The organism is Nonomuraea indica (assembly GCF_002850745.1).
Lineage (GTDB): Bacteria > Actinomycetota > Actinomycetes > Streptosporangiales > Streptosporangiaceae > Nonomuraea > Nonomuraea indica.
This window is the reverse complement of the sequence record NZ_KZ559469.1, coordinates 1-108,513: the sequence shown is the minus strand read 5'-3', so window position 1 is coordinate 108,513 and position 108,513 is coordinate 1. Positions and strand designations below refer to the sequence as shown.

General features: G+C 71.4%; 115 protein-coding genes and 2 tRNA genes. 78 read left to right on the top strand and 39 right to left on the bottom strand.

Annotated features, from left to right (window positions below):
• The first annotated feature begins 238 nt into the window (after positions 1-238).
• Together CXR44_RS12065 and ygfZ are read left to right on the top strand one after the other, a co-directional pair.
• Positions 239-652, top strand: coding sequence for a Fur family transcriptional regulator (locus CXR44_RS12065; RefSeq protein WP_101785719.1), 414 nt, complete (start codon positions 239-241; stop codon positions 650-652).
• 64 nt (positions 653-716) lie between these two features.
• Positions 717-1,655 carry a CAF17-like 4Fe-4S cluster assembly/insertion protein YgfZ gene (gene ygfZ / locus CXR44_RS12060; protein ID WP_101785717.1) on the top strand — a complete coding sequence of 313 codons (939 nt, stop codon included), beginning with the start codon at positions 717-719 and terminating at the stop codon, positions 1,653-1,655.
• Positions 1,656-1,866: 211 nt separating this feature from the next.
• Here ygfZ and CXR44_RS12055 read toward each other — a convergent pair whose 3' ends face one another.
• The gene (locus CXR44_RS12055; RefSeq protein ID WP_342748547.1) at positions 1,867-2,379 is read right to left on the bottom strand and encodes a GNAT family N-acetyltransferase; all 513 of its coding nucleotides are present in this window, start codon (positions 2,377-2,379) and stop codon (positions 1,867-1,869) included.
• A 365-nt stretch (positions 2,380-2,744) separates the two neighbouring features.
• Positions 2,745-3,170 carry a D-aminoacyl-tRNA deacylase gene (gene dtd / locus CXR44_RS12050; RefSeq protein WP_101785713.1) on the bottom strand — a complete coding sequence of 142 codons (426 nt, stop codon included), beginning with the start codon at positions 3,168-3,170 and terminating at the stop codon, positions 2,745-2,747.
• A 60-nt stretch (positions 3,171-3,230) separates the two neighbouring features.
• Here dtd and CXR44_RS12045 point away from each other — a divergent pair, with 60 nt between their 5' ends.
• The gene (locus CXR44_RS12045; RefSeq protein WP_101785711.1) at positions 3,231-4,136 is read left to right on the top strand and encodes an asparaginase; all 906 of its coding nucleotides are present in this window, start codon (positions 3,231-3,233) and stop codon (positions 4,134-4,136) included.
• A gap of 27 nt (positions 4,137-4,163) precedes the next feature.
• Here the strand turns inward: CXR44_RS12045 and CXR44_RS12040 are convergent, their stop codons facing one another.
• The 3 genes from CXR44_RS12040 to CXR44_RS12030 all read right to left on the bottom strand — a co-directional run bounded on the left by CXR44_RS12040 (position 4,164) and on the right by CXR44_RS12030 (position 7,191).
• Entirely contained in the window at positions 4,164-4,769 is a 606-nt protein-coding gene (locus CXR44_RS12040) for an ankyrin repeat domain-containing protein (protein ID WP_245899102.1), read from the bottom strand.
• 241 nt (positions 4,770-5,010) lie between these two features.
• Positions 5,011-6,633, bottom strand: a complete 1,623-nt coding sequence (locus CXR44_RS12035; RefSeq protein ID WP_101785707.1) for a DUF2207 domain-containing protein — start codon at positions 6,631-6,633, stop codon at positions 5,011-5,013.
• Positions 6,634-6,717: 84 nt separating this feature from the next.
• Positions 6,718-7,191, bottom strand: a complete 474-nt coding sequence (locus tag CXR44_RS12030) for a nitroreductase/quinone reductase family protein (RefSeq protein WP_101785705.1) — start codon at positions 7,189-7,191, stop codon at positions 6,718-6,720.
• A gap of 82 nt (positions 7,192-7,273) precedes the next feature.
• Here CXR44_RS12030 and CXR44_RS12025 point away from each other — a divergent pair, with 82 nt between their 5' ends.
• A complete protein-coding gene (locus CXR44_RS12025) occupies positions 7,274-7,960 on the top strand; it encodes a TetR/AcrR family transcriptional regulator C-terminal domain-containing protein (protein WP_219601764.1) in 687 nt (228 codons plus the stop codon).
• 102 nt (positions 7,961-8,062) lie between these two features.
• Here the strand turns inward: CXR44_RS12025 and CXR44_RS12020 are convergent, their stop codons facing one another.
• The 7 genes from CXR44_RS12020 to CXR44_RS11990 form a co-directional block, all read right to left on the bottom strand.
• Positions 8,063-8,434, bottom strand: a complete 372-nt coding sequence (locus CXR44_RS12020) for a DUF2516 family protein (RefSeq protein WP_101785703.1) — start codon at positions 8,432-8,434, stop codon at positions 8,063-8,065.
• Positions 8,435-8,555: 121 nt separating this feature from the next.
• Positions 8,556-8,987 (bottom strand): hypothetical protein, encoded by a 432-nt coding sequence (locus CXR44_RS12015; RefSeq protein WP_101785701.1) that lies wholly within the window; start codon positions 8,985-8,987, stop codon positions 8,556-8,558.
• A 3-nt stretch (positions 8,988-8,990) separates the two neighbouring features.
• The gene (locus CXR44_RS12010) at positions 8,991-9,485 is read right to left on the bottom strand and encodes a helix-turn-helix domain-containing protein (protein ID WP_101785699.1); all 495 of its coding nucleotides are present in this window, start codon (positions 9,483-9,485) and stop codon (positions 8,991-8,993) included.
• A gap of 61 nt (positions 9,486-9,546) precedes the next feature.
• Positions 9,547-10,452, bottom strand: coding sequence for a M56 family metallopeptidase (locus CXR44_RS12005; protein ID WP_101785697.1), 906 nt, complete (start codon positions 10,450-10,452; stop codon positions 9,547-9,549).
• Positions 10,449-10,805 (bottom strand): BlaI/MecI/CopY family transcriptional regulator, encoded by a 357-nt coding sequence (locus tag CXR44_RS12000; RefSeq protein ID WP_101785695.1) that lies wholly within the window; start codon positions 10,803-10,805, stop codon positions 10,449-10,451. The genes CXR44_RS12005 and CXR44_RS12000 overlap by 4 nt, the downstream gene beginning before the upstream one ends.
• 89 nt (positions 10,806-10,894) lie before the next feature.
• On the bottom strand, positions 10,895-11,683 hold the full coding sequence (locus CXR44_RS11995; protein ID WP_101785693.1) for a class I SAM-dependent methyltransferase: 789 nt from the start codon (positions 11,681-11,683) through the stop codon (positions 10,895-10,897).
• Positions 11,676-12,419, bottom strand: a complete 744-nt coding sequence (locus tag CXR44_RS11990) for an SDR family NAD(P)-dependent oxidoreductase (protein WP_101785691.1) — start codon at positions 12,417-12,419, stop codon at positions 11,676-11,678. Before CXR44_RS11990 ends, CXR44_RS11995 begins: the two co-directional genes overlap by 8 nt.
• A gap of 143 nt (positions 12,420-12,562) precedes the next feature.
• Here CXR44_RS11990 and mshA point away from each other — a divergent pair, with 143 nt between their 5' ends.
• The 3 genes from mshA to CXR44_RS11975 are packed head-to-tail and all read left to right on the top strand — an operon-like array spanning position 12,563 to position 15,093.
• Positions 12,563-13,807: a D-inositol-3-phosphate glycosyltransferase gene (mshA, locus tag CXR44_RS11985; RefSeq protein ID WP_245899153.1), complete on the top strand. Its 1,245-nt coding sequence runs from the start codon at positions 12,563-12,565 to the stop codon at positions 13,805-13,807.
• Between the two features lie 10 nt (positions 13,808-13,817).
• A complete protein-coding gene (locus CXR44_RS11980) occupies positions 13,818-14,306 on the top strand; it encodes a type III secretion system chaperone family protein (protein ID WP_101785687.1) in 489 nt (162 codons plus the stop codon).
• Positions 14,307-14,349: 43 nt separating this feature from the next.
• Positions 14,350-15,093: a phosphoglyceromutase gene (locus CXR44_RS11975; RefSeq protein ID WP_101785685.1), complete on the top strand. Its 744-nt coding sequence runs from the start codon at positions 14,350-14,352 to the stop codon at positions 15,091-15,093.
• Between the two features lie 28 nt (positions 15,094-15,121).
• Here the strand turns inward: CXR44_RS11975 and phoU are convergent, their stop codons facing one another.
• The gene (gene phoU, locus CXR44_RS11970; protein ID WP_101785684.1) at positions 15,122-15,766 is read right to left on the bottom strand and encodes a phosphate signaling complex protein PhoU; all 645 of its coding nucleotides are present in this window, start codon (positions 15,764-15,766) and stop codon (positions 15,122-15,124) included.
• Positions 15,767-15,890: 124 nt separating this feature from the next.
• Between phoU and CXR44_RS11965 the strand changes: the two genes are divergently transcribed.
• Positions 15,891-17,069, top strand: coding sequence for a sensor histidine kinase (locus CXR44_RS11965; RefSeq protein ID WP_245899101.1), 1,179 nt, complete (start codon positions 15,891-15,893; stop codon positions 17,067-17,069).
• Complete coding sequence (locus tag CXR44_RS11960; protein WP_101785680.1) at positions 17,066-17,758, top strand: response regulator transcription factor; 693 nt, start codon at positions 17,066-17,068, stop codon at positions 17,756-17,758. The genes CXR44_RS11965 and CXR44_RS11960 overlap by 4 nt, the downstream gene beginning before the upstream one ends.
• Positions 17,759-18,356: 598 nt before the next feature.
• Here CXR44_RS11960 and CXR44_RS11955 read toward each other — a convergent pair.
• Positions 18,357-18,941, bottom strand: a complete 585-nt coding sequence (locus CXR44_RS11955; protein ID WP_180903347.1) for a copper chaperone PCu(A)C domain-containing protein — start codon at positions 18,939-18,941, stop codon at positions 18,357-18,359.
• A 240-nt stretch (positions 18,942-19,181) separates the two neighbouring features.
• On the opposite strand from CXR44_RS11955, the gene CXR44_RS11950 reads away from it, so the two are divergent.
• The 4 genes from CXR44_RS11950 to CXR44_RS11935 all read left to right on the top strand — a co-directional run bounded on the left by CXR44_RS11950 (position 19,182) and on the right by CXR44_RS11935 (position 20,985).
• Positions 19,182-19,664 (top strand): CarD family transcriptional regulator, encoded by a 483-nt coding sequence (locus tag CXR44_RS11950; protein ID WP_101785629.1) that lies wholly within the window; start codon positions 19,182-19,184, stop codon positions 19,662-19,664.
• Between the two features lie 17 nt (positions 19,665-19,681).
• A complete protein-coding gene (ispF, locus tag CXR44_RS11945) occupies positions 19,682-20,149 on the top strand; it encodes a 2-C-methyl-D-erythritol 2,4-cyclodiphosphate synthase (RefSeq protein ID WP_101785627.1) in 468 nt (155 codons plus the stop codon).
• Between the two features lie 173 nt (positions 20,150-20,322).
• Positions 20,323-20,610, top strand: coding sequence for a GlsB/YeaQ/YmgE family stress response membrane protein (locus CXR44_RS11940; RefSeq protein WP_101785625.1), 288 nt, complete (start codon positions 20,323-20,325; stop codon positions 20,608-20,610).
• 96 nt (positions 20,611-20,706) lie between these two features.
• Positions 20,707-20,985, top strand: a complete 279-nt coding sequence (locus tag CXR44_RS11935) for a GlsB/YeaQ/YmgE family stress response membrane protein (protein ID WP_101785624.1) — start codon at positions 20,707-20,709, stop codon at positions 20,983-20,985.
• Positions 20,986-21,084: 99 nt separating this feature from the next.
• On the opposite strand, the gene CXR44_RS11930 is transcribed toward CXR44_RS11935, so the two are convergent.
• Complete coding sequence (locus tag CXR44_RS11930) at positions 21,085-22,659, bottom strand: DUF2637 domain-containing protein (RefSeq protein ID WP_101785622.1); 1,575 nt, start codon at positions 22,657-22,659, stop codon at positions 21,085-21,087.
• 53 nt (positions 22,660-22,712) lie between these two features.
• Here CXR44_RS11930 and CXR44_RS11925 point away from each other — a divergent pair, with 53 nt between their 5' ends.
• The gene (locus CXR44_RS11925) at positions 22,713-23,099 is read left to right on the top strand and encodes a PPOX class F420-dependent oxidoreductase (RefSeq protein ID WP_101785620.1); all 387 of its coding nucleotides are present in this window, start codon (positions 22,713-22,715) and stop codon (positions 23,097-23,099) included.
• A gap of 43 nt (positions 23,100-23,142) precedes the next feature.
• The gene (gene cysS / locus CXR44_RS11920; protein ID WP_101785618.1) at positions 23,143-24,534 is read left to right on the top strand and encodes a cysteine--tRNA ligase; all 1,392 of its coding nucleotides are present in this window, start codon (positions 23,143-23,145) and stop codon (positions 24,532-24,534) included.
• Here cysS and CXR44_RS11915 read toward each other — a convergent pair.
• Both CXR44_RS11915 and CXR44_RS11910 read right to left on the bottom strand, forming a co-directional pair.
• Positions 24,524-25,468: a hemerythrin domain-containing protein gene (locus CXR44_RS11915; RefSeq protein ID WP_101785617.1), complete on the bottom strand. Its 945-nt coding sequence runs from the start codon at positions 25,466-25,468 to the stop codon at positions 24,524-24,526. The two genes, cysS and CXR44_RS11915, sit on opposite strands and share 11 nt — an antisense overlap.
• Positions 25,465-26,073: a TetR/AcrR family transcriptional regulator gene (locus CXR44_RS11910; RefSeq protein ID WP_101785616.1), complete on the bottom strand. Its 609-nt coding sequence runs from the start codon at positions 26,071-26,073 to the stop codon at positions 25,465-25,467. Before CXR44_RS11910 ends, CXR44_RS11915 begins: the two co-directional genes overlap by 4 nt.
• A gap of 167 nt (positions 26,074-26,240) precedes the next feature.
• Between CXR44_RS11910 and rlmB the strand changes: the two genes are divergently transcribed.
• From rlmB to CXR44_RS39370, 3 genes are all read left to right on the top strand, one after another.
• Positions 26,241-27,203 (top strand): 23S rRNA (guanosine(2251)-2'-O)-methyltransferase RlmB, encoded by a 963-nt coding sequence (gene rlmB / locus CXR44_RS11905; RefSeq protein ID WP_101785615.1) that lies wholly within the window; start codon positions 26,241-26,243, stop codon positions 27,201-27,203.
• A 20-nt stretch (positions 27,204-27,223) separates the two neighbouring features.
• Positions 27,224-27,296 (top strand) — tRNA-Thr (locus CXR44_RS11900).
• A 104-nt stretch (positions 27,297-27,400) separates the two neighbouring features.
• Positions 27,401-27,598 (top strand): DUF2283 domain-containing protein, encoded by a 198-nt coding sequence (locus CXR44_RS39370; RefSeq protein ID WP_180903345.1) that lies wholly within the window; start codon positions 27,401-27,403, stop codon positions 27,596-27,598.
• A gap of 215 nt (positions 27,599-27,813) precedes the next feature.
• On the opposite strand, the gene CXR44_RS11890 is transcribed toward CXR44_RS39370, so the two are convergent.
• Positions 27,814-28,866, bottom strand: coding sequence for a CU044_5270 family protein (locus CXR44_RS11890; protein WP_101785612.1), 1,053 nt, complete (start codon positions 28,864-28,866; stop codon positions 27,814-27,816).
• Entirely contained in the window at positions 28,863-29,384 is a 522-nt protein-coding gene (locus CXR44_RS11885) for an RNA polymerase sigma factor (protein WP_245899100.1), read from the bottom strand. The genes CXR44_RS11890 and CXR44_RS11885 overlap by 4 nt, the downstream gene beginning before the upstream one ends.
• A gap of 426 nt (positions 29,385-29,810) precedes the next feature.
• On the opposite strand from CXR44_RS11885, the gene CXR44_RS11880 reads away from it, so the two are divergent.
• On the top strand, positions 29,811-30,176 hold the full coding sequence (locus CXR44_RS11880) for a hypothetical protein (RefSeq protein ID WP_101785608.1): 366 nt from the start codon (positions 29,811-29,813) through the stop codon (positions 30,174-30,176).
• Between the two features lie 34 nt (positions 30,177-30,210).
• Here CXR44_RS11880 and CXR44_RS11875 read toward each other — a convergent pair whose 3' ends face one another.
• Together CXR44_RS11875 and CXR44_RS40820 are read right to left on the bottom strand one after the other, a co-directional pair.
• The gene (locus tag CXR44_RS11875) at positions 30,211-30,876 is read right to left on the bottom strand and encodes a site-specific integrase (RefSeq protein ID WP_425437416.1); all 666 of its coding nucleotides are present in this window, start codon (positions 30,874-30,876) and stop codon (positions 30,211-30,213) included.
• The gene (locus CXR44_RS40820; protein ID WP_245899099.1) at positions 30,789-31,313 is read right to left on the bottom strand and encodes an N-terminal phage integrase SAM-like domain-containing protein; all 525 of its coding nucleotides are present in this window, start codon (positions 31,311-31,313) and stop codon (positions 30,789-30,791) included. The genes CXR44_RS11875 and CXR44_RS40820 overlap by 88 nt, the downstream gene beginning before the upstream one ends.
• A gap of 381 nt (positions 31,314-31,694) precedes the next feature.
• Between CXR44_RS40820 and CXR44_RS11865 the strand changes: the two genes are divergently transcribed.
• The 4 genes from CXR44_RS11865 to CXR44_RS11850 all read left to right on the top strand — a co-directional run bounded on the left by CXR44_RS11865 (position 31,695) and on the right by CXR44_RS11850 (position 36,217).
• Positions 31,695-32,060, top strand: a complete 366-nt coding sequence (locus tag CXR44_RS11865) for a hypothetical protein (RefSeq protein ID WP_101785604.1) — start codon at positions 31,695-31,697, stop codon at positions 32,058-32,060.
• A gap of 350 nt (positions 32,061-32,410) precedes the next feature.
• On the top strand, positions 32,411-32,557 hold the full coding sequence (locus CXR44_RS39365; protein WP_180903343.1) for a hypothetical protein: 147 nt from the start codon (positions 32,411-32,413) through the stop codon (positions 32,555-32,557).
• A gap of 593 nt (positions 32,558-33,150) precedes the next feature.
• Positions 33,151-34,149: a hypothetical protein gene (locus tag CXR44_RS11855; protein WP_101785600.1), complete on the top strand. Its 999-nt coding sequence runs from the start codon at positions 33,151-33,153 to the stop codon at positions 34,147-34,149.
• A gap of 58 nt (positions 34,150-34,207) precedes the next feature.
• Positions 34,208-36,217: a sensor histidine kinase gene (locus CXR44_RS11850; RefSeq protein WP_101785599.1), complete on the top strand. Its 2,010-nt coding sequence runs from the start codon at positions 34,208-34,210 to the stop codon at positions 36,215-36,217.
• Here CXR44_RS11850 and CXR44_RS11845 read toward each other — a convergent pair.
• Complete coding sequence (locus tag CXR44_RS11845) at positions 36,214-36,822, bottom strand: response regulator transcription factor (RefSeq protein WP_219601763.1); 609 nt, start codon at positions 36,820-36,822, stop codon at positions 36,214-36,216. The two genes, CXR44_RS11850 and CXR44_RS11845, sit on opposite strands and share 4 nt — an antisense overlap.
• 91 nt (positions 36,823-36,913) lie before the next feature.
• On the opposite strand from CXR44_RS11845, the gene CXR44_RS11840 reads away from it, so the two are divergent.
• The 6 genes from CXR44_RS11840 to CXR44_RS11815 all read left to right on the top strand — a co-directional run bounded on the left by CXR44_RS11840 (position 36,914) and on the right by CXR44_RS11815 (position 43,179).
• The gene (locus CXR44_RS11840; RefSeq protein WP_219601762.1) at positions 36,914-37,645 is read left to right on the top strand and encodes an ABC transporter ATP-binding protein; all 732 of its coding nucleotides are present in this window, start codon (positions 36,914-36,916) and stop codon (positions 37,643-37,645) included.
• Entirely contained in the window at positions 37,645-39,960 is a 2,316-nt protein-coding gene (locus tag CXR44_RS11835; RefSeq protein WP_101785596.1) for an FtsX-like permease family protein, read from the top strand. Before CXR44_RS11840 ends, CXR44_RS11835 begins: the two co-directional genes overlap by 1 nt.
• A gap of 242 nt (positions 39,961-40,202) precedes the next feature.
• Positions 40,203-40,721, top strand: coding sequence for a SigE family RNA polymerase sigma factor (locus tag CXR44_RS11830; RefSeq protein ID WP_101785594.1), 519 nt, complete (start codon positions 40,203-40,205; stop codon positions 40,719-40,721).
• Positions 40,718-41,824, top strand: coding sequence for a hypothetical protein (locus CXR44_RS39360; RefSeq protein ID WP_101785592.1), 1,107 nt, complete (start codon positions 40,718-40,720; stop codon positions 41,822-41,824). Before CXR44_RS11830 ends, CXR44_RS39360 begins: the two co-directional genes overlap by 4 nt.
• A gap of 230 nt (positions 41,825-42,054) precedes the next feature.
• Complete coding sequence (locus tag CXR44_RS11820; RefSeq protein ID WP_101785590.1) at positions 42,055-42,285, top strand: hypothetical protein; 231 nt, start codon at positions 42,055-42,057, stop codon at positions 42,283-42,285.
• A gap of 120 nt (positions 42,286-42,405) precedes the next feature.
• Positions 42,406-43,179, top strand: a complete 774-nt coding sequence (locus CXR44_RS11815) for a hypothetical protein (RefSeq protein WP_101785588.1) — start codon at positions 42,406-42,408, stop codon at positions 43,177-43,179.
• 73 nt (positions 43,180-43,252) lie between these two features.
• Here CXR44_RS11815 and CXR44_RS11810 read toward each other — a convergent pair whose 3' ends face one another.
• The 3 genes from CXR44_RS11810 to CXR44_RS11800 all read right to left on the bottom strand — a co-directional run bounded on the left by CXR44_RS11810 (position 43,253) and on the right by CXR44_RS11800 (position 50,652).
• Positions 43,253-46,744, bottom strand: a complete 3,492-nt coding sequence (locus tag CXR44_RS11810) for a serine/threonine-protein kinase (protein ID WP_180903341.1) — start codon at positions 46,742-46,744, stop codon at positions 43,253-43,255.
• Between the two features lie 56 nt (positions 46,745-46,800).
• Positions 46,801-49,944 (bottom strand): AfsR/SARP family transcriptional regulator, encoded by a 3,144-nt coding sequence (locus CXR44_RS11805; RefSeq protein ID WP_180903339.1) that lies wholly within the window; start codon positions 49,942-49,944, stop codon positions 46,801-46,803.
• Positions 49,945-50,112: 168 nt separating this feature from the next.
• The gene (locus tag CXR44_RS11800; RefSeq protein WP_245899098.1) at positions 50,113-50,652 is read right to left on the bottom strand and encodes a DUF1062 domain-containing protein; all 540 of its coding nucleotides are present in this window, start codon (positions 50,650-50,652) and stop codon (positions 50,113-50,115) included.
• Between the two features lie 387 nt (positions 50,653-51,039).
• On the opposite strand from CXR44_RS11800, the gene CXR44_RS11795 reads away from it, so the two are divergent.
• Complete coding sequence (locus CXR44_RS11795) at positions 51,040-51,750, top strand: hypothetical protein (protein ID WP_144069931.1); 711 nt, start codon at positions 51,040-51,042, stop codon at positions 51,748-51,750.
• 64 nt (positions 51,751-51,814) lie between these two features.
• On the opposite strand, the gene CXR44_RS11790 is transcribed toward CXR44_RS11795, so the two are convergent.
• Positions 51,815-52,846, bottom strand: coding sequence for a nitronate monooxygenase (locus CXR44_RS11790; protein WP_101785578.1), 1,032 nt, complete (start codon positions 52,844-52,846; stop codon positions 51,815-51,817).
• A gap of 235 nt (positions 52,847-53,081) precedes the next feature.
• Between CXR44_RS11790 and CXR44_RS11785 the strand changes: the two genes are divergently transcribed.
• Positions 53,082-53,882 carry an inositol monophosphatase family protein gene (locus tag CXR44_RS11785; RefSeq protein ID WP_101785576.1) on the top strand — a complete coding sequence of 267 codons (801 nt, stop codon included), beginning with the start codon at positions 53,082-53,084 and terminating at the stop codon, positions 53,880-53,882.
• Between the two features lie 27 nt (positions 53,883-53,909).
• On the opposite strand, the gene CXR44_RS11780 is transcribed toward CXR44_RS11785, so the two are convergent.
• Positions 53,910-54,662, bottom strand: coding sequence for a class I SAM-dependent methyltransferase (locus CXR44_RS11780; protein ID WP_101785574.1), 753 nt, complete (start codon positions 54,660-54,662; stop codon positions 53,910-53,912).
• Positions 54,663-54,733: 71 nt separating this feature from the next.
• Between CXR44_RS11780 and CXR44_RS11775 the strand changes: the two genes are divergently transcribed.
• A complete protein-coding gene (locus tag CXR44_RS11775; protein WP_101785572.1) occupies positions 54,734-55,303 on the top strand; it encodes a CGNR zinc finger domain-containing protein in 570 nt (189 codons plus the stop codon).
• 263 nt (positions 55,304-55,566) lie between these two features.
• Here the strand turns inward: CXR44_RS11775 and CXR44_RS11770 are convergent, their stop codons facing one another.
• A complete protein-coding gene (locus CXR44_RS11770; protein ID WP_144069930.1) occupies positions 55,567-55,926 on the bottom strand; it encodes a hypothetical protein in 360 nt (119 codons plus the stop codon).
• Positions 55,927-56,253: 327 nt separating this feature from the next.
• On the opposite strand from CXR44_RS11770, the gene CXR44_RS11765 reads away from it, so the two are divergent.
• The 4 genes from CXR44_RS11765 (at position 56,254) to CXR44_RS11750 (ending at position 60,741) form a co-directional block, all read left to right on the top strand.
• Entirely contained in the window at positions 56,254-58,098 is a 1,845-nt protein-coding gene (locus tag CXR44_RS11765) for a glycosyltransferase family 2 protein (RefSeq protein ID WP_245899151.1), read from the top strand.
• A 69-nt stretch (positions 58,099-58,167) separates the two neighbouring features.
• Positions 58,168-59,196, top strand: a complete 1,029-nt coding sequence (locus CXR44_RS11760; protein WP_101785566.1) for an energy-coupling factor ABC transporter permease — start codon at positions 58,168-58,170, stop codon at positions 59,194-59,196.
• A gap of 16 nt (positions 59,197-59,212) precedes the next feature.
• Positions 59,213-59,977 (top strand): cobalt ECF transporter T component CbiQ, encoded by a 765-nt coding sequence (gene cbiQ / locus CXR44_RS11755; RefSeq protein ID WP_101785564.1) that lies wholly within the window; start codon positions 59,213-59,215, stop codon positions 59,975-59,977.
• Complete coding sequence (locus tag CXR44_RS11750) at positions 59,974-60,741, top strand: energy-coupling factor ABC transporter ATP-binding protein (RefSeq protein ID WP_101785562.1); 768 nt, start codon at positions 59,974-59,976, stop codon at positions 60,739-60,741. Before cbiQ ends, CXR44_RS11750 begins: the two co-directional genes overlap by 4 nt.
• On the opposite strand, the gene CXR44_RS11745 is transcribed toward CXR44_RS11750, so the two are convergent.
• On the bottom strand, positions 60,713-61,735 hold the full coding sequence (locus CXR44_RS11745) for a potassium channel family protein (RefSeq protein WP_101785560.1): 1,023 nt from the start codon (positions 61,733-61,735) through the stop codon (positions 60,713-60,715). The two genes, CXR44_RS11750 and CXR44_RS11745, sit on opposite strands and share 29 nt — an antisense overlap.
• 73 nt (positions 61,736-61,808) lie before the next feature.
• Here CXR44_RS11745 and CXR44_RS11740 point away from each other — a divergent pair, with 73 nt between their 5' ends.
• From CXR44_RS11740 to CXR44_RS11720, 5 genes are all read left to right on the top strand, one after another.
• Positions 61,809-62,147, top strand: coding sequence for an STAS domain-containing protein (locus CXR44_RS11740; RefSeq protein WP_101785558.1), 339 nt, complete (start codon positions 61,809-61,811; stop codon positions 62,145-62,147).
• 46 nt (positions 62,148-62,193) lie between these two features.
• Positions 62,194-62,967, top strand: coding sequence for an SDR family NAD(P)-dependent oxidoreductase (locus CXR44_RS11735; protein WP_101785556.1), 774 nt, complete (start codon positions 62,194-62,196; stop codon positions 62,965-62,967).
• Between the two features lie 6 nt (positions 62,968-62,973).
• Positions 62,974-63,738, top strand: a complete 765-nt coding sequence (locus CXR44_RS11730; RefSeq protein WP_101785554.1) for a crotonase/enoyl-CoA hydratase family protein — start codon at positions 62,974-62,976, stop codon at positions 63,736-63,738.
• Between the two features lie 112 nt (positions 63,739-63,850).
• Complete coding sequence (locus CXR44_RS11725) at positions 63,851-64,480, top strand: rhomboid family intramembrane serine protease (RefSeq protein ID WP_101785552.1); 630 nt, start codon at positions 63,851-63,853, stop codon at positions 64,478-64,480.
• A 163-nt stretch (positions 64,481-64,643) separates the two neighbouring features.
• The gene (locus tag CXR44_RS11720; protein WP_101785550.1) at positions 64,644-65,093 is read left to right on the top strand and encodes a hypothetical protein; all 450 of its coding nucleotides are present in this window, start codon (positions 64,644-64,646) and stop codon (positions 65,091-65,093) included.
• Positions 65,094-65,150: 57 nt separating this feature from the next.
• On the opposite strand, the gene serC is transcribed toward CXR44_RS11720, so the two are convergent.
• Complete coding sequence (gene serC / locus CXR44_RS11715) at positions 65,151-66,260, bottom strand: phosphoserine transaminase (protein WP_101785548.1); 1,110 nt, start codon at positions 66,258-66,260, stop codon at positions 65,151-65,153.
• 151 nt (positions 66,261-66,411) lie between these two features.
• Between serC and CXR44_RS11710 the strand changes: the two genes are divergently transcribed.
• Positions 66,412-68,925, top strand: coding sequence for a type 1 periplasmic-binding domain-containing protein (locus tag CXR44_RS11710; protein ID WP_101785546.1), 2,514 nt, complete (start codon positions 66,412-66,414; stop codon positions 68,923-68,925).
• Between the two features lie 49 nt (positions 68,926-68,974).
• Here the strand turns inward: CXR44_RS11710 and CXR44_RS11705 are convergent, their stop codons facing one another.
• Entirely contained in the window at positions 68,975-70,081 is a 1,107-nt protein-coding gene (locus CXR44_RS11705; protein ID WP_101785545.1) for a citrate synthase 2, read from the bottom strand.
• Between the two features lie 176 nt (positions 70,082-70,257).
• Between CXR44_RS11705 and pdxH the strand changes: the two genes are divergently transcribed.
• Positions 70,258-70,911, top strand: coding sequence for a pyridoxamine 5'-phosphate oxidase (gene pdxH / locus CXR44_RS11700; protein ID WP_101785543.1), 654 nt, complete (start codon positions 70,258-70,260; stop codon positions 70,909-70,911).
• Positions 70,912-70,921: 10 nt separating this feature from the next.
• Positions 70,922-72,157, top strand: coding sequence for an MFS transporter (locus tag CXR44_RS11695; RefSeq protein ID WP_101785541.1), 1,236 nt, complete (start codon positions 70,922-70,924; stop codon positions 72,155-72,157).
• 66 nt (positions 72,158-72,223) lie between these two features.
• On the opposite strand, the gene CXR44_RS11690 is transcribed toward CXR44_RS11695, so the two are convergent.
• Complete coding sequence (locus CXR44_RS11690) at positions 72,224-72,850, bottom strand: UdgX family uracil-DNA binding protein (RefSeq protein ID WP_101785539.1); 627 nt, start codon at positions 72,848-72,850, stop codon at positions 72,224-72,226.
• A gap of 104 nt (positions 72,851-72,954) precedes the next feature.
• On the opposite strand from CXR44_RS11690, the gene CXR44_RS11685 reads away from it, so the two are divergent.
• The 3 genes from CXR44_RS11685 (at position 72,955) to CXR44_RS11675 (ending at position 76,805) form a co-directional block, all read left to right on the top strand.
• Entirely contained in the window at positions 72,955-73,659 is a 705-nt protein-coding gene (locus CXR44_RS11685; RefSeq protein WP_101785537.1) for an iron-dependent transcriptional repressor DtxR, read from the top strand.
• Positions 73,660-73,785: 126 nt separating this feature from the next.
• Positions 73,786-76,011, top strand: a complete 2,226-nt coding sequence (locus CXR44_RS11680) for an ATP-binding SpoIIE family protein phosphatase (protein ID WP_101785535.1) — start codon at positions 73,786-73,788, stop codon at positions 76,009-76,011.
• 17 nt (positions 76,012-76,028) lie between these two features.
• Entirely contained in the window at positions 76,029-76,805 is a 777-nt protein-coding gene (locus CXR44_RS11675) for an alpha/beta fold hydrolase (RefSeq protein WP_101785533.1), read from the top strand.
• 4 nt (positions 76,806-76,809) lie between these two features.
• Here CXR44_RS11675 and CXR44_RS11670 read toward each other — a convergent pair whose 3' ends face one another.
• Positions 76,810-77,193, bottom strand: a complete 384-nt coding sequence (locus tag CXR44_RS11670) for a hypothetical protein (RefSeq protein WP_101785531.1) — start codon at positions 77,191-77,193, stop codon at positions 76,810-76,812.
• 59 nt (positions 77,194-77,252) lie between these two features.
• Here CXR44_RS11670 and CXR44_RS11665 point away from each other — a divergent pair, with 59 nt between their 5' ends.
• Positions 77,253-77,642 carry a MarR family winged helix-turn-helix transcriptional regulator gene (locus tag CXR44_RS11665; protein ID WP_245899097.1) on the top strand — a complete coding sequence of 130 codons (390 nt, stop codon included), beginning with the start codon at positions 77,253-77,255 and terminating at the stop codon, positions 77,640-77,642.
• On the opposite strand, the gene CXR44_RS39355 is transcribed toward CXR44_RS11665, so the two are convergent.
• Entirely contained in the window at positions 77,639-77,800 is a 162-nt protein-coding gene (locus CXR44_RS39355; RefSeq protein WP_180903333.1) for a hypothetical protein, read from the bottom strand. The genes CXR44_RS11665 and CXR44_RS39355 overlap by 4 nt on opposite strands.
• Positions 77,801-77,840: 40 nt before the next feature.
• Positions 77,841-78,986: an acyl-CoA dehydrogenase family protein gene (locus tag CXR44_RS11660; protein ID WP_101785527.1), complete on the bottom strand. Its 1,146-nt coding sequence runs from the start codon at positions 78,984-78,986 to the stop codon at positions 77,841-77,843.
• 209 nt (positions 78,987-79,195) lie between these two features.
• Here CXR44_RS11660 and CXR44_RS11655 point away from each other — a divergent pair, with 209 nt between their 5' ends.
• The 9 genes from CXR44_RS11655 to CXR44_RS11615 all read left to right on the top strand — a co-directional run bounded on the left by CXR44_RS11655 (position 79,196) and on the right by CXR44_RS11615 (position 87,770).
• Positions 79,196-80,518 (top strand): LPXTG cell wall anchor domain-containing protein, encoded by a 1,323-nt coding sequence (locus CXR44_RS11655; protein ID WP_101785526.1) that lies wholly within the window; start codon positions 79,196-79,198, stop codon positions 80,516-80,518.
• Complete coding sequence (locus CXR44_RS11650; RefSeq protein ID WP_101785524.1) at positions 80,515-81,345, top strand: class F sortase; 831 nt, start codon at positions 80,515-80,517, stop codon at positions 81,343-81,345. Before CXR44_RS11655 ends, CXR44_RS11650 begins: the two co-directional genes overlap by 4 nt.
• 134 nt (positions 81,346-81,479) lie before the next feature.
• Positions 81,480-82,784 (top strand): hypothetical protein, encoded by a 1,305-nt coding sequence (locus tag CXR44_RS39350; RefSeq protein WP_180903331.1) that lies wholly within the window; start codon positions 81,480-81,482, stop codon positions 82,782-82,784.
• A 6-nt stretch (positions 82,785-82,790) separates the two neighbouring features.
• On the top strand, positions 82,791-83,543 hold the full coding sequence (locus CXR44_RS11640; RefSeq protein ID WP_101785520.1) for a class F sortase: 753 nt from the start codon (positions 82,791-82,793) through the stop codon (positions 83,541-83,543).
• Between the two features lie 24 nt (positions 83,544-83,567).
• The gene (locus CXR44_RS11635) at positions 83,568-84,236 is read left to right on the top strand and encodes a hypothetical protein (RefSeq protein ID WP_144069928.1); all 669 of its coding nucleotides are present in this window, start codon (positions 83,568-83,570) and stop codon (positions 84,234-84,236) included.
• 53 nt (positions 84,237-84,289) lie between these two features.
• Positions 84,290-85,435 carry an acetyl-CoA C-acetyltransferase gene (locus tag CXR44_RS11630; RefSeq protein ID WP_101785516.1) on the top strand — a complete coding sequence of 382 codons (1,146 nt, stop codon included), beginning with the start codon at positions 84,290-84,292 and terminating at the stop codon, positions 85,433-85,435.
• Positions 85,436-86,041: 606 nt separating this feature from the next.
• Positions 86,042-86,509, top strand: a complete 468-nt coding sequence (locus CXR44_RS11625) for a DUF6463 family protein (RefSeq protein WP_101785514.1) — start codon at positions 86,042-86,044, stop codon at positions 86,507-86,509.
• 56 nt (positions 86,510-86,565) lie between these two features.
• Positions 86,566-87,189, top strand: a complete 624-nt coding sequence (locus CXR44_RS11620) for a TetR/AcrR family transcriptional regulator (RefSeq protein ID WP_245899096.1) — start codon at positions 86,566-86,568, stop codon at positions 87,187-87,189.
• Entirely contained in the window at positions 87,186-87,770 is a 585-nt protein-coding gene (locus tag CXR44_RS11615) for a DUF2867 domain-containing protein (RefSeq protein WP_101785509.1), read from the top strand. The genes CXR44_RS11620 and CXR44_RS11615 overlap by 4 nt, the downstream gene beginning before the upstream one ends.
• Positions 87,771-87,825: 55 nt before the next feature.
• On the opposite strand, the gene CXR44_RS11610 is transcribed toward CXR44_RS11615, so the two are convergent.
• Complete coding sequence (locus tag CXR44_RS11610) at positions 87,826-88,293, bottom strand: Lrp/AsnC family transcriptional regulator (protein WP_101785507.1); 468 nt, start codon at positions 88,291-88,293, stop codon at positions 87,826-87,828.
• 80 nt (positions 88,294-88,373) lie between these two features.
• Between CXR44_RS11610 and CXR44_RS11605 the strand changes: the two genes are divergently transcribed.
• The 5 genes from CXR44_RS11605 (at position 88,374) to CXR44_RS11585 (ending at position 94,945) form a co-directional block, all read left to right on the top strand.
• Entirely contained in the window at positions 88,374-89,642 is a 1,269-nt protein-coding gene (locus CXR44_RS11605; RefSeq protein ID WP_101785505.1) for an APC family permease, read from the top strand.
• Between the two features lie 125 nt (positions 89,643-89,767).
• A complete protein-coding gene (locus CXR44_RS11600; RefSeq protein ID WP_101785502.1) occupies positions 89,768-91,630 on the top strand; it encodes an acyl-CoA dehydrogenase family protein in 1,863 nt (620 codons plus the stop codon).
• A gap of 204 nt (positions 91,631-91,834) precedes the next feature.
• The gene (locus CXR44_RS11595; protein ID WP_245899095.1) at positions 91,835-93,103 is read left to right on the top strand and encodes an extracellular solute-binding protein; all 1,269 of its coding nucleotides are present in this window, start codon (positions 91,835-91,837) and stop codon (positions 93,101-93,103) included.
• 70 nt (positions 93,104-93,173) lie between these two features.
• Positions 93,174-94,058 (top strand): carbohydrate ABC transporter permease, encoded by an 885-nt coding sequence (locus CXR44_RS11590; protein WP_180903329.1) that lies wholly within the window; start codon positions 93,174-93,176, stop codon positions 94,056-94,058.
• Positions 94,058-94,945 (top strand): carbohydrate ABC transporter permease, encoded by an 888-nt coding sequence (locus tag CXR44_RS11585; RefSeq protein ID WP_245899094.1) that lies wholly within the window; start codon positions 94,058-94,060, stop codon positions 94,943-94,945. Before CXR44_RS11590 ends, CXR44_RS11585 begins: the two co-directional genes overlap by 1 nt.
• A gap of 99 nt (positions 94,946-95,044) precedes the next feature.
• Here the strand turns inward: CXR44_RS11585 and CXR44_RS11580 are convergent, their stop codons facing one another.
• Complete coding sequence (locus CXR44_RS11580; RefSeq protein WP_101785498.1) at positions 95,045-95,779, bottom strand: class I SAM-dependent methyltransferase; 735 nt, start codon at positions 95,777-95,779, stop codon at positions 95,045-95,047.
• A 129-nt stretch (positions 95,780-95,908) separates the two neighbouring features.
• Between CXR44_RS11580 and CXR44_RS11575 the strand changes: the two genes are divergently transcribed.
• Positions 95,909-96,448 carry an RNA polymerase sigma factor gene (locus tag CXR44_RS11575; protein WP_101785496.1) on the top strand — a complete coding sequence of 180 codons (540 nt, stop codon included), beginning with the start codon at positions 95,909-95,911 and terminating at the stop codon, positions 96,446-96,448.
• Entirely contained in the window at positions 96,435-97,187 is a 753-nt protein-coding gene (locus CXR44_RS11570) for a hypothetical protein (RefSeq protein ID WP_101785494.1), read from the top strand. The genes CXR44_RS11575 and CXR44_RS11570 overlap by 14 nt, the downstream gene beginning before the upstream one ends.
• Here CXR44_RS11570 and CXR44_RS11565 read toward each other — a convergent pair.
• Entirely contained in the window at positions 97,176-98,192 is a 1,017-nt protein-coding gene (locus CXR44_RS11565; protein WP_101785492.1) for an adenosine deaminase, read from the bottom strand. The two genes, CXR44_RS11570 and CXR44_RS11565, sit on opposite strands and share 12 nt — an antisense overlap.
• Positions 98,193-98,359: 167 nt before the next feature.
• On the opposite strand from CXR44_RS11565, the gene CXR44_RS11560 reads away from it, so the two are divergent.
• Positions 98,360-98,863, top strand: a complete 504-nt coding sequence (locus tag CXR44_RS11560) for a hypothetical protein (RefSeq protein WP_101785490.1) — start codon at positions 98,360-98,362, stop codon at positions 98,861-98,863.
• 19 nt (positions 98,864-98,882) lie between these two features.
• Here CXR44_RS11560 and CXR44_RS11555 read toward each other — a convergent pair whose 3' ends face one another.
• A complete protein-coding gene (locus CXR44_RS11555; RefSeq protein ID WP_101785488.1) occupies positions 98,883-100,091 on the bottom strand; it encodes a pyridoxal phosphate-dependent aminotransferase in 1,209 nt (402 codons plus the stop codon).
• 158 nt (positions 100,092-100,249) lie between these two features.
• On the opposite strand from CXR44_RS11555, the gene CXR44_RS11550 reads away from it, so the two are divergent.
• The 13 genes from CXR44_RS11550 (at position 100,250) to CXR44_RS11490 (ending at position 107,953) form a co-directional block, all read left to right on the top strand.
• Positions 100,250-100,322, top strand: a tRNA-Trp gene (locus tag CXR44_RS11550).
• Between the two features lie 76 nt (positions 100,323-100,398).
• Positions 100,399-100,644 (top strand): preprotein translocase subunit SecE, encoded by a 246-nt coding sequence (gene secE / locus CXR44_RS11545; RefSeq protein WP_101785486.1) that lies wholly within the window; start codon positions 100,399-100,401, stop codon positions 100,642-100,644.
• A gap of 76 nt (positions 100,645-100,720) precedes the next feature.
• The gene (nusG, locus tag CXR44_RS11540) at positions 100,721-101,479 is read left to right on the top strand and encodes a transcription termination/antitermination protein NusG (RefSeq protein ID WP_101785484.1); all 759 of its coding nucleotides are present in this window, start codon (positions 100,721-100,723) and stop codon (positions 101,477-101,479) included.
• 117 nt (positions 101,480-101,596) lie between these two features.
• A complete protein-coding gene (gene rplK / locus CXR44_RS11535) occupies positions 101,597-102,028 on the top strand; it encodes a 50S ribosomal protein L11 (RefSeq protein WP_101785482.1) in 432 nt (143 codons plus the stop codon).
• A 59-nt stretch (positions 102,029-102,087) separates the two neighbouring features.
• Positions 102,088-102,807 (top strand): 50S ribosomal protein L1, encoded by a 720-nt coding sequence (gene rplA, locus CXR44_RS11530; protein WP_101785480.1) that lies wholly within the window; start codon positions 102,088-102,090, stop codon positions 102,805-102,807.
• 155 nt (positions 102,808-102,962) lie between these two features.
• Entirely contained in the window at positions 102,963-103,304 is a 342-nt protein-coding gene (locus CXR44_RS11525; protein WP_245899093.1) for an ArsR/SmtB family transcription factor, read from the top strand.
• Positions 103,297-103,890, top strand: coding sequence for a TIGR03086 family metal-binding protein (locus CXR44_RS11520; RefSeq protein ID WP_101785476.1), 594 nt, complete (start codon positions 103,297-103,299; stop codon positions 103,888-103,890). The genes CXR44_RS11525 and CXR44_RS11520 overlap by 8 nt, the downstream gene beginning before the upstream one ends.
• The gene (locus CXR44_RS11515) at positions 103,887-104,396 is read left to right on the top strand and encodes an SRPBCC family protein (protein WP_245899092.1); all 510 of its coding nucleotides are present in this window, start codon (positions 103,887-103,889) and stop codon (positions 104,394-104,396) included. The genes CXR44_RS11520 and CXR44_RS11515 overlap by 4 nt, the downstream gene beginning before the upstream one ends.
• 83 nt (positions 104,397-104,479) lie before the next feature.
• Positions 104,480-105,307, top strand: a complete 828-nt coding sequence (locus tag CXR44_RS11510) for an SCO4651 family lipoprotein (protein WP_245899091.1) — start codon at positions 104,480-104,482, stop codon at positions 105,305-105,307.
• Between the two features lie 237 nt (positions 105,308-105,544).
• Positions 105,545-106,069, top strand: a complete 525-nt coding sequence (rplJ, locus tag CXR44_RS11505) for a 50S ribosomal protein L10 (RefSeq protein ID WP_101785474.1) — start codon at positions 105,545-105,547, stop codon at positions 106,067-106,069.
• 69 nt (positions 106,070-106,138) lie between these two features.
• Complete coding sequence (gene rplL, locus CXR44_RS11500) at positions 106,139-106,534, top strand: 50S ribosomal protein L7/L12 (protein WP_101785472.1); 396 nt, start codon at positions 106,139-106,141, stop codon at positions 106,532-106,534.
• 397 nt (positions 106,535-106,931) lie between these two features.
• Complete coding sequence (locus tag CXR44_RS11495) at positions 106,932-107,459, top strand: hypothetical protein (RefSeq protein WP_101785470.1); 528 nt, start codon at positions 106,932-106,934, stop codon at positions 107,457-107,459.
• Positions 107,456-107,953, top strand: a complete 498-nt coding sequence (locus tag CXR44_RS11490; protein WP_245899090.1) for a hypothetical protein — start codon at positions 107,456-107,458, stop codon at positions 107,951-107,953. Before CXR44_RS11495 ends, CXR44_RS11490 begins: the two co-directional genes overlap by 4 nt.
• The last annotated feature ends 560 nt before the right edge of the window (positions 107,954-108,513 follow it).

Below are 108,513 nucleotides of genomic sequence, written 5' to 3'. Positions count from 1 at the left end.
GCTGGATGGACCATGGTCGGGAACGATTCCCGCCCTCCAGCTGCCGGGGGCCCCGGTGGTTGCCTCGTATTCGCCGAACGGCGCGAGACGGGGCGTCCGCATCGTCAGCGGACAACCACCTCGCTAGCCCAACTATGAATCACCATTGTTTGGACCACCTCCTTTCCGCGTACCCATGACGTTATGCGGTCCCTTTCGACCCGGGCAAGCGAATTACCCGCGGCCGTAGACTCGGAGCATGACCGAGACGCAGTGGCACGAGGAACTCCGCGCGAAGGGCTACCGGGTGACTCCCCAGCGCCAGCTGGTGCTCGAAGCGGTCAAGGATCTCGGGCACGGCACCCCCGAGGAGATCTGCGCCAAGGTCCGCGAGACCGCCCGGGGGGTCAACATCTCGACGATCTACCGCACGCTGGAGCTCCTCGAAGAGCTGGGCATGGTGACGCACACCCATCTCAGCCACGGCGCCCCGACCTACCACCTGGCGGCCGAGGCCGACCACGTCCACCTGGTGTGCCGGGGCTGCGGCGAGGTCGGCGAGGTGCGGCCCGAGCTGGCCGAGGGGCTGATCAGGGGGCTCGACGAGGAGCTGGGCTTCGAGGCCGACGTGCACCATCTGACCGTGTTCGGCCGGTGCAGCTCCTGCCGCTGACCGCAGTCCTGTCACGCCGCCTCCGGCGGCGGTGGCGGGCACCCGGCCGGATAACCTGGATGACATGCGTAGCCCTCTGCTCGATCTCCCCGGCGCCGTCCCCGCCGAAGCTCCGGACGCCGACGTAGCCGCGCACTACGGCGACCTGTTCGCCGAGCAGCGCGCGCTGGCCAAGGGGGAGGCGGTCGTCGACCGCAGCAACCGCGAGGTGGTCCGCATCTCCGGCGCAGACCGGCTGAAATGGCTCAACGACCTGACCTCCCAGAAGCTCGACACCCTCACCCCCGGCGAGTGGACCCAGACGCTCGACCTCGACCTGCAGGGCCGCATCCTGCACCACCTGACGCTGGTCGACGACGGTGAGAGCGTGCTGGCCCACGTCGAGCCCGGCACCGCCGACAGCCTCGTCACCTACCTCGACCGGATGCGGTTCATGCTGCGCGTCGAGGTGTCGCGCGCCGACGACCTGGCGGTGCTCTCCTCGGCCACCGAGGACTTCCTGGTGCCGCGCGCCGAACTGGCCGAGCACCTGGGCCGCCCGCTGGCGGGGCTGTGGGCGTACGAGGCGCTGCGCATCGAGCAGCACCGGCCGCGCCTCGGCCTCGACACCGACCACAAGACGATCCCCCACGAGGTGGGGCTGATCGGCACCGCCGTGCACCTCACCAAGGGCTGCTACCGCGGCCAGGAGACGGTCGCCCGGGTGCACAACCTCGGCCACCCGCCGCGCCGGCTGACGTTCCTGCACCTCGACGGCAGCGTCGACACGCTGCCGCCGCACGGGGCGCCGGTGCTGTTCGAGGGGCAGGAGGTGGGCGTCGTCGGCTCGTCCGCCCGCCACCACGAGCTCGGCCCGATCGCGCTGGCGCTGCTCAAGCGCACGGTCCCGGTGGACGCCCCGCTGACGGCCGGCGGCGTCGCCGCCGGCCAGGAGGTCATCGTCCCGCCGGACGCCGGCCGCAACGTGCGGATCGACCCGTCGCTGCGGCGCCGGGTGCGCTGAGCCCCTCCGTTACGGCACCGCCGAGGAAGGCGCCACCCGCCGCACGGGGCTGAGGACCTCCAGGAGAACGCCCGCTGACCGGATCGTGGCGGGCCGCCGCCACGTGCGCCCCGTGGGCCCCGCCCGTGGCGTGGCGTGCACCCACGATGTCCACGACGCGCTGACCTGGGCCGCAGCGCCGCGCTGGGTCGCGGCGCTGCTGCCGGCCGTCCTAGCCGTCCTCGTGGAGCGCGCCGGGCTGTGCCTGGCGTCGCGGTGGAGGCTCCGGCGGTGTCGTCCAGCGGATCTCGCCGTCCTGCCGTACGTCCGTCGGGAAGAGGCCGGCGGACGCGGCCACGGCGGCCGACGCCGCGTGGTCCGGGTGGATGTGCGCGACCACCGTGCGCACCCCGGCCTCCCGCAGCCAGGCGACGAGCCCGCGAGCGGCTTCGGTGGCGACGCCGCGCCCCTGCCACGGGGTGCCGACCACCCACGCGACCTCCGCCACCGGCCCTTCGTGCGCGATGGTGGCCTGGACGGTGCCGGCCAGGCGGCCCTCGTCGCGTACCGAGATCACCCAGTTGAACCACGACACGGCCGGGTCGGGGGAGCCGGCGGCCAGGCGGGTGTAGCGGTCCCGCAGGGCGTCCTCGTCCAGCGGCTCGCCGCCGATGAACGCGTGCAGGGCGGGGTCGGCCAGCACCGTCGCCATCTCGGCGGCGTGCTGGACAGTCAGCGGGAGCAGATCGAACCGATCGGTCGCGATGGACGTGATCCCAAGGGGCGTTCTGCCTCCATCTGACGGGAGGCGGGGCTTGCTGATTATTGTGATCTCCTTCTTCCGGAGGGGGGAAGCGGTTGAGGGCGGACGGGCCTGAGGTTTCGCCGGGCAGCGGGTACGTACTCCTGGACGAGATCCACAACGTGCGCCAGCGGTGGAGACCGGCGGGTGCGACCACGTGGGGCGGCGGCGTGGAGAGTCCCCGCCGATGGGTGGTGGCCGCGCTTGGCGCCTCCTCGACCTGATCGCCGTGATCTGGCACGACCGCCGCGCCGACCGGTCCGATGTCCGATCACGACGACCAGTGGCCCGACCCAGGACCCACTCGGCTAGATCTCCAGGATGAGGGTGATCGGGCCGTCGTTGACCAGCGACACCTGCATGTCGGCGCCGAAGCTGCCCGTCGCCACCTGCGCCCCCAAGGCCCTCAGCTCGGCCACGACCGCGTCCACCAGCGGCTCGGCGACGGGGCCAGGGGCGGCCGCCTGCCAGGTGGGGCGGCGGCCCTTGCGGGCGTCGCCGTACAGGGTGAACTGGCTGACCACCAGCAGCGGCGCCCCCACGTCGGAGCAGGACTTCTCGCCGTGCAGGATGCGCAGGCCCCACAGCTTGGCGGCGAGCTTGCGCGCCTCGGCGGGCGTATCGGTATGGGTGACGCCGACCAGCACCAGGAGGCCGGACTCGTCGATCGCCCCGACCGTGCGGCCGTCCACCACCACGGAAGCCGACGTCACACGCTGGACCACTGCTCGCATGGGATCCCATTCTGGCGCAGCCGACGGCCTTCGTAGACTCATGCCGGAAAGGGGCGAGAAATGTCACTGGTGGTGGAGGTTGTCCGGTCCGGGTTCGTGGAGTCGCGGCACCATGCCCGGATGCTGACCGTCGACGCGGACGGCCGGGTGGTGGAGGCGCACGGGGAGGTGCACGTACCGGTGTCGCCTCGGTCGTCGATGAAGCCCCTGCAGGTGCTCGGCATGCTGCGCAGCGGGCTCGATCTGACGGGCGAACTGCTCGCGCTGGCCTGCGCGTCGCACTCCGGCGAGCCGTTCCACGTGGACGGCGCCCGCAAGATCCTGGCCGGAGCAGGGCTCGACGAGTCGGCGCTGCGGTGCCCCGAGGACTATCCGGAGGACCGCACGGTCACCGAGCAGGCCCGCGTTCACATGAACTGTTCCGGCAAGCACGCCGCCATGCTCGCCACCTGCGCCGCCAACGACTGGCCGCTCGAGACCTACCTGGAGCCGTCGCACCCGTTGCAGCGCGCGATCCGCGCCACGGTCGAGGAGCTGACCGGCGAGCGGGTGGCGGCCACGGGCGTGGACGGTTGCGGGGCGCCTCTGCACTTCGTGTCGATGGCGGGCACGGCCAGGGCGTTCCGGGCGTTCCCGCTGGGGGAGGCCGGCTCGTACGAGCGGCGGATCCACGAGGCGTTCACCGCCCACCCGGAGTGGACGTCGGGCACGCGCCGCCCGGAGGCGGCGCTGATGCGGGCCGTGCCGGGGCTGCTGCTGAAGGCCGGCGCGGAGGGGTTCGAGGCGTTCGCGCTCGGCGACGGCCGCGCGGGCGTGGTCAAGGTCGAGGACGGCGCCTCGCGGGCGCGCACCCCGGTGACGGTGGCGGCCCTGGGATCGCTCGGCGTCGAGGTGCCGGACCCGCCGGTCACGCCGGTCCTGGGCGGCGGCAGTCCCGTCGGCGAGCTCCGGCTCCAGCGCACCTGACCGGCACCACGCGGTCGCGGCTCGCGGTCAGGGGCGGTGGGCGGGGCCGGTGGCGTCCCGGAGGATCGCGGCGATCTCCAGCTGCCCGCGGCCGACCGCGTGCTCGAACGGGGTCACGCCGTGGGCGTCGGCCAGGTGCGGGTCCGCCCCGGCGGCCAGCAGCAGCCGGACGATCTCCTGGTACGGCGCCGACCCGTCGCCCAGCACGACGGCCTCCAGCAGCGCGGTCAGCCCCAGGTCGTTGACGTGGTCGACGTCGATCCCCGTTTTGAGCACCTCGCGCACGTACTCGACGTGGCCGCGCTCGCAGGCGGGGATGAGGGAGACTCCGCCGTAGCGGTTGGTGATGGTCAGGTCGGGGCCGGCGGGCAGCAGCACCCGCATCATGGCCACGCTGCCGGTCACCCCGGTCACCAGCCACGGCGTGTCGTGCTGCGAGTCGAGGGCGTCGGGGTCGGCTCCGGCGGAGACCAGGATCTGTGCCACCTCGACGTGGTCGGCGGCGGCGGCCAGCAGCAGCGGGGTGCGCCGGCGGGCGTCGCGCGCCTCCACGTCGGCGCCCTCGGTCACGGCCTCGCGCACAGCGGCGGCGTCGCCGATCGCGGCGGCGGTGAGAAGCTCTTCGTCGCGCACGCTAGGTCCTTTCGCAGCGGCCAGGGCAGCCGTCCTGGGCGGTGGCCGAGGACAGCGGCCCAGGACGCCGGCCCGGGACGGCGTGCCCCGGGCCGGGTGGCCGGGAGCGGCGGCCGCGCGCCGCGGGAGCGGCCGCCCCGCACGCTGACGGCTACCCACCCGGCCGCCGGTCGCACCACCTGCCACCAGCGACAGCATCCGCCGCGGGGCCCCGGCGCGTCCAGAGGCGCGGCCGTGCCGCTCACAGGCTCCTGAACTGGCGCGTCGCCGAGATGGCTCCGGACGTGGTCGTGGTGAACGTGCGCATCGACCCGGCGAACTTCGACAGGTCCCACTCGGCGGGTCCGTGATACCAGTAGAGGTTGTCGGCCTGGTGCCCGTTGCCGGTGACCGAGGCGACCACCCGCGACCAGTGCTCCACCCCGTCGAAGATCACCGCGTACGGCAGGTAGCGGGAGAACAGCTCGACGCGGTGCTGCTCCGGCACCTCGCCCAGGTCGCCGGAGAAGAGATACTCGCGGAACGCGAGGGTGTGCGCCAGCGCGGCCGACCCCTTGGCGGTCTTGGCCGGCATGTACTGACCGCCCACGGCCAGCGCCCCGCCCCCGATGACGACCGCGAGCCCGATCAGCCCGTACGTCGTCATCCAGGCCAGCGCGGCCGTCGCGAGCAGTCCGGCCACGACGAGCACCACGCCGAGGGTCGTCCACCGGGTGCGCTCGGTGTCGGGGCGGCGGGCGAACCAGCCCTGCCGCACCACGTCGTCGTAGAGGGCGTCACGCACCTCTCCCAGGTGGCTGGCGAAGGAGCCGGACAGGTGCGACAGCGGCACCGCGTCCCGTCCGTCGAAGATCGCGTCGTAGAGGGCCTGCTCGTACGGCAGCAGCGAGCCGGGGGGCGCGGTGGGCAGCTTGACCAGCACCCAGTCGGGCGCGTCGTAGGTCTGCCGGGGCTGCTCGTCGATGCGGAGGTAGCCGCGGACGGCCAGGTCGACGATGGTCGCCGTCACGTCGATCACGTCGGCCTGCTCGTCCACCAGCGTGCCGATCTGGCCGGGCCGCACGCCGTCGGGCGGGCTGAAGTGGCCGTTCTGGACGGGCGCGGCCATGCCCTTCCCGCGGCCCTTCTCGTGGTCGAGGACCCGGGCGTCGCGCCCGCGCGTCCAGTAGAGCAGCGCGGTGCCGCCGAGCATGAGCACCAGGAGCGTGGCGAGCGCGCCGCCGGTCACGGTGTCGAGGGTGAAGGCGGTGGCCAGGGAGAAGCGCCGTTCGAGGATCGGCGCGCCGGAGGAGGCTCCTTCGGGATAGCCGACGATCACGGTGAGCGCCTGGCCGGGAGCGAGGTCGTCCTGCTCGAAGACGGCCTCGGTGGCGCCGTGGTCCATGGAGGCGGCGGTGCAGCCGATGACGGAGGTCAGGTCGCCGGCGAAGCACGACAGGTTCTGCACCTGTCCTGGGCCGCTCACCTCGACGGTGGCCTTGGCGACGGGGGTGTTCCAGCCGCTGACCGCGAACCAGCGCAGCTCCTGCGCCTGGCCCGCCGGGGTGACGGCCCCCTGGACGTCGTACTCGACGGTGGCCGGCGCGGTCACGGTGAGCACGTCGCCGGCGAGCTTGCCGCCCTTGACGCCGGTGATCCGGTAGATGCGGTCGTTGCCGTCGTCGTGGCGGGTCCTGGTGAGGAACGTCCGCTTCAGCTCGCCCGACCCGCCGGTGATCTTCTCCACGACGTGGAGCGTGCCGTCCTTGCGGAGCGTCATGGTGATCTCGTCGGTGATCCCCGCCGCCGTCGCCGTGGCGGGCGTGGAGGTCAGCGCCACAACGGCCGCGCCCACCATGGCGAGCACGTGCCTGATTCCCGTCATGGCCGCAAATCGTAGCGGTTCGGTCCGACAGCGCCGGGGGAGCCCGCCGTCAGGCGGACCGTGCCTCGGCGCCCGGAGCGGGCGTCACGCCGAGGTGATGCGGAAGACGGGGTAGCGGTCGACGATGCGCTCGAACTCCTCCAGCGGGGCGTGACGGTCGACGGGGAAGTGGGGACGCGCCCCGGGCGCCACCTGCAGGTAGCGGCGGAGGATCGCGGCGCGCCGGTCGGAGAGCTCCTCCGTCAGCCGGATCTCCTCGCGACGTCCGTGGCGCAGCACCGCCCGCCCGTCTCCGGCGCGCGCGTTGAGCACCCAGTTCGTCTTCTCGCCGAGCATGGCGACGAGATAGCGCTCACCGTCGTGGCCGGCGATGGCGACCGGGAACGAGATGAGGCGGCCGGACTTGCGGCCGCGGATCTCGAGCGTGGCCGCTCTGTTCGGCATGATGCCGGCGGCGAACGCGAGAGCCCACAGCCGGTTCTCGATCCGGGCCCACCGCCGCGGCCGGCCCCCGCGGTACTGCCAGTGCTTGAAGGCCTTGACGGCCCGGCTCAGCATGATCGGCCCCCCAATTCTTACGGTGTATGTTTTGAGGGGCACGCTATTCTTACGCCATAAGAATCGTCAAGCGGGGGACGACGTGACAGCGAACCGAGGGCGCGGGCAACGGGCCGGGCTGACCCGGCAGGCCATCCTGCGGGCAGCGGTGCGCCTCGCCGACCAGGAGGGCCTCACGGCGCTGTCGATGCGCCGGATCGCCGCCGAACTCGGCGTGGAGGCCATGACGCTGTACCACCACGTCCCGAACAAGAACGCTCTCCTGGACGGGATCGTCGAACAGCTCGTCTCGGAGACCACCCCGCCGCCGACCGCCTCGTCCTGGCAGGAGAGCCTGCGCGCGTACGCCCATGCGTTCCTGGCCACGCTCACCGCACATCCGAACCTGATCGCCCTGGTCGCCACCCGGCCCGCGACGACCCCGCACAACCTGCGGACCATGGAGGCCATGCTGGAGTCGCTCCGCTCGGCGGGCTTCGAGCTGACCCGGGCCCACGACGTGGTGCGCTCCCTGGCCGCCTTCGTCCTGGGGCACGCCGCCGCCCACCCCGACCTCGCGCCGGACTGCCCGCCGGTCGACGCCGGCTCCTACCCGCTCTTCTTCGCGGCCGTCGCGACATCCGATGCGGCGTCCCGGTTCGACTTCGCCCTCGAAGCCCTGCTGCACGGCTTCGCGGCCGCCCTGACCGCTGCCCCGTCCGGCGGCCGTCCCGGGGCCGCTCGGGAGGCCGGCTCGGGCGTGCGGCAGGACTGCGCCGGACCGGGCTAGCCGGCCGACGGCGCAGCGAAGCGTCGGGTGCCGGCCTGGGCGCGCCGGAGACCGTGACTCAGGCGTCCCGGCCGTCGTTCGCCGCCGGAGCGCGCCGGATCTCTACCAGGGTCCGTACGGGCCGCTGCTGCCGCCGCGGCCGCCCATGCCCTTCACGGCGGGCTTGACGTCCACGATGTAGACGACGGCGGCGATCACCGCGGCGATCGAGAAGATGTTGACCGCGCCGAGCCCGATGAACTGCATCCCGCCCAGCAGGAGGAACGCCTGGAGGAACGACCACGCCCCGCCCGCCGAGAACAGGGTGGCCAGCGCCAGGATGATCAGCCAGATGTTCTTCTTGAGCTTGCCCGCCGAGATGAAGGCGTTGTCGGGCACCCGCAGCGCGTGCACGAAGGCGTAGACCGCCATGCCGAAGATGCCGATGGCGAGCAGCAGGAAGAGAAGGTTGAGCCCGCCGTTGATGAGGTCCATGAGTTCGCTCCGCCCGACGCTCGCGATGACGGACCCAGCCTAACGGCCCATCCCGCCCGGCGGGCACTCCGCGAACGACGAAAGGCCCGCCCCCGGCCGGGGGCGGGCCTTCCGGTGTGGATCAGGCCTGGGCCTTGGGCGCGGCCTTGGTGGTGGTGCGGGTCTTCTTCGCGGGGGTCACCGGGGTGGCGACGGGCGGCTCGGCGGCCTCCGACACCTCCTCCAGCTCCAGCGCGGCCTCGCCGCTCACCTGGCTGACGACCTTGCGGCCGCGGGTGGCGAAGTCCTCGTAGACGAGGGTGGCGCGCTGGGTGAGCTGATCGGCGTACTCGCGGGCCTTCTCCGGCAGCTCCTTGGCGAAGCCTTCGGCCAGGTCGGCGTAGGTGCGCGCCCTGACCGGCAGCTCCTTGGCCAGGTCGCCGCGGCGGGCCTGCAGCTTCTGGAGCTGCTCGGGCAGCTCGCGCAGCTTCTCGACCGCGTAGTCGCCGACACCGGCGACGGCGTAGAACGGCTTGGAGTCGGTGAGCTTCTTGACCTCGGTGGCGAGCGTCATGGGTTAACCTTCCTTGGTTTCCTGGTTGACGGTGCCGTTGTCGCCGGACGCCGCATAGGGCTCGAGGGCGGCGAGGAAGTCCTTCGGCAGCGGCTGCTCGTCGTCCGTGACGGAGTCGCTCCGAGGGTGAGCGTTCTGGGAGGTCTGCTCATCCTCGGCGCGCTTCTCCTTGCGGAACGACTCGTAGATGTCGATCAGCACTTGGCGTTGCCGCTCGGTGAGATGCGTGTCGGCCCTGATCGCGGCGACGACGTCGCTCGGGGTCTCACGGTCCTCGATGAGGCCCGCCTGCACGTAGAGCGCCTGCGCGGAGATGTGCAGACCCTTGGCGATCTGGTTGAGGATCTCGGCGCTCGGCTTGCGCAGACCGCGCTCGATCTGGCTCAGGTAGGGGTTGGAGACCCCCGCCGCCGCCGCGAGCTGGCGCAGCGAGATCTTCGCCTGCTGCCGCTGCTCGCGGATGTATTCGCCGATCGAGCCGACCTTCGGTAGTGCCATGCCTCCAGTGTGCCTCGCTCTGCTTGCAATTGCAAACAGGGTGGCTAACTCCCGCAAGCGGTCAGGGCTGGTAGACCCACAGGAAGGGAGCGGACGTGAGCAACGTCACGGAAAGGGCGAGCATCCCGTAGCGCAGCCGTATCGGCAGCTCGGGAGCCGGCTTGACCAGCCGGTCGACCCTGGCCATGAGGCTGTTGGCGTGCACGCCGAGCATGCCCTGGGGCGTCGGCATGGCCCCGGCCGTGCCGAACCTCAGCAGCGCCGTGGCCAGCCTGCGCGGGCTGCAGTAGCGGCGGGCGCGGTCGTCGGCCGCCATCTCGACCAGCAACTCCACCTGGGACTGGGCGTCGCTCACCACCTTGGACCAGGGCAGCGCCCTGCGCAGCGCGGCGAACGGCAGGAGCACCAGGTCGTGGCGCTCGCGCACGTGCGCGGCCTCGTGCGCCAGCACGGCCGCCATCTCGTCCTGCGAGAGCAGCTTGAGCGCGCCCTCGCTGACCACCACCTGCGAGCGCAGCCCGGGCACGCAGTAGGCCGCCGCGCCCGGATGGTCGAGCACCCGGACGCCCGGCAGCACCGGGTTGTCGTGCGAGATCAGCGCGAGCAGCATGCGGTGGCGGCGGCGCGTCCGCAACGTCTGCACGCCCGCGGTGAGCAGGACAGCGACCAGCACGGTCAGCGCCGTCAGGCCCGCGACCATGGCGAGCACGTGCAACGCGTCCCACGGCTCGCCGGGCGCCCGGCCGTCGGCGAAGGCGATCAGGCCCGGCAGCACGCCCATCCCGTAGGGCTCGACGGCGTAGGCCAGCATCGCGCCCGTGGTGGCGAGCCCCCACGTCACGCCGAGGGACTGCCAGAGGATGATCGCGATCCGGGGCGCCCGGGAGGTCCACCGGGCCGTCGTGAAACGCCAGGAGCCGACTGCGCACGCCAGAGCGAGCGCTGCCAGCGCCGCTGCCGTGATCACTCGTCCTCCAGCTCCGTAAGGGCTCTGCGCAGGATCTCCGCCTCCCGGCCCGACACGGCCTGGGCGAAGCGCGTCAGGGCGGCGGACCGGTCGCCCGTCATGTCCAACGCCTCCAGCATAAGCTCGGCGACGTACGCGTCGCGGGTCGCCGCGGGAGCATAGCGCCACGCCCGGCCGTCACGGGTGCGCTCGAGGAAGCCCTTGCGCGTGAGCCGGTCGAGGACGGTCATGATCGTAGTGGGGGCCAGGTCACGGTCGGCGATGAGCCTGCCGACCTCGCGGGCGGTGAGCGCGCCGCTCTGCGCCCAGAGGATGTCCATGATGCTGCGTTCGAGCTCGCCAAGACCCTTCACACGCACCAGCGTAGTACTACACCCTGTCGAGCAGACATCCGGGAAAAGGTGACATCGGCCTCACGCGGCCGTCGGGTGGCGGATGGGGCTCAGGGGGCGACCGCGGCCCAGGGCAGCGTCAGCTCGCCGAGCCGCCAGCGCGCCGTGCCGCCCAGCGGCGGGTGCCGCGGCACGGGCCAGGAGCCGCTCAGCGCGGCGACCGCCGCCAGCCACCGCTGGCGCGCCCCGTGGACGCCGTACGGGGCGCTCACCGCCCACGCGCGGTCGAAATCGCGCAGGAAGGCGTGGATCCGCTCGCCCGGCACGTTGCGGTGGATCAGCGTCTTGGGCAGCCGGTCCGCCAGGTCGGACGGCCGGTCGAAGGCGTCGAAGCGGGCCGAGAAGGTCAGCGTCCGCGGCCCCTCGCGTGACAGGCCCACCCACACGGCCCGGTGGCCCACCTCCGAGCAGGTGCCCTCCACCAGCACGCCGCCGGGTGCGAGGGCGCCGCACAGCACGTCCCAGTAGTGCCACGCCTCCGCCTCGTCGTACTGGCGCAGCACGTTGAAGGCGCGCACCAGCACCGGCGGGCGCGGCACCGGCAGTTCGAACCCGCCCAGCGAGAAGCTCAGCCCCGGCCGCTCGTGCGGCTTGGCCAGGGCGACGCGGGCCGGGTCGATCTCCAGGCCCGTCACCTCCACGTCGGGCCGGACGCGCCGGAGCCTGGTGAACAGCTCCAGCGTGGTGGCGTGCGAGGCGCCGTAGCCGAGATCCACCACCAGCGGCCGTTCGGCGGCGCGGAGCAGCCCGCCGTGCGCCGCGACGATCCATCGGTCGGACCGCCGCAGCCGGTTGTGGGCCGTGGTGCCCCTGGTGATGGAGCCGACCGGTCTAGCCACTGACCCGGTGCACCTTGTGCTGGGCGGCCTGGGCGCGGGGGCGCATGACGATCCGGTCGATGTTCACGTGGGCGGGACGGGTGACGCACCAGGCGATCGCGTCGGCGACGTCGTCGGAGGTCAGCGGGTCGGGCACGCCCTCGTACACGCGGGCGGCGGCCGCCTCGTCGCCGCGGAAGCGGGTCACCGCGAACCCCTCGCTGCGCACCATGCCGGGGGCGATCTCCACGACCCGCACCGGCCGGCCGACGAGCTCCAGGCGCAGGGTGCCCGCCATGGAGGACTGGGCGTGCTTGGCCGCCACGTACCCGCCGCCGCCCTCGTACGGCACCAGCCCGGCGGTCGAGGTGAGCAGCACCAGCACCCCGTCACCCGACTCGACCAGCATGGGCAGCAGCGCCTGGGTCATGCGCAGGGTGCCGAGCACGTTGGTGTCGTACATCCGCTGCCAGTCGTCGGGCCGCCCGTCCGCGACGCTCTCCGCCCCGAGCGCGCCGCCGGCGTTGTTGACCAGCACGTCGCAGCGCTCCAAGGAGGCGGCCAGCGCCTCGACGGACTCCTGCGAGGTCACGTCGAGGGTGACGGGCCTGATGGAGGGCACCTCGGCGGCCAGCGCGTCCAGCCGCTCGCGCCGCCTGGCGCCCGCCACCACGTCGTAGCCCGCGGCGGCCAGCCGCCTGGCCGTCGCCTCGCCGATCCCGCTGCTCGCGCCCGTCACCACAGCCGTCTTCTTCATGGCCCACATCCTGCCAGGGCGGTCCCGGCACACCCCGCCGTGACCCTTTGTCGGGAATGCCGGAAAGATGCGGGCAGTTGTCAATCGTTTGGAGGTGGTGTCGGGTGAGGCGACGACGGGTCAACCGGGTCGCGACCATCAGCATGCACACGTCGCCGCTGGACCAGCCCGGCACGGGCGACGCCGGCGGCATGAACGTGTACATCGTCGAATCGGCCAAGCGGCTCGCCCAGCTCGGGGTCGAGGTGGAGATCTTCACCCGGGCCACCGCGAGGGACCTGCCGCCGGTGGCCGAACTGGCCCCCGGAGTCCTCGTCCGCCACCTCACCGCCGGACCGTACGAGGAGCTGGACCGCGCCGACATGCCGGGCCAGCTCTGCGCGTTCCTGTCCGGCGTCCTGCGCACCGAGGCCATGTACGACCCCGGCCGCTACGACCTCATCCACTCCCACTACTGGCTGTCCGGCCAGGTCGGCTGGCTGGCCAAGGAACGCTGGGGCGTGCCGCTCGTGCACACCATGCACACCATGGCCAAGGTCAAGAACCAGCTCCTCGCCGCCGACGACAGGCCCGAGCCGCAGGCCCGCGTCCTCGGCGAGCAGCAGGTCGTGGAGATCGCCGACCGCCTCGTCGCCAACACCGACGACGAGGCGCGCGAGCTGATCGACCTGTACGGCGCGCAGGAGAACCGCGTCGCCGTCGTCAACCCCGGCGTCAACCTCACCGTCTTCGAGCCCGCCTCCCAGGGCGCCGCCCGGCGCCGCCTTGGCCTGCCGCAGGACGCCCGCGTGCTGCTGTTCGTCGGCCGGATCCAGCCGCTCAAGGCCCCCGACGTGCTGCTGCGCGCCGCCTCCCGCATGCTCATCGAGGACCCGTCGCTGCGCGAGCACCTGGTCGTCGCCTGCGTGGGCGGCCCCTCGGGCAACGGCCTGGCCCGGCCCTCCCACCTCGCCGAGCTGGCCGCCGAGCTGGGCGTCTCCGACGTGGTGCGCCTCGTGCCGCCCGCGCCCCAGCAGGAGCTGGCCGACTGGTACCGCGCCGCCGACGTCACCGTCGTCCCCTCCTACAGCGAGTCGTTCGGCCTCGTCGCCCTGGAGTCCCAGGCCTGCGGGACGCCCGTCGCCGCGGCGGCCGTCGGCGGGCTGCGCACCGCCGTGCGCGACGGGGTGTCCGGCGTGCTCGTGGACGGCCACGACCCCTACGAGTGGGCGCGCACGCTGCGCCGCTTCGTCACCTCGCCGCGCTGGCGCGCCAACCTGTCGGAGGGCGCCCGCCGGCACGCCGCCGGCTTCGGCTGGCAGGCCACCGCCACGCACCTCATGGAGGTCTACTCCGGCGCCGTCGCCCACCTGCACAGCGTGCCCGTCGCCTCGTACGGCGTCTCGTAGGGTGAACCGCATGCGCGATGTCGTCCGCGCCGCCCTGGAGGCGGCCGAGGTCACCTTCGACGAGCCGCGGCCGGGGGCGTTCCTGGTCAAGCTCCCCGGTCAGCACAAGCTGGCCACCATGACCTGGCTCATCGTCGGCGAGCAGGTGCTGCACGTGGAGGCGTTCTTCTGCCGGCAGCCCGACGAGAACCACGCCGAGTTCTACCGGTGGCTGCTCGGCAAGAACGGCACCACGTACGGCGTGCACTTCTCCGTCGACGCCGTCGGCGACGTCCACCTCGTGGGCCGGGTGCCGCTCGCGGCCGTCACCGAGGAGGAGATCGACCGGCTGCTCGGCTGCGTGCTGACCTACTCCGACGACTGGTTCGACCGGGCTCTGGAGCTCGGCTTCGCCTCGTCCATCCGGCGCGAGTGGGAGTGGCGGGCCAAGCGGGGCGAGTCGCTGGCCAACCTGCAGGCGTTCGCCCGCTTCGCCGACCCGGCGCGCTCGGGCGGCTGACCGCCTGCCCCCGCCCCGGCGGGCGAACCATAGGATTGGCCGCATGGCGACTTTGGTGCTGCTGCGGCATGGCGAGAGCGACTGGAACGCGAAGGGCCTGTTCACCGGCTGGGTGGACGTGAGCCTGTCGGTCAAGGGCGAGGACGAGGCCCGCCGGGGAGGCAAGCTCCTCGTCGAGGCCGGGGTGCGTCCCGACGTGGTGCACACGAGCCTGCTCACCAGGGCCATCCAGACCGCCCAGCTCGCGCTCGGCGAGGCCGACCTGCTGTGGCTGCCGGTGCGACGCTCCTGGCGGCTCAACGAGCGCCACTACGGCGCCCTGCAGGGCAAGAACAAGGCGCAGACGCGCGAGGAGTTCGGCGAGGAGCAGTTCATGCTCTGGCGCCGCTCCTACGACGTGCCGCCGCCCCCGATCGCCGACGGCGACGAATACTCCCAGGCCGGCGACCCGCGCTACGCGCTGCTGCCGCCGGAGCTGATGCCGCGCACCGAGTGCCTCAAGGACGTCGTGGAGCGCATGCTGCCCTACTGGTACGACGAGATCGTCCCCGACCTCGCCGCCGGCCGGACGGTCCTCGTGGCCGCGCACGGCAACTCCCTGCGCGCCCTGGTCAAGCACCTCGACGGCGTCGGCGACGAGGAGATCGCCGGACTCAACATCCCCACCGGCATCCCGCTGCGCTACGAGCTCGACGACGCGTTCAGGCCGCTGGTGCGCGGCGGCGAGTATCTCGACCCCGAGGCCGCCAAGGCCGCCATCGAGGCCGTGGCCAACCAGGGCCGCTGAGCCCCTCCCGGCCGGCCCGGCCCGGCTCTCAGCTGGGCCGGGATCCCGTCACCAGGTAGACGACCGACTCGGCCACCCGCACCGCGTGGTCGGCGTACCTCTCGTAGTAGCGGCCGATCAGCGTGATGTCGATCGCCGGCTCCACGCCGTGCTGCCAGTCCTTGGCCAGGATGCTCCTGAACAGCTTGCGGTGCAGCCTGTCCATGGCGTCGTCGTCGTGCTTCAGCTCCAGCGCCGAGTCGACGTCGCGGGTGGCCACGCAGCTGCCCGCCTTGGTGACCAGGCTCTCGGCGATCTGCCCCATCTCCACGATCGTGGACCGCAGCTCCGGCGGGATCGCCGAGTCGGGGTGCCGCAGCCGCGCGACCTTGGCCACGTGGACGGCCAGGTCACCCATCCGCTCCAGGTCGGTGCCCATGCGCAGCGCCGTGATGATCATCCGTAGGTCCACGGCCACCGGCTGCTGCCTGGCCATCAGCTCCAGGATGGACGTCTCGACCTCGTTGAAGAGCGTGTTCACCTCCTCGTCGCGGCTGATCACGTTCTCCGCGAGCTGCAGGTCGGAGTCCAGCAGGGCCGTCGTGGCCCGGGAGATCCCCGAGCGGACCAGCCGGGTCATCTCGACCAGCTTGTCCGTCAGCGAGTCGAGTTCCTCGTGGTAGGCGTCGCGCATGCCGCCACCGTACGCGCGCGTGGATGAACGAACCCCGACGCGGAAGTGAACTTTCCGGGAAAGGAGGCGTTCATCCCCAGGTGACGGGTCGGACGGCCGATGACCGCCGCCTACCATCGGAGACATGAGTGAGATGGCCATGAGCCTCGCCGCCCTGGCCGGCTTCATGGTGGGGGCCCTCGCGGTGCTGTTCTACCGCAACCAGATCGAGGCGCCGAGCCGCACGCAGCCGGCCGGCGACGCCGACACGGGGTCGCTACCGCAGGGAGTCGCCTCCGTGCTCGCCGTCCTGCCCTCCTCGGCCGTGGTGCTCGACGCGGAGGACCGGGTGCTGCGCGCGAGCTCGGCCGCCCGCGCGTTCGGGCTGGTCAAGGGCGACCGGCTGATGGCCGCCGAGCTGCTCGCCCTCGCCAGACAGGTACGCCGCGACGGCGAGATCCGCGAGACCGAGATCGACGTCGCCGGCCACAAGTTCGGCCAGGAGATCACCAACTTCGCGGTCCGCGTGGCGCCCCTCGGCTCCCACGGCCAGGTGCTGGTGCTCGCCGAGGACCAGACCGAACGGCGCCGGGTCGAGGCCGTCCGCCGAGACTTCGTCGCCAACGTCAGCCACGAGCTGAAGACCCCCGTCGGCGCGCTCAGCCTGCTCGCCGAGACCATCCAGGACGCCGCCGACGACCCCGAGGCCGTCACCCGCTTCGCCGGCCGCATGCAGCACGAGGCCGCCCGGCTCACCTACCTCGTCCAGGACCTCATCACGCTGAGCCGCATCCAGGGCGCCGAACCCATCCCCACCCCCGGTCAGGTCGACATCGACCAGGCCGTCCACGACGCCATCGACCACTGCAACACCCGGGCCGGAGCCAAGGACATCACCCTGGTCGCCGGCGGCGCCGAGGGGCTGCGCGTGTGGGGCGACGACGAGCTGCTCGTCACCGCGCTGCGCAACCTCATCGACAACGCCGTCGCCTACAGCCCGGAGCACACCCGCGTCGTCGTCAGCGTCAGGCCCGCCGGCGACTCCGTCGAGATCAGCGTCAGCGACCAGGGCATCGGCATCCCCGAGGAGTCCCTCGAGCGCATCTTCGAGCGCTTCTTCCGGGTCGACGCCGCCCGCTCGCGCGCCACCGGCGGCACCGGCCTCGGGCTCGCCATCGTCAAGCACGTCGCCATGGCCCACGCCGGCGAGGTCTCCGTGTGGAGCAAGGAAGGCTCCGGCTCCACGTTCACCCTGCGGCTGCCCGCCTTCGGCGGCACCGCGATAGCCGTACCCAGCACCAGCCCCCTGGAGGCAGCCCGATGACCCGAGTTCTCGTGGTGGAGGACGAGGAGTCGTTCTCCGACGCCCTGTCCTACATGCTGCGCAAGGAGGGGTTCGAGGTCTCGGTCGCGACCACCGGCCCGGAGGCGCTCGACACGTTCGACCGCACCGGCGCCGACCTGGTGCTGCTCGACCTGATGCTGCCCGGCCTGCCCGGCACCGAGGTGTGCCGGTCGCTGAGGCAGAAGTCCAAGGTGCCGGTCATCATGCTGACGGCCAAGGACAGCGAGATCGACAAGGTCGTCGGCCTGGAGCTGGGCGCCGACGACTACGTGACCAAGCCGTTCTCCTCCCGGGAGCTGGTCGCGCGCATCCGCGCCGTCCTGCGCCGCCAGGGCGACGTGGTGGAGGAGATGGACAACGCCGTGCTGGCCGTCGGGCCGGTGCGCATGGACGTCGACCGGCACGTGGTCGCCGTACGCGGCGAGCAGGTGCAGCTGCCGCTGAAGGAGTTCGAGCTGCTCGAGGTGCTGCTGCGCAACGCCGGCCGGGTGCTGACCCGCGGGCAGCTCATCGACCGGGTGTGGGGCGCCGACTACGTGGGCGACACCAAGACGCTCGACGTGCACGTCAAGCGGCTGCGGGCCAAGATCGAGGCCGATCCGTCAAACCCGCGCTGCATCCTCACGGTCCGCGGCCTGGGCTACAAGTTCGACGCCACGGAGGCCTGAGCGGGCCCCCTGACGCACGCTCACCGCACTCCGCGACCGTCCGGCTCGTTCGGGCCACGACCGGGCGGTCGCCGCGCCTCCACAAGCCTCTGAGGGCCGCCCAGCCCCCCTTGCCGCACCCTTCTGCGCTGCGACGCCTGTCGCGCCGCCGCGGGGTCGCGCCGCGCGGGGCGCCGGTCCGCGTCCGGCGTCCTTCGACGCCGTCACGTCGTGCCTCCCCGGGCGCCCGACCGGTCCCACGGTTGCCGGACCACCCCCGGGGACCGCGGGACGGTCAGCGAGCCCGTACGGGCGGCCGCCTCCAGGCCGTCTCTGGCCACGTCGCGGCGATGGGCCGGTCGCGCGTCGCCGGACTCGGGCGGCGGCATGGAGCGGCGGCGAGCGGTGTGGGGGCTGGTCCGCGTGTCCCGGCCGGTCGCCTGCCGGCGTCGTACGCCGGTCGGGGCCGGGCGTGCCACACCGGCAGGGCCGCGCGGGTCCTGCCGGTGTGGCTCAGCGGTGGGCGGTGGCCGGTCAGCAAGGCCCGGTGACGGGTCAGCGGCCGGTCAGGGCGCCCCGGTGGCGCGTCAGCGGCCGGTCAGGGCGCCCCGGTGGCGCGTCAGTGGCCGGACTCGGCGTGGGCGGAGGGGGTCGCCGAGGGCGTGGGCGTCGGGGCGGCCGTGGCGCCGGGAGCGGGCGGGTACTCCTTGAACTCGCGGCTGCGCGTGACCACAGGCACGTCCAGGGACACGACGCCGGCGTTGGCGAAGGTGAGGTCCAGCTTGACGCTCTCGCCGCCCCTGAGGGCCTTGGAGAGCCCCTCGATCATGATCTGGGGCGTCGGCTTGCCGGTGTTGACGAGCTGCTGGCTGGGCAGCTGGATCGGGGCGGCGAGCTTGACGGCGCCCAGCGAACCCACCGACACCTGCTGCAGCGTGTCGGGCGCGCCCGCGGTGTTGATGATCGACAGGTAGACCGGGGCTGAGCCACGCCAGGCGAGCTGGGCTCCGGAGTCGGGGCCGAGGACGAAAGCCTGGGGGATCTGGATGCCGCGCGAGCCGTACTTGCCGTTCTCGATGAGGGCGGCGCCCTCCACGGGGGCGTACGGCTTGTTGGTGTTGGCGTCGAATCCAGCGGCACAGCCGGCAAGGACGGGTGCGGCCAGGAGCGCGGCGGCTGCGGCAATCCAGCGACGGCTGGTCACGGGCGGGTTCTCCTTGGTTTCGCGCGAGCGGGATGGGCAGCGCCTACCTTATCCACCTGATTCCATGGTCATTTCCACACCCCCGCAGGTCATTAGCCGTGTCCGCATATGCGATTCATAGAGTGGACCACTTGTCAACCCCTAATATGCGCCTTTGACCTGCAGTTATGGTGATTTCACTGTTCCGGGAGCCTGTGGACGCGTGGTACTCTGGAGTACAGCGGAAGGGGTACTTGTCACATGACTTTCCAGGTCGGCGACACGGTCGTCTACCCCCACCATGGGGCTGCTCGGATCGAGGCAATCACGACGCGATCCATCAAGGGTGAGGAAAGGACCTACCTGGTACTCAAGGTCGACAAGGGCGACCTTACCGTCCAGGTGCCAGCCGAAAACGCAGAACTCGTCGGCGTGCGCGATGTCGTGGGTCAGGAAGGCCTTGAGCGGGTTTTCGACGTCCTGCGGATGCCGCACACGGAGGAGCCGACCAACTGGTCTCGCCGTTACAAGGCCAATCTGGAGAAGCTCGCGTCGGGGGACGTCAACAAGGTCGCCGAGGTCGTTCGGGACCTGTGGCGGAGGGACCGTGAGCGCGGCCTTTCCGCGGGTGAGAAGCGCATGCTGGCCAAGGCTCGCCAGATCCTGGTGAGCGAGCTGGCTCTTGCCGAGAAGACCAATGAGGACAAGGCCGAGGCCCTGCTCGACGAGGTTCTCAACTCCTGAACACCAGCATTCCACGGGTGGGCGTCGGGGTCGACGTTCACCCGTTCGCTTCCGGCCGCGAGCTCAATCTCGCGGGCCTGCACTGGCCCGGCGAGACCGGCCTCGCGGGCCATTCCGACGGCGACGCCGCCGCTCACGCGGCCTGCGACGCCCTGCTCTCCGCGGCGGGTCTGGGTGACCTGGGCGGCCTGTTCGGCACCGCCGACCCGCGTTGGGCGGGGGCTACCGGTGTCGCCCTGCTCGAGGAGACCGCGCGGCAGGTGCGCGCCGCTGGCTACGAGATCGGCAACGTGGCGCTCCAGGTGATCGGAAACCGGCCGAAGCTGTCACCCCGGCGCGCCGAGGCCGAGAAGGCGCTCAGCGCGGCCGTAGGGGCGCCGGTGAGCGTCAGCGCGACCACCACCGACGGGCTGGGGCTGACCGGGCGCGGCGAAGGTGTCGCGGCCATCGCGACCGCGCTCGTGGTCAACCTTCGCGGGGCCTGAGGCGTCCTCTGTCGGGATGTGACGAGCATCCTGGCGGGCGGCCCCCAGCCCGTCGTGCGCGAAGGCGACGGTCCGTCACCGGCGCGGTACGGACCGTCGCCTTTCGCGGGGTAATGGTGCGTTTCTGTGGGTAAGCCTCTTTGTGGCATATGACCACTTCGGGGGGAGTTCATATGATCGGCGCGATCGTTTCCGCGATCGTCATCGGCGCCATCATCGGGGCGCTGGCTCGACTGATCGTTCCCGGCAAGCAGAACATGTCCATCGGCCTGACGCTGGTCGTCGGCATCGTCGCCGCACTCATCGGCACGTTGATCGGCTCCATGCTCGGCCTGACCAACACCCGGGGCATCGACTGGCTCCTGCACATCCTGCAGCTCGCACTGGCGGTGGTGGGGGTGCTCCTGGTCACCCGGATGCGGCCGGGAAAGGCCGGCGGAACGGGAGCCACTCGGCCCTGACCTGCGGATTCGTGATTGCCGCGCATATTCGGCAGGTAAAGGGTACTTACCTGAGCGTGAGAGTGAACGGCTCACCCTCATCGGGAGGTTCGTACCATGACAGTTCAGTCCATCCTTGGCGCGATCGTCATCGGCGCTGTGATCGGCGCAGTCGGCCGTCTGCTGCTTCCCGGCAGGCAGGCCATCGGGTGGATTCTCACCGTCGTCGTCGGCATCGTCGCCGCCCTGGTCGGCACGCTCATCGCACAGGTTCTCGGCGTCGAGACGACTCCGGGCATCGACTGGATCGAGCTTGTCATGCAGGTGGTCCTGGCGATCGTGGGTGTCGGCCTCGTCGCGGGAATGAAGCGCGGCAGCACCCGCCGGAGCATCTAGCGGCGGCACACGCCCAGCGACGGCGCGGGGCATATGCGGAAAGACCCGCTCGGTGACTTCCGAGCGGGTCTCCGCCATGCCGTGGGCCTTTCTCGGGTGTCACTCCTCAGGAGGGAGGGGCGTGCTGCGCATGCGCCGCGCGGGGGCGTCGTCGTGGACGACGGGGTGCGGTGCGGTGTCCTCCATGGCCGCCGCCCGGCCACCGTCCCGCTCGTCCGCACCGTCCCGCTCGTCGGCACCGTCCCGCTCGTCGGCACCGTCCCGCTCGTCGTGCCGTTCGTCCGCACCGTCCCGCTCGCCGTGCCGCTCGCTCGCGTCGTGCCGTTCGGCCGTGCCGTCCTGCTCGCCGTGCCGTTCCATGTCCCGCCCCGGGACTACGTCGCGCTCAGGGACCGTGTCCCGCACCGGCTCCGCGGGCGCGGGCTGCTCGCCTGCGGGCTGTTCCTCACGTACGGGCTCGTGTGCGGGCTGTTCGCGTACGCCTGCGACGCGGACGTCCGTCGGGCGGCGGACACCGCGCCGAGGCGCAGGCTCGGCGGCCTCCGGACGGTGGCCCCGGCCGGCGGAGGGCCGATCGGTGAACACCCGCACGGGCTGTGTGTCGGCGTCCTTCTCGGTGACCGGCCGGGGATGAACGAGAACGTCGGTCGGCTTGACCCGGTCCCCCCAGCGCACCGGACGGCGCTCGGGCTCTCCGGCGCTTCCGGCGTCGGCGGCACGACCTGCCGCAGGGGAGCGGTCCCCCTCGACGCGACCACCTGCTTCGGTGGCACCGCCTGCTTCGGTGGCACCGCCTGCCTCCGCCGGAACGCCTGCTCGGGCCGGACCCGCCTCCTTGACGAGACGCTCGCCGCCGTCGGCCCGCGTGCCGCCGTCCGCCGGCCCGTCGACCTCTTCCCGTCCGCCGTCGCCTGAGGAGCCGGAGCGCCCCCGCACGACGGGCTGCCCGCCCTCCCGGGAACGGCGGGTGTCCGCGCGCGACGCGCCGTCAGCCACGGGTTCGGGCGCCTCGCGGGCGGACGGCTCCTGGCCGGCGAGGGAGTCCGGCGCGGGGGCCGGCTGCGGGGCCGTGACCGGGACACGGTCGACGGGCGGCGTCTCCGGTGCCGCGGTGGGCCCGACCACAGGGGTGGGCTCCAGCACGGGCTGCACGGGCGGCTCCAGCGGCGGCGCCGCTGCGGCGCGGCCCCGGTGGAAGGGCACGAGGTCGTCCTCGGCGACGTCCGCGCCGGCACCGTCGCCGGTGGCGGCGCGGCGATGCTGGACGTGCTTGATGAGCAGCAGCCACAGCCACAGGCCGAGCGCCAGCATGACCCACGGCGCGACCGCCACACCCACCGCCGCCGCCCGTACGTCCACGGCCAACCGCAGCGCCGTCGTGACGTTGGCGGCGGCCGCGGCCACGATGAGCAGGACGAGCACGACCGCCGCCTGGACGCGCACGAGTAAGCGGGCCGAGCGCAGCAGCAAAACGCTGATCAGCGCCACCGCGAGCAGGGCGTCGAAGCCGGCGGGATAGAGGTAGGCGAGATCTGGCCGGGCCTCGCCCCGGATGGCCAGCGCCCGCAGGTCGTCGAAGGAGAGCGCGCACGCGGCGCCGGTCAGTGCGGCGACCGCGACACCGGCCAGGGCGATGCCCAGCCGGCGGAGCGTCGAGGGGGGAGTCACGTCCATGGCGTTTCGAGCCTACAGAACAATGGTGTCGACGACCGATCAAGGAGACACCCATGGCGGAGCTGCCAGAAGAGGCGCGCGCGCTGTTCGACGCGCCCAACTACGTGACGGTGACCAGTCTCAACTCCGACGGCGGGCCGCAGAGCACCGTCGTGTGGGTGCGCACCGACGGCGACGACGTGCTGTTCTCGACGGTCGCGGGCCGGCAGAAGCCGCGCAACTTCGCCCGTGACCCGCGCACCAGCCTGCTCGTCATCGACCCCGACAACCCCTACCGGTACGCCGAGGTGCGCGGGCACGTGACCATGGAGGACGACCCGGACGGCGCCCTCATCCAGGAGCTGTCACGGAAGTACACGGGCGAGCCGTGGCAGGACGCGCCCGGGACGCGGCGGCTGATCGTCAGGGTCACACCGGAAAGGGTCATCCTACGAGGGTGATTATTCGGCGTGCGAGGGCGGCGGAGGCGTTAGCCTTGCGTTCGTGAGCCTGCACCTGTACGACACCAGCACGCGAACCGTCCGCGAGTTCGTCCCGGTCGAAGCCGGCCGGGCGTCGATCTACCTGTGTGGGGCGACCGTGCAGGCGCCCCCGCACGTCGGGCACATCCGCTCGGGCGTGAACTTCGACGTGCTCCGGCGCTGGCTCATGCGGTCCGGTTACGAGGTGACGTTCTGCCGCAACGTCACCGACATCGACGACAAGATCATCAGAGTGTCGGCCGAGGAGAGCGTGCCCTGGTTCGTGGTGGCCGAGCGCAACCAGCGGGCCTTCACCTGGGCCTACGACACGCTCGGCTGCCTGCCGCCCACCGTCGAGCCGCGTGCCACCGGGCACGTGCCCGAGATGATCGTGCTGATGGAGCGGCTGATCGAGCGCGGTCACGCCTACGCGTCGGGCGGCGACGTCTACTTCGACGTCATGTCGTACGCCGACGACTACGGCAAGCTCTCCAACCAGAAGCTGGAGAACATGCGGCCGGCCGCCGACACCGACGACGAGTCGTGCAAGCGCGACCCGCGCGACTTCGCCCTGTGGAAGGGCGCCAAGCCCGGCGAGCCCACCTGGCCGACCCCGTGGGGGCTCGGCCGCCCCGGCTGGCACCTGGAGTGCTCGGCCATGGCGACCAAATACCTGGGCGCGACGTTCGACATCCACGGCGGCGGCATCGACCTGACGTTCCCGCACCACGAGAACGAGATCGCCCAGTCGCAGGCGGCCGGTGACGGGTTCGCCCGCTACTGGATGCACAACGGCATGGTCAAGATCGGTGCCGAGAAGATGAGCAAGTCCCTGGGCAACTCCCTGCTCATCCCCGAGATGGTGCAGAAGGTGCGGCCGGTGGAGCTGCGCTACTACCTGGCGGCACCGCACTACCGCTCGTCGATCGAATACTCGGAGGAGGCGCTGCTGGAGGCGGCCGCCGCCTACCAGCGCATCGAGGGCTTCGTGACGCGGGCCGCCGAGGTCATCCACGACGTCGACGCCGACGCGCCGCTGCCGCAGGCGTTCGTCGAGGCGCTCGACGACGACCTGGGCACGCCTCAGGCGCTCGCCGTGGTGCACGAGGTGGTGCGCGAGGGCAACGTGGCGCTCGCCCACGGTGACAAGGAGGCGGTCGCCCGCCTGCTGGCCGAGACGCAGAACATGCTGGACGTCCTCGGCCTCGACCCGCGCTCGGCGCAGTGGCGTTCGGCCGGGTCGGATCTGAAGCCGGTGGTCGACGCGCTGGTGAAGGTGGCGCTGGAGCAGCGTCAGGCGGCCCGGGCCCGCAAGGACTACGCCGCCGCCGACGCCATCCGCGACCAACTGGCCGCCGCGGGCATCACCGTGGAGGACACCCCGCACGGCGCCCGCTGGGAGCTCACCCGCTGACGTTGCCGGGCGTCGGGTCGCCGAACACCCGGCGCTCCAGGTTCGCGTACACCGGGCCGAGCACGGTCAGGATGATCCGGCCGACGAGGCCGGTACGGCGCTTCAGATGCCGCCGTTCCTCGGGAGTCGCCACCCGCGCGAGCCACGGCAACACCCGGGCGAGCCTGGTCAACCCCAGTGACCGCCACATGCGCCGCTCGGCGGCCTCGTAGGCGTCCAGGGTGACGTAGTTGTGGATCATGGGCCGGATGTCCTGCTCCAGGTAGCCGAAGTGCTCGTCCAGCGCGTCGCGCATCTCGCGCAGGGCGACGGCCAGGCCGGCCACGTGCGCCGACGGCGTGCGGGCGAAGTCGGCCGCGGTGGTGCACAGGTTCTCCACGAGCGGGGCCAGCCGTCTGCGCTCGTCGCGGTACGGGTCCATGTCGATGGCCCCGCCGGCGGACGCGTCCACGAGGGGCCACACGATCCGCGCCTCTCCCCGGCCCTGCCGGATCAGCTCGTGGCAGAGCACGGTGACGTAGTCGCGGATGGCGGCGGCCCGTCGCCGCGAGACGACCGCGTCGCCGTCCGCCGTCCGCATGACGTCGTCGGCGGACCGCGTCGCACCGAACCGAGCGGTGCCGGACGGCGTGGACTCGGATGGCGGGACGTCGGACTGAGCGGTGCCGGACCGTGTGGTGCCGGACGGCGTGGCGTCGTGCGGTGTGGCGTCGTACGGTGTGGTGCCGGCTGGCATGGCGTACGGTGTGGCGTCGTACGCTGTGGAGTCGGACCGTGGGGCGGCGGATGCCAGCGTCGTGGCCAGGTCGGCGAGTCTCGTCAGGTCCTCGCGCCACGCCCGATGGACGATGCGCGCGCTGGTGAGGTCAGGGTACGGATCCCCGGGGTGACGCCGCGCCACGCTCGCTCCTCCGGTCCCGTTCGCGTCGTTCATGTCTTCTCCTCTTGCTGTCGTGGCTCAGCGGGCGCGGCGGGTCGCGCCGTGTAGGCGGAGAGCAGGTCGAGTCCGCCGCGGACGGCCCGCTCGAACTCCTCCGCCGACCCGGCCGACCGGGCCAGCACGTAGGCGCCCTGCACCACCGCCACGAGGGCGGCGGCCACGCCGGCGGGAGCCATCCCCTCGGCGAACTCGCCCCGGTCGAGTCCCTCCCTGAGCAACTCCTCGATCCGCCGGCGCAGATAGGCGAACGTCTCGCTCAGCGGCTCCCGCAGGGCGGGACTCGCCACCACCTCCGGATCATGGGCCAGGCTGCCGACCCGGCACCCGCGCAGCACCTCGCGCTCACGCAGCATGTAGGCGGCGATCCGCTCGTACGCGCTGCCGGGCTCGCTGAACCGCTCCTCCGCCTGCGCGCACAGTTGCTCGGCACTGCGCCGAATCGCCTGGAGCGCCAGGTCGGGCTTACCGGCGAAGTGGTGGTACATGCTTCCCTGCCCGGCCCCGGCGAGCCGCTGGATCGCCTTGGGGCTGGTGCCCACGTATCCGCGCTCCCAGAGCAGCTGCTGCGTGCTCTCGATCAGTCGCTCCGCTGTGTCCACCTGGCTCAGTGTACCTACTGGTATGTACGGTTCCAAACCTTACGATGCCTTTGACCAGCGAAAACGCCCGGACAGCCTGTCCTGTCGGCGATGCGGCGTCGCGGTCCGGTCTCCGGGCCCTTTTCGGGCGGGATGAGACGCGTGCGGGTCCGAGTACCCTTGTTGCCATGGCAGCTGGGGGTAGGTCGTCGGGCAGGCCCGCGAAGAAGAAGGGCCCGTCCAAGGGCGCCGGAGGGCAGAGGCGCCGCGGCCTCGAGGGCAAGGGCGCGACCCCACCCGCCGAGATGCGCCACTGGTACAAGGACAAGGCGCGCACCGAGCGCATCGCGCGCGAGGAGCACGGCGGCCAGCGCCGCCCCGCCGCATCCCGCCAGCGCCGCTCGGACGACGCCCCCGAATACATCGGCGGCCGCAACCCCGTCCTGGAGGCACTGCAGGCCGGCGTGCCCGCCAACGCCCTCTACGTCGCCCAGCGCATCGACAACGACGATCGCGTCCGCGACTCCATCAAGATCGCGACCGAGCGTGGCATCGCTCTGCTGGAGGCCACCCGCGACAAGCTCGACCGCCTCACCGAGCAGTCCGTCCACCAGGGCGTCGCCCTGCAGATACCGCCCTACGACTACGCCCACCCGGCGGAGCTCGTGGAGATCGCCCGTGACGCGGCCGAGGTGCCCCTCATCGTGGCCCTCGACGGCGTCACCGACCCCCGCAACCTCGGAGCCATCGCCCGCTCCGCCACCGCCTTCGGCGCCCACGGCCTGATGATCCCCTCCCGCCGCTCGGCCGGCGTCACCGGCGGCGCCTGGAAGACCTCCGCCGGCACCCTCGCCACCCTCCGCGTCGCCCGCTCCGCCAACCTCACGGCCGCCCTGCGCGAATACCGCGACGCCGGCCTGTTCGTCATCGGCCTCGACGGCGAGGGCCGCACCGACATCGGCGACGTCGGCCTGCTGTCGGAGCCCTTGGTGATCGTCGTCGGCTCCGAAGGCAAGGGCCTGTCCCGCCTGGTACGCGAGCACTGCGACGTGGTGGCCCGCATCCCGATGAGCTCAGCGGCCGAGTCCCTCAACGCCGGGGTGGCGGCCGGTGTGGCACTCTACGAGGTCGCTCGTCACAGACGCCGCTAGCGTCTACACTGATAGGCCGCGCCGACGTAGCTCAATCGGCAGAGCATCTGTCTTGTAAACAGAAGGTCAGGGGTTCGATTCCCCTCGTCGGCTCTGCACCGGAAAGGCCCCTGAACAGGCATGACGCCGTCAGGGGCCTTCGGGTTTGTCAGGACAAAAATGCGATCTTGCTACTGCCCTTGCTAACAGGAGATTCGGTGGCTCTGGAAGAGCATCCTGGCACATGGACCTACGACCCTGAGGCGGGAGCTGCGTATGTCTACCTGCGCGGTCCTATCGCTCAGGGTGAGGTAGCGAGGACGGTCACGATGGATGAAGCGATGGTCAACTTGGATCTTGATGCTGATGGCCGCGTGATCGGTATTGAGATCCTCGCTGAGTGGCCCGAACAATAGAAAAGAGGGCCCTCCTCAGTATTCAAGGGTCTTCAGGCATGTCAGTCATGTCAGGTGCACTGCCTCGGTACTACCGGCTGAGCGGGCGATGGCCATGGTTGGCGGAACCGGGTGTCCGTTGTGCGGCCTGGCCTCGCCGCCTCCCTGGGATGCGCTTGGGGAAGCGGCGACAAGCTGTCGAAGAGGCTGAGCGTAAGACCGCGGCGTTTTGGTGCTTAGCAGGTCACCGCTTCGGGAGCATCGACCGGGATCTTCGGCATGGCGTTGACTATCTTGGTTTCCAGTACTGTGCTGGCGTAGCGGAGTACCTCCGTGCCACCGCCCGGTGGCACGGACAGGAATCGCGAGCCGAGGAACCGGTAGGTGCCGGGTTCGAAGATCAATTCGGTGCGCTGCCATCCGTCTGGGCCCTGATATCTGATCGAGGCGCCGACGCCCTGTCGCCCGTCCAGATCGGTGAGGTCGGTGCGCATGGTGGCGGTGGGCATCTTGGACAGCGCGCGGAGCACCGCCGCACGCAGGCCGGGACCGGGGAAGGGGTTTGCGGCCAGGGTGACGAGACGGCTTACCACCGTGTGCTCGACGAGCCGCTCGATCTGGTCCTTGCTGGGTGGTGCCGCGCCGGGCTCAGGCCGTTCGTTCCTGACCGAGGCATCGGCGTCCGCGCGAACCCGGGCGAGCAGCGGGTCCGGGTCGGCGGGCAGGTTGTCTTCACTGGTTGGTGAGAGCACGTTCACGGTGCACCGCCCGGCGCGCTGGAACTCGACTGTGCCCGGGGTCTGCATGATGGTCGGGACCGGGCCGGTGTGCGTGCGCAGCTTGCCGTAGGTGAGGCGGGTCAACGCGCCGTCGGGGTCGGCGGCGGGAATCCAGTACTCGCGGTTGATCTCTTGAGTGATCTCCGAACGGCTGCCGCGACTTCCTACGATGCTCCAGCTCTGGTCCGTGCGGTTGACGTAGAGGATCTGGCCCGGCTGTGGCGCCTGTTGTCGGGCGGCGGCCGTGGCCGCTTCCTGGAGCAGTTCCGCCGCGTTGGCCGGGGTCGCACCACCGTCGGCACCGGTCAGGAAAGCGACTGCGGCGACGGCTGCCGCCAGGCCGACCGCGGCCGTCCTGAGCAGGAGGCGGTGCTTAGCCGAACCGGTACGAGGCGTTCGTTTCGCCACCGCCTCAGCTGCGAGCAAGTCCTTCGCCTTGGCGGTAGCCGTGGCGGAGGGGCCGGGCAGCGTGTCGTGGAACGTCTTGATCTCCTGCAGGTCATCGGTCATGACGACTCCTCAATGGTGATGGACGTGCGGAGTTTCCTGCGGGCCCGGTTGAGCCGCGAGCCGACGGTGCCGCGCGGGACGCCGAGCGCCTCGGCGATCTCCTCGTAGGTGAGCTGGGCGCAGGCCACCAGCAGCAGAACGGTCCGGTCAGCGGGCGAGAGCGCGGCCAGCCCGGCGGCCAGCCGCGGCTGCATGACGGCAGCCGCCACCCGCTGGACCACACGCTCGTCGTGGCTCATGACGTCGGTGACCTCGGCACTTCTAGCCAGGGCGCGGAACCTGCGGGCTTCGGCGCGCCGGTGACCGTCCACCAGATTGGAGGCGATGCCATACAGCCAGGAGCGGGCATCGGAGCGGGATAAGTCGTAGCGCGCACGGCCGCGAAAGGCCCGCAGGAACGTCTCCGCGGCGATGTCGTCCGCCGCCGATTCTCCGAGACGGAAGTGCACGTAGCGGTGGATGGCCTCGTGGTGCCGGTCGAACAGCACACCGAACCGCTCAGGACGGCGTAGTGACACCTCGATGAGCTGTGCGTCGGTCTCAGCGGTTGGCGGAGCCGACTGCGGAGGGGGAGCTGGCATGCCTGCCCTTCGGAGAAGAACCATGGACACGCCTACTTCGCCGTTCCCCTGATTCGTATTCACACCCAGCAGATCATCCCTGCACCTGATCTTCTGCACTCGGCTTCCGCTGGCCCGAGGGGCGGACGCGACAGCCCGTAGCCAGGTGCCGCAGCTGCCCTGCATGGCGTCTTCCACAGGGACAGACTGAAGCGCCTGGCTCACGCACCGTGCTGCGAGAGCCGGTCAACGTGCCTTACATGCCGAAAGACGTCGCGACGGCGCGCTCGCCGATGGATGCCGGGCATGCGAGCGAGCTTGCGCGCACACCCATCGTGACCAGCACCGTCAGGTGGGAAAGAGCTCACATGTGAAGATGACCACATGATGGAGAAGAGCCGCGAGGAAAGGCCTGTGGTGCGCAGAGCCGTGTACGTGGGTGCGGCGCTCCTGGCTGGCATCCTTGTCGTGGCCCTGATCTGGGGTGAGGATCTGCGCTTCATGCACTCGTCAGGGAGCATGGAGGCGGTCGCCCGAAGCTTGGGGGAGGGCGTCGAACTCAGGGATCAACGCATCGGAAGCCTCTGGTTCGAGTTCGTTTACCGGGAGGGCGAAGTGGTCTACTTCTCCCGAGGCACGGGGTGGGGAGGGGACGGCTACGGCTATGTCTGGAGCCCCGTGGGTCGGCCGGGCGATGTCGGGCACGTGAAGGGGCCTTGGTACGAGTTCCGGAGCGATGCGCACCAGTGAGCTGCTTCACCCGTCTACCAGGAGCTTCTTCATGTCACCGGCTGAACACCGACATCGCGATCATGCTGTGACCACGGCACCTGTCGGGGAGGTTGGAAAGGGTTCCCTGAACGTGGAGAGCCCTCTTCGCGCATGACATCAGGCCGTGCTTTTGAGTGCTTCGGCGAAGACGTCCACGGCGGTCGCCGCTTGCTCGGTGATGACGTGGGCGTAGACCCGGAGTGGTGATGGCGGGGTCGGCGTGGCCGAGTCGGGCCGCGACGACATGGACTGGGACGCCGGCCAAGAGCAGGGTCGTGGCGTGGATGTGGCGGAGGTCGTGCAGGCGGACGTGGGGGAGTGGCGTCTTGGGGTTCTGCTTGTTGTGGGTCTCGATGAGCTTGGGCATCAGGTGACTGGGCGTATCGGGGAAGGGAGGGTCTCCCCAGCCGGTCGTGAACACGTAGGCGCTGCCCCTCCATGCTTCCCCGACCTTCAGGCGGTCTTCGTCCTGGCGGGCGCGGTGGGCTTTGAGCACCTTGACGGTGGTGGGGGCGAGGGACACGACGCGGGAACGTCCGCTCTTCGTCGTGCCCTCCACACGCTGGCGGTCGATCACTGCTGCCGTGCCGGTTACATGGATCTGGGGCTTGTCCAGGTCGACGTCCGCCCAGCGGAGGTTGAGTAGTTCGCCCCGGAGGGCACCGGTGTACGCGGCCAGGTGGAAGAAGGCGAACAGGCGGTGGTCACTGGCGGTGTCGAGGAAAGCCCGGAGCTGGGCGGGTGTCCACACCATGCCGGGTTCTGTGGACGGAACGCGGGGAGCCTGGTGCGTTCAGCCGGGTTGGTCGGCAGGAGTTCGTCCACCAGGATGGCGTCCGTCAGAGCCTTACGGGGCACGGTGTGGACATGCTTGACGGTGTTCGCGGCGAGCGGGCCGCCACGCTTGGCGCCGTTGGTCAGCAGGTCGCGGTAGAACTTCGTGATCGCCGACGGGCGTATGGCCTGGAGACGAAGGGTGCCGATGCGGGGCGTGATGTACAGGCGGGTCATGTCGCGGTAGCCCTTGAGGGTGCGCGGCTTGATCTCGGTCGCATGGCCCTCGATCCACTCGGCAAGGTACTCGGCGACGGTGATGGTGTTGCGGTCGATGTACACCCGTCGCGCCTCACGCGTGCCTCGTCTCGGGCGGCCTTGGCGTCGTCCTCCGTGTCGAAGCCGCCAACCCAGCGAGGCCGGCTCCCCGGTTTCAGGGTCTCGGACGCGGACCACGTATGGCGCGCCGCCACACGGATACAGCCCTACGATCGCCCCGTGTGGGCCGGCCTCGGTTGGAGGTCGGGGGCGATCACGATCCGGTGCTTCGTTCCTCAGCACCGGCTCACCGGATAACGGCCGCCTGCCCGTACTTCCTCGCGCATGCCCACGCCCGTACCCCGCCATCCGGCCAAGAACACAATTCCCCTCATCGGCAGGAGCGGAGCGTGGCCTCTCATGTGGCGATCTTGTGCATCGCCCGGAAAGAGGCATCATCTGTGCATGAGCTACGACCTTGCGGTCTGGGAGGGCGAGCGCCCGTCCAGTGATCAAGAAGCTGGGGAGACGCATAGTGCCCTGTACGCGCAATACATCGACACCGACGTTGAAATCCCGCCGACTCCCTTGATCGCAAAGTTCGTTGAGCAGCTCTTGCAGCGCTGGCCGGATCTGGACCATGTAGACGAGGATGACGACGAAGACATTCCCTGGTCCACGTCTCCACTGATTGGAGAGGCGGCAGGGCCGTACATCTACTTCCCTATGGGGTACCGCCGGGCAGAGGAAGCCTTGGCGTACGCGGTCCAGGTCGCGGCCAAATTGGGGCTGAACTGCTATGACCCTCAGGAAGATCGGCTTCGAACGTGATGCTGCGACAGAGCGGACTACAGAGCCCGCCCTAGCGCGTGATCGTCGTGCCATTAGCATGCCATTAAGGGCGGCAACGAGGGGCCAACCACGGTCACTCACAACCGGCCTCAGCCGCAGGTCAATGCCCCCACGAGTCAAGATCCATGCAATTCCCAAGCTGACAGTTCTCTTACCCTCGTCCTCATGACGTCACCGCGTGAGCTTCCTGCCGACGTCGCCCGCTTGCAGGACATGCGAGACTTCGCCGCCTACCTGGAAATCATGGCGGACGACTTCGACACCGATCGTGCCGACTGGGAACGGCAGCGCCGTGAGGGCAAGCGTTCGTCGATGGGCGCTGGAGCAGTATGTACGTCGGCGACTTCCTCAGAACGTGGGCGGCCTGGCTCCAGGACGGCTGTCTTCGCGAAGGAGCTCCGTTCAAGGACGACGTCGACCCGCTGACGTGGCAGTCGCTCGCTCTTCAGATCCACGTCGCCCACCTGTACGAGTAGGTCGTTGCGGGAGCCACCTTGGGAGCCACTCGGACGGACGATCATGAACCGAGGTGAACAGGCCTGAACAGCCGGAGGGTTGGCGACCAGCGTGGCGAACGCGTCCGGACGCCTATGAAGGTTGTTTGGGGACCTCGTACACAGAAGGTCAGGGGTTCGATTCCCCTCGTCGGCTCTGCAGCAGGGAGCCTCTGAACAGGCGATTCGCCGTCAGGGGCTTCTTGGCTTGTTGGGGTCTCGATGAGCTTGGGAATGAGGGAGCTGGGTGTGTCCGGGAAGAGCGGGTCTCCACAGCCGGTCGTGAAGACGTACGCGCCGCCGCGCTTCCAGGACTCGCCAAGCCTCAGGCAGTTCTCGTCCTGGCGGGCCCTCGACCCGCTCGGTGAGGTGCGCCTTGGCCTGGTTCAGGTGGGTGCTGTGGACGTTCACCGCCAGGTCGGCGCGTAGAGGGGCCGCACGGCCGTCCGTACGCGCCAGGGAAGAGGCTCAGATGTCTGGTTCGTGACGACGTCATGCCTGGTCGATGATCGCGTCTCTGGTTGGTGGGGCCGCTGACCAGCAGGGTTGTACTCAGTCGATGTGAAGGAGTCGTCATGAGTGCCCTGCTCCAGCGCCGGGAACTTCGGAAGGTCACGTCCTCGTGGCACAAACCGCTCGCCTACTGTGCGGCGGCGATGGCGATGCTGGCCCTGGTCAGCGCGCTGGGCCTCGTGGTCGACGGGCGGACGCTCATGGGGCAGAGCGTGTGGCTGAAGCCGTTCAAGTTCGCGGTCTCGTTCAGCCTGTACGCGATCACGCTGGCCTGGATGATCGGCCAAGGGGGGCGCTGGCGGCGGACGCTGTGGTGGCTGGGCACCGTGGCGGTGGCCGGGTTCGTCATCCCCGAGATCGCGGCCATCACCTTCCAGGCGGCGCGCGGCGTGCCCAGTCACTTCAACCTTTCCACCGGGCTGGACACCACCGTGTTCATGGTCATGGGCGGGGCCGCGTACCTGGGCTGGCTGCTGACCTTCGCCATGGGGGTCTTCCTGGTGGCGCAGCGGCGGGTGGACAGGGCGATGGCATGGGCCATCCCGCTCGGGCTGATCATCTCACTGGCCGGCATGTCCGTCGGCTACCTGATGACCGCCCCCACGTCGTACCAGGCGGAGCAACTGGCCAGGGGGCTGAGCCTGACCACGATCGGCGCGCACAGCGTCGGCGCGCCCGACGGCGGGGCGAGCATGGCGGTCACCGGGTGGGAGACCGGTTCGGGTGACCTTCGGGTGGCGCACTTCGTTGGTCTCCACGCGATGCAGGTGATCCCGCTGGTCGCGATCGGGCTGCGCATGCTGGCCCGCCGCCTCCCCGCCCTGTCGGGCGCCGCCGCCCGCACGGCCCTGGTGATCGTCGCGGCGTTCGGGTACGCGGGGCTGACCGGGCTGGTGTTGTGGCAGGCGCAGCGCGGACAGGCGCTCCTTCGCCCCGACGCCCTGACGCTTCAGGCCGCGCTCGGCCTGTGCCAGCTGGTCGCCGCGTGTGTGGCCCTGATCCTGGCCGTGTCCGCCCGGCGGGTGCCCGGGCTCCGGGTCCGGGCGTTCGCCGAGCGTTGATCCCCGCACCCGGCCTCCCGACGCCCTGTCGCTGGAGGGCCTCTTCTAGGCTGCACGGGTGCACAAGCAGGCGAAACTGATCGTCGCCGTCGTGTTCGCCGGCTTCGCGAGCGTCTACGTGGCGGCCGGGGCGCCCTCGGCGTTGGCCGTGTTCGCGGTGCAGGTGCTCTTCGCCCTGCGGCGTCGGTGGTGGCTGGTGCCGGTTCAGGCCGTCCTGGCGTACGGGTCGGTGCTGGTGTTCGGCTCCTCGGTGGGCATCCTGGGCTTCGTGGGCGGCTCGCTGCTGCTGACCCCGCTCTGGCCGTTCGCCCTGGCGGTGGTGGCGAGCGCCGCGCTGCTCGGGCCGCCCGACCCGGTGATCAGCATGGTGTTGGTCTCGCTGGTCGTGTACGGCCTGACCAGGATGATCGACCGGATCGACGAGGTGAACGCGGCCCGGCTGTCGCTGGCGGTGACGGCGGCGGCCGAGGAGCGACTGCGCATCACCGCCGAGCTGAGTGAGGGCCTGGGACGGGCGCTGTCCACGATCGCCGAGAGCGCGCGTACCGGGACTCCTGACGTGGAGACGGCGCGTCGCTCGCTGGCCGAGGCCAGGGCGGCGGCGGCGAGCTACCGGGCCATGTCCCTGGCCCCCGAGATCACCACCGCCAGGGCCATGCTGACCGCCGCGGGCGTCGCCGTGGACGTGCGCGTGAGCCACGCCGAGCCGCTCGGACCGGCGGGCGCGCTCCTGGCGGCCGTGCTCAGGGAGGCCGTGACGGACGTCGTCCGGAGGTCCACGGCCACCGTCTGCCGCATCGAGACGTTCACGGAGGGCGCCGCGGTATGGCTGCGCGTCTCCGACGACGGCGCGCGGACGGCCGGCGACGAGAACCTCGGCGACCTGCCGGAGCAGATCGAGAAGGCGGGCGGCACGCTCACCGTCGGGCTCACGAGGGATGCCCGGATGACCGTGGAGACGACCCTGCCCGTCACGCGCCCGCCCGTCCAGCCGGCCCGCGACAGCGCGTCGGCGATCGCGTTGCTGACGGCCGTGCTGGTGGGGTTCTCGGTGAAGGCGCTGCTCGCGGCCGGCTCGCTGTGGCCGGCGGCGCTGCTGGCCGTCATCGTCGTCATGCAGGTGCGGTCGGTCGAGGGCCGTCATCCCGTGGCTCTGTCGATCATGGGGGTGCTGACGTTCGCCCCGCTGCCGCTGTTCGGGCAGGCATGGCTGGGGGTGGCGGGATTCCTGGCAGGGCCGATACTCCTGGCCTTCCCGTGGGCGGTGGCGCTCCCGTTGGTGGCGGCGATCGTGGGGGTCGTCGCGGTCTCGGGCGTGCTGCTCGCCCTGCCGGTCCCGCTGACCGTGAACTACGCGATCAGCACGGTGGTGAGCGGCCTGGTCGTGTACGGGCTGCTCAGCCTGGCCCGGATGGCGAGGGAGTTGCGCGAGTCGAGGGACGGGCCGGCCCGCGCGGCCGTCGTCGAGGAACGGCTGCGAGCCGCCCGCGACCTGCACGACCTTCTCGGGCACACCCTGGCCGCGATCCTGCTCAAGTGCGAGCTCGCCCGCAGGCTCGACGCCGAGCGCGCGCGCAAGGAACTCCAGGACGTCCTGACGATGACCGAGCGGGCCATGGAGGACCTGCGGACGGTGTCGGGCAGGCACGGCGAGCTGTCGCTGACCGCCGAGGCGGAGTCGGCCCGCGCGCTGCTGTCCACCGCGGGCGTCGAGGTCGAGCTCGACCTGGGCCACGACGCCCTCGGCCGGGACGTGGAGACCACGCTCGGCGTCGTGCTCAGGGAGGCGGTCACCAACGTGCTGCGGCACAGCTCGGCCCGCCGCTGCGTGATCACGACCTCCGTGCGGGACGGCATCGTACGGTTGAGCGTACGCAACGACGGCGTGCGCTCCGCGAAGGGCCGCCACGGCTCGGCCGGGATCGGCAACCTCACCACCCGGCTGGCCGCGCTCGACGGGCGGCTGGACGTCACCCACGAGGACGGCTGGTTCGAACTGACGGCCGAGGCCCCGACGCTGACCTGGGCCCCCGTCCCGAGCCGCCCCAGCCGGAGCCGGCGCAGCTAGATCCAGCCCGCCTCGGAGGCGATGCGCACGGCGTCGGTGCGGTTGCGGGCGTTGAGCTTGGTCACGATCGTGGTGATGTAGTTGCGTACGGTGCCGGCGCTGAGGAAGAGCCGCCCGGCGATCTCGGGCGGTTCGGACCCCTCGGCGACCAACCGCAGGACGTCGGCCTCCCGCGCGGTGAGCGGATTGTCGGCCAGGTCCCACGCGGTGACGGCGAGCGAGGGGTCGAGGACCCGTTCGCCCCGCGCCACCTTCCTGATCGCGGACGCCAGTTCCTCCGGCGAGGCGGTCTTCAGCATGAAGCCGTCCACCTGGGAGGCGAGCGCCCGCCGGAGGTGGCCGGGCTTGCCGTGGCCGGTGAGCATGAGCGTGCGGCAGCCCGGCGCCCTGGTGCGCAGCTGCGCGGCGGCGTCGAGGCCGTCGATCGCGCCCGGCATGTCGATGTCCAGGACGGCGACGTCCGGCCGGTGCACCAGGGCGGCGGACACCGCCGCGTCCCCGGACTCGACCGCCTCCACGATCTCGATGTCGGGTTCGAGGCTGAGCAGGGTCACGAGCGCTTCCCTGATGACGTGCTGGTCCTCGGCCAGGAGCATACGAATCACCTGACCATTATGTCCGGATCATGATGACGTCATGGCCGGGTCGTGAGCGGCTCTCTGGTGGCCGAAAGCGCCGATCAGCAGGCTTGGAGCCATGACAGAAGCAGTGCGGATGGACACGGTGAGCAAGGTGTACGGCAGGGGCCGGGGCGCGGTGGCGGCCCTGCGCGAGGTGTCGGTCGGCATCCCGCGGGGCACCTTCACCGCCGTCATGGGCCCCTCCGGCTCCGGCAAGAGCACGTTCCTGCATTGCGCGGCCGGGCTGGACGTCCCCAGCTCGGGATCGGTCCGGCTGGGCGGCACCGACCTGGCGGGCATGGACGAGAACGCGCTGACCGAGCTGCGGCGGCGCCGGGTCGGCTTCGTGTTCCAGGCCTTCAACCTGGTCTCCGCGCTGACCGTGACCGAGAACATCACGCTGCCGCTCAGACTGGCCGGCGCCCGGATCGACCGGCCCTGGCTGGACGAGGTCGTCCACAGGGTGGGGCTCGGAGGGCGTACCGGGCATCGTCCCGCCGAGCTGTCCGGCGGCCAGCAGCAGCGAGTGGCGATCGCCAGGGCGCTGGTGACCAGGCCGGAGGTGGTGTTCGGCGACGAGCCGACCGGCGCGCTGGACACCATGACCGCCCGCGACGTCCTGACCCTGCTGCGGGAAGTGGTCTCGGCGCTCGGCCAGACCGTGGTGATGGTGACCCACGACCCGGTGGCCGCCGCGTACGCCGACACCGTGCTCTTCCTGGCCGACGGCCGGATCGTGGACGCGATGCCGGCCCCGGGCGCCGACAGGGTCGCCGAGCGCATGACCCGGCTGGGGGCGTGGAAGTGATGATCTCCTTCGCGTTGAAGACGATCGGCCGGCGCAAGGCCGGGTTCGCCGGCGCCTTCGTGGCCCTGCTCTGCGCGGCCGCGCTGGTCACCGCCTGCGGGATGCTGCTGGAGACGGGGCTGCGCGGCGCGGTGGAGCCTGAGCGGTACGCCGGTGCCCCCGTCATCGTGGCGGGCGACCAGTACGTCAGGCAGACCAAGGAGAGCGGCAAGGAGAAGGCCAAGCTCCTGTCCGAGCGCCGGTGGATCCCGGCGTCCCTCACCGAGGAGATTCGCCGCGTCCCCGGCGTCACGAAGGTGGTCACCGAGGTGACCTTCCCCTACGCCGGGTACACGGCCCACGGCTGGGAGTCAGCCGCGCTCACCCCGTTCACGCTCGCCAGGGGCCGTGCTCCCAGGGCGGCGGACGAGGTCGTCGTGGACGCGCGCAACTCCGGCAGGGCGATCCCCGGCCACCGCGTGGTGGGAGTGACCGCGCAGGCCCTGCCGGGCCAGGACACGATCTTCTTCGCCACCGGCGAGGCTCGCCGCCTGGCCGGGCGCGACGGGCTGGTGACGGCGATCGGCGTCTGGCCCGCGGTCGGCATCGCCGTCGAGGGCGCCGTGGCCTACACCGGCGACGAGCGGGGCGCGGTCGAGTTCCCCGAGGCGGAAGGCTCCCGGGTCAAGCTCGTCAGCCTGGGCGGCGCGCTCGGCGGCACTTCGCTGCTGGTGGCGATCCTCGTCGTGGTGGGCACGTTCGCCCTGTCCATGCAGGAGCGCCGGCGCGAGATCGCCCTGCTGCGGGCCGTCGGCGCCCTGCCGCGGCAGGTCAGGCGGCTCGTCGGCGGGGAGGCCCTGCTGGTCAGCGTGGCCGCCGGGCTGCTCGGCTCGGGGGCGGGGGTCCTGCTCGGGTTCTGGCTGCGGTCCGCGTTCGTCGAGCTGGGCGCCATGCCCGCGAACCTGCGGCTGGTGGTCAGCCCGTTCCCCGCGATCGTCGCCGTGCTGACCACTCTGGTGGCCGCGTGGGTGGCGGCGCGGGTCTCCGCCCGCCGTACCGTGCGGATCAGGCCGGTGGAGGCGCTGGGAGAGACGGCGATGCCTGCCGCCCGGCTCCCGGTCGTGCGGCTGGTCGCGGGCCTGCTCGCCGTCGCCGGCGGCGTGGTGCTGACGATCGTGCTGTCCGGCCTGAACACGGAGGCGGCGTCCAGCCCGGTGACCCTGCTGACCGCGCTGGTGTGGACGGTCGCGGTCGCCCTGCTCGGGCCGGTCGTCGCGCGGGCGGCGGTGGCGCTGCCGCTGCGGGCGCTCGGCGTGGCCGGCTACCTGGCGCGGAAGAACCTGCTCGCCGGGCCCGTACGGCTGGCCTCGGTGATCACGCCGTTGACCCTGATGACGGCGATGACGTGCACGATCCTGTTCATGCCGGCCACGATGGGGCACGCCGCCCAGCGCGAGGTGGCCGCGGGCGTCAAGGCGGACCACGTGCTCGCCCCGGGCGCGTCCCCGGCCGCCGTGCGCGGGGTGCCCGGGGTGCGCGCGGTGACCGAAGTGCTGCGCACCTCGGTCAGGATCGACCTCGAGAAGTACGCCGCCCAGGCCGTCACACTCGACGGCCTCGACCGGACGCTGGACCTGGGCGTGGTGGCGGGCTCGCTGGGCGGATTCGGCGACGCGTCGGCGGCGATCAGCCGCACCGCCGCGTCGAGGCTGGACGTGAATGTCGGCGACCGGCTCTCCCTGGTGCTCGGCGACGGCACGCCGGCCGAGGTGCGGATCGTCGCCGTCTACTCCCGCGGCCTGGGCTTCGGCGACCTGACCCTCTCGTACGGGCTCGTCGCGGGCCACGTGGACGATCCCCGCGGCACCCTCCTGGTGGCCGGCGGCGCACGCGACGCGCTTCCCGCCGGTACCGCTCCCGGACACGAACCGGCCGGCTCCGCCGACGCGGCGGTCGCGTACGTCGCCATGGGGCTGATCGTCGCCTTCTGCGCGATCGCCGTGGTCAACACCCTGGCGATGTCCACCCTCGCCCGCTCGCGCGAGCTCGCCCTGCTACGCGTGGTGGGCACGACGCGGCGGCAGGCGGCCCGGATGCTGCGCGCGGAGACGCTGACGGCCCTGTTCGTCGCCGTGGCCATCGGCACACTGGTCTCGCTGGTCGCGCTCGCGGCGTTCAGCAGGGGGATGACGGGGTCGGCGCTGCCGTACGTGCCGCCGCTGACGTACGCCGGGGTGATCGCCGCCGTGGGCGCGCTGGCGCTGACCGCCACCGCGGTCCCGGCCAGGTTCGCCCTGCGTCCCCGACCGGCCGACGCGCTCGGCGCCCGCGAGTGACCCCAGGGTCAGGCGGCCGTACGTGAGCTCTCCGGTGACACGTTCGTGACGGAACGGCGCACACAAAGGCGATCATCGACGCCGTGCACGCATGTCCGTTATGTCACCTCTCGCCCCTGTGTGCGGGTCGCCCTCCGCCGCCGGACCTCGCCCGCGATCGCGACGTCCGGGAAAGACGTCTGGGACATGGGTGCAACCCTTCGCCCGGCGGGTGGCGTTGGAACGGGTGAGAGGAGCTCATATTGGATCGTCACGACGACTTTCGCGAGTTCGTGCTCGCCCGCCAGCAGGGGCTGATGCGGACGGCGTACTTGCTCACGGGAGACGCGCACCTCGCCGAGGACCTGCTGCAGAGCGTCCTGATCAAGGTCGCGCGCCGGTGGTCCAAGCTGTCCGGCGACGGCAGTCCTGAGGCGTACACCCGCAAGGCGCTCGTCAACCAGTACATCTCATGGAAGCGTCGGCCGCAGCCGGAGGTGCTGAGCGCCGATCTGCCGGAGCATGGCACCTGCCATGACGACGCCGCGCTTCAGCGGATCATGTTACGCCAGGCCTTGGCCAAGCTGGCGCCCAGACAGCGGGCCGTGATCGTGCTGCGGTTCTGGGAGGACCTGACCGAAGCGCAGACCGCCGAGGCGCTCGGCTGCGCGCCCGGCACCGTCAAGAGCCAGGCCCATCGCGCGCTGGCCCGCCTCCGGGCGCTCGCGCCCGAACTGGCGTACCTGCTGAACGACCCGGAGATCGTGGAGGTGGCCCGATGACGAGGCTGCGTGAGGCGCTGGACGGCATCGCCGCGGAGGCGCCTTTGGTGGACCTGGCCGACGTGGCTGTGGCGGGCCACCGGCGCCGGCGGCGGGCGACCGCCGTGCTGGCGGCCGTCGCGACGGTCGCGGTGGTGGGCGCGGCGAGCGTTGCGGTGACGCTGCCGTGGCAGCGAGCCGACCGCACGGCCACGCCGCAGCGGGTGGACACCGTCGCCGACCTGCCGGACGGGGCGGTGGGGCCGATCGCGTACGCGTTCCAGACGCCCTGCAAGACCCAGAGCAACCCACTCCGTATCGACTGCGGCACGGTCGAGTGGCGGGTGGTCACCCGGAGCGGCAGGACCTACCGGGTGCCGCAGGCGCTGGTCAGCACCGCCAAGGACTACAGCGTCCCTGTCGCGATCAGCCGCGACGGGCGCATGCTCGTCTACTACAGTCGTCAGGCCCAGGCGCACGTGGTTCGTGATCTGGTGGGCGGCACGCAGGTGACCTCGCCTGTCACCGTGAAGGAGGAGCGGATCGGCGTAGGCTCCATGCTGGCGCTCTCCGACGACGGCCGCTACGTGATCTTCGATCCGCGCGAGGGGTCCAAGGATCCCGGCGTGCTGATCGACGTGCGTACCGGCCGGCACCGGCCGGTGGACGGCAAGTACGAGGTGGTCAGCATCAAGGGTGGCGTTGCCGAACTGGTCCGTTACGTCAAGACCGACCTGTGGCAGATGCCGGTCGCCGGCGGCGGCCGGCCGGTGCGCTTCGACGGACGGTTCATCATGTTCAGCGAGATCGCTCCGGATGGCCGCACGGTGGCCGCCTTCGAGTTCCCGGACCACACCAAGCGCAGGCTCACCGTCTTGGACGCCAAGACCGGCCGGACCCTGCGGAAGGTGCCGATGCGCGGGTTGCCCTCAGGCCGTGACGGTGCCGTGACGGGCACCGCTCTGTGGACCAGCGGACGCGAGGTCGTGGTCGTCTACGGCACCAAGGACGACGTCCGCACGTACGCGGTCAACATCGACACCGGCAAGGCCCGCCAGGTGGCCCGCTACCCGGCAGGCGGGAAGGCGCAGCAGCTGGTTCTGCCCGGGGTCGCGAGCCAATAGGCGCGGGGCAGCCTCCTTGTTGTCCAGGCACTGCTGCATGAGCTGGGAGTATGCCGCCCGCTCACGCAGCAGCTGCTTACGCCCCTGGGCTACTGTTCGCACCTTCCAGATCCTGAAGTGCGCGACGCCGCGCCGCTGATACGCGGCGACCTTGGTGAAAGGCGCCATCACCTGTCCGACCGCTGCACCGCGGGCCCGGTTTCGTCGGTGGACGCTGGGAGCATGGTGGGATGATCGCGACTCCTGGTGAGTACGCCTGGCTCACCGAAGCGGCGGCAGACCGGTCCTTCACCTACGTTCGCGGCCTGACACCCGAACAAGTGGTGAGCCGGCGCAGCGGCCGCCCGGATGACTTCGCGCCCATGACGTACGAAGAATCCGTCGATGCCGCCTCCCGTTCCTCGGGCCCCGGAGTGTTCATCGGCCTGACGGTCATCGGCGACTGCTCGCCACTGGAGTGAGGTTGAGCGCGGAGTGGGTGAACGAAGCGCCGTCCTTTCTCATGGGTTGAGTGTCGGCTTCGGCCGGGGTCGCCGTTGACTGTTCGGGATGCCGCTTGAGCGGTCCCTATAGTTCTGTTCGTGACGATTCCATCAGTGTTGCGGGAGTCACTGCGTGATCCGGTGTTCTGGGCGCGGTACACCTTCGCCTATGAGGAGGGACCCGGGGCCGATCGGCTCGGTGACCTCGAAGGCCTGCCGGACGACGACGATGACGACGATGACGACGACGCGGATGAGGATGGCGCCGGCTCGTCGCTCGACGTGGCCTTCGAGGTCGGCGACGGTCACCACGCCGTACTGAGCATGGACCCCTCGGCCGACTCCTACAGCCTGCTTGTCACCACCCCTGACTCGGCCGAGGCGGCCGAGCTCGGATGGGACGACCTCGCACACTGGCACCCGCACGCGTTGCGCTGGTCCGAACTCGACCTGATCTGCCGGGCGATCGCCGCACGGGATCCGGAGCTGCGGCACCCCGGGGCTCCGCTGGCGCTGCTGTGCCGATTCGCCGCCGTCTTCGACGATGACGACGTGGACCAGGCCGTCGCCGTCGTCGAGGAGGCGTATGCCGCTCTCCGCCCTCCGCGTTGGGAGGGCTACTGGCCGTGCGGCGCCGACTGGCTCGAACGTGCCGACTTCCGTGGTGTGAACGTCATCTGGCAGCGGGACGAGGCCGGCAACCTGTGGGCCCATCAGGACGACCACGACGACGAACCCTTCTACAGCACCCGGACAGGCCCGGATACCGGCGCGCCCGACGGGTTTCCGCACGCCCCGCTCCGGGCCGTGCTGAGCGCTGCCATGGCGACGGTGGGCGAGGGGCCGCCCGGCGCTGACGGACGCACAGGTTGATCCACCTGGTGGAGTACGGGTGCTCCGGACGCGTACGGGATCTCGCGCGGGCCCCTCGTAGCCCGGGGCCGGCTCACTCTTGGTACGGGCAGGTGTCGCGGTAGGGCACCTCCTTGAGGGAGGCGGCCCAGTCGGCGGGGGAGAGGGTGCGCCCGGCACGGCGGCACACGTCCTGGACGATCCGCTCGGCACCGATGGGGATCCTGTGGACGGCACCCCAGTCGGCGGCGTAGAGGGTGGAGCCGTCCGGGCTGAAGGCGAGCGAGGTGATCTGGGAGCCGTGCAGGTTGAACGCGCCGCCGAGCCGCCGCATGGCGTTGACGTCCCAGATCTGGAGGATGCCCTCCATGGTCACGCCGGCGAGCAGATCGCCCTTTCGCGAGAAGGCCAGTTCCGCGATCTCTCCCGTCGTGCCGCGGAGGACCGGCGTGATCTGGTCGGGCCCCTGGACCGTCCACATCGCGATGCGGCCGGCCGGGCCGGCGCTGAACGCCAGCCGCCCCTGGTCGCTGACGGCCACCGCGGAGGCGCCGCGCACGACGTCGAAGGCCGCGCCGTCCGGCTTGCCGGTGGTGAGGTCGATGAACCTTCCGGAGGTCGAGGCGAGGCGCCCGTCCGGCGTGTACGGCCCGCCGCCGATCCGCGAGCCGAACGTGCGCAGGACGCGCCCGCCGGCGGTGTCCAGCACGAGCAGCCGGAAGCCGGCCTCCTGGGAGGACGGCCGCAGCGTGAGCGCGACCGTCCTGCCGTCCTGGCTGAAGTCGGCGCGCTCGGGGTTGTTCGTGTCCGTGTGGGGTGTGGCGATCCGCCAGAGCTGCTCGCGTGTCGCGAGGTCGATCAGCCGTACGCTCGCGATGTCGGCGATGAGCATGCGGGCGCCGGTCCGGTCGAACCCCCATGCCCCGAACTCGCCGAGCGGGAACGTCGCCACCTCCGTGCCGCCGCGCAGGTCCCAGAGCCCGAGGCGGTTCTCATCGGGGTCCTCCATCGCCGCCCACCGTCCTCCGGGACTGAGTTTCGCCGCCCCCTTCCGGACATGGACGGCGCCGGCTCCCGGCGACAGGTCGAGGCTGATGACCATGTTGTCGTGGAGGTAGCGCAGGGTTCGGCCGTCGGGGTCGAACCGGAGGTCGGTCAGCTCGTCCTCGGCCCGGTAGGTGAGGACCTGCTTGCGGCCGGCGACCTTCCACACGCGCAGCTCGCGTTCGGCGAAGGCGGCCAGGTAGCCGCCGTCCTGGCTGAAACGCAGCCGGGCTCCGGGCCTCGCGCAGACGTCGCACGCCCAGTCGTCGTCGCCCCGCTCGTGCTCCCGGCCGGTCGCCGCGTCGACGAGCGCGATGGTGGCGCCCGCGCAGGCGACGGTCCTGCCGTCCGGGGTGAAGGCGGCCACGTCCGCGTGAGCGCGGCAGGGCGCCAGGCGCCGCTCCCGGGTCCAGCCCGGCAGTGCCAGCTCGTCGAAGCGCCCGCCCGTGAGCAGCAGGTGTTCGCCTGTCGGATCGACGAGCGGAGGCTGCGACGGCACCGTGCCGCCGTCCGTGTGGAGAGCCCCGCCGAACTGCTTGCCGGTCGCCACGTCCAGCAGGTGGACGATGTCGCCTTGGCGCGTCACGGTGAGGATCGACTCGTGCTCACCCCAGATCGCCTCGAACCCGCCGCGTTCTGGCAGGGAGCGCCGCACCAGTCGCCTGCCCGAGGCGAGGTCCCGGACTTCGAGCTGCGAACCGATGGTCAGGGCGAGCAGTCGGCCGCTCCTGTTGAGCGCCGGTCCCTCGGGAGTCCCGTCCTTCAGGCTCGGACTTGCCCAGCCACCGGTGCGTCTGCCGGTACGGACGTCGTAGACGTTCACGCCGGCCTCGCTGACGCTGACGAGCGTGCGGCCGTCGGAACTGAGAGCGCGGCGGGCGATGCCCTTGACCGGGGGATCGCGGAAGACCGCCGTCTCGTGCTGCTGCAGGGAGGCGACGAGACTTGATCGGGTCTCCGGCTGCGGTGAGACCCGCCAGGCGGCCACGCTCAGCAGCATCGCCTTGACCGGGTCGGTCGTGCGCATCCGGTCGGCCTCCGCCGCCACCTGCTTGGCGGTGAGGATGTCGCGCTGTTCGGTGGCCTGCTGCCGCTGGTGGACGGCCAGCCCCCCGGCGATCATGGCCACGACCAGCGACCCGGCCAGCGCGATCGTGGTCAGCGTCCTGCGGCGGGCACGCTTCCTGGTCAGCTCGGTGCCTGCCCGCAGGAAGTCCCGCTCGGCGGGGGTGAGCGTCACGTGACGGCGACCGGTCGCCGCCCAGCTGATCGCCTGCTCCAGGCGGCTGCCCTGGAGCAGGTCGCCGTCCCGCCTGCCGTTCTCGGACCAGCGCCGTGCCGCCGCGGAGATCTGGCCCAGTGCGGCCAGGCCGTCGCGGTCGGCGTCCACCCACGTGCGCAGCCGCGGCCAGGCCCTCAGCAGCGCGGGCCTGGACAGGGCGACCGAGGTGTCGTTCGTGGTCACCACGTACGAGAACGCCCGCAGGATGCGCTCGATCGCCGCCGCCTCGCGCTCCGGGCGCCCGCCGTACAGCTCCTCGCGCGAGGCCCACCGCCCGCTCTCGTGCCCGTCCTCGTCCACGGACACCATCCGCAGGAACACCTCGGCGGCCAGGTCGCGCTCCTCCGGCGTGAGTGCCGCGTAGGCGTCCTCCGCGATCGTGCCCAGTGCCGGGTCACCCTGGTCGGGACCGTGCACGCCCTGCGCCGAGCGGCTGCCCGCGGCCAGCAGGGCCCTGGTGTCGGCGGCGTTGCCGTTGACCAGCGCGAGCAGCAGGTCGCGTGCCGCGGGCCTGGCGGCGGGATCCTTCGCCAGCGCGGCCGCCACCAGCCGGGCCAGCCGCCGCGGCAACGCCCGCAGATCCGGTACGGAGGACAGCACCTGGTGCATCACGCCGCCGAGGGTGTCCGCCTTGAACGGGTCCTGCCCCGTGGCGGCGAACACGATGACGGCGCCCCACGCGAACACGTCGGCCGGCGCCCCCGCGCGCTGGCCGATGAACACCTCGGGCGCCATGTAGCTGGGCGTGCCCGAGACCTCGCCCGTCCTCGTCAACGTCATGTCGATGGTGCGTGCGATGCCGAAGTCGATCACGCGCGGGCCGTCCGGGCCGAGCAGCACGTTGTCCGGCTTCAGGTCGCGGTGGATGACGCCCGCGTCGTGGATCGCGGTCAGCGCGGTGGCGATCGCCGTCGCCAGCCGGTGGAGGTCGTCCTCGGCGAACGTGCGGCCCTCGCTCACGGCCTTGCGCAGGCTCGGCCCCGCCACGTACTCCGAGACGATGTACGGCTTGCTTCCCTCCAGGTCGGTGGCGAGCACCCGGGCCGTGCAGAACGAGGCCACCCGGCGGGCCGCGGTCGCCTCCTTGGCGAAGCGGTCACGGCTGCCGCCGTCATCCGACGCGTGCAGTACCTTGACGGCGACCCTGCGTCCCTCGGGGTCGTAGGCCTCGTACACGACTCCCTGGCCGCCCGCGCCGAGGCGTCCGGCCAGCCAGTAGTCCCCGATGTGCTGCGGATCCCCCGCGCTCAGTGCCTCCACGGCGTGTTGGATGAAGATTTTTCGCCCGAAGTTGCCACATGATCCGATCGGAGTGGCTATGCGGGGAACTTGGCCCGGCTGCTGACAACGGGAAGCGGGGCCGGTTCGACGCCCAGCTCGCCCATCGCCTCGACGTACATGCGGTAGCGCCTGCGCGCTTCCCCGTGACGGCGGGCCATGGTCAACGTCCGGACCAGGTCCAGGTGCGCCTCCTCGTCGAAGGGGTCCCGTTCGAGCAGCCGCAGGAGATAGCGGACCGCCCTGTCGTGTTCCGCGGCCTGCTGGGCACGGCACGCCAGCGTCCTCAGCACCGCCTGGTAGACGGCTCGCGCCTCCTCCCGCAACGGCTCCAGCCATTCGGTGTAGGGGGAGTCCTCGCAGACGTCGCCCGTGTAGCGCGCCTCAGCGGCGGCAAGGAGGTCGTCATCGTGCGTGGCGAGCGCTTCGGTGGCAGCGGAGAGGAACTCCTCGACGTCCACGCGGAGGCCGACGAGCCGGATGGTGTACTTGTCGCCTCGCACGAACTCCCCGGCGCCGAACTTCCGCTGCGGATCGAGGACAGAGCGGACGGTCGACAGGGCGACCGAGAGCCGGTTGGCGCATCGGACGGGGTCCTCTCCCGGCCAGAGAGCCTCCATCGCCGACTCCCGGGCGACGGGCCGCCCTCGCTGGCAGACCAGCCACGTCAACAGGTCCCGAGCCTTCCGTGACTGCCACTCGGCGGCGGTGACGGGGCGTCCACACCGGCTCAGCCGTACCCCGCCGAGCACGCAGAAGCGCACCGTGCCGGGGTCCAGGAGCGCGACCGCCCGCAGCAGCCCCGCGCCGGAGCCGTGCGGACCGTGGATCCCGGCGCGACGCAGCTCGCGCGCCGCCTCGCGGACGCCATCACGCCGGCCACCACGATCGGTACGGGTGAGAGACGCCCGGGCGAAGCCGTTGCGCGCCAGGCCCAGCGGGTTGCCGATCTCCGTCCAGACCTCGGCGGCGGCCGCGAGCAGCTCCTCGCGTTCTTCGGGCGAAGCGGCCACTGCGACGGCCGACAGCTCCAGCGCCTCGGCCATGGCCGCCTGATCTCGCCGGTTCGCGGCGGCCGCCCGGGCGGAGCCGGCGTAGGCGGCGGCCTTGGCCCGGTCGCCGGCTTCCGCCCAGACCCAGCCCGCGGCCAGAAGCGCCCCGACCTGGCTGGATCCGCGACCCGCGGCCACCGCGCGTTCGGCGAGCCGGACGGCTCGCTCGGGGTCGTCGACGACGTGGACGCGAGCCAGCCCGGCCAGGGTGGACTGGATCAGATGCACGTCCTGGAGCTGGTCGGCGTGCTTCAGCGCGTTCTCGTAGCTGAACCTGGCGCGCACCAGGTCTCCGCGCTCCAGGTGTACCTTGCCGAGGCCCGCCAGGGGATGGCCCAGCTTGTCGCTGCCGACCCGGCCGAGGATCTCGCTCGCCTCCCCGAAGTCGGCCAGGGCTTCGTCGAGCCTGCCGAGGCCCAGGAGTGCCTCCGCGCGGTTGTGCAGGGCGATCGCCGCGTTGACCGGGGCGCCTGCCAGCTCCGCCCGCCGTACCGCGAGCTCCAGGTCGGCCAGCGCCTCGGCGTACCGCGCCTCCTCGGTGCGGTGCGAGGCCCGGTTGGCCAGGACGCGTACGGCCAGCAGCAGGTCGCCCGCGCTCTCCGCGGCGGCGAGCGCGAGCATGCTGTGCCGTTCGCTCGCGGCCCGGTCGCCCTCGTCGTGGGCGGTCATGGCCAGCGCGGTGTGCGCGCACGCCGCCGACCGCTCGTCGCCGCAGACCGTCGCGATGGCCAGGGCGCGTTCGGCCAGCTGCGCCGCGCCCGAGAGGTCGCCGACGAGCCAGCGGGCGCTGGCGGTCCAGGCGAGCAGCATGGCCTCGTGGGGGGAGACCTCGTCGGTGAGGACACCGCGCTCGAACGCCTCCAGCGCCGCCCGGTAGTCGCCGCGATGATAGTGAATCATCCCGATCCGCCATGCCACGGCGGGGTCTGTGGCCGTGGCATGGCGGAGACAGTCGAGCGCTCCCGCCCAGTCGCCCCGCACCTGCCGGGCCTGCCCCTCGGCGAGGTCGACGGTGGACGTCCGCAGCTCCGCCGGGACCGCGCGGCAGGCCCGCACCACCTCCACGGGACGACCTTCGGCCAGCAGCGTGTCCCACCAACGTTCGATCATCGCGACGAGGTGGGCGGGGTCGGTCGCGACGGCCAGGGCCTCCTTGACGAACCCGTGTTCCTCGTACCAGCGGGCCGCCTGTGAGGCGCGCTCGCGGTCGGCGCCTGCGAGGCATTCCCGGATCAGGGTCGTCACGACGTAGCCGTCGTCACATTCGGTGATCACGATGTGCTGGGCGGCCAGCGTGCTGATCTCGTGGGGGGAGATGTCGAGGCCGATCGCCGTGCACAGCTCCGGGGTGAACCAGGGCAGCGCCGCGGTGGCCCGCAGGAACTCCTTCGTCCGCGCGTCGCCGTCATGGAGCACCTCTTCGACCAGATAGTCGAACAGCGGCCCGGTGGGCGCGGCGAGGCGCTTCGACCGGTCTTCGGCGGGCAGGCCGCGGAGCCGGCTCAGTGCCAGGCGCACGGCGACCGGCCAGCCGGCGGTGAGCGTCTGGATCTCCTCGGCCGGCACGTCGGCGTCCTCCTCCAGGACGAGCCGGGCCAGCGATCGGGTCTCCTCGGGTGTGAAGGCCAGGTGTCCGGCCGAGACCCGGAACACGTGACCCAGGCCGCAGAGCCGCTGGATCGGGAAGGGCGCCTCCGAACGCGAGATCAGCACCAGGTGCAGGTTGTCTCCTCCGTGCCGGCACAGCCCTTCGAGCAGACGGCTTCCGGCCGTCTGCGGGGTGAGCCGCTCCGCCTCGTCGATGACGAGAACCGTGGAGCGCGTCAGTGCGGCACCGAGTTCGGCGGCGAGTGCGGCCGTGCGGGCGGGGTCGTCCGCGGCGGGCCCGATCGACCGGGTCCATGCCGGAGGCGCCCCGAGCCCCTCGCAGACCTCTTCGACCAGGGTCGCGTCGTCGGCCCGGGCCACCCACGTCACGGGTACATCAGGCCGCGTCCGCGCCCATGCCCGGACGGCCGACGTCTTCCCGCCGCCCGGTCCCGCCGTCACCACCGTGAGGCGGTGCCGCACGATCTGATCCAGGAAACGCATGAGCTGGGGGCGTGGCAGCAGGTGCTCGGTCGCCGTCACAGGCGCAGTATCCGCCGAGCCCATCTCCCGAGCAACTGAAAGGGCAATGCTTACCGTTATCTCTGCTTTTGTCCCCCAACATGGTTCTCTCTGACGGCCGCCCGTCTGACAACAGCGGCCACGGGCCCGCTCGGGTGGCCCGGAGGAGCCTCCGGGCCACCCGGCCCGTCAGTCCCCGGCCATCACGGTGAAGGCGAACCCGGTGGTCCTCGTACGGCGCAGCGGGACGTCGCACTTGATCCGGCGCAGCACCTCGTTCCTGCTGAGGCCGAGCCCGTGCGCGATGAGCCGCTCCGGACGCACCGGCACCGGATCCTCGAAGACGACCTCCACCCGGACCGGCCACGCCTCGTCGGGCCGCGCCGGCGGGGTGTCGAGCCGCCAGGCCCCCCTCCAGTCCAGGGTGAAGCGGTTGCGCCGGGCGATCAGCGGATCCAGCAGCTTGGACGCCACCAGCTCCGGATCGTTGGCGTGGTAGCCGTCGAGCTCGGCCGGATCGAACGATCTGACCGGCGCTCGCTCGTGCACGGCGAGCTTGCTCGTCCGATCGCAGGACACGCAGCGGACCAGCAGCCACACGTCCAGCAGCTTGCTGTTGGCGTTGACGCGGAACCTGCCCGCGCCGGTGGTGGCCGACTCCGACTGGCAGTCCACGCACCGCAACGACAGCAGAGGCAGCCTGGTCCGGCGGACGAACCAGGGCAGCACGATATGAGGTTGTGAAGACATGATCTCTCTGGATCTGACACGAGGCCGATTGCGCGCGGCCTCAAACGCCGTAGGACCGGGCGCACGCGGGCAGCCCGGCAGAGCCGGCGGGAGGGCCGGCTTGAAGGTGAGCGGAAGAAGGTGTCAGATCTGCAGAGCAGGCGGGGTCACGCGGGTCGTCCTCTGTCCTCACTACGACGGGCCGCAGAATCCTAAGGGCACGCGGACGGAGCGCTCAAAAGGTTTTCCTGCCGTGCGGCTGGGACCGGTGCCCCCCGGCGGGCCGACCGGGCGACGGATCGGCCGCGCCGACCTGACTTCCGGCGGGGCGACGAGGTGACGAACGGCGGATGCTCCACCCGCCTCATCCGCGGCACGCTCGCCCCCATGAACGCAGACTTCCCCGGACGGTGGATCGGCGGCGTGACACTGGTGCTGGGACCGATCGTCCTGTGCGCCGGATACCTGCTGCGCCACCTGAGCTCGGCCGCCGCTCTCACCCCGCAGCAGCAGGCGTGGGCCGAGGCGCGGCCGTTCGCCGCCTACGGCCAGCTCCTCGCCTACACCTCGCGACCCGCGCTGATCACCCTGTCCTACGCCGTCTTCGCGCTGGGGGCGCTGCTGCTCTTCCCCGCCTTCATCGCCCTGGCCCAGCGGGTGGGCGGCGGCCTCGCGCACTGGGGTGCCGCGCTGCTGGTGGCCGGGCTGTTCGCCCGCCTGTACTTCGCCGGCGCCGATCAGACCGCCTTCCAGCTCACCGAGGTCGTCGGGCTGGACCAGGCCACGAACGCCGTCATGAAGGAGTACGTGGACATCTCCTACGGGCCATGGCGGATCCCGGTCTGGGCGTCCGTCGGCCAGTACGCGGGCTCGCTCCTGCTGGCCGTCGCCGCCTGGCGATCCGGCGTCCTCGGCACCGCCCGCGCCCTGATGCTGCTGCTCGCGGGAGGCACCTGGATGGGCGTGCTGAAGGCCGCCTCGATCCCCGACGTGCTGGTCACCGCCCTGCTCTGCGTGGCCCTGGTCCCGCTCGGCACGCGGGTGCTGCGCGGGCGGCTCGTGGCCCCGACCGGCCGGTCGAACGTGCTCAGCTGGTGAGCGGCCGCCGCCGGACCTGGCGAACGCGCCGAGCCGGCGAACGGCCGCCGCTGGGCCGGCGGCGTCACAGGTCCGCGGTGAGGCGGCTCAGGATACGGGCCGCCGGTTCGGCGGTCGCGTGCCGGTGACCGGCCCCGGCCCACAGGTTGAGGCGTTCGGCGTCACCCGCGGCGGCCGCGGCCCTGCGCAGCGGGCTGGTCAGATGGTGCACCGCGGGATAGCCGAGGGGGGCGAGGTCGTCGTAGCGGTCGGTGAACGCGTTGCGCAACGCACGCGCCGGGCGACCGGAGAAGGCGCGGGTGACGACGGCCCGGTCGCGAGCGGGGTCGGCGAGCGCGGCCTTGTGGGGGTCCGAGGCCCCGCTCTCGTCGGCGCGGAGCAGCACGGTGCCGACCGACACGGCCGCCGCGCCGGCGTGGAGCGCTCCGGCGACGGCCTCGGCCGTGGCGAGCCCGCCGGCGGCGATGAGCGGGAGGCCGGTGACCTGGCCGATCTCGCGGAGCAGCTCGGCGATCGGGACGGCCGGCGGAACGCGTTCGGGGGTGAGGGTGCCGGAGTGCCCGCCGGCGGCGGAGCACTGGACGACGAGCGCGTCGACGCCGGCCTCGGTGGCGCGGCGCGCCTCCTCCCGCGAGGTGACGGTCTGCGCCACGAAGGTGCCGGCGGCGCGCAGCGCCCTGAGCACCGCCGGGTCGGGCACGCCGAAGGTGAAGCTGACCAGGGGCACCGGGTCGCCGAGGAGCAGGTCGATCTTGTCCTGCCAGTGGTCGTCGTCCTCGGTGCGGGCGACGGCGCTGAGGTCGAGGCCGTAGCGATCGGCCTCCGGCTGGAGCAGTTCGGCGTAGCGGCGGTAGGCCGTGTCGTCGATCGGGACGGGGTTGGGGGCGAACACGTTCACGCCGAAGGGCACGTCCGCGGCCCGCACCTCGGCGATCTGCCCGGCGAGCGCGTCGGCGCTCTTGTAGCCGCCGGCGAGCAGGCCGAGACCGCCGGCTTCGGCGGCCGCGACGACGAGCCCCGGCGTGCTCGGCCCGCCTGCCATCGGCGCGGCGAGCACGGGAACGGAGAGGCCGAGAGCGGTCAACGTGCTGGGCATTCCGATCGTCTCTTCTCCGGTGGCGGCCGGTTCGCGCTGGGCCGATGTCTCGCGGCGGCCCTGTGCGGGCCGTGACCATGGGGGCATATCACATTACCAGCCGTAATGATCATGCTTCTGGACGGCCGGCGCGGCGTGCCGCGACGGCGCCGGCCGCTGCTGACGTGAGGCGCCCGGCCGCCGCGGACCTACGCTGGTGAGCGTCCATCTCGATCCGGGAGCGGAGCGGCGCCGTATGACCATCGACCTCCAGGCCCTGCTGCCCATCGCCGACCGGGCCGCCACCATGGCCGGTGACCTCGTCCGCACGATGGCTCCCGGGGTCGTCACCGCCAAGGGGGACCGTGACATGGTCACCGAGGTCGACCATGCCGTGGAGTGGGCCGTGCGCGAGTTCCTGGCGCGGGAGACGCCCGAGGTGGGGTTCCTCGGCGAGGAGGGCGGGGGCGGCGGCGAGGGCCTGGTGTGGGTGCTCGACCCCGTCGACGGCACCGCCAACCTTGTGCACGGCATCCCGCTCTGCGCGGTCTCGCTGGGCCTGGTCGACGCCGGCGTTCCGGTGCTCGGCGTCATCGACCTGCCGTTCCTGGGCGTCCGCTACAGCGCGGCCGCGGGCGCCGGGGCACGGGCCGGCGGGACCGCGATCCGGGCTCGCGACACGCGCGACCTGGCGGGCGCGATCGTGTCGATCGGCGACTACGCCGTGGGGGAGCACGCGCGGGAGCTCAACCGGCCCCGCCTCGCCCTCACCGGTGAGCTGGCCGCCCGGGTGCAGCGGGTGCGCATGGTCGGGTCGGCCGCGATCGACCTGGCGTGGGTGGCCGAGGGCAGGACGGACGCGACCGTCATGCTGAACAACAAACCGTGGGACACCGCCGCCGGCTCCGTCATCGCCCGCGAGGCGGGGGCCGTGGTCGTGGACGTGGACGGCAGTCCGCACACCATGCGCTCCCGCGCGACGCTCGCGGCCGCCCCCGGGATCGCGGACGACTTCCTGCGCCTCGTCGCCGAGGCGCACCGGACCGCCTCTTCCTAGTCCGTACGGACGGAGCCGGGGAAGGGCTCAGCGCACGGCGCAGAGGAGGCGGTTGTTGCCGCGCTGCCAGAGGGTGCCGACCTCGGCGAAGCCCGCCTTGCGCAGGGCCTCGACATGCTGCGACAGCAGGTGCGACTCCGAGCCGTGATGACCGGCTCCGGCCGTGGTGCGGGCGGCGTCGAGTGCGGCGAAGCGGGGGTCGGCGGCGATGGCGTCCCACCACGCGCGCCAGTCCTCGGGCTTTTCGTCGGCGAAGACCCGCGCGCCCTCCCGGTCGTGGACGGCCCGCTCCAGCCGCGCGATGGCCGGGGTGTCGTCGTCGGAGTCGAGGTGGTCGCCGTTGAGCAGCACGCCACCCTGCCGCAGGACGGTGGCCAGTTCGGCGTACATCGTCTGCAGCTCCGGCTCGGAGATCCAGTGCAGCGCCGTCGTGCTGACGGCCGCGTCGGCCGGCCGGTCCAGGCCGAGGGAGGCGGTCCAGCCGGGCACCCGCAGGTCGAGGGAGCGGAACGTCAGGTGCGGGTACGCGGCCCGGCCGAGGCCGAGCAGCAGGGGGTCGGCGTCCACCGCGACCACCGTGGCCCGGGGCAGCCGCTCCACCAGCCGGGCGGACAGCGAGCCGGGACCGCAGCCGAGGTCGATGACGAGCGGGTCGGGGCGGCCCAGCGCCTCGACGGCGTCGATCAGCACGGTGAAGCGCTCCTCGCGGTCGGGCAGGTAGCCCTCCTGCTGCCGGTCCCAGCGCGCGATCCACTCCTGTGCGGCATCGTGAGTAAGCACAGCCGACTCCTGTCACTGTCGATTAGACTTTCGGCAGTCACAAGCTAGAGCACAAAGGTGTAACTGGTCAATTGGATTTCAACAGTCACGCAGATGCCGTGGTCCGGGTCACGGTGGCGCTGGTGAACGCGCTGACCCCGGGGGAGCGGCGCGGGCGTCCCGCCCCGCTCCCGGACGATCTCGCCGCGGCGGCGGGCCAGGCGCTCCGCGACGTCTATCCGCGCCAGGGCGATGTCACCGAGGCCGAGGGCGCCGAGCTGGCCGAGGTCGCGGCCCGGCTGCGGGAGGTGTTCGAGGCGATGGCGGCGCAGGACGTCGACGGGGCGGCCCACCGGGTCAACGCCCTGCTGGAGGAGACCCGCGCCCGGCCGATGCTCGAGCGGCACGACGGCGAGCCGTGGCACCTGCACTTCCACGGCCCCGGCGGCACCATGGCCGGCGACTGGGCGGCCAGCTGCGCCACGTCGCTGGCGATCGTGCTGGGCGGTGAGTTCGGTGACCGGCTGGGCGTGTGCACCGCCCCGCACTGCGACCGGGTCTACGTGGACGTCTCACGCAACGGCACCCGCCGCTTCTGCTCGACCGCCTGCCAGAACCGGGTGAAGACGGCCGCGTTCCGCGCCAGGGGCAGGGCGGGCTGAGCGCCCCCTGCTCCAGCTCCCCGGGGGCGGCCCGGGGAGCTGGAGCCCGTTCATTCGGCGGCCAGCCGTTCCGCCTCCTCGTGGAGCGCCGCGGTGAGGAGCAGCTCCAGGCGGAGCTCCTCCAGATCCGGCGCCGCGAGACCGTCGACGACGCGCATGGTGGGCCTCCCTGTACGGAAGGACGCCCCAGGGGTCGCGACGGTTGACCGCTCACCTGATCATCGGCCCGGCCCGTGGGCGGCGGGCCGCCCGTCCCGAAGATGTCAGGCGACCCCCGAGAGCCCCGCGGGCCGTTCGTCGCGCATCTGGGCCTGCATGATGTCCTGTCGCTCGGCGTTGATGCGCCGGCAGATGGTCACGTAGGCGGTCAGCACCTTGCCGTAGGCCCGCCGCGCCTCGTCGAGCTGGGCGCCGAGGGCGAGGATCCGTACCGGATCGCCCTGCAGCTCAGCCTCGGCGAGCAGCGTGCGCGCCTCCTCCACGATCCCCTCGGCGCGCATCCTCGTCCGGCGCAGCAGCGCCGAGCACTCGTGGAGCTCGGCCAGCCGCGCCGAGGAGACGATGAGCTCGGCGGCGCCCACAGCCGCGTCCGCCGACCCGTGCCTGCGGAGATCAGATGCCATTCCCGCCACCTCCCCGGTCAAGATTGCCTAAGCGTAGACGCGCGGAGGCCCCCGGCGGATCACCGCCGGGCCGCCGGAGTAAGCCACTCCTACCGGTGTAGAAGTTCTCTCCTCCGTGGGGGAAAACACCGTCCCTGAATGTAATTCTGTGCTGACGGATCGTGACCACCTGCTGGTGATGGCTGCAATCATCTGCATCGACCGTTATCGGCGGGGACGGGGACTGCGTACATGAAGTCTGCGATACGGCCGCACGGCCGCCCGTCCTGGTCACATACTGAAGCCGGATGGACGCGGACAGTAGCTACCGAGGGGCGTGGCGTGGCCATGACGACAGCGGGCACTGACGGCGGCGAGGACGCGGTGGATGTCAGCGTGGTGATCCCGGCCCGCGACTGCCGGCCCTACCTCGACCGCTGCCTCACCTCGGCGCTGGTCCAGCGGGTGAAGAAGGAGATCGTCGTCGTGGACGACGGCTCGACCGACGGCACGGCCGAACTGCTCGACCTCTACGCGGCCTACCACCGGGCCAGCGTCAAGGTGGTGCGCCTGGAGGGCTCCTCGGGCGGCGCCGGCCGGCCTCGCAACATCGGCCTCGAACACGCCACCGGCCGCTACGTCTTCTTCTGCGACGCCGACGACTACCTCGGCCCTGAGGCGCTGGAGCGGATGGTCGCCATGGCCGACCGCAACGACTCCGACATCGTGCTCGGCAGGATCGTCGGCCACGGGCGGCGCGCCCCTGCCTCGATGTTCCACCGTGACGCCGACCGGGCGCCGCTGGGCGACAGCGCCGTCTACAACAGCCTGTGCTGCTTCAAGCTGTTCCGCAGGGAGATGCTCGAACGGCACCGCATCAGGTTCGCCGAGCGGGTGATGATCGGCGAGGACATCCACTTCACCGTCCACGCCTTCTGCCATGCCGACGTGATCTCCGTGGTGGCCGAGCACGACTGCTACCACCTCGTCGCGCGGCCCGACGGCAGCAGCATCATGCAGCAGGCGGGCAGCCGTGACCCGCTCGGCTGGCTCACCATGATCAGGGGGCCGATCGCGCTCATGGCCGAGCACGTCCCGCCCGGCCCGCTGCGCGACCATCTGCTGCTGCGGCACTTCAAGCTCGACGTGCTGGCCCAGCTCGGCGTGCCGTTCCTGCAGGCCGGCGAGGTGCGGCGCAAGGACATCGCGCAGGAGGTGGCCGCCCTGTGCGACGAGTGGCTCACCCCGGGCGTGCGGGCCCGGCTGAGCGGCATCGACCGCCGGCGGCTCGCCTCGCTGGAGGACGTCGACCGGCTGGCGCGGCTGGCGAGCATCGAGAGCGCGGCCGTGCGCCGCCGGCTCACCGGGCTGCGCTGGGAGGCCGACCGGCTCGTGGTGACCGGTACGGCCGGCCTTGAGGGCGTCCGCACGGCCGAGGGTGTCAGCCTGGTGCTGCGCTCCCGCGCCGAGCCCGCGCGCGAGGTGGTGGTGCCCGCCGCCCACGGCCCGGCCCGCAGCGGCTGCGACGGCGTGGAGTTCGCCGCGCGGGTGGACCCGGGCGCCCTCGGCTCGGGCGTGTGGGACGTGCGCGTCGCGATCGAGGTGGAGGGCGTGGTCCGGCACGCCAGGCTGGGCGCCGACCGCGACGACGACGTCGTCAGGCCCGCGCCGCGCCTGATCCGCGAGGTGGTCGCCATCCCCTACTTCACGAAGGACAACGGCAATCTCAGCGTCGACGTCGGTGGTCACCTGCTCGCGGTGCCGGGCACGGCGCGCATCACCCGTACCCGGTGGGCGCTCGGGCAGCGGCTGGCCGTCGACGGCGAGGTGCTGGTCGGCGGGTGCGTCCCGGCGGCGTCGGCGATCCGCCGGCTGGTCTGGCGCGAACGGCGGACGGGCCACGAGCGGGCGGACCGGGTGGTCGCGCTGCCCGGTGGCGGGTTCGCGGCCAGGCCGCCGGTGGGCCGGTTCGCCCCGGGCACCTGGGACGCCTACCTGGAGGTTGAGGTGGGCGGGCCGCCCGCGCGCTTCCGGGTGGAGACCGACGCCGCGGCCGTGGCCGGGCCGCGCCGGCCGTGGGGCGGGATCGTGCTGAGGAGCGTGCGGCCGTACGCGACGCCGGGGAAGGGGCGGCTGAGCACGGTGGTGAGCAAGCTCACTGCGAAAAGCCTGCTAAGACGCTTCATGCCCTAATTGCCATCTATGTGCAGGTGCAAGTCTCCGTCTAGAGTGTGGTGGTATCCCGCATCTGGAGGATGAGTCGTGCACGTACCCGATGGCTTCTTCAACGCGGCCGTTTCCCTCTCCACCGGGGCCGTCGCCGCCGCCGGCGTCGCAGTGTGCCTGCGCGGCGCCCGGCGCGAGCTCGACGACCGGACCGCCCCCATGGCGGGGCTGGTCGCCGCCTTCATCTTCGCCGTGCAGATGCTGAACTTCCCCATCGCCGCCGGCACCAGCGGCCACCTCATGGGCGGGGCGCTGGCCGCGATACTCGTCGGCCCCTTCACCGGGGTGCTGTGCCTGGCCGTGGTGCTGCTCGTGCAGAGCGTGTTCTTCGCCGACGGCGGGCTGACGGCCCTCGGCGTGAACATCACGATCATGGGCATCGTCGGCGTGCTGGTCGCCTGGGGCGTCTTCCGGGTGGTCAGCCGGGTCGCCCGGGGCAAGGGCGCGGTCACGGTCGCCGCCTTCGTCGCGGCGCTGGTCTCGGTGCCCGCCTCGGCGCTGGCCTTCACGCTGCTGTTCTGGATCGGCGGCACCGCCCCGATCGACGCCGGCACGGTGGCCGCCGCGATGGGCGGCGTGCACGTGCTCATCGGCGTCGGCGAGGGCGTGATCACCGCGCTGACCGTGGGCGCGGTGCTGGCCGTGCGGCCCGACCTCGTCCACGGCGCGCGCGGGCTGGCCGCGCCGCTGCTGCTGCGGGGCGCCGACGGCACCACGACGGTCCAGCCCGGACGACCGGTGGCCGGCGGCCGCGGGACCCGGCCGTTCCTGCTCGCCGGCCTCGGCGTGACGCTGTTGCTGGCCGGGCTGGTGTCGTTCTTCGCCTCCGGCAGCCCCGACGGGCTCGAGTCGGTCGCCGAGGACCAGGGCTTCCTCGACCGGGCCACCGACCACCTGTTCGGCACGTGGGCGCTGGCCGACTACGGTGAGGTGGGCGGCATCCCGGTGGGGGTCGCCGGTGTCGTCGGCGTGGGTGTCGTGCTGCTCGTCGCCGGGGGCGTCGGCTACGCGGCGCGTGGCCGCGCCCCGGACCGCGAGCGGGCCGGGGTCCGCACGGGCGAGTGAAAGGCGGTGACCAGGGGTGGGTGCGGGGCATCACCATCGGCTCCACCTGCCGGGCGACTCGGTCGTGCACCGGCTGCCGCCGCAGTGCAAGCTCCTCGCCGTGCTCGCCTTCGCCGTCGTCGTGGTGGCCACGCCGCGCGAGAGCCTGTGGGCGTTCGGCGTGTACGCGGTGCTGCTGGCAGGCGTCGCCCGGACGGCCCGCGTGCCCGCCGGGCACATCGTGCGGCGGATGGCGATCGAGGTGCCGTTCGTGCTGTTCGCCTTCCTGATCCCGATCATCGGGCTGGGGGAGCGGACCACCGTGCTCGGCCTGTCGCTGAGCGTGCCGGGGCTGTGGGCGGCGTGGAACATCCTGGCCAAGGCGACGCTCGGCGTGGTCGCCTCGATCCTGCTGGCGGCCACCACCGAGCCGCGGGCCGTGCTGCTCGGCGCGCAACGCCTGCGGCTGCCCGCCCTGCTGGTGCAGATCGCGATGTTCATGCTGCGCTACCTCGATGTGATCATGGACGAGATGCGGCGGATGAAGGTGGCGCGGGAGTCGCGCGGGTTCGAGGCGCGCGACCTGCGGCACGTCCCGGTGGTCGCGCGGTCGGCGGGGGCGCTGTTCATCCGGTCGTACGAGCGGGGTGAGAGGGTGCACCTGGCGATGCTGAGCCGTGGCTACACGGGACGGATGCCGGTGACCGCCGACCTCTCGGCGTCCGCCGGGCAGTGGGCGGCCGCGCTCGCACTGCCGCTCTCCGCTCTGGCGGTGCTGGGTGTCTCGGCGTTGGGATCATGACTGTGAACTCTCTGGAAGTCAGCCGTCTCGCCTATGCCTACCCCGACGGCACGCAGGCGCTGTTCGGCGTGGACGTGGCGATCGGGCGGGGCGAGCGGGTGGCGCTGCTGGGCCCGAACGGCGCCGGCAAGACCACGCTCGTCATGCACCTCAACGGCATCCTGACCCCCGGCCACGGCACGGTCACCGTGGCGGGCACCCCGGTGCGGCGCGACACGCTCAAGGAGATCAGGCGGCGCGTCGGCCTGGTGTTCCAGGATCCCGACGACCAGCTCTTCATGCCGACCGTCCGTGACGACGTCGCCTTCGGGCCGGCCAACATGGGCCTGTCGGGGGCGGAGCTCGACCGGGCCGTCACGAGCGCCCTCGACCGGGTCGGCATGCTGGAGGCCGCCGACCGGCCGCCGCACCACCTGTCCTTCGGTCAGCGCCGCAGGGTGGCCGTGGCGACCGTCCTCGCGATGGAGCCGGAGATCCTGGTGCTGGACGAGCCGTCGTCCAACCTCGACCCGGCCGCCCGCCGGGAGCTGGCCGAGATCCTGCGCTCGCTGGACGTGACCGTGCTCATGGTCACCCACGACCTTCCCTACGCGCTGGAGCTGTGCGAGCGCTCGCTGATCCTCTCGGGCGGGGTGATCGCCGCTGACGGGCCGACGCGGGAGCTGCTCGCCGACGCGGACCTGCTCGCCGCCCATCGGCTGGAGCTGCCGTACGGCTTCGCCGTGCCGCCCGCCGCTACCCCGGCGGCCGCTGAACGCGGATGACCACCATCCTGTCGCCGGCCTGCAGCGTGGCGGCGCGCGGATCGGCGTAGGTAAGGATCTCGTGATCGCGGACGACGGCCACGACGATCTCGCCGCCGGCATGGGGCGCCTGGCCGACCTCGGCGGCGCCCACGGTGCGTTCGTACAGGTCGAGGCCCTTGCCGTACACGAGGAAGTCCTCGATGAGCGCGCTGACCGCCGGGCTCTGCGTGGCCACGCCCAGCATGCGGCCGGCCGCGTCGGAGGAGGTGATCACCACGTCGGCGCCGCTCTGCCGGACGAGGGGGTCGTTCTCGGCCTCGCGGACCGCCGCCACGATCGTCGCCGTCTCGTTGAGGCTGCGTGCGGTGAGCGTCACCAGGGCGGTGGTGTCGTCGCGCTGGGTGGCGATGACGACCTCCCTGGCGGTGGGCAGGCCGGCCCGCCTGAGCACCTCGCTGCGCGTGCCGTCACCCACGACGCCGGTGAAGCCGTCGAGCGCCGCCTCCTCGACGGCGGTCCTGCTGGGATCGACCACGACGATCGAGTCCTTGGACCGCTCGCTCTCCAGCAGCGTGCGGATCGCGGCCCGGCCCTTGGTGCCGTAGCCGACGACCACCGTGTGGTCTCGCAACCTGTCCCTCCATCGCCGGATCCTGAAGGCGTCGCGGGTACGCCGGGTGAGCACCTCCAGCGTGGTGCCGACCAGCACCACGAGGAACGCGATGCGCAGCGGGGTGACCGCCACGATGTTGACGATCCTCGCCTCCGTGCTGACGGGGGCGATGTCGCCGTACCCCGTCGTGGAGAGCGAGACCGTGACGTAGTAGAGCGCGTCCAGCGCGGACACCGCCCCGTCGGCGCTGTCACGGTAGCCTTCGAGGTCGATCAGGACCAGCGCGTACATCGCCAACAGGATGAGCAACGCGACGGCCATCCGGCGCAGGACCGCCACGAGCGGGCTCATGGCCGGGGACGGCAGCCGCACCCCGAGTACCGTCTCGTCCTCCTGCATGCGAATGATCGTAGTTTGTGCGGGCCCGGTATCCGGGGATGTCGAAGTACAGTGGCTCATCGAGGAGGGCCGAATGAAGCTGCGGCTGGCGCGACACGCTCTCGGCGATGCCGTGGTGGTGGCCGTTGAGGGAGAGCTCGACCTGTTCACCGCGCCGTTCCTCCGCGACGAGGTACGCGACGCGATCAAGCAGGACAGCGCCCGGCTCGTGCTCGACCTCCAGCAACTGTCGTTCATGGACTCCAGCGGGCTCTCGGTGCTGATCGAGGCGTGGCGGCTGGCCACGGGCGAGGGCGGCGGGGTGTCGCTGGCGGCCCCCCAGGCGCCGGTGGCGCGGATCCTGCGCACCACGGGGCTCGACCGGCGCATCAAGGTCTACTCCGACGTGGACAGCGCCGTGGGTGAGATTTGAGCCACCCCGCCTAGAACTTCATTCGGTCACCGGTTAGGGTCCCGCTATGGACGTGAACGGATCTGCAGCAATCATCTCCGGCGGCGCCAGCGGCCTCGGCGAGGCCACCGCCCGGGAGCTCGCGCGCCAGGGCGCGACCGTCGTCATCGCCGACCTCAACGAGGAGCGCGGCAAGGCCGTCGCCGACGAGTTGGGCGGCGTGTTCGCCCGGACCGACGTGTCGGACCAGGACCAGGTGCGGGCGGCCGTGGACGCCGCAGTCGCCACCGGCAGGCCGCTGCGCGTCGTGGTCAACAGCGCGGGCATCGGCTGGGCCGAGCGTACGGTCAACCGCGACGGCAACCCGCACAATCCGGACAGCTACCGCAAGGTCATCGAGGTCAACCTCATCGGCACGTTCAACCTCATGAGCATCGCCGCCGCCGCGATCGCCAGGACCGACCCCGCGGACGCCGACGGGCAGCGCGGCGTGGTGATCAACACCGCGTCGGTGGCGGCGCTGGAGGGCCAGACCGGCCAGCTCGCCTACTCGGCCTCCAAGGGCGGCATCGTCGGCATGACCGTGCCGGCCGCCCGCGACCTGGCTGCCATCGGCGTCCGGGTGAACACGATCTGCCCCGGCATCATCGACACGCCCATCTACGGCTTCTCCGGCAACGCCGAGGAGTTCAAGGCCAAGCTCGTCGCGCCGGTGGTCTTCCCCAAGCGGATGGGCCGCGCCGACGAGTTCGCGCAGCTCGTGCTCTCGCTCGTGCGGAACGACTACATGAACGCCGAGGTCATCCGCTTCGACGGCGGCATCCGCTTCCAGCCCAAGTGAGGTCCCGTGTCTGACGACGTGCTCGTCGAGGAGTCGGACGGCGTCGCCGTCCTGACCATCAACCGCCCCAAGGCGCGCAACGCCATCAACGGCGCGGTGGCGCGGGGCATCGCGGAGGCGCTCGACTCGCTGGAGTCCCGTCCCGACATCGCCGCCTACGTCCTGACCGGCGCGGGCGGCACCTTCAGCGCCGGCATGGACCTCAAGGGGTTCCTCACCGGCGACCTGCCCGTGGTCGAGGGACGCGGCTTCGGCGGGGTGACCGAGGCGCCGCCGGTCAAGCCCCTGGTGGCCGCCGTCGAGGGATACGCCCTGGCGGGCGGCTTCGAGCTGGCGCTGGCCTGCGACGTCATCGTGGCCTCGGCACAGGCCACGTTCGGCCTGCCCGAGCCCAGGCGCGGCCTGGTGGCGGGCGCGGGCGGCATCATGCGCCTGCCGCGCCGCATCCCCTACCACGTCGCCATGGAGATCGCCCTGACCGGCGACCACTACCCCGCCACCCGCCTGTACGAGCTCGGCCTGGTCAACCGGATCACCGAGCCGGGCGCGGCCCTGGAGGGCGCGCTGGAGCTGGCCCGCAAGATCGCGGCCAACGCCCCGCTCGCCCTGGCGGCGACCAAGAAGGTCGTCATCGAGTCGCAGGACTGGCCGCTGGAGGAGATGTTCGAGCGGCAGGGCGCGATCATCAACCCGGTGTTCATGTCCAAGGACGCCATGGAGGGCGCCGCCGCCTTCGCCGAGAAGCGCGCGCCCCGCTGGAGCGGCGAGTAGCCCGCGCCGCCCGGCTTCGGGCCCCTTCCGCCGCTGGAGGGGCCCGTTTTCCTTACGCGCGCATAACCGCTTCTGCGTACGGTAAAGAAGAGGGCGGAGAGCGGGAGGGCGCATGAACGACAGCACGAGGTCCGCGTTCGAGTCGGCCAGGCGCGGCGCGGGCGTCCTGCTGACCAGCGCGCTCGGCGCGGCGGTCATCATGGTGGTGCTGCTCGGCGTGATGTGGGGCGTCGAGGTCGTCGACTACGTGCTCAACGGCACGCTCGACCGGCAGTTCGGCATCGTCGGCTGGCACCCCGACGGGCTGGCCGGCATCTTCTTCGCGCCGTTCCTGCACGTCGGCTTCGGGCACCTGATGGCCAACTCGCTGCCGCTGCTCGTGCTCGGGTTCCTGGCGGCGCTGCGCGGCATCGGCAGGTTCCTGGCCGCCACCGCGGTGATCATCGTCCTCGGCGGGTTCGGCACCTGGTTCACCAGCCCCGACACGATCACCGTGGGGGCCAGCGGGCTGGTGTTCGGCTACTTCGGCTACGTCGTCGCCCGCGGGCTGTTCGACCGGCGGCCCCTCGACATCGTCATCGGCATCGGCGTGGCCATCGCCTACTACTCCATCCTGTGGGGGCTGCTGCCCAACCAGCAGGGCATCTCCTGGCAGGGGCACCTGTTCGGGCTGCTCGCGGGCGTCGTCGCGGCCTGGCTGCTGCGCCGCAGGCGCCCCGCCACGCCGTCCCTGGACTCCTAGGCGCGGCCCCGAACTCGTTCGCGGCGTTCGGCAACAAGTGGCGATCATGTGATTACCATTCGTGTTGATCACTACCTCAGACGCCATGACAGGCGCTGCTCGCGTGCGACCAGCGCCTCTCCGAGGTCATGACGGCCGAGGGCTCGCGACCCTAGGAGAACGCATGTCCATCGTGAGGTCCACGACCGTCGCCCTGTCCACGCTGCTGGCATTCGGCGGCCCGCTGGTGATGGGGGTGAGCCCGGCGAACGCCGAGCACCGCCCCGCCGTCGAGAGCGCGCTGACCATGACGGCGGCGGGCAAGAGCACCCAGCGGATCGCCTCCGGCAGGACCGAGCCCGGCGTGGGCTGGAACCTCTACGTCAACAACTCGCCCGGCCTCTACATCGACGTCGACACCAGCGCCGCCCACTTCACGGGCGACCCGGTCTACACCGTCTCCGTCGGCGGCCTGGCCCACCACTTCGAGCTGACCGGCACCAGCACCGTCTACCAGCCGACCGCGACCGGCTTCCGCGTCTACATCCGGTGGAGCAACGGCCAGCCCCTCACGGTGGAGGACGCCCAGACCTACGGCTGGTACGTCAACTGGATCGGCGTCGACCAGCCGTAACCCGGCCGGAAACAGGACAGCCCCGGGGGATCCCGGGGCTGTCGTGGCGGGTCGCGGCTAGAGACGCTCGACCACGTAGTCGACGCAGACCGTCAGCGCCTCCACGTCGGCCGGGTCGATCGCCGGGAACATCGCGATGCGCAGCTGGTTGCGGCCGAGCTTGCGGTAGGGCTCGGTGTCGACGATGCCGTTGGCGCGCAGCACCTTGGCCACGGCCGCCGCGTCGACCTCCTCGGAGAAGTCGATCGTGCCGACCACCTGGGAGCGGAACTCCGGCGCCGCGAACGGCGTGGCGTAGGCCGACTTCTCGGCCCACGAGTAGAGGCGCTGGGCCGAGTCGGCCGTGCGGGAGGTCGTCCAGGCCAGGCCGCCGTTGCCGTTCATCCAGTCGAGCTGGTCGGCCAGCAGGAACAGCGTGGCCACGGCCGGGGTGTTGTAGGTCTGGTCCTTGCTGGAGTTGTCGATCGCCGTCGGCAGGCTGAAGAACTCGGGCACGTAGCGGTCGGTGGCCGCGATCTCCTCGACCCGGGCCAGGGCGCGCGGCGACATGAGCGCGATCCACAGGCCGCCGTCGGAGGCGAAGCTCTTCTGCGGGGCGAAGTAGTAGACGTCGGTCTCCTCGATGGAGACGGGCAGGCCGCCGGCGCCGGAGGTCGCGTCGACGAGCACGAGCGAGTCGTCGGAGCCGACCCGGCGGATCGGCATGGCGACACCGGTGGAGGTCTCGTTGTGGGTGAGCGCGTAGACGTCGATGCCGTCCTGCTCGACCGCCGCCGGGTGGGTGCCGACCTCGGACTTGATGACCGACGGCTCGCCGAGCCACGGCGACTTCCTGGCGACGGTCGCGAACTTGGCGGAGAACTCGCCGAAGGACAGGTGCTGCGACCGGTCGCGGATCAGCCCGAAGGCGGCGATGTCCCAGAACGCGGTGGTGCCGCCGTTGCCCAGCACGACCTGGTAGCCCTCGGGCAGGGAGAACAGGTCGGCGAGCCCGGCACGCACGCGGCCGACCAGGCTCTTGACCGGCTTCTGGCGGTGGGAGGTGCCCATGACGCTCGCTCCGGAGGAGGCGAGAGCGGCCAGCTGCTCGGTGCGAACCTTCGAGGGCCCGCAGCCGAAACGGCCGTCGGCGGGCTTGATGTCAGCGGGAATCACGATGTCAGCCACCTGACCAGCCTACTGACGCCGTCGTCGTGAGTAGGCCCGGGTCCGGATTGTGAGACCTGCGAGTCCCTGGCTGGGAGCGTGGTGATCACGTACGCTCGCCTCTAGCCAGGAGACTCGGGGGCGACACATCAGTCCGGAGGCCGGATCTCGCATGCCCAACCAGCCGGTGTACCAGGTGATCGACGAGGCCGTGCGCCGGCCGCCCCCGTTCGCCAGGGAGAGCGGCCTGCCGATCATGGTGTTCACCGGCGACCGCGTCGCGGCCGGTGAGGCCGCCGGCACCGCCGAGAGGTTCCGTGGGCGGACGCCGTACGCGGAGATCGACGCCGGCGGCTTCCCCGACGTCCCGGCGATCGTGGAGCGGCTGGCGGGCTTGCAGGGCATGCTGGCCACGTGGGTCCGCGGCACGATGCTGCCTCCGCCGCGCTTCCCGCTGACCCAGTTCGTGCTGTGGGCGTGGGGCCGGCGCGGCATCGAGATCCCGGGCGCGGGCACGCCGCCCAACCCGGTGGCCAAACGGCACGCCTTCCGGCAGTGGCTGGCCGACTGGCGCAGGGAACGGTCCCGGACCGGGCGGGTCAGGCGGGCCATGGCCGACTACGTGGGCCGGGCCATGACCACCTGGATCCCGCTGTCGGGACTGGCCGCGTACGGGCTGCAGAGCTTCGTGGACGGCCTCACGCTGCTGCTGTGGGGGGCGAGCGTGGCCGTGGCGTTCGTCGTCGGCCTCGTGCACGCCGTGCTGCTCATCCGGGGCCCCATCTTCTACCGCTGGTTCCGCCGGGCGCCGTTCCTGCGGCGGGGTCGGGGGGAGAGCGTCATCGAGTACGCCGTCCGGGTCAGCGAGGCGGCGCCGGAGGACGTCGAGAGGCTGATGGTGGCCGCGCTGCTGGAGGACCTGCGCCAGGCCTACCAGCGCCGGATCATCCCGTGGCCCGGCTGGGGCCGCGACACCTATCCGGTGATGCGGCTCACCGACGCCGACCCGGCCACGGCCGGGCGCCGGTTCATGGAGCTGGTGCACGACATCAGGACCGGCACGGGCCAGCGCGGCCCGATACTGCTCGTCGCCGCCACGACCGTGCCGCCGCAGGCGATCCCCGTCAAGCCGGTCCAGGGCCGCGAGGCGGACCTGGTCGCGCTCCACCGCGGCTGGCGGGACCGGACACGCCGCACCGGGCCGAGCCCGTACCTGCTGGTCGAGGTCGGCCCGGGTGAGCGGCCGGCCACCGACGACGGCGCGGGACGCAGGCTGCCCGTCCGCCCGCTGGCCTACTGGCTGACGGTCGTGGCGCTGCTCGCGTTACCGCTCAGCGGGGCGGTGTTCGCGACCGCGGGCTGCGGGGCGGAGCTGACCCGGGTGGCCGACCAGTGCGTGGGCATCGGACCGCTGGACAAGATGGCGCCGCACCCGATGGTCCTGCCCGTGGTGCGCCGCATCGAGGAGCAGAACGCCCAGATCCCGTTCGGCGCCAAGATCTTCACCATCGCCTACCTGGGGCCGCTGACCACCCAGCCGGGCGCCCGGTTCAAGGACGGCCAGATGACGGCCGTGGCGGGCGAGCTGGTCGGCATCGGCGCCTACCAGGCGAGCTACAACCGCAGCAAGTCCGACTGGAAGATGAAGGTCGTCTTCGCCAACACCGGCCAGGACTTCGCCAGCGCCCGGCTCGCGGCCGAGAGCGTCGCCGAGCGTGCGGAGGGCGACCCCACCCTCACGGCGGCCGTGGGATTCGCCTGGAGCCGCGAGGAGGTCAGGCAGGCGGTGGACGTGCTCACCAAGGCCAACCTGCCGATGGTCAGCACGGTGAGCACGGTCGGGCAGATCGCCGGCGCCGCCGGGGACCGCTCGGCCTACCTGTTCCGCCTCGCCGTCGTGGACGACCTGCAGATCGCCGCCACGGTCCACTGGCTGGAGACGCTCGGGACGGCCAGGGGCGCCGGCCTGAAGCCGCGCGTGGCGGTCGTCTGGCAGCGGCAGCAGGGGGAGCTCTACAGCGCGGACCTGAAGGAGCTGTTCCTGCGGAAGTACACCGGGACCGGCTCCGAGCACCCCTTCGAGGACGACGCCTCGCTCGGGGCCGCGATGGAGGAGGCCTGCGCCTCCGGGGCGAAGGTCGTCTACTACACCGGCCGGGCCGACTTCCTGAGCAGCCTCAAGCGGGCGTGGGGCGCCTCCTGCGAGCGGCGCCGGGTCAGGCTGCTCGCCTCGGACGATCTCACCGGCGCCATCGCCAACGACGTCGCCTCCAACCGCGCGGGCCACGACACGAGCATGTCGTTCGTGTCGCTGACCGACGTCCGCGACGCCACCCTCAACCAGGGGCAGAAGACGCTGCGCCAGTGGGCGGGCGGCTCCCTGGTGTACTCGGCCGCGCACGCCGCGTTCGGCTACGACGCGGCGCAGGCCGTAGGGATCGCGGTCGACGCCTACCGCACGCAGAGCGGCGCGGGGAACATCCGGGCGGGGGTGCACTACAACCTGCGGGGGCTGCGCTTCGACGGCGCCACGGGGACGGTGAGCTTCTCCGGCCACGTCACCGACCACGACGCCCAGGGCCGCGAGGTGTGGCTCATGACCGTCGAGTCGGGGGAGCCCGTGCGCGCGGGCTGGGTGTGCCGGCCGACGGCGTCGGACGCCGCGTGCACGACGCCGCCCAGGTGACGGGCACCCGGGCGGCGGACGGCAGGCGCGGTCCGGCGCAGGCCGGCGATCAGATGGTGCCGACGACCTCGTCGGCGCCCGGCACGTCGCTCAGCGGACGCGACGCCGGGCCGGTGTACCTGGCGCTCGGGCGGACGAGCCGGCCCGTCTTCTTCTGCTCCAGGATGTGCGCGGCCCAACCGGCCGTGCGGGCGCAGGTGAACATCGAGGTGAACATGTGGGACGGCACCTCGGCGAAGTCGAGGACCACGGCCGCCCAGTACTCGACGTTGGTGGCCAGCACCCGGTCGGGCTTGCGGGCGTGCAGCTCCTCCAGCGCCGCCTGCTCCAGCGCGGCGGCGACCTCGTAACGCGGGGCGCCGAGCTCCTTGGCGGTGCGGCGCAGCACGCGGGCGCGCGGGTCCTCGGCCCGGTAGACGCGGTGGCCGAAGCCCATGAGGCGCTGACCCTTGTCCAGCTCGCTCTGCACGTACTTCTTGGCGTCACCCAGCTGCTCGACGCCCTCGATCATGTGCAGGACGCGGGCCGGGGCGCCGCCGTGCAGCGGGCCCGACATGGCGCCGACGGCGCCGGACAGCGAGGCCGCCACGTCGGCCCCGGTGGAGGCGATGACGCGGGCGGTGAAGGTGGACGCGTTCATGCCGTGCTCGGCGGCGGAGGTCCAGTAGGCGTCGATGGCCTTGACGTGCCTCGGGTCGGGCTCACCGCGCCAGCGGATCATGAAACGCTCGACGATGGTCTTGGCCTCGTCGACGCGGCTCTGCGGCACCATCGGCAGGCCGAGGCCACGCGCCGACTGCGCCACGAAGGACAGCGCCATCACCGACGCGCGGGCGAGCTGGTCGCGCGCCTCCTCGTCGCTGATGTCGAGCAGCGGCCTGAAGCCGTACGCCGGGGCCAGCATGGCCAGGGCGCTCTGCACGTCTACGCGGATGTCACCGGAATGGACAGGAATGGGGTACGGCTCCGCCGGGGGCAGGCCCGGCTGGAACTTGTTGTCGACCAGCAGGCCCCATACGTGCCCGAAGGGGACACGGCCGACCAGCTCCTCGATGTCGACGCCCCGGTATCGAAGGGCGCCCCCCTCTTTGTCCGGTTCCGCGATCTCGGTCTCGAAAGCCACAACACCCTCGAGGCCGGGTTTGAAGTCGGACATTCTCGGCCGCCTCCCTTTCTTGCCATGTTCCGGCAATGCCTTGATGTCGAGATACCGGCGGGTCAATTTAACCCCCTTCCCACTCATGCTCGGTCTCCGGACCCATCGAAACTCCATCGCCGCAGGTGGGGGGTGGTGTGGGGGGTCTGATGCCGGGCGCGCAAGAATACCGTCTCGTGGATGCAACCTCGCGCCCGCCCTCGCTGGCCGGGCTCCGCCGCACGTACGAGGGCGAGCCGCTGCTCGAAACCGGCGTGGCGGCCGACCCTGTCACGCAATTCACCCTCTGGTTCCAGGAGGCGCTCGACGCGGGCCTGCCCGAGCCGAACGCCATGGTGCTGGCCACCGCCTCGGCCGGCGGCCGGCCCAGCGCCAGGACCGTCCTGCTCAAGGGCTACGACGAGTCGGGCTTCGTCTTCTACACGAACTTCGAGTCGCGCAAGGGCCGCGACCTCGCCGAGAACCCGCGGGCCTCGCTGCTGTTCCCCTGGCATCCGATCCGGCGTCAGGTGCGGGTCGAGGGCTCGGTCGTGCGGCTGCCGCACGAGGAGTCGGCCGCCTACTTCGACTCCCGCCCGTACGGGTCGCGGATCGGGGCCTGGGCGTCGCGCCAGTCGGCCGTGGTCCGGTCGCGGGAGGAACTGGACGCCCGCTACGAGGAGCTGGCGGCCCGCTGGCCGGAGCAGCCGCCGGTGCCCGACTTCTGGGGCGGGTTCCGGGTGGTGCCGTCGGAGATGGAGTTCTGGCAGGGCCAGCTCGACCGGATGCACGACAGGCTCCGCTACCGGCGGACCCCGACCGGGTGGGCTCTGGAGAGACTCGCCCCATAATGTGCCTCAAGTGGCAATCGGGGAGCTCGTCAAGCGTCAACTGTTAGACACCAGGCCGCTGGCCGTGCCCGCCTACCGGCGCCTCTGGGTGGGGCAGGCCGTCTCGGGCGTCGGCCTCGCGGTGAGCGTGGTGGCCGTCAGCCAGCAGGTGTGGGTGCTGACCCACTCCTCCCTCTGGGTCGGCCTCATCGGCCTGGCCAACCTGATACCGCTGGTGGTGTTCGGGCTGTGGGGCGGCGCGGTCGCCGACGCGGTGGACCGGCGCAGGCTGCTGATCGTCGGCTCGGCCATCGCCTGGTCCAGCACCGTCCTGCTGGTGGCGCAGGCCCTGCTCGGCCTGGACAACGTCTTCGTCCTGCTCGGCGTGGTCGCCCTGGGCGCCACCGGCTACGCGATCAGCTCCCCGACCCGGGGCGCGGTCATCCCACGCCTGCTCCCTCCAGAGCTGGTCCCGGCCGCCAACGCGCTCAACTCACTGGTCTACAGCATGGCCGCGATCATCGGGCCGATGGTCGGAGGCGTGGTGCTGGCGGCCTCGGGGTTCGCCGCGGCGTACGCGCTCGACGCCCTGCTGTTCGGCGCCGGCCTGTACGCGGCGCTGCGCCTGCCGCCGCTGCCGCCGCTCGGCGAGGTCTCCAGGCCCGGCGCCAGAGCCGTCGTCGAGGGCCTGCGTCACATCCTCGCCAGCCCCGTCCTCCTCATGTCGTTCGTCGTCGACATCATCGCCATGGTGCTCGCCCTGCCCCGCGCGCTGTTCCCCGAGCTGGCGGACGTGCGCTTCGGCGGCTCCGAGATCGCCCTCGGCTGGCTGAACTCCGCCATGGCGATGGGCTCGGTCGCCGGGGCGCTGTTCTCCGGCTGGGTCGGCCGGGTCAGGCGGCAGGGGATCGCGCTCGTCGCCGTCATCGCCGTGTGGGGCCTCGCCGTGGCCGCCGCCGGGCTCGTGCACGAGCTGTGGCTGGTGGTGGCGTTCATGGCCGTCGGCGGTGCGGCCGACGTGGTGTCCTCGGTGTGGCGGCAGTCCATCCTGCAGCTCCACGCGCCCGACGAGATGCGCGGGCGGATGCAGGGGGTGTTCATGGTGGTGGTGGCCGGCGGGCCCCGGCTCGGCGACCTGCGGGCCGGGGCGATGGCCGCCTCGTTCGGGATGGCGGCGGCGTGGGTGGGCGGCGGCCTGGCGTGCGCCGCCGCGGTGGTGGCCGTCGGGTTGTCGGTGGCCCGCTTCCGCACCTACCGCTCGGGGTAGCGCGACGGCGGACCGTACGGACCGTACGGGCCGGCGGGTCCGGCGGGCCCCATGGAGCTCGCGCGCTCAGGAGCCGTCCGCCGTCCGGGCGGCCACCTGGAGGTCGGCGAGGAAGCCCGCGTACGTGGCGTCCCTGTCGGGGGCGCGCAGCACGGCGGAGGGGTGGATGGTCGCCACCGCCAGCCTCCCGCCCAGCGGCACCGGCACGCCGCGCTCCTTGGTCACCCGGAAGCCCGGCCCCAGCACCGAGCGCGCCGCCGTGGCGCCGAGCACCACGACCACCTCCGGCTCCACCACGGCCAGCTCGGCCGTCAGCCACGGCCGGCAGGCGTCGATCTCGGCGGCGGTCGGCTTCTGGTGGATGCGCCGCTTGCCCCGCAGCGTGAACGAGAAGTGCTTGACCGCGTTGGTCACGTACACCTCGTCGCGCTTGATGCCCGCCTCCGCCAGCGCCCGGTCCAGCACCCGGCCGGCCGGCCCGACGAACGGCGCTCCCTGGCGGTCCTCCTGGTCGCCCGGCTGCTCGCCGACCAGCAGGAACCTGGCCCCCGGCGGCCCTTCGCCGAAGACCGTCGCCGTGGCGTTCCGGTACAGGTCGCAGCCCCTGCACCCGGCCGCCGCGTCGCGCAGCGCGTCGAGGTCGAGGCGGTCGGGAAGGAACGAGGCGGCGCCTTTGTTTCCGTCCTTTGCCATCGCAGGTCTCTCTGCAAGTAGGGTTTGTGCCTTCACTTGTGTGCCCGGGGCGGACGGGGTCAGTCCCTCCCTTGACCGGCGTAACATTGCAGTTGGGAGGAGCCTTGACCGCACACGGCCTGATCGACACGACGGAGATGTATCTCCGCACGATTTATGAGCTCGAAGAGGAGGGGATCGTCCCTCTCCGGGCGCGCATCGCCGAGCGTCTGCAGCAGAGTGGCCCGACGGTGAGCCAGACCGTGGCCCGCATGGAGCGCGACGGCCTGGTTCGCGTCGAGGGTGACCGGCACCTGTCGATGACCGAGCTCGGGCGCACCCTCGCCACGCGCGTGATGCGCAAGCACCGCCTCGCGGAGTGCCTGCTGACCCAGGTGATCGGCCTGCCGTGGGAGGAGGTGCACATCGAGGCCTGCCGGTGGGAGCACGTCATGTCCGACTCGGTGGAGTCGCGGCTGGTGACCCTGCTCGACAACCCCACGGTGTGCCCGCACGGCAACCCCATCCCCGGGCTGGCCGAGCTGGGCGCCCAGGAGACCGGCGACATCGGCGAGGTGCTGCTGGCGTCCATGTCGGAGCTGGCGGGCCCGCGGGACACACCCGTAGTCGTGCGACGAATTAGCGAACAAGTGCAAAGCGATCCCGCTGTGATGCTTAAACTCAAGCAAGTTGGGATACAACCCGGACGCGAGGTCACGCTCGCGGCGAGCGACGACGGTGTGCGGGTGACAGGTGACGGTGACGCGAACAACATTCCCGCGGAGCTTCCGCGTGACGTTGCCGCGCACGTTTTCGTCTCCAGGCGCTGACGCGCGCGCTGCTGCTTGGTTGAATCCCTTGCGGGAGACCCTCCACTCCCCTCCGGTCAAGACTGTTGCAGGAGCGCCCGTGTTCCGCTGCTTTGCGCACATGCCTCCACGAGGAGTGGTCTCCGGATGAAGCGTTGGGGGGATCTGTCTGAGGACGCGGTCGATCATCTGGCCGCCTCCTCCGTCCTCGATCACGCCGAGATGGCCGTCGTCGTGACGGACCGTTTCGGCAATCTCCTCTACTGGAACCCCTTCGCCGAAAAGCTCTTCGGCCGTCCCGGCGCCTCGTCACGTGACGCGTCGGGGCTCTCGCTCGGCTTCATCGAGAAGGACCACCCGCTGGCCGTCGAGCTCTCCAAGCACGTGCTCAAGGGCGGCGTGTGGGAGGGCACCTTCGACGTCCGCCGGCCCGACGGCACCATCGTCTACGTCCGCGCCCAGGCCGTGCCGCTGCGCCACGCCGACGGCTCGGTGACCGGCATCGTCATCACCGCCCGTGAGGCGATGCGCAGCAACGAGCGCGAGAAGGACCGCTTCGGGCTGCTGGAGCGCATCGGCGAGCGGCTCGCCGGCTCCCTGTACGTCGAGGAGACGCTCAAGCGCGTCGCCGAGATGCTGGTCCCGCAGTTCGCCGACCACTGCTTCATCGAGCTGGTGGAGGGCGACCGGCTGGTGCGCAGGGTGTCGCAGCACGTGCAGGGCTGGACCCCGCCGCCCGGCACCTGGAAGCCGGTCGGCGCCGAGATCCGCTACCCCCACGGCCACTACGCCGACACCGCGATGCGGCGGCAGGAGACGATCCTCGTCGAGGACTTCGCCGCCAGCAGCTTCCCCGCCCCGAGCGACGACAGCGCCAAACTGTGCGGCGAGGTCGGCATGACCTCCGCCATCGTCGCCCCGCTGTGCGTGCGCGGCGAGACGCTCGGCCAGCTCTACCTCGGGCTGTCCAACCTCACCGACCGGCGCAGCCCCCACTACGACGCCTTCGACCGCGACTTCGTCGGCGCCATCGCCACCCGGGTCGCGCTCGCCATCGACAACGCGCTGCTGTTCGAGGAGGAGCGGCACACCGCCGAGTCGTTCCAGAAGCACCTGCTGCCCCGGGCGCTGCCCCAGCTCGACGGCCTGCAGATCGCGGTGCGCTACTACCCGGCCGCCCCCCTCGCCTCCCACGGGCAGGGCATCCAGACCCAGGTCGGCGGCGACTGGTACGACGTGATCCCGCTGTCGGCCGGCCGGGTCGGCATCGTCATCGGCGACGTCGAGGGGCGTGGCGCCAAGGCCGCGGCCATCATGGGCCAGTTGCGGGCCGCGCTGCGCGCCTTCGCCCAGGACGACAAGTCGCCCGCCGACATCCTGGCCAGGCTCGACGAGTGGACGCGCATCATCGCCACGCCCGAGAAGGACGACCAGGGCGCCGACATCAGCGTCCCGCCCATCGTCACCTGCCAGTACCTCGTCTACGACGCCTGGTCGCGCACCCTGTCGTTCGCCAACGCCGGTCACGCGCCGCCGTTGCTGCTGGTCGAGGGCCAGTGCCTGGAGCTCGACATCGAGGAGGTCGGCCAGCCGCTGGGCGTGCGCGCCAAGGGCCTGCACGCCGACCTCGTCTACAAGGAGGAGACTCGGGTGCTGCCGCCCGGCGCGGCGCTGCTCCTCTACACCGACGGCCTGGTCGACCGGCGTCCCGGCCGCGACGGCCGGATGCCGACCGACGCCGAGACGCTGGGCGTGCTGCGTGACAAGCTCGCCAAGGTGGCCGACGCCGACGTGGAGCGCGTCGCCGAGGCGGCCACGGTCGCGGTGCCGGGCGAGATCGACGACGACATGGCCATCCTGGTGGTCCGCTCCAGCACCGACGACCTCGACGTCGAGGAACGCACCTTCCCCGCCCAGCCCATCATGGTGGGCGAGGCGCGGCGGATGGCCTCCGAGGCCTTCGACGACTGGAACGTCCCCGAGGAGCGCGCCGAGCTGGCCTGCCTGCTGGTGTCCGAGGTGGTCACCAACGTGGTGCTGCACGCGGCCAGCACCAGCGTGCCCCGCCGGGAGCTGATGATCGACGGGCCGGCGCTGGCCTTCGACGACGAGTCGTGGGACGTGCCCGGCTTCGAGGAGGAGGAGGTCGTCGGCGAGAAGGAGTTCACGCTCCGGCTGCGCCGTGGCGAGGAGGCCGTCTGGGTCGAGGTGTTCGACCAGGACCTGCGCCTGCCCCGCATCCGCAGCGCCGGCGAGAACGACGAGGGCGGCCGCGGCCTCTACCTCGTCGACCAGCTCGCCCGGCGCTGGGGCTCGCGACCTACCAGGGAAGGCAAAGCCGTCTGGTTCGAGATTCCCACCCGCAGCCGCTGAGTGGTTAGCTCGACGGCATGGAGCTGGCCTTCGAGCGGCGTGGCACGGGCCCGCCGCTGATCCTCGTGCACGGCATCGGGCACCACTGGCAGGCGTGGCTGCCGGTCATGGACCGCCTCGCCGCCTCCCGGACCGTCATCGCGGTGGACCTGCCCGGGTTCGGCGTCTCGCCGCCGCTGCCCGTGGGCACGCCGTACACCGCAGAGTCGCTCGCCGACGCGGTCGCGTCGTTCTGCACGGTGCTGGGCGTGCGTGAGCCGCACGTCGCGGGCAACTCGCTCGGCGGCTATCTCGCGCTGGAGCTGGCCTCGCGGGGCGTCGTCCGCACGGCCACCGCCCTGTCCCCGGCCGGGTTCTGGTCGCGGGCCGAGCTGGCCTACTGTCAGACGGCGCTGCGTGCGACCCGCGCCGCGGCCGCCTCGATCCCGCCGGAGCGGCTCGCCCGCGCGGCCGAGGCCCCGGCGGGGCGGGCGGTGCTGGCCGGTCTCCTGGTCGCCCACCCGGCCCGGCTCTCGCCGGCGGCCCTGGTCGCCGGCGCGCAGGCGCTGGCCGGGGCGCGCGGGTTCGACGAGACGCTGGCCACGTTCACCGGTCTGATGCCGCCGGCGCCGCCCAAGGTGCCGGTCACCCTCGCCTGGGGCGAGCACGACCGGCTGCTGCCGCGCCGGCAGGCCGTACGGGCCGCGAGATGGTCGGGGCAGCGGGTGAAGCTGCTGAAGGGCTGCGGGCACGTGCCGATGAGCGACGACCCGGAGCTGGTGGCCAGGGTGCTGCTGGAGGGGAGCGAGGGCTAGCGGGTCAGGCGGCGTAGGCGGCTTCGAGGTTGGCGGCCATGCGGCGCAGCACGTCGATGGTCGTCGCGTACTCCTCCTCGCTGATCCCTTCGGCGGCCTGCCGCCGTACGCGCATGACGTGGGCGGCGATCGCCTCGTGCGCACGCCTGCCGTCGTCGGTGAGCCGCCCGCCGGAAACCCAGCCCCTCGACGACAGCTGCTCCAGCGCGTCGCCCACCGCGGCGAACGGCAGGAGCGCCGCCCGCGGGTGGTCGTCGCCGACGGCCAGCACGTTGAGCGCCTGCCACTCCCGGCGGGAGACTTGGTGGGCGGCCAGCGCGGCGGGCAGGACCTGCTCGAAGAGGCCGTCGAGGTGCTTGAGCCAGTAGCCGATCATTCTCTGGGACATGCATGCATAATAACAACTATATGTGTAATGACAACTATATTGCGTCGGTCGAACGTGCCATGGTCACGATCAGGCGCCGGCAGAGCAGGCGCGCGCTCGCGCGGCTGCAGGGTGCGCCCGGCCCCGAGCTGGAGGTGCTCGACGTGCTGGAGGCGGCGGGGGAGCCGGTGACCGTGTCGGCCGTCGCCGAGGCGCTCGCTGTCGACCAGCCCCGGGCGAGCCGGCTCGTCGCCGCGGCGGTGACGGCCGGGCTCGTGCGACGCGAGGCCGACCAGGCCGACGGGCGGCGCGCCCTGCTCGCGCTGACCGACGCCGGGCGGGCGGCCGCCGGGCGCGCGCACGAGGCCAGGCAGGCGGCGTTCGCGCAGGCCATGGCGGGGTGGACGGACGCCGAGCGGGCGGAGTTCGCCCGCCTGCTCACCCGCTTCGTCGAGTCGCTGCCCGGCTAGACCTGCGTCTGCCCCCAGAGCAACAGCATGACGATGACGAAGACGATCACCACGCCGAGGTAGCCGACCGGCCCGAGGCGCAGCGCCCGGCGCACCCGGTTCAGACCCCAGGCGAAGAGCAGCGCCAGGAACACCAGAAGGATCAGCCCGCCGTCCATGGTCTCAGTATGCGTTCCGGGACGGCGGGCCGCGCCGGTTCTAGAAGCCGAACGACCGGCCGATGATCTCCTTCATGATCTCGGTGGTGCCGCCGTAGATCGTCTGGACGCGGCTGTCCACCCACGCCTTGGCCACCGGGTACTCCAGCATGTAGCCGTAGCCGCCGTGCAACTGGAGGCACCGGTCGATGACCTTGGTCTGCAGCTCGGTGGTCCACCACTTGGCCTTGGCCGCGTCCACCGCTGTGAGCTCGCCGGCGTTCAGCGCGACGACGCACTTGTCGACGTAGTGGCGGGCGATCTCGGTCTCGGTGGCCAGCTCCGCCAGGACGAACCGGGTGTTCTGGAACGAGCCGATCGACCGGCCGAACGCCTGCCGCGTCCCGCAGTAGGCGATGGTCTGCTCCAGCACCGTCTCGGCCGCCGCCACCGCCCCGACCGCGATCGACAGCCGCTCCTGCGGCAGGTTGCGCATGAGCTGGAAGAACCCCTCGCCGTCGGCCGGGCCGAGCCGGTTGGCCACCGGCACGCGGACGTTGTCGAAGAACAGCTCGGCCGTGTCCTGAGCCTTCATCCCGATCTTGTCGAGGTTGCGCCCGCGCCCGAAGCCCTCCATCCCGCGCTCCACGACCAGCAGCGTGACGCCCCGCGCTCCCGCCTCGGGGTCGGTCTTGGCCACCACGACGACGAGGTCGGCGTTGATGCCGTTCGTGATGAAGGTCTTCTGTCCGTTGAGCACGTAGTGGTCGCCCTCGCGGACCGCCGTGGTCCGGACGCCCTGCAGGTCGCTGCCCGCCCCGGGCTCGGTCATCGCGATGGCGGTGATCAGCTCGCCGCTGACGAACCCGGGCAGCCACCGCTGCCTCTGCTCGTCGTTCGTCAGCTCGACGACGTACGGCGCCATCACGTCGTTGTGCAGTGAGAAGCCCAGGCCGGTCGCGCCGTGCCTGATGATCTCCTCCAGGATCACGGTGTTGTACCGGAAGTCCGTGATGCCGGCCCCGCCGTACTCCTCGGGCACCCCGAACCCGAACATCCCGAGCTCGCTGGCCTTCTTCCAGACCTCGCGCGGGACGATCCCGTCCTTCTCCCAGCGATCATGATGGGGCACGACCTCACGTGCCATGAACTCGCGCACGGTCTCCTGGAAGAGCAGGTGCTCCTCGTCGAAGAGGTCTCGCCGCATCGGTCGCCTCCAAGCAGGTGTGGTGGGGACAGAATACGATTCTGGTCGCTCGAGGTATACCCGGTCGGGCGGGCGGACACGGCTTCATCACAAGTACCGGATCCGGGCCGGACGGTGGCGATATCGCCTCTAAGATCTCCTTTCGGTCTATGTGATCGGAGTATCCGGTGAATCGGTGGCGCAAGACGTTGATCGCTGCATCGGTCGGTATGGCCGCGTCCGCAGCGTTCGTAGCGACGCCCGCCCCCGGCCAGGCCCAGGCCTCGCTGATCGCCAAGTACCTCTGCACGGGCGGCGTCGCGGGAGGCGCCGGTGTCGAGGTGGAGGCCGTGGTCACGCCTCGCCTGGAGGCCGGCGGCATGCTCGACGTCAACTGGGCGCTTCGGTATGCGACTGACACACAGTTCGGCTCGCCCGGCTTCTTCGCCAAGGGCTCCACACTCAACCTCGAGGGCATGGTGGAGATCACCGGTGCCTGGAACGGTCAGCTCAGGCCCAAGGGGTTCAAGGACCAGCCCGAGCTCGTGCCGGGCGACTTCCTCGACCTGCCCGAAGGGCTGTCCGACGCGGGCTCGGTGCGGCGTCCGGGCACGATCCGCGTCCGGCCGGGCGACCTGTTCGTCAGGTTCAAGCCCGCCAAGGGCGAGGTCATGGTCAACGACAACAACCCGGCCGTCGAGTATTCGGGCACCTGGACCTCCGGCGGCACGGCGGAGGAGTTCGGCGACCACCTCTACGACCTGCACGAGACCAGCCAGAAGGACGCGGTCGCCAGGCTGTCGTTCACCGGCACCCAGGTCGCCTACATCAGCAGGCGCGAGCGGGGCCTCGGCCCCGTCCGCGTCCTGTTGGACGGCAAGGGCATAACAGACCCGCTGGTCGAACCGGGTAAGGACCGGAACGGCGTCCCGATGACCGGCACGAGGGCCAAGGAGGTGCTGTGGAAGTCGCCGGTGCTGAAGTACGGCCCCCACACGATCGAGATCGTCAACGCCGAGGCCGAGAAGGCCTACGTGGACGCGTTCCAGGTGACGACCGGTGAGATCGGCGAGCCCCCGACGCACAACCAGGCCACCTGCAAGCTCAAGGGCGACCCCGGCGCCATCGAACTGACCGTGCCCGGCAACAGCCCGTCGCCGACGCCTACCACGCCCACCCCCGACCCGAGCAAGACTCCCACCACCACCCCGACCCTGCCCACCCCCACGGGTGGGACGACGCCGCCTGTCGTGCCGAGCAACCCGTACAACCCCGGCCCCGGTGACAACGTCGCCGTCGTGTCCACGAGCCCCAGGCCGACCAGGACCACCACCGTCACGGCGACCCCCAAGCCGACCACCACCAGGTTCGTCAAGGCGCAGGTGCTCAAGACCCCCAAGGGCGGGGTCGACACGGGTGAAGCGCCGGAGACCGGCGGCGCCGGCTCGTACGGGCTGATCGCGGGCGGGTCCGTGCTGCTCATGGGCAGCGCCACCGGCGGGCTGCTGCTGCGGCGGCGGCGCGCCACGCATGCGGGAGGAGCGCAGCGATGACCGAGCACGACCCGATCTCCACCCCGGCTCCCGCGTCGGCCGAGGCCGAGGAGCGATCGCCGATGAGCAGGGCCCTGCCGGGTCTGCTGATCGCCGGTTCGCTGGGCGGCGTGGGCGCGATCATGGTGGGCCTGCTGTCGATGGCGCCGCCCGTGGACGACGGTTCGGGCCCGCCGCAGGTGGCCGCCCAGGCCGAGCCGAGCACCGTTCAGATCCAGAACGCGGGCGCGTTCGTCCTCGCGCCGACGGTGGGCCCCGGCGGCAAGAACGCGCCCCTGACGCCCGCCCGCCTCGAAGCCCCGCCGCCGCTGGCGGCCGCGCCGGTCGTGGCGGCCATCCCACCGGTCAAGACGACGGTGGCGAAGAAGAAGCCGAAGCCGGTCCGGATCAAGATCCCGAAGATCAAGGTGAACGCCACGATCGGGACGGTGACGCTCGACCGCAAGGGCAGCCTGACCACGCCGCCCCTGTCCAAGCCCAACCTCACGGGCTGGTACCGCTATTCGCCGCTGCCGGGGGAGAAGGGCCCCTCGGTGATCAACGGCCACGTGAGCACCCGCAAGGGCGCCGCCGTCTTCCAGCGTCTCCGCGAGCTGGCCAAGGGCGACCACATCTACGTCTACCGGTCGGACAAGAAGGTGACGCGCTTCACCGTGAGCGGGATCGAGCAGGTCAGCAAGTCGACGTTCCCCACCAAGCGGGTGTACGGCAACACCGGCGACGCGCAGCTCCGGCTGATCACCTGCGGCGGCATCTACAACAAGCAGGCGCACAGCTACACGGACAACATCATCGTGTACGCCACGCTGTCCAAGAAGAAGGGCTGATCTGGGAGCTTGCTCCCCGTTTTTGCCATTTACGGGAGATTTACAGGCAGAATCCATAAGATCTCTACCTGACCGTGACCCTTGGCTGCCAGGCTGGTACGCCAGTTGAATCTGTGCTGAAACGGAGAAGGACAGTGCTGACGTCCCAGGCGCGGCGCCGCCGCCTCGCCCTCAAGACATCCGCCTTCGGCCTGATGGGCACACTGGTCCTTCCCTCCTTGTCTCTGGTTTCGGCTTCGGCCGCCAGTGCCGCTACGGCTACGAAGCAGTTTTCCTACACGTGCCAAGCGGGAGGTCCGGTCATCAGTCAGACCATCACCGTTGGTCTCACAGCCCCGGACACGGCTGCGGCGGGAGGCAGTTTCGATGTGACGGTGAATCTCCCGACGCTGACCATCTCGCCGCCTCCCGCCGTGGCCACGACCGTGCAGGTCAACGCGGCGCTGACGGCGACCAGCGGAACGGTTACCGACCCGGGCGCCAAGGAGGGGGCGCCTGTCACGGCTGGGGGGACGACGGCACCAACCGCCGATGTGAAGTACAAGATCTCCGTAGCCGCAGGGACGACGGGCAAGGTCAGCGTAAAGCCGGGAGAGTTGAAGTTAAGTCTGGCATCTAACCCCAACAGCGTGACCACGTGCACGACGATCTCGACGGAAGTCCTGGACGTCACCATCGGCACGGGGAGCGGCACGGGGCAAGACGTCGTCGACTACCAGTGCAAAGGGCCTGGAACGGCAGACGTCCAGAACGTGCAGATCAGAGTCGAACTCACCATGCCCACGAGTGCACGAGCCAACCAGCAGTTCCAAATTGGCTGGAAGGGTACCTACGTCACGGGCAAGGAGTTGAAGGCCCCGAGCACCGGCCAGACTGTCAGTCCTAAGATCTTCGCGTATGCGACGATGACCGGCATCACCAATCTGACCTCCGCAACAGGTGAGGGTGTCACGGGGACGATCGCCGCTGGACAGCCCATCCCGCTGCCCACAGCAGTCGTGAATCTCAAGAGCACCTCATCCGCTGCTGGCACCGCGACCGTCAAACCAGGAAAGATCAACTTCGGCGCGAACTCGACTACGGGCAACCAGCCGATGATCGAGTGCTTGGTCCAGAATGACAGTGCGCTGAAGACCTACACGTTCACCGTCACCGCCGCCGGGGCTTCCCCGACGCCCACGCCGACCCCCACTCCCACCCCGACGCCCACCCCCACCCCCACCAAGACCACGCCGCGGCCGACCCGGACGAAGACGGAGATCGTCACGGTGGGGCCCACGAAGCGGGCCTCCAAGACGCCGAAGGCCGGGGCCGACACCGGGGGCGGTGGCGACATGGGGCCCGACGGGCGGATGTTCGTGCTGGCGGGGTCGTTGCTGATCATCGCCGCCGGTGCCGGTGGGCTGGTCATGCGCCGGCGCGGGATCTCGCGGAGTTGATGCGGCGTGGCGCCTCAGTATCCCTACGGCGGCGGGACGTCCGGTGATCGCGGCGGCAGGGCGCTCAGGGTGGTGCTGGTCCTGGCGGCCGTCGCCGGGGTGGTCACCGTGGTGGCCGGGCTGCTGATCGTGCTCGGCTCGCCCGAGGAGTACGGGCTGGCCTCGCAGCGTGACACGCTCGCGCTGGACGCGCAGCCCGACGGCCGGGCGACGGGACAGCCGGAGCAGGCCATGTTCCAGGCGGCGCCCACGGCGCCCCCTCCGCTGCCGCAGATCAATCCGGCGCCGCCGATGCTGCCCTCCACCCCGGTACGCATCGTGATCAAGAAGTTGGGCGTCAACGCGCCGGTCAGGTCGGTCGGCCTGGCCAAGGACGGCACGATCCAGGTGCCGCCGCCGAACGACCCCAATCTCGTCGGCTGGTACCGCCACATGTCCACCCCGGGCGAGGGTGGCCCGGCGGTGCTGCTGGGGCACAAGGACACCCGGACGCGCAGCGCCGTCTTCACCCGCCTGCACGAGATCCGCAACGGCGACCAGATCGAGGTCAAACGCCAGGACGGGACGACGGCGGTCTTCACCGTCGGCGGGGTGGAGCAGGCGAACAAGAAGACCTTCCCCACCCAGCGGGTCTACGGCCAGCAGAGCAACGCCCAGCTCCACCTCATCACCTGCGGCGGCTCGTATGACCGCAGGATCGGTCACTACACCGATAACATCATCGTCTACGCGACGATGACGGGCTCCTATCGAAGCTGATCTCGGAGGCGCGCAATGGGCTGGATGGCGAAGCGGAGACTGCGTACTGGCCCCACGGCGGCGTTGCCCGCCCGGCCGAGCCAGGCGGAGCTGCTGCGGATCGTGCGGCTGGCCGATCCCGGCGCCCGCGCCGACGGTGACGAGATCGTCGCCGTGGACGTGCGGGTGCACGCGCCGGTCGAGGCGGAGCCTGACCTGGTGGGCGGCGTGCTGGAGGAGGTCTGGGCGGTCAGGGTGGCGGCCGAGGGGCCGCTGCCGTTCGACTTCTTCGACCGCTACCTCGCCGAGGGGATCGCGTTCCGGCTGGGCGGGCTGGCCGTGTGCCGGGGCGAGGTGAGCGATCCCGCCGACGACGAGGGCGGCGGCCCCGCGGTGATCCTTCCGGTACGGCCGGCGGCGGACGAGCTGCTGCCCCTGCTGGAGGGCGAGGGGGAGGTCGAGCCGGAGGAGGAGGGCTTCGCCTACGCCGTCGACGGGCTGAGGGTGCTGGTGGTGCCGCAGAGGGGCCGACCGCCGGCCGCGGAGGAGCTGCTGCCGTTCGCCACCGAGCTGACCGCGGTCGAGCTGCGCGGCGAGGACCGCGAGCGGCTCGACGCGCTCGCGCTGCGGCTCGCCGAGGGCCTTCAAGGGGTGGTGGTGGACCGGTGGCGGTTCCGGGTGGACGCCGCCGAGGACGTGCTCCCGCCCGCCTGACAAAACGGGTAGTCTCCTCAGTAACCGAATAATGCTCGGTTTCAGGAGGCACCGTGGCAGAGGCGTACATCGTCGGGGCGGTCCGCACCCCGGTCGGCAAGAAGAAGGGCGGCCTGTCCGCCGTCCACCCCACTGATCTGGCCGCCCACACGCTCAAGGAGCTGATCGACCGCACCGGCGTCGACCCCGCGGCGGTGGAGGACGTCATCATGGGCTGCGTCATGCAGTTCGGCCCCCAGAGCATGGACATCGCGCGCAACGCGTGGCTGTCGGCGGGCCTGCCGGAGACGACCGCGGGCGTCACGATCGACCGGCAGTGCGGCTCCTCCCAGCAGTCGATCCACTTCGCGGCGCAGGGGGTCCTGTCCGGCACGCAGGACCTCGTCGTCGCGGCCGGCGTCGAGTCGATGAGCATCGTGCCCATGGGCTCGTCGATCACCGCCGCCCTGGAGAAGGGCATGCCGTTCCCGTTCGGCGACAAGTGGGTCGAACGCTACGGCAAACAGGAGATCTCGCAGTTCCGCGGCGCGGAGCTGATGTGCGAGAAGTGGGGCTTCACCCGCGACGAGCTGGAGCGGTACGCCTTCGAGTCGCACCAGCGGGCGGCCAAGGCCGTCGCGAACGGCTACTTCAAGGAGCAGATCACGCCCGTGAACGGCGTGGAGGACGACGAGGGCCCCCGCCCCGACACGACGCTGGAGAAGATGGCCGGGCTCAAGACGCTCAAGGAGGACGGCCAGATCACCGCGGCCACGTCCTCGCAGATCTCCGACGGCTCGGGCGCCGTGCTGATCGCCTCCGAGCGGGCCGTACGCGAGCACGGCCTGACCCCGCGTGCCCGCATCCACCAGCTCGCTCTCATGGGCGACGACCCCGTGTACATGCTGACGGCGCCGATCCCGGCCACGCGCAGGGCTCTGGAGCGGTCGGGCCTGTCGATGGACGACATCGACGTGACTGAGATCAACGAGGCGTTCGCCCCGGTGCCGATGGCGTGGATCAAGGAGCTGGACGCCGACCCGGCCCGGGTCAACCCCAACGGCGGCGCCATCGCCCTCGGCCATCCGCTGGGCGCCACCGGCGCGATCCTCATGACGAAGCTGCTGCACGAGCTGGAGCGCACCGGCGGGCGGTACGGCCTGCAGACGATGTGTGAGGGCGGCGGCCAGGCCAACGTCACCATCATCGAGCGGCTCTGACCTGCCGCGTCACGGCGCCCCGCCCCCGATCGGGGCGGGGCGCCGCGCGTCGTGCGGGGGCCCATGGCGTACGGGCCGCGCGCCGCACTCACCACCATCCATCGGCAGTGGTCTAGCGCCCCTTGGGCGGGATGCGACGGGGCGGCGCGATCGGCCGCTGCGGCATCTTGGGCATCTGCCGCGGGACCGGTCTCGCCGGGTGTCCCGGCATCCCGGGGACGTTCTTCTTGGATCCGTTGGATACACGTACTCGCATGAGAAGGCTCCTTCACGTAACTCGCGACGCGGCCACGGGCCGGTCGGCAAGCTCAGCTGCCGCGTCTGGATGAACGGCGGGCGGGCGTGGTCACCGCCCCGCGGTCGGGCTGAGAGGCCGGGCTGAACGGGTCAGCCCCGGCGCATTACAGGTAAAGGCGCATGTCCACGACAGTACGGATCACCCAGGAGCGGCGCAACCGATTATTCGGCGGGTGGTCCCGTGAGGGTGTCCTCAACAGCCCGGCCCGGTCGTCGGCCGGGCACATCGCCGCAGCATCATGTCGTCCTGCGGCGGGCGCGGAGGGGCCCACTCCAACTTACATACATGCATGCGTGTATGTTTCTCCCATGAGACGAATCATCGCCGACGGCAAGAGCGCCGGCCTCGTCCTTGCCGCCGGCTGGATCGCCATCGGCCTGGGTGTCGTGCACCTCGTCGTGGCACCGCTGGAACGCGGTGACATCTGGCCGCAGGTGGCCGCCGAGGGTGTCTGGAACACCTTCACCCTCGACGAGCCGGTCACGCTCGGCCAGTTCGTGCGCGCGGAGGCGTTCTGGACCACCTTCGGCAGCTGGGGCGCCCCCGTCCTCGTGTTGGGTTGCCACATCCTGTGGTCGGCGCGCCGGCGCCATCGCGTGCCGGGGTGGCTGGGATGGATCCTCATCGCCTGGGGACTTCCGCTGTCGATCCTGGTCCCTGCCTCGCCGGGGTGGGCGTTTCCCATCATCGGCGGACTTGTCGTTCTTGGTGACGGGCAGCGAGGCCGCTCCTCCGCCGGGCACCGACCCACCGCGGTGGCGGGTGAGAAGCGATGACCGAAGCGAACCCCCGGCGTACGCAGGCCGACCGGCGCGAGCGGACCAGGAGGGCAGTGCTGGAAGCCGCGGCTCGGAGGCTGTCCACCCACGGCTACGCCAACCTGGTGCTCGAACGGGTGGCCAACGAGGCGGGCTACTCCCGCGGCGCCGTCTATCACCTGTTCGCCAACAAAGAGGAGCTCGCGCTGGCGGTCGTGAGGTGGGTCGAGGAGACCTGGGAGGCCGAGGTGGGCCACGCCGCTGCCGGCGAAGTCGACCCCGTCGACGCGCTGATGACCATGGCCGAGAGGCATGCCCTCTTCTGCCGGCGGGAAGTGGCGCGGGTGCTGTTGACCTTGAGGGTCGAGTTCGCCGGGCAGGATCATCCCGTGGGTCAGGCCATCGCCGCGATCCTCGACCGGCTCGACGGCACCTGCGCCGACCTGATCGCCGCGGGCAGGGCAAGCGGAGCGATCCCGCCCGGGCCGCCGCCCCGGCACACCGCAGCGGCGTACACAGCGATCATGGAGGCGGTCGGGATCGAGCTGGCCGGACAGGCTCCCCATGACCTCGAGCTCATGGGCCGGGCGGTGCGCGGAGTGCTGGGCTTGCCACCTACCCCGATCGTGACCGATTCCCCGAGCGGAGCCGGGTCCGCGGCGACACCGGTGCACACCGACAGAGAGGTCCGACGATGAGGCTGCCGATCTCCGCGCACACCTCGCGTCCGTGGCGCATCCACGAGGTGGCTCCCGACTTCGAGGTCGAGTCCGTGTGGGCGCTGCGGACACCGGGTGGCGCCGAGGAGTTCCCCCGGCTGGTGTCGCAGCTCGCTTCGGACAATTGGCCCGACGGCGCCCCGTACATCGTCCGGTTCCTGTGGGAGCTGAGGTGGAGGCTCGGCGCATGGTTCGGCTGGGACCGCGCGGGCTCCGGCGTCGGCTCCAGGGTGAGGTCGCTGCGGCACCGGTTGCCCGTGGATCTGCGTGATGCCCCCCAGGGGCCGGAGTACGACCCGTTCGTCTCGGTGTATCAGCTCGAGAACGAATGGGCTGCCGAGCTGGCCAACCGGACGGTGCACACGGTGATACACCTCGCCTGGGTCCCGGACGGCTCCGGCGGATACCAGGGTCAGATGACCAGCTTGGTCAAGCCCAACGGAATGTACGGCCGCGGCTACATGACGGCGATCAAGCCGTTTCGGTATCTCATCGTGTACCCGGTCCTCGTCCGCAGAATCGAGCGCGAGTGGAGGGCGACCGTCCCGCGGAACCCGTGACACTCCCTTGTCGGCGTCAACGGGGTGTGGCCGGTGGCCGCCTCCGGTTTCCCGGCTAGTCCTCCGGGTCGGGCAGGCGGGCCGGGGCCGTGTTGTGGACCTGCTGGAAGATGACCGAGGTGCGGAAGCCGGCGATCTCACGGCGCTTGCTCAGCCGGTCCAGCAGGAAGGCGTGCAGGTGGTCGAGGTCCTGGACCGCGACGTGCAGCAGGAAGTCGTCGCCGCCCGCCAGGACGAACACGCTCAGCACCTCGGGCAGCTCCGCCGCCGACTGTTTGAACGTGTCGATCACCGCGCGGCTGAGCGGCCGGACCTGTACCGACACGAGGGCCTGGACGCTCCGGTTGAGCGCCGCCGGGTCGATGTCGGCGTGGTAGCCGCGGATCACCCCGCGCCGGGTGAGCGCGCGGACGCGTTCGAGGCAGGTCGAGGGGGCGACGCCCAGCCTGCGGGCCAGCTCGCGGTTGGACTGCCGGGCATCCGTTTGGAGAAGGCGGACGATCTCCGTATCAAGTTCATCCATGACGGGATTGTGCCCGTATTTCTGGACGAACGTTCGGTGGAGCCGCGCCCGGGACGTACGGATGGCTAGCTTCTGGCGGTATGACGGAACACAGGCTTGGTGCGGGACAGGGCACCGCGGTGCTGCTCGGCGCGGTGCTCGGGCCCGGGATGCTCGTGCTGCCCCAGCTCGCCGCCGCCGCGGCGGGGCCGGCGTCGGTGCTGGCGTGGGCGGCTCTGCTGCTGCTCAGCGTGCCGGTGGCGATGACGTTCGCGGCGCTGGGCGTGCGCTATCCCGGCGGCGGGGGAGTGGCGGGCTTCGCGGGGCTGGCGTTCGGGCGGCGCGCGTCGGCGGTGGTCGGCTGGTGGTTCTACGGGTCGGTCCCCGTGGGCGTCGTGGCGGGCGCGCTCGTCGGCGGCCGGTACGTCGAGGCGGCTCTCGGCGTGGACGACGCCGTGGCGGCCGCGGTCCTGCTGGCCGCGGCGTTCGCGGCGAACGCCGCCGGGCTGCGCACGTCGGGACGGTTGCAGGCCGGTCTGGTCGTCCTGCTGGTGGCCCTGCTGGCCGTCGCCGTGGTCACCGCCGCGCCGCACGCCGAAGCCGCCGCGTTCACCCCGTTCGCCCCGTACGGCGCGGCGGGCGTGGCGAGCGCGGCCGGCGTGCTGCTGTTCGCCTTCGTCGGCTGGGAGGCGGCCAGCCACCTGTCGGCCGAGTTCGCGGGCGGCCGGCGCGGCCTGCTGCGCGCCACTGCGGTGACGCTGGTCGTGATCAGCGTGCTCTACGTAGGCGTGGCCGTCACCACGGTCGGCGTGCTGGGCGAGCGGGCGGGGGCGACGGCCGTGCCGCTCGCCGCGCTGCTGGAGACGGGGGTCGGCTCCGCCGCGCGGCCCATCACCGGTGTGGTGGCGGTGCTGCTGACGCTCGGCGCGGTGAACGCCTACATCGCCGGGGCCGCCCGTCTCGGCGCGGCGCTGGCGGGGGACGGCGCGCTGCCGGGCTGGTTCGCCAGGCGCGGCCGGTCCGGCGGGGAGCCGCTGCGCAGCCTGGGGCTGGTGGCCGTGCTCAGCCTGGCGGTGCTGGCCGCGGCGGTCGCCGCTCCCACGCTCGGCCTCGCCGTCGATCTCGACGCGCTCATGCGGGTCACCTCGGCGGCCCTGGCCGCCGTCACGGTCGCGGGCACGGCGGCGGCGGCCCGGCTGCTGCCCCGGGGCCGGTGGCGGGCGACGGCGCTGGCGGCCGGCGTCCTGTCCTGCGCCGCGCTGGCCGCCTGCGGCGCCTACCTGGTCGTGCCCGCCGGCCTGGCCCTCGTGGCGCTGCTGGTGACCCGGGCGAACGCCCGCCGGCCGCTGCCCCGCCGGTCGCCGCGTTGATCGTCGAGTTGATCGCCGCGTTGATCGCCGCGTTGATCGCCGCGTGACGCTCCCGTGGGGTGAGGCCGGACGATCGCCGGGTACACAGGGGACGCCGGGGGGCGTAACGTCGGCGGGAGGATGCCATGAGCGAGTACGCCAAGGCAAGAGAGCTCGGCGAGCAGGCGCGTGAGAAGGAGTGGACGCGGCCGAGCTTCGCACGACAGCTGTTCCTGGGTGACTTCCAGCTGGACCTGGTGCACCCGGCGCCCGCGCCCCGCGAGGAGGCGGCCCAGCGGGGTGAGGAGTTCGTCCGGACGATGCGCCGCTTCCTCGACGCCCAGGTCGACCCGGCCGAGATCGAGCGGACCGCGCGGGTGCCCGACGCGGTGGTCAAGGGCCTGGCCGAGCTGGGCGCGTTCGGGATCACGATCGGCACGGAGTACGGCGGCCTCGGCCTGCCCTACCTGTACTACTGCCGCGCCCTCATGCTGGTCGGCTCCTACTCCCCGGCGCTGGCCACGCTGCTGTCGGCGCACCAGTCGATCGGGGTGCCGCAGCCGCTGAAGCAGTTCGGCACCGAGGAGCAGAAGCGGGAGTTCCTGCCGCGGTGCGCCCGGGGCGAGATCTCGGCGTTCCTGCTGACCGAACCCGACGTGGGGTCCGACCCGGCCAGGCTGTCCACCACCGCCGTGCGCGACGGCGACGACTACGTGCTCGACGGCGTCAAGCTGTGGACCACCAACGGCGTCGTCGCCGACCTGCTCGTCGTCATGGCCAGGACCGGGAAGAAGATCAGCGCCTTCGTCGTCGAGGCGGCCAGCCCCGGCATCACGGTCAGGCGGCGCAACAGCTTCATGGGCCTGCGCGGCATCGAGAACGGCGTCACCGAGTTCGCCCAGGTGCGAGTCCCGGCTCGCAACCTGATCGGCCGCGAGGGTGAGGGCCTGAAGATCGCCCTGACCACGCTGAACACCGGCCGCCTCGCCCTGCCCGCGACGTGCGCGGGCAACGCGAAGTGGGCGGTGCGGATCGCCCGCGAGTGGGGCAACGCCCGCGTCCAGTGGGGCCGCCGGATCGGCGACCACGAGGCGGTGGCCACCAAGATCGCCTTCATCGCGGCCACGGCCTACGCCCTGGAGGCCGTCTGCGAGCTGACCAGCCGGATGGCCGACGACCGGCGCAACGACATCAGGATCGAGGCGGCGCTGGCCAAGCTGTACGCCTCGGAGCTCGGCTACCAGGTGCTCGACGAGCTGGTCCAGATCAGGGGCGGCCGGGGCTTCGAGACCGCCGAGTCGCTGGCCGCGCGGGGCGAGCGCGGCGTGCCCGCCGAGCAGATGTTGCGCGACGCGCGGATCAACCGCATCTTCGAGGGCTCCTCCGAGATCATGCGCCTGCTCATCACCCGCGAGGCCGTGGACGCCCACCTGTCGGCCGCCGGCGAGCTGATCGACCCGAGCGCCTCCCGGCAGGACCGGGCGAGGGCGCTGAAGCGGGCGAGCGCCTTCTACGCCCGCTGGCTGCCCAGGCTGGTGGCGGGCACCGGCAACCTGCCCACCTCGTACGCCGAGTTCGGCGCGCTGGCCGGCCATCTGCGCCACGTCGAGCGGGTCAGCCGCAAGCTGGCCCGGTCCACCTTCTACGGGATGTCCCGCTGGCAGGGCCGGCTGGAGCACCGGCAGGCGTTCCTCGGCCGGATCGTCGACATCGGGGCCGAGCTGTTCGCGATGACGGCGGTCTGCGTCAAGGCGCGCGAGGACGCGGCGGACCTCGGGTGCCGGCCGTACGAGCTGGCCGACACGTTCTGCCGGCAGGCCGCGGGCCGGATCGACGCGCTGTTCGCCCGGCTGTGGGACAACAGCGACACCCGGGACGCGCGGCTGGCCCGCTACGTGCTCGACGGCCGCTACACCTTCGTCGAGGAGGGCGTCCTCGACCCGTCCATCGACGGCCCGTGGGTCGGCACGCCGGAGGGCGGGGAGGACGTCCGCCGCACCATCCACTGACCCTGTGGTCTAGACCGGAAGGCGGACGAAAGCCGCGGAGGTGTTGCAGAAAAGAGATCGCCCGGTATAGACCGCCTGATGAACAGGGGCTTACTCTGACGCAAACGCGCTGAGCCATCGCTCACGCGTCCCCAGAACCCTGTGGGCGGGACGGCGACTGGTACGGACCAGAAGGCCCGTCCGACGAGAAGGCGGTACGAGACGGTGAACATCAAGCTTGTGGGCGGCGCCGCCGCGGGCCTGGCGGCCATGCTGGTCCTGTCCAGTTGCGGCTCCGGCGATTCCGGCTCCGGTGACCAGAACGCCTCCGGCGGAGGCCAGGTCACGCTGAAGATGGTCGCCGCCGACTACGGCGACGGCCCCGGCAAGCCCAACTCCGGCGAGACCTTCTGGAAGGGCGTCGTGGACGAGTTCCAGGCGGCCAACCCGAACATCAAGGTCGAGGTCCAGGTCATCAACTGGAACGACATCGACAAGCAGGTCGCCACCATGGTGCAGAACGGGCAGGTGCCCGACATCCTGCAGACCGGCGACTACTCCGGCTTCGTCAAGGACGGACTGCTGCACAAGGCCGACGAGATCCTCTCGCCGAACGTCTCCGCGGACATGCTGGAGAAGTTCGCCGAGTTCGGCAAGGTCGACGGCACCGCCTACGGCATCCCGTTCGTCTCCTCGGCCCGCGCGCTCTTCTACAACAAGGAGCTGTTCACCAAGGCCGGCGTCGCCGAGCCGCCCAAGACCTGGGACGAGCTCAAGGCGGCCGCCGAGAAGCTGAAGAAGGCCGGCGTCAGCCAGCCGTTCGGCCTGCCGCTCGGCCAGGAGGAGGCGCAGGGCGAGTCGTTCCTGTGGATGCTCGGCAACGGCGGCGGCTACAAGGACGCCTCCGGCAAGTGGGCCATCAACTCGCCGCAGAACGTCGAGACCTTCACCTACATCAAGGGCCTGGTGGACGCCGGGCTGACCACCCCCAACCCCGGCACCAAGGACCGCAAGACGGTCTGGGAGGACTTCGGCGCCGGCAAGGTCGGCATGGTCAACGGCGGCCCCATGTCCATCCCGATCTTCGATGCCGCCGGGCTGAAGGACAAGTACGGCGTCGCCCCGATCCCCGGCAAGGCCGGCCCGCTCGACACCACGCTCGGCGTCATGGACTGGATCATGGCGTTCAACAAGAACGGCCGGGCCGCCGAGATCAAGAAGTTCCTCGACTTCTTCTACACCGGCAACGCCGCGCAGAAGATCAGCGACACCTACAAGCTGCTGCCCGTCACCAAGAGCGGCATCGAGAAGCTGTCGGGCGACGAGAAGCTCAAGCCGTTCCTCGACGGCCTGCCCAACGCCAGCTTCTACCCGTTCCAGGACCCCAAGTGGGCCGTGGTGAACCCCTCGATCAAGCAGACCATCGGCGGAGCCGTCAAGGAGGACCCGGCGCAGGTCCTCGGTGAGCTCCAGAAGACCGCCGAGAACAGCTGACCCCGCACGGGTCCGTACGGCCGGCGCCCGGCGACGCCGGGGCCGGCCGTACCGTGATGGAAGGTTCCGCATGAGAAGGTTGCGCGCTCTCGAACCGCTCGCCTGGACGGGGCCGGCGGTCGTGCTGATCGCGGTCGTCGTGCTCTGGCCGGTCGTCGAGATGATCCGGTCCTCGTTCCTCAGGATCAGCCGCTGGGGCGTCGTCCAAGGCTCCAACGGGACGGCCAACTACGAGAAGCTGTTCGACGAGAAGGACTTCGCGGACATCATGCTCCGCAGCGTCGTCTGGGTGGTGGCGGTCGTCGCCCTCACCGTGCTCATCTCGCTGGCCCTCGCCCAGCTGTTCAACCAGCACTTCCCGGGCCGCCGGTACGCCCGCTGGGCGCTGATCGCACCGTGGGCCGCCTCGGTGCTGATGACCGCGATCATCTTCAAGTGGATGCTCGACCCCGAGGTCGGCGTGATCAACCAGATCCGGCTCAAGCTCGGGCTCATCGACGCGCTCGGCGGCGCGTCGGCCGACCAGCTCGGCGACGCCTCGACGGCCATGCCGTGGCTGGTCTTCGTCGCGGTCTTCGTGTCGGTGCCGTTCACCACGTACGCGCTGCTCGCCGGGCTCGCCACCATCCCCTCGGACGTCTACGAGGCGGCCAAGATGGACGGCGCCTCCCGGCTGCGCACGTACTGGTCGATCACGCTGCCGCTGCTGCGCCCCGCGCTCACCGTCGCCGCGCTGATCAACGTGATGAACGTCTTCAACAGCTTCCCGATCATCTGGGCGATGACGCACGGCCAGCCCGGCTACTCCACCGCCACCTCGACGATCTTCATGTTCATCCTCAAGAACCGCGACATCGGCGAGTCCGCCGCGATGTCCGTGGTCAACTTCGCCATGGTGCTGGTGCTGACCGCGATCTTCCTCAAGGTCTCCCGCTGGAACAAGGAGGTGGCGTGATGGCCGTCACGACCGCGCGCCCGACCGCCTCGTCCCGCCACCACACCCGGCCCGGCCCGGCCGCGACCCGGCGCCTGCCCCGGCTCAAGACGGTCGTCGTCGCGGCTGCCGCCTACCTGGTCGCGTTCGTCTTCCTCTTCCCCTACCTGGTGATGCTGCTGACCTCGCTGCGGCCCCAGGAGTCGCTGCGCGAGGCCACGTTCCTCCCGTCGGTGTGGGAGTGGTCCAACCTGGCCAACTTCTGGACCAGCGGCCTGGCGGGCAACCTGGTGGTCACGCTGAAGGTGGCGGCCGGGTCGACGATCCTGGTGCTCCTGGTCGCGCTGCCCGCGGCCTACTACTCCGCCCGGCACGACTTCAGGGGGCGCACGGCGTTCCTGATCCTCGTGCTGATCACCCAGATGTTCCAGCCGACGGCCATGCTGGTCGGCATCTACCGGGAGTTCTACCAGTTCGGGCTCGTCGACTCGATCTGGTCGCTGATCCTCGTCAACGGCGGGTTCAACCTGGCGTTCGCGGTGTGGATCCTCAACGCGTACTTCTCCTCGATCCCGCGCGAACTGGAGGAGGCGGCGTTCATCGACGGCAACGGCCGTTTCGGCGCGCTCTTCCGCGTCACGCTGCCGCTCGCCATGCCGGGCGTCATCACCGCGCTGATCTTCACCTTCATCGCCGCCTGGAACGAGTTCGTGGTGGCCCTCACCCTCACCACCACCCCGGCCAACCAGCCGCTCACCGTGGCGCTCAACGCGTTCATCGGGCAGTACCAGGTGGACTGGCAGAACCTGTTCGCCGGCTCGGTGATCGCCACCATCCCGGTCATCATCCTCTTCGCCCTCATCGAGCGGAAGGTCGTCGGCGGCCTCACCGCCGGCTCCATCAAGTAGCGCCTCGCCGCGCCGGCCGGTCCCGCGGGGGCCGGCCGGCCGCGTCTCCAGGCCCCGGTGGCCGGGCAGGCCGGGTGATCGCCGCCCCGGCCTCGGCGGCTAGCGCGGCACGCGGGCGACGCAGAAGACGGTCTGGCCGAACGGCGGGCGGACGAACCGCTCGATCAGCCGGGTCGCCGGCACCACCGTGCGGTCGTAGATCTTGACCAGGCGCGGGTCGGGGTAGCCCACCCCGCCCCGGCGCACCGCCGCCCACCAGGCGATGCCGCCCAGGAAGTTGATCGGCTTCAGCACGTCGACGTCGAGCCCCGCCTTGGCGACCGTGGCGCGCAGGGTCTTGGGCGTGTAGCGCTGGACGTGGCCCACCTTGCGGTCGAAGTCTCCGTAGAGCTGCATGTAGCCCGGCACCCAGATGATGATCCGCCCGCCGGGCAGCGTGACGCGGGCCAGCGAGCGCAGCGCCTCGGCGTCCTCCTCGATGTGCTCCAGCACGTTCATCATCACCACGGTGTCGACCTTGTCCTCCAACGGGATGTCGGTCGGCAGGCCGAACTGCAGCACGTCGATCTCGTCGCGCCCCTCGAAACGCTTGCGGAGCTGCTCGACGCAGTAGGGGTCGAAGTCGCTCACCACGAGCCGGTCGAGTCGCGGCAGGAACTGCTCGGCGAAGTGACCCAGCCCCGAGCCGATCTCCAGCATGGACCGCCCGACGTGCGGGGCGACCATGTCGAACTCGTACTGCCGGTAGTTCCTGGCCTCGTCGCCACCCAGGTGGTTCTCCAAGGCCTCGTCACCGGCGGCCGGTTGCACTACACGGTCATACCCAGAAGACATAGTCCCGTTCCTTATGGGGGCTCACGTGGATTGGCTGCGAGTCTAGTGCCCGCCCGGCGCCGAAGGTCACGTGACGAACCAAAGGGGTCTTCCCCTCTCGCCGCGCCCCCGCCCAGAATTGACCCGTTCATGGACGACGACGAGGCCATCAGCCGAACCCTCGACGGCGACCTGTCGGCCTACGAGGTCCTGGTCGCCCGCTACAGCGCGCTCGCCCACCGCACCGCCGCCCTGCTCGGGGCCGGCGACGAGGCGGAGGACGTGGTGCAGGAGGCGTTCGTCAAGGCGCACCGGCACCTGGCCGGATTCCGCCGCGACTCGCCGTTCCGGCCGTGGCTGCTGCGCATCGTCGCCAACGAGACGCACAACCTCACCCGCTCGCGCGGGCGCCGCTCCGAACTGGTCCTCCGCCTGGGCGCCGAGGCCGGGACGGCGGCACCCGACGACCCGGCGGGCGCCGCCGTGGCCACCGACCGCCGCGCCCGCCTGCTGCGCGCCGTACGCGCCCTGCCCGAACGGGAACGCCAGGCGGTCGTCTGCCGGTACTTCTTACAGCTCACCGAGGCCGAGACCGGCCAGGTGCTCGGCCTGCCGCTGGGCACCGTCAAGTCACGCACCCACCGCGGCCTGGCCCGGCTCAGAGAGGAGGTGGGCGATGAGCTCGCGTGAGCCGTCCGACGACCTGGAAGCCGAGCTGCTGGCCCTCGGCTCCTCCCTCGACGTCCCGGCCCCGCCGCCCGCCGACGTCGCCGCCGCCGTCCGGGCCCGCCTCGAAGCCGCCCCGCGCGGCCACACCGCACGGACCGGGAGGCCCGCGAGGCCCGGAAGGCGCGGCCGGCGCAGGTGGCGGGTCGTCGCGGCCGTCGCGCTGGCCGTCGTCGCCGTCACCGCCGCGACTCCACAGGGCCGGGCGGCCGTCGCCCACCTGCTCAGGTACGCCGGCGTCGAGCTGCGCCTCGGCCAGGCCCCGGCGCCCGTGCGCACCCCCGCCGGCCTGCCCGGAGAGCGTGCCGTCGCCCCCGGCGAGCTGGAGTCACTGGTCGCCTTCCCGATCAGGAGGCCCGCTGCCCTGGGCGCCCCCCGGACCGTTCTCGTCGGCGACGGCGGCCGGGTGGTGTCCATGCTGTGGCCCGACGGCACCCGCCTCGACCAGTTCGACGGCGCGCCCGAGCCGTACTTCTTCAAGGTGCTCGGCGCGTCCCCCGAGGCCGTCCGGCTGCCCGGCACCACGGCCTGGTGGATCGGCGGCGAGCACCCTCTCGGCTACATCAGGCGCGCCGACGGCACCTCCGTGCCGCTGCGCCAGGCGGGGCCCACCCTGCTGTGGCAGCACGGCGACGTCGGACACCGCCTGGAGGGCGCCGGAAGCAAGGAACGCGCCGCCGAGATCGCCGCGTCACTCCGCTGACAGCCAGGAGTCGATGCCCGCCAGCAGCTCCTTGCGCACCGACTCGGGCGCGGCCGACGCCCGGACCGACTGCCGCGCCAGCTCGGCGATCTCGGCGTCGCGGAAGCCGTACACCTCGCGGGCCAGCTCGTACTGCCGCAGCAGCCGCGCGCCGAACAGTAGCGGGTCGTCGGCGCCCAGCGCGATCGGCACCCCCGCGTCGAACAGCCGCCGCACCGGCACGTCGGCGGCCCGCTCGGCCACCCCCAGGCCCACGTTCGAGCTGGGACACACCTCGCAGCAGATCTGCCGGTCGGCCAGCCGCTCCATCAGGCGCGCGTCCTCGGCCGCCCGCACCCCGTGCCCCACCCGGTCGGCCCCCAGGTCGTCGACGCACTGGGCCACGCTGCGCGGCCCCAGCAACTCGCCCCCGTGCGGCACCGCCAGCAGCCCCGCCCGCTTGGCGATGCGGAAGGCCCGCTCGAAGTCGCGCGCCTGAGCCCGCCGCTCGTCGTTGGACAGCCCGAACCCCACCACGCCACGGTCGGCGAACTGCGCCGCCAGCCGGGCCAGCGTGTTGGCGTCGAGCGGATGGCGGGTCCGATTGGCCGCGACGACCAGCGCGATCCCCACCCCCGCGTGTTTGGACGCGGCGCCCACCGCGTCGAGGACCAGCTCCAGCGTCGCGGTCAACCCGCCGAAACGCTGCGCGTAACCCGACGGGTCCACCTGGATCTCCAGCCAGCGCGAGCCCGCCGCCGCCTCGTCCTCGGCGGTCTCCCGCAGCAGGCGGTAGACGTGCTCCGGCCGGGTCAGCACCGACCGGGCGATGTCGTACAGCCGCTGGAACCGGAACCAGCCGCGCTCGTCGGTCGCGCGCAGCCGCGGCGGCCAGTCCTGCTCCAGCGCGTCGGGCAGGTGCAGATGCTGCTCCCGGGCCAGCTCGATCAGCGTCGAATGCCGCATTGAGCCGGTGAAGTGCAGGTGGAGGTGGGCCTTGGGCAGCGTGTCCAGCGGGCGGAGCATCTCCATATCCTGCCACTCGACGCCGCGCGACACCCACGCGACGATCAGGAGGCCCCCGCGGGATCAGCGCGCCGGTCCGGCCGGTCCGGGTTGCCGCGGAGCGCGGACTGCTGTAGGAGACTGGGAAGGTTTTCCCAGCGTATCCCTACCGAGTCATGGGGGGCGGAATGCGGCGCCTGGCACCGGCGGTCCTCACGCTCGCCCTCGCCGCGTGCGGGTCCGGCCCGGCCGCCGTCGACGCGGGCGGACCCACCGAGGCGCCCTCGGCCGGCCCGTCGCCCGCCCCGGCGCCGACGGGCCCTTCGCTGACCTGCGGCACGGCGCCGGTGACGATCACGCGCGTGCCCGAAGGGCTGGCGCGGGGGCCCAGGTTCGGCCGGATCAAGTCGCTGACGCGGCCGCTGGAGGTGCGCGGGCTGTCGTGGCGCGGCGCCGGTGAGGAGCTCCGGATCGGCGTGGTGTGCGGGGTCCACTCGGCGGAGAGGTTCGCCACGCTGGTCACCAGGTCGTCGCTGGTCGCCCATCTGGGCAAGCCGGCGCTGCACTGGCGCACCCGGGGCGAGGTGCGCAACTTCATGTGGCTCGAACGGCCCGGCACCGCCGTCTACGTCGCCGTGACCCCCGGTCTCGCCCGCGAGCTCGCCGAGATCGCGGGCGGGGTGACGTCGTAGCGACGGCGGACGCCGGGGGTCAGCGCGCCTCGGCCAGCAGCTTGGCCATGCGGCTCACGCCCTCCACCAGGTCCTCGTCGCCGAGCGCGTACGACAGGCGGAAGTAGCCGGGCGTCCCGAACGCCTCGCCGGGGACGACCGCGACCTCGGCCTCCTCCAGGATGAGCTCGGCCAGCTCCGCCGAGGAGGCCGGCCGCCTGCCCCGCAGCTCCCTGCCGATCAGCTCCTTGATCGAGGGGTACGCGTAGAACGCCCCCTTCGGTTCCGGGCACAACACGCCCGGGATCTCGTTCAGCATCCGCACCATCGTCTGGCGCCGCCGGTCGAACGCCGCCCGCATCTCCGCCACCGCCGACAGGTCGCCGGAAAGGGCGGCCAGCGCGGCCATCTGCGACACGTTCGCCACGTTGGAGGTGGCGTGCGACTGCAGGTTGGTGGCCGCCTTGACCACGTCGGCCGGGCCGATCAGCCAGCCCACCCGCCAGCCCGTCATCGCGTACGTCTTGGCCACGCCGTTGAGCACGACGACCCGGTCGCCCAGCTCGGGCACGGCCGTGGCGATGCTGGTGAACTCCGCCCCGCCGTACACGAGGTGCTCGTAGATCTCGTCCGTGACCACCCACAGCCCGTGCTCCGCCGCCCAGCGGCCGATCTCCACGGTCTGCTCGCGGGTGTGGACGGCGCCCGTCGGGTTGGACGGCGAGACGAACAGCAGCACCTTGGTGCGCTCCGTGCGCGCCGCCTCGAGCTGCTCCACGGTCGCGAGGTAGCCGGTCGTCTCGTCGGTGACCACGTCCACCTGGACGCCGCCCGCCAGCTTGATCGCCTCCGGGTACGTCGTCCAGTAGGGCGCCACCACCAGCACCTCGTCACCCGGGTCGAGCAGCGTGGCGAACGCCTGGTAGACGGCCTGCTTGCCGCCGTTGGTCACCAGCACGCGCGACGGCTCCACCCGGTATCCGGAGTCGCGCAGCGTCTTGGCCGCGATGGCCTCCCTCAGCTCGGGCAGGCCGCCGGCCGGGGTGTACTTGTGGAAGCGGGGCTCGCGCGCCGCGGCCACCGCCGCCTCGACGATGTAGCCGGGCGTCGGGAAGTCGGGCTCGCCCGCGCCGAAGCCGATGACCGGGCGGCCGGCCGCCTTCATCGCCTTCGCCCTGGCGTCCACGGCGAGCGTGGCGGACTCGGATATCGCGGAGATCCGCGCGGAGATGCGAGGTCGCTCAGACATGTCATCCATGCTCCCACGGCGGGCCTGACCTGGGCGATCAGATCGGGTTCGACGTAAAGGGCAAGCACCGATACACTTTCGCCTGGTCGTACCGCCGCATGTCGCCGTGCGGTTCGGTCCAGGCAGTGAGTCGATCAGGGTAGTGTGGTTGACGACATAGGGCACTGGCGCAATTGGTAGCGCACCGGTCTCCAAAACCGGCGGTTGGGGGTTCGAGTCCCTCGTGCCCTGCGAGTGCGGTCCGCGCAATAATGGCGTGTAAGCGCGCCGCAAACTGCGTTGGATACGACAGATTCAGGTGAGGACTGTGGCGATCGACACGCGCGGCGAGACCGCAGGCAAGCCCAGTGGCGAGAAGAAGTCACGCACGTCGCCTGCCCTTTTCTACCGGCAGGTCGTCAACGAGCTCCGCAAGGTCATCTGGCCGACACGCAAGGACCTTGTCACCTACACCACGGTCGTTCTGATATTCGTGCTGATCATGGTTGGCATCGTGTACGGCCTCGACGCCGCGTTCGGCTGGGTCGTCCTGCGGGTCTTCGGCGGAGCCTGACCAGCAGTCGTCGCCGCCACCGGCTGACGGAGTCGCCATTCGATTCGACGAAATTCGACGGAAGAGGAAAGTCACCGTGTCCGAGTCTTCAGTGTCGGCCGAGGAGCCCCGCGACCAGTGGGGTGACGAGCCGGAAGAGGCCGTCGAGGCCGCTGAGGAGACCGTCGACGCCGAGGTCGCGGAGAGCGACGAGGCGACCGGCGAGGCTCCCGCCGCCGACGAAGACGGTGACATCCTCCCCGACGTCGATCCCGTCGAGGAGTTCAAGCGCGGCCTGCGCGGCCTGCCCGGCGAGTGGTACGTGATCCACTCCTACGCGGGCTACGAGAACCGCGTCAAGTCCAACATCGAGAGCCGCAACGTGTCGCTCAACATGGAGGACTACATCTACCAGGTCGAGGTGCCGACGCACACCGTCCAGGAGTTCAAGAGCGGCAAGAAGGTCCCGGTCAAGGAGCGCGTGCTGCCCGGCTACGTGCTGGTGCGCATGGAGCTGACCGACGAGTCCTGGGCCGCGGTCCGCAACACGCCCGGCGTGACCGGGTTCGTGGGCCTGTCCAACAAGCCCAGCCCGCTGAGCCTCGACGAGGTCGCCAAGCTGCTCGCCCCGGAGCCGTCCGAGGAGACCAAGAAGGCCACCGCCAAGACCAGCTCCGGCCCGTCGGTCGAGTTCGAGATCGGCGAGTCGGTCACGGTCATGGACGGCCCGTTCGCCACGCTGCCCGCCTCGGTCAGCGAGATCAGCCCCGAGTCGCAGAAGCTCAAGGTGCTCGTCTCCATCTTCGGTCGCGAGACCCCGGTCGAGCTGTCGTTCAACCAGGTCTCGAAGATCTAAGACGATCACATACACTTAGACGTTCGGCCGGCCGCCCCTCGCGAAGGGCGGCCTTCCGACATGTCCGGCCGCACCCGCGCCCGGACGGCATCACGATCAGGACCCGGAGAAGGACACATGCCTCCGAAGAAGAAGATCGCGGCGCTCGTCAAGGTCCAGCTCCCCGCTGGCCAGGCCACGCCCGCACCGCCGGTCGGTACCGCCCTCGGTCCGCACGGTGTCAACATCATGGACTTCGTCAAGCAGTACAACGCTGCGACGGAGGCTCAGCGGGGCAACATCATCCCCGTCGAGATCACCATTTTCGAGGACCGCAGCTTCACCTTCGTCACCAAGACGCCGCCGGCGCCTGAGCTGATCAAGAAGGCTCTGGGCATCGACAAGGGCAGCCCGGTCCCGCACAAGGACAAGGTCGGCAAGCTCAGCCGCGAGCAGCTGCGCAGCATCGCCGAGACCAAGATGCCCGACCTCAACGCCAACAACGTCGAGGCCGCCGAGAAGATCATCGCCGGCACCGCCCGGTCGATGGGCATCACCGTCGCCGACTGACCCTTTTTCACCACCCGTGGGAGGGCCCAGCGCTGGCCCGCGGACCACAAGGAGACACCATGAAGCGCAGCAAGGCGCACAAGGACGCCGCGGCGAAGATCGACCGCGACAAGCTCTACTCGCCGGCCGAGGCCGCGAAGCTCGCCAAGAGCACCTCGACCACCAAGTTCGACGCCACCGTCGAGGTGGCGCTGCGGCTGGGCGTCGACCCTCGCAAGGCCGACCAGATCGTGCGCGGCACGGTCAACCTCCCGCACGGCACCGGTAAGACCGCCCGGGTCCTGGTCTTCGCGACCGGTGACCGTGCCGAGGCGGCCCGCGAGGCGGGCGCCGACATCGTCGGCGCCGACGAGCTGATCGACGAGATCGCCAAGGGCAACCGGCTCAACGAGTTCGACGCCGTCGTCGCCACCCCGGACCTCATGGGCAAGGTCGGCCGCCTCGGCCGCGTCCTCGGCCCCCGTGGTCTCATGCCCAACCCCAAGACCGGCACGGTGACGCCCGACGTGGCCAAGGCCGTGACCGAGATCAAGGGCGGCAAGATCGAGTTCCGCACCGACCGGCAGGCCAACCTGCACTTCGTCATCGGCAAGACGTCGTTCGACGAGCGCAGGCTGGTCGAGAACTACGCCGCCGCCCTCGACGAGGTGCTGCGGCTCAAGCCGTCGGCCGCCAAGGGCCGCTACGTCAAGAAGGTCACCTTCTCGACCACCATGGGCCCCGGCGTCCCCGTCGACCCCAACGCGACCCGCGGCCTCACGGCCGAGCTCGACGCGTAGGTTCATCCGCATCACCGAAGGCCCCCGCCTGCAGCAGCAGGCGGGGGTTTTCGCGTCTCCGGCCCGGCATGGGCGCGCGTCGCCGTCCAAGGCGCCCGCGCTCTTGACATACCAGTTGGTTATATTAATGATTGGTTATGTATAGGAGGGGAGCGGTGAGCGTGGGGGACCTTGACGCCACTTTCGCGGCGCTCGCCGATCCGACCCGCCGGGCGATCCTGCGGCGGCTCAGGGAGGGCGAGGCCACGGTGACGGAGCTGGCGGAGCCGTTCGCCATGACGCAGCCGGCCATCTCGAAACACCTGAAGGTTCTCGAACGCGCCGGGCTGATCTCCCGCGGCAGGGACGGCCGGCGCCGGCCCTGCCGGTTGCGGGCCGACGCGCTCAGGGACGCCAACGACTGGCTGGAGGGCTACCGGAGCCTCTGGGAGGACCGCTACCGGAGCCTCGACGGCCTGCTGGACGAGCTGAAGGAGAGGAACGGCCCTGATGAGTGAGATGGCCGATCGCTACCGGCGCCGGGCCGAGGCGTTCGAACGCAAGGTCGTGTCCGTGCGTCCGGACCAGTGGTCGCTGCCCTCGCCGTGCGAGAAGTGGACGGCCAGGGACGTGGTGCGGCACATCGTCGACATGCACGAGGCGATGCTGCGGCCCCTGGGGCGTTCGCTGAGCTCCGCCCCGTCGGTCGACGGCGATCCGGTGGCGGCCTTCCGCGCCGCCCGCGCGGACCTGGAGGCGGTCCTGGACGACCCCTCGCTCGCCGCCGCGCCCTGTGACACCCCGGGCGGGCGCGTGCCGGCGGAGCGGCACATCGATCAGGTCCTCAGCGAGGACCTCCTGCTGCACGGCTGGGATCTCGCCCGGGCGACGTCCCAGGACGACACGATGGACCCGGAGGACGTCGAACGCGCCTGGGCGGCCATGCGGGCCCTGCCCGCGGATCTGGTGGAGAAGTTCCGCACGCCGGGCGCGTTCGGGCCCGGCGTGGAGGTGTTCGGCCCGGCGGTGAACGTCGAGGACGACGCCCGGCCGCAGGACAAGCTGCTGGCCTTCATCGGCCGGGATCCGCGGTGGCGCCCGTGAGCGAGCGGGTGACCGTGGCGACGCCGTCGGAGCGCGCGATCGTCATGACGAGGTCGTTCGAGGCGCCCCGCAGCCTGGTCTTCGCAGCGTGGACCAGCCCGGAGCTGGTCGCGCGATGGTACGGCGCCCGGGGCTGGACGGTCGTGGAGGCCCGGATCGATCTGCGGGTGGGCGGCGCCTGGCGGTTCGTCTGGGACGGCCCCGGAGGCGCTGCCATGGCCTGCGGCGGCACGTACCGCGAGATCGCCGAGCCGACCCGGCTGTGCTACACCGAATCGTTCGACGAGCACTGGTATCCCGGCGAAGCCCTGGTCAGCCACGACTTCGCCGAGCGCGACGGCGTGACCACGCTCACCACGACCCACCTGTTCGCGTCGAGGCGGGCGCGCGACCTGGTCATCGCCTCCCCGATGGCACGCGGGGTGTCGGAGGGGTACGAACGGCTCGACGAGGTGCTGAGGGCGGTGCGGCCCGTGGGGGCGGAAGGGCGTCCACCTGCCCTGTGACGGTGTCCGGGATGACCCTGGGTTTTCCCGGAGATCTTCGGGGAAAACCGGCAGTCCCGACAACCGACACGTAGGGTCGAATCATGCTGAAGCGCAGAATCAGTCTCGCCACCGCCGCGGCCGGCGCGGCCATGGTCGCGGTCGCGGTCGCCGGTTGTGGAACGAACGCGCAACCCCTCCAGGTCAACCTGGCAGCCTCGGAGGTGCTCGCGCAGGCTGCGCAGAAGACGGCGCAGGCCACCAGCTACACCGTCGACGCCGTCGTCGACGTGACACACCCCCAGGAGGGCGGCGGCAAGGTGCAGGGGCGGATGCTCTACCAGAGCAAGCCGCAGCTGGCCGTCGACCTCACCCTCGACACCGTCGACCTCGGCCGGCGGAGCGTCCCGGGCGGCGTGCGGGCCGTGCTGCAGGGCGACACCCTGTACGTCAAGGTGGACGCGTTCAAGGAGATGCTGGGCGCCACCAAGCCCTGGGTCAAGGTCTCGCTCACCGAGGCAGACACCTCCGGCGAGGCCAAGCGTTACCTCGACCAGATCCAGCAGTTCGACCTGGCGAGCGTGACCAAGATGATCACGACCTCCCAGGACGTGAAGTCGGTCGGCACGGAGTCCGTCAACGGCGAGGACACCACCCACTACAGCGGCACGTTCCCCGTGGACGTGGCCGTGCAGCAGCTCCCCGCCGAGGAGCAGGAGCGGGCGCGCAAGGGTCTCGCGCACCTCAAGGACGTGAAGTTCGACCTGTGGGCCGCGGCCGACGGGCTGCCCCGCAAGCTGGCGCTGAACGGCGCCAAGGACGGCGCGACCCTCAACGCCACGCTGTTCTTCAAGGACTTCGACAAGCCGGTCGACATCGAGACCCCGCCCGCCGACCAGGTCGGCGAGCTGCCCAAGCGGACCACCGGCTGAGAGCGATTTGGAAACTCGGCGGCCAGGCCGTACTCTGGTCGTTGCCGAAGACCGCCGGTCGTCGTCAGGTGCCTCAAGACCTGACGACCGAAGGATCCGCCACGTGCGGACGGCCAGCGCAGGTGTGATGCGAGTTTCCCCACATGGTTGATCCGTGTGAGTGAGCCCCGTGCGCCCCTGCGCCGGGGCCGTTCTCATGTTCAGGGCCTTCCCGGCGGCACATCTGGAAGGAGGCCCATGGCGAGGGCGGATAAGGCGACAGCGGTTGCCGAGCTCAAGAACGAGTTCGAAGGCAGCGCCGCCGCCGTTCTGACCGAGTACCGCGGTCTCACCGTTGCCCAGCTCAAGCAGCTGCGCGTTGCTCTCGGTGAGAATGCGAAGTTCGCCGTGGCGAAGAACACCCTGACCAAGATCGCCGCCAACCAGGCCGGCGTGACGGGTCTGGACGACCTGCTGGTCGGCCCCACCGCCGTCGCCTTCGTCAAGGGCGACGTCGTCGAGGCGGCCAAGGGTCTGCGTGACTTCGCCAAGGCCAATCCCCTTCTGGTGATCAAGGGTGGCGTTCTCGAGGGCAAGGCCCTCGACGCCACGGAGATCACCAAGCTCGCCGACCTCGAGTCCCGCGAGGTCCTCCTCGCGAAGCTTGCCGGCGCGATCAAGGCGAAGCAGAGCGCTGCCGCCGCGATGTTCGCCGCGCTGCCCACCAACATGGCTCAGCTGGCCGACGCCCTTCGCGCCAAGCGCGAAGAGGCGGGCGAGTAGCTCGGGGATTGCCGCACACACCGCGGTCCCGTTCCTAATTTTCGCAAGTCCCATACGGAGGAAACCATCATGGCGAAGCTCAGCACCGACGAGCTGCTCGACGCGTTCAAGGAGATGACCCTCCTCGAGCTTTCCGAGTTCGTGAAGCAGTTCGAGGAGGTCTTCGACGTCAAGGCCGCCGCCCCCGTCGCGGTCGCCGCTGCCGCCCCGGCCGCCGCCGGTGGTGGCGAGGCCGCCGCCGCCGAGGAGCAGGACGAGTTCGACGTCATCCTCGAGGCCGCCGGCGACAAGAAGATCCAGGTCATCAAGGAGATCCGCGCCCTCACGTCCCTGGGCCTCAAGGAGGCCAAGGACCTGGTGGACGGCGCTCCCAAGTCCGTCTTCGACGGCAAGGTCAACAAGGAACAGGCGGAGAAGGCCAAGGCTGCCCTCGAGGGCGCCGGCGCCACCGTCACCGTCAAGTAACACCCTTTCCGGGGCGCCACGTCGGCGTCTCGTCAAGGTCTCGCCAGAAGGGGCGGCCACACCCAGGTGCCGGGTGTGCCGCCCCTTCTGCATGCCCGGGGGACCGCACGGGGCCTCACGCCGACGTGCGGGTCCCTCCGTGCACCCGCCGGGCTTCACGTGACGTGCGAGGTCCTCCGTGCGCCCGGCCGGGGCCCCGCGCTGACGTGCGGGGTCCTCCGTGCGCCCGGCCGGGGCCTCACGCTGACGCGCGGGTCCTCCGTGCACCCGGACGGGCCGTTACGCGGAGCCGCCCGATCCATGCCGTCTCGTACCTCCTCAGGCGAATTCCCGATGTCGCTGCCGAACGCCGGGTTATGATCCCCGCGGACCGGACAGGGGAGCGAGGTGAGCGGGCGTGGCCGGTGTCGCCGCACGGGCGGTCCACCTCGGCATCCCTCCCAGGGCGGCGGGCATCGCGACCGCGACCCTGTCGGTCCTCCTGGCGCTGCTGGCGGGCGCTGCGCTGTGGCTCGGCGCGCAGGCGCGCGACGCGCGGGCCGGCGCCGCCGACCGGGAGGCGGCGCTCGACGCCGCCCGCGCCCACGCGGCCGGCCTCGTGTCGCTGCACCACGAGACGGTGGAGGCCGACGTGCGGCGGATCCTCGCCACGTCCACCGGCGAGGCGCGCAAGGAGTATGAGTCCGGGCTCGACCGGCTGAGGGCCAGGACGGTGACCGGCAAGGTCGTGCAGACCGGCGTGCTGCGCGCCGCGGGCCTGGTCTCCCTGTCGGGCGGCACGGCCAAGGCGCTGGTCGTGGCCGACGTGGACATCCGGCGGGAGGGCTCCAAGGAGCCGCCGCGGGACGAGCTCTACCGGTGGTCGATGGAGCTGACCAAGGTCGGCGGCACCTGGCTGGTGTCGAAGGCGGTGCAGGTGCCGTGAGGACGGCTCTTGTCGCGGTGCTCGCGCTCGCCGTGCTCGCGCTCGGCGCGGTGGCCTGGGGGTTGTGGTCGGACGTGCGGGCGCTGCGCGACGCCGAGACCGCGGGCACGGAGGCCATGGCCGCCGCGCGGTCGGTCGCGCCGGTCCTGCTGTCGTACGACCACCGTACGGTCGAGCGGGACCTGGCCCGGGCGGCCGGGCACACCACGGGGGCGCTGGCAGGCCACTACCGTCAGCTGGCCGGGACCCTGGGAGCCAAGGCGAGGGCGCAGAAGACGATCCAGACCGCGGTCGTGACCGCGGCGGCCGTGGAGCGGGCCGAGCCCGATCGCGCCGAGATCCTGCTCTTCGTGAACTTGGGCACAGTCAGGGACGTCCCCGGCGAGACCGAGCCGCAGCGACAGATCATCCAGAACCGGGCGAAACTGGTCATGGTCCGCCAGGGCTCCCGGTGGCTGGCGGCCGACCTGTCGACGCTCATCGGCGCAGCTTGATCGGCCGGGCGCGGCGTCCCGTTCAATTGTTACCAAAAAAGAGGTTTGGTGAGTCTGATGATCCGGGTACCTCTCTCACGACCACACCGGTCGCCGGCATGGGTTCGGTCTTCGGTGTGACGGAGCGTTAACCGCCCCCGTTCGCGGGTATCGTCTTTGGGCCTGGCGGTAGGCGCCCGATCACACAGGGGAGAAAACCCAGCGTCCGGGCCTCCAGTCGGCGGAAAGTCCGGCTTGTGGGCTTGACGTTTCCGCTCGGACGGGCGATGCTGCGACCAACGTGGAGCATGCAGCGAAGGTGAAGTGGACAGGCGTGTGCCGTTCGGCTACACTGCCCCTTTGCGCTGCCCTTTGACGACCCGCTCCGCTTGCTCACGTTGCGAGGTTGTCTGGCGTGCGTGTAGTCAGTCCGCCGCGAGCCCTCGGAAGGACATCTGTTGGCAGCCTCGCGCAACGCCTCCGCCGTACCCGCCGGTCCCCGTCGCGTCTCTTTTTCGCGCATCCAGGAGCCCCTCGAAGTTCCTGACCTTCTCGCCCTGCAGACCGAGTCCTTCGACTGG

What these genes read in the sequence shown, in the direction of transcription:
- CXR44_RS12065 (WP_101785719.1), top strand. Translation starts at nt 239, where the DNA reads ATGACCGAGACGCAGTGGCACGAGGAACTCCGCGCGAAGGGCTACCGG.
- ygfZ (WP_101785717.1), top strand. Translation starts at nt 717, where the DNA reads ATGCGTAGCCCTCTGCTCGATCTCCCCGGCGCCGTCCCCGCCGAAGCT.
- dtd (WP_101785713.1), bottom strand. Translation starts at nt 3,170, where the DNA reads ATGCGAGCAGTGGTCCAGCGTGTGACGTCGGCTTCCGTGGTGGTGGAC.
- CXR44_RS12045 (WP_101785711.1), top strand. Translation starts at nt 3,231, where the DNA reads ATGTCACTGGTGGTGGAGGTTGTCCGGTCCGGGTTCGTGGAGTCGCGG.
- CXR44_RS12035 (WP_101785707.1), bottom strand. Translation starts at nt 6,633, where the DNA reads ATGACGGGAATCAGGCACGTGCTCGCCATGGTGGGCGCGGCCGTTGTG.
- CXR44_RS12030 (WP_101785705.1), bottom strand. Translation starts at nt 7,191, where the DNA reads ATGCTGAGCCGGGCCGTCAAGGCCTTCAAGCACTGGCAGTACCGCGGG.
- CXR44_RS12020 (WP_101785703.1), bottom strand. Translation starts at nt 8,434, where the DNA reads ATGGACCTCATCAACGGCGGGCTCAACCTTCTCTTCCTGCTGCTCGCC.
- CXR44_RS12015 (WP_101785701.1), bottom strand. Translation starts at nt 8,987, where the DNA reads ATGACGCTCGCCACCGAGGTCAAGAAGCTCACCGACTCCAAGCCGTTC.
- CXR44_RS12010 (WP_101785699.1), bottom strand. Translation starts at nt 9,485, where the DNA reads ATGGCACTACCGAAGGTCGGCTCGATCGGCGAATACATCCGCGAGCAG.
- CXR44_RS11990 (WP_101785691.1), bottom strand. Translation starts at nt 12,419, where the DNA reads ATGAAGAAGACGGCTGTGGTGACGGGCGCGAGCAGCGGGATCGGCGAG.
- mshA (WP_245899153.1), top strand. Translation starts at nt 12,563, where the DNA reads ATGCACACGTCGCCGCTGGACCAGCCCGGCACGGGCGACGCCGGCGGC.
- CXR44_RS11980 (WP_101785687.1), top strand. Translation starts at nt 13,818, where the DNA reads ATGCGCGATGTCGTCCGCGCCGCCCTGGAGGCGGCCGAGGTCACCTTC.
- CXR44_RS11975 (WP_101785685.1), top strand. Translation starts at nt 14,350, where the DNA reads ATGGCGACTTTGGTGCTGCTGCGGCATGGCGAGAGCGACTGGAACGCG.
- phoU (WP_101785684.1), bottom strand. Translation starts at nt 15,766, where the DNA reads ATGCGCGACGCCTACCACGAGGAACTCGACTCGCTGACGGACAAGCTG.
- CXR44_RS11965 (WP_245899101.1), top strand. Translation starts at nt 15,891, where the DNA reads ATGAGTGAGATGGCCATGAGCCTCGCCGCCCTGGCCGGCTTCATGGTG.
- CXR44_RS11960 (WP_101785680.1), top strand. Translation starts at nt 17,066, where the DNA reads ATGACCCGAGTTCTCGTGGTGGAGGACGAGGAGTCGTTCTCCGACGCC.
- CXR44_RS11950 (WP_101785629.1), top strand. Translation starts at nt 19,182, where the DNA reads ATGACTTTCCAGGTCGGCGACACGGTCGTCTACCCCCACCATGGGGCT.
- CXR44_RS11940 (WP_101785625.1), top strand. Translation starts at nt 20,323, where the DNA reads ATGATCGGCGCGATCGTTTCCGCGATCGTCATCGGCGCCATCATCGGG.
- CXR44_RS11935 (WP_101785624.1), top strand. Translation starts at nt 20,707, where the DNA reads ATGACAGTTCAGTCCATCCTTGGCGCGATCGTCATCGGCGCTGTGATC.
- CXR44_RS11930 (WP_101785622.1), bottom strand. Translation starts at nt 22,659, where the DNA reads ATGGACGTGACTCCCCCCTCGACGCTCCGCCGGCTGGGCATCGCCCTG.
- CXR44_RS11925 (WP_101785620.1), top strand. Translation starts at nt 22,713, where the DNA reads ATGGCGGAGCTGCCAGAAGAGGCGCGCGCGCTGTTCGACGCGCCCAAC.
- CXR44_RS11915 (WP_101785617.1), bottom strand. Translation starts at nt 25,468, where the DNA reads ATGAACGACGCGAACGGGACCGGAGGAGCGAGCGTGGCGCGGCGTCAC.
- rlmB (WP_101785615.1), top strand. Translation starts at nt 26,241, where the DNA reads ATGGCAGCTGGGGGTAGGTCGTCGGGCAGGCCCGCGAAGAAGAAGGGC.
- CXR44_RS11890 (WP_101785612.1), bottom strand. Translation starts at nt 28,866, where the DNA reads ATGACCGATGACCTGCAGGAGATCAAGACGTTCCACGACACGCTGCCC.
- CXR44_RS11880 (WP_101785608.1), top strand. Translation starts at nt 29,811, where the DNA reads ATGATGGAGAAGAGCCGCGAGGAAAGGCCTGTGGTGCGCAGAGCCGTG.
- CXR44_RS11865 (WP_101785604.1), top strand. Translation starts at nt 31,695, where the DNA reads ATGAGCTACGACCTTGCGGTCTGGGAGGGCGAGCGCCCGTCCAGTGAT.
- CXR44_RS39365 (WP_180903343.1), top strand. Translation starts at nt 32,411, where the DNA reads ATGTACGTCGGCGACTTCCTCAGAACGTGGGCGGCCTGGCTCCAGGAC.
- CXR44_RS11855 (WP_101785600.1), top strand. Translation starts at nt 33,151, where the DNA reads ATGAGTGCCCTGCTCCAGCGCCGGGAACTTCGGAAGGTCACGTCCTCG.
- CXR44_RS11840 (WP_219601762.1), top strand. Translation starts at nt 36,914, where the DNA reads ATGACAGAAGCAGTGCGGATGGACACGGTGAGCAAGGTGTACGGCAGG.
- CXR44_RS11835 (WP_101785596.1), top strand. Translation starts at nt 37,645, where the DNA reads ATGATCTCCTTCGCGTTGAAGACGATCGGCCGGCGCAAGGCCGGGTTC.
- CXR44_RS39360 (WP_101785592.1), top strand. Translation starts at nt 40,718, where the DNA reads ATGACGAGGCTGCGTGAGGCGCTGGACGGCATCGCCGCGGAGGCGCCT.
- CXR44_RS11820 (WP_101785590.1), top strand. Translation starts at nt 42,055, where the DNA reads ATGATCGCGACTCCTGGTGAGTACGCCTGGCTCACCGAAGCGGCGGCA.
- CXR44_RS11795 (WP_144069931.1), top strand. Translation starts at nt 51,040, where the DNA reads ATGAACGCAGACTTCCCCGGACGGTGGATCGGCGGCGTGACACTGGTG.
- CXR44_RS11790 (WP_101785578.1), bottom strand. Translation starts at nt 52,846, where the DNA reads ATGCCCAGCACGTTGACCGCTCTCGGCCTCTCCGTTCCCGTGCTCGCC.
- CXR44_RS11785 (WP_101785576.1), top strand. Translation starts at nt 53,082, where the DNA reads ATGACCATCGACCTCCAGGCCCTGCTGCCCATCGCCGACCGGGCCGCC.
- CXR44_RS11770 (WP_144069930.1), bottom strand. Translation starts at nt 55,926, where the DNA reads ATGGCATCTGATCTCCGCAGGCACGGGTCGGCGGACGCGGCTGTGGGC.
- CXR44_RS11765 (WP_245899151.1), top strand. Translation starts at nt 56,254, where the DNA reads ATGACGACAGCGGGCACTGACGGCGGCGAGGACGCGGTGGATGTCAGC.
- CXR44_RS11750 (WP_101785562.1), top strand. Translation starts at nt 59,974, where the DNA reads ATGACTGTGAACTCTCTGGAAGTCAGCCGTCTCGCCTATGCCTACCCC.
- CXR44_RS11745 (WP_101785560.1), bottom strand. Translation starts at nt 61,735, where the DNA reads ATGCAGGAGGACGAGACGGTACTCGGGGTGCGGCTGCCGTCCCCGGCC.
- CXR44_RS11740 (WP_101785558.1), top strand. Translation starts at nt 61,809, where the DNA reads ATGAAGCTGCGGCTGGCGCGACACGCTCTCGGCGATGCCGTGGTGGTG.
- CXR44_RS11735 (WP_101785556.1), top strand. Translation starts at nt 62,194, where the DNA reads ATGGACGTGAACGGATCTGCAGCAATCATCTCCGGCGGCGCCAGCGGC.
- CXR44_RS11725 (WP_101785552.1), top strand. Translation starts at nt 63,851, where the DNA reads ATGAACGACAGCACGAGGTCCGCGTTCGAGTCGGCCAGGCGCGGCGCG.
- CXR44_RS11720 (WP_101785550.1), top strand. Translation starts at nt 64,644, where the DNA reads ATGTCCATCGTGAGGTCCACGACCGTCGCCCTGTCCACGCTGCTGGCA.
- CXR44_RS11710 (WP_101785546.1), top strand. Translation starts at nt 66,412, where the DNA reads ATGCCCAACCAGCCGGTGTACCAGGTGATCGACGAGGCCGTGCGCCGG.
- CXR44_RS11705 (WP_101785545.1), bottom strand. Translation starts at nt 70,081, where the DNA reads ATGTCCGACTTCAAACCCGGCCTCGAGGGTGTTGTGGCTTTCGAGACC.
- CXR44_RS11690 (WP_101785539.1), bottom strand. Translation starts at nt 72,850, where the DNA reads ATGGCAAAGGACGGAAACAAAGGCGCCGCCTCGTTCCTTCCCGACCGC.
- CXR44_RS11680 (WP_101785535.1), top strand. Translation starts at nt 73,786, where the DNA reads ATGAAGCGTTGGGGGGATCTGTCTGAGGACGCGGTCGATCATCTGGCC.
- CXR44_RS11675 (WP_101785533.1), top strand. Translation starts at nt 76,029, where the DNA reads ATGGAGCTGGCCTTCGAGCGGCGTGGCACGGGCCCGCCGCTGATCCTC.
- CXR44_RS11670 (WP_101785531.1), bottom strand. Translation starts at nt 77,193, where the DNA reads ATGTCCCAGAGAATGATCGGCTACTGGCTCAAGCACCTCGACGGCCTC.
- CXR44_RS11665 (WP_245899097.1), top strand. Translation starts at nt 77,253, where the DNA reads ATGGTCACGATCAGGCGCCGGCAGAGCAGGCGCGCGCTCGCGCGGCTG.
- CXR44_RS39355 (WP_180903333.1), bottom strand. Translation starts at nt 77,800, where the DNA reads ATGGACGGCGGGCTGATCCTTCTGGTGTTCCTGGCGCTGCTCTTCGCC.
- CXR44_RS11660 (WP_101785527.1), bottom strand. Translation starts at nt 78,986, where the DNA reads ATGCGGCGAGACCTCTTCGACGAGGAGCACCTGCTCTTCCAGGAGACC.
- CXR44_RS11655 (WP_101785526.1), top strand. Translation starts at nt 79,196, where the DNA reads ATGGCCGCGTCCGCAGCGTTCGTAGCGACGCCCGCCCCCGGCCAGGCC.
- CXR44_RS11650 (WP_101785524.1), top strand. Translation starts at nt 80,515, where the DNA reads ATGACCGAGCACGACCCGATCTCCACCCCGGCTCCCGCGTCGGCCGAG.
- CXR44_RS11635 (WP_144069928.1), top strand. Translation starts at nt 83,568, where the DNA reads ATGGCGAAGCGGAGACTGCGTACTGGCCCCACGGCGGCGTTGCCCGCC.
- CXR44_RS11625 (WP_101785514.1), top strand. Translation starts at nt 86,042, where the DNA reads ATGAGACGAATCATCGCCGACGGCAAGAGCGCCGGCCTCGTCCTTGCC.
- CXR44_RS11615 (WP_101785509.1), top strand. Translation starts at nt 87,186, where the DNA reads ATGAGGCTGCCGATCTCCGCGCACACCTCGCGTCCGTGGCGCATCCAC.
- CXR44_RS11610 (WP_101785507.1), bottom strand. Translation starts at nt 88,293, where the DNA reads ATGGATGAACTTGATACGGAGATCGTCCGCCTTCTCCAAACGGATGCC.
- CXR44_RS11605 (WP_101785505.1), top strand. Translation starts at nt 88,374, where the DNA reads ATGACGGAACACAGGCTTGGTGCGGGACAGGGCACCGCGGTGCTGCTC.
- CXR44_RS11600 (WP_101785502.1), top strand. Translation starts at nt 89,768, where the DNA reads ATGAGCGAGTACGCCAAGGCAAGAGAGCTCGGCGAGCAGGCGCGTGAG.
- CXR44_RS11590 (WP_180903329.1), top strand. Translation starts at nt 93,174, where the DNA reads ATGAGAAGGTTGCGCGCTCTCGAACCGCTCGCCTGGACGGGGCCGGCG.
- CXR44_RS11585 (WP_245899094.1), top strand. Translation starts at nt 94,058, where the DNA reads ATGGCCGTCACGACCGCGCGCCCGACCGCCTCGTCCCGCCACCACACC.
- CXR44_RS11580 (WP_101785498.1), bottom strand. Translation starts at nt 95,779, where the DNA reads ATGTCTTCTGGGTATGACCGTGTAGTGCAACCGGCCGCCGGTGACGAG.
- CXR44_RS11575 (WP_101785496.1), top strand. Translation starts at nt 95,909, where the DNA reads ATGGACGACGACGAGGCCATCAGCCGAACCCTCGACGGCGACCTGTCG.
- CXR44_RS11570 (WP_101785494.1), top strand. Translation starts at nt 96,435, where the DNA reads ATGAGCTCGCGTGAGCCGTCCGACGACCTGGAAGCCGAGCTGCTGGCC.
- CXR44_RS11565 (WP_101785492.1), bottom strand. Translation starts at nt 98,192, where the DNA reads ATGCTCCGCCCGCTGGACACGCTGCCCAAGGCCCACCTCCACCTGCAC.
- CXR44_RS11560 (WP_101785490.1), top strand. Translation starts at nt 98,360, where the DNA reads ATGCGGCGCCTGGCACCGGCGGTCCTCACGCTCGCCCTCGCCGCGTGC.
- CXR44_RS11555 (WP_101785488.1), bottom strand. Translation starts at nt 100,091, where the DNA reads ATGTCTGAGCGACCTCGCATCTCCGCGCGGATCTCCGCGATATCCGAG.
- rplK (WP_101785482.1), top strand. Translation starts at nt 101,597, where the DNA reads ATGCCTCCGAAGAAGAAGATCGCGGCGCTCGTCAAGGTCCAGCTCCCC.
- rplA (WP_101785480.1), top strand. Translation starts at nt 102,088, where the DNA reads ATGAAGCGCAGCAAGGCGCACAAGGACGCCGCGGCGAAGATCGACCGC.
- CXR44_RS11520 (WP_101785476.1), top strand. Translation starts at nt 103,297, where the DNA reads ATGAGTGAGATGGCCGATCGCTACCGGCGCCGGGCCGAGGCGTTCGAA.
- CXR44_RS11510 (WP_245899091.1), top strand. Translation starts at nt 104,480, where the DNA reads ATGCTGAAGCGCAGAATCAGTCTCGCCACCGCCGCGGCCGGCGCGGCC.
- rplJ (WP_101785474.1), top strand. Translation starts at nt 105,545, where the DNA reads ATGGCGAGGGCGGATAAGGCGACAGCGGTTGCCGAGCTCAAGAACGAG.
- rplL (WP_101785472.1), top strand. Translation starts at nt 106,139, where the DNA reads ATGGCGAAGCTCAGCACCGACGAGCTGCTCGACGCGTTCAAGGAGATG.